The sequence below is a fragment of the Providencia xihuensis genome (genome assembly GCF_041953405.1).
In the GTDB taxonomy this organism is placed as follows: domain Bacteria; phylum Pseudomonadota; class Gammaproteobacteria; order Enterobacterales; family Enterobacteriaceae; genus Providencia; species Providencia vermicola.
In genome coordinates this window covers 4,148,025-4,263,367 of the sequence record NZ_CP169565.1, presented here as the reverse complement: position 1 = coordinate 4,263,367, position 115,343 = coordinate 4,148,025, and the positions used below count along the sequence as shown (strand labels likewise).

Genomic DNA, 115,343 nt, shown 5'->3' with positions numbered 1-115,343 from the left:
CTTCCCATCGATGCTTATAAGAACAATGACACGCTTCCCAAGCTTAGTTTGGTTGAAAATAAAATTTTTGATGTGGTGGGCTACCAAGTTACACCAGTGGATACTATTGCGACTCAAGTTCAGATGCCGATTACTCAAGTTGTTTCAATATTAACAGAAATGGAAATTAATGGTGTGATTCGCTCCTGCTCTGGTGGATATATCAGACTAAGTTAATTGATTGATTAAAAGTAAGAGAAAAAAATGTCGAAACAATTGCCTTTTGATACAGATAAAAACGAATATTGCCCAGAGTGTAATTCTTTGCTGGTGATCCGTAATAGTAGCCATGGGCCTTTTCTTGGATGCTCTAGTTATCCAGAATGTCACTATATGCGCCCATTGAGGCCAAGTATTGAAAGTCATGTTATCAAGGTGTTAGATGGGCAGCTTTGTCCTCAGTGTGGGCATGATCTGGTATTGAAACAAGGTCGGTTTGGTATGTTCATTGGTTGTAGTTATTACCCTGAATGTGAGCATATTGAGCTCATAGATAAACCAGATGAAACAAAAGTTCCTTGCCCACAATGCCAAAAAGGCAATTTACTCCAAAGAAAATCCCGTTTTGGGAAGACTTTTTATGCCTGTGATAACTACCCTAACTGTCAGTTTATTCTTAATAATAAGCCTACTGTTGGTAAATGTATGTTTTGTGAATATCCATTATTGATGGAAAAAAGGGGGGGACTGGGAGTAAGATTATTTTGTGCCAGCAAACGCTGCGGTAAGCAACAAGAAGAATAATGAGTTAAAACTATGTCAAATGAATCTACACCTGCAATTGAAAGTATTATTGTTTCGTTAAAACAAGAAAAAGTGATCGCCTATCCAACTGAAGCTGTTTTTGGTTTAGGTTGTGACCCTGATAGCGAGACGGCAGTTCATCAGCTTTTAGACCTTAAACAGCGTCCTTGGGAAAAAGGATTGATTCTCATAGCTGATACTTATGAGCAATTAAAAGATTACATCGATGATGCACAATTAACGGAAGATCAAAAACAAGCGATGTTCGCGACATGGCCAGGGCCTGTGACATGGGTTATTCCAGCTAAAGCGACAACACCTAAATGGTTAACAGGGCGGTTTGATACACTAGCCGTGAGAGTTACCGACCATGCACTTGTCAAAAAACTTTGTCGTCATTATGGTAAGCCATTGGTATCAACAAGTGCCAATTTAAGCGGGTTTGAGCCATGCAGAACCACTGAAGAGGTTATTGCACAGTTTAATGACAGGGTGCCTGTGCTTGATGGAAATGTTGGTGGCCGCCAGAACCCATCTGAAATCAGGGATGCCAAGACAGGCGAATTGTATCGTAAAGGATAATATTAATGGAAATGTTTGCAGTCTTTGGAAATCCGATTCAGCACAGTAAATCACCGTTTATACATAAGATGTTTGCAGAACAAACGGGGATTACTCTTGAGTATGAAAAAATTTTAGCACCGATAGAAAACTTTGAAGAAAGTTTGGGCGTTTTTTTTTCACAAGGTGGAAAAGGCGCAAACATCACCTTGCCATTTAAGGAGCGAGCTTTTTTAGTTGTTTCTGAGTTGACTGAGCGTGCTCAAATTTGTGGTGCGGTCAATACGGTGATGAAGCTTGATGATAACCGACTGCTTGGTGATAACACAGATGGGATGGGGTTACTGTTAGACTTACAACGTTTAGAATTTGTGCAGCCAAATAGTCGAGTACTCATCATTGGTGCTGGTGGAGCAACACGAGGTGCATTATTACCACTTTTAGAGTTTGGTTGTGATATCACACTGACAAATAGAACGTTTTCTAAAGTAGAAACGTTAGTTAATGAGTTCTCCTCATTAGGCAAGATTCGAGGAAAAGCGCTCGAACAGATCGGCTCAGCAGATTTTGATCTGGTTATAAATGCGACGTCATCAGGTGTTAGTGGAGAGATCCCTGCGATTAACCCAATTGTTTTTACAAAGAAAATTGCTTGTTATGACATGTTTTATCAAGCAACATTAACACCTTTCCTTGAGTTTGCGCGTCAACATCAGGTGACAAAAATTGCTGATGGACTTGGGATGTTAGTTGGGCAAGCCGCATTTTCGTTCAAATTATGGCATGGTGTTCAACCAGAAATTACACCTGTTTTGTCTGCTTTATATAAGGAATTAAAAGGTGAATCAATTGATCCAATTCCCCGATAGGGAAGAATGGGATGAATCATCTGGGGTGGTGCGTTTCCCTGTGTTAATTAGCGGTCTACTTGCGGAATGCACTATTTCGCAAGCTCTTTTATTTCAACGATATGGTGAAGAAGAAACGGCATTAGTACTTTTTCAACAAAATCGATGGGATGTAGAAGAAGAGTTCGAAGCCTTGATCGCACAAGGCTTCGATGATGAAAATGGAATTTACGTATTATCAGAAGATAAATAATTATTTTTCCATTCAACATAATTATTGGCGGAATAACGTAAATGCGCGAGTTCAGCATCAGTCAGTTTCCTGATGGCTTTTGCTGGGCTGCCCATATATAAATAGCCAGATTCCAAACGCTTACCTTGAGTAACTAGACTATTCGCACCAATCACGACATCATCTTCTATTATAGCCCCATCAATTACGATTGAACCCATTCCGACTAATACTCGATTACCAATAGTGCAACCATGAAGCATAACTTTGTGCCCAACAGTGACATCTTCACCAATGATTAGTGGGTTTCCCTCTGGATTGCTGGCGGATTTATGTGTCACATGTAATACGGAGCCATCTTGAATATTCGTACGAGCACCAATAGCAATGTAGTTAACATCTCCACGTAAAACGGAAAGAGGCCAAATACTAACATCTTTAGCTAATCGTACATCACCAATAACCACTGAAGATGGATCGATAAAAACTCGTGGTTCAAGTGAAGGATAGATGCCCAAGTAAGATCGTAAAGGTTTATTCATATCAATAGCCATAAAAATGAAAAAGAAAGAATGATAAGTAACTTGTTAACTTATTATGAGTTAATGTACTAAATAAGTACGTCAAAGTAAGAATTATAGGTGAAAAATTGCTCTTTTTATAACCATTGTGAGGCTAAAAAAGGCAAGGTGGTGATTTTATCCTCAAACAGTGTTTTTTTTTAAAAAAAAGGTTGTGTAATTCTGCCACCTCCCTATAATGCGCATCCGTTGTCACGGCAAACCGCTTCGGTGGTGAGGTTAGAAAATAAAAGCCTTAAGCCAAACTTGAGAAAGTAAGTGATAACACGGTGTGAAGAAAGAAAAAGTTGAAAATAAACACTTGACTTTCTAAAAGAAAAACGTAATATACGTCACCTCGCAGCAACGACCCAGAAGGTCAAATTTCAATATGAAATGCTGCAACGCTCTTTAACAATTTATCAGACAATCTGTGTGGGCACTCACAGGACACTATCAAAAAAATATTTGATTTTAAGTCTTGAAGAGTGACTAACACGTTAATTCATATATATGAACTAATAGGTAATCTGGTTTCTTCGGAAATCAGGCGACAGTAAACATTCTTTGAGCATCAAGCTTTTTAATTGAAGAGTTTGATCATGGCTCAGATTGAACGCTGGCGGCAGGCCTAACACATGCAAGTCGAGCGGTAACAGGGGAAGCTTGCTTCCCGCTGACGAGCGGCGGACGGGTGAGTAATGTATGGGGATCTGCCCGATAGAGGGGGATAACTACTGGAAACGGTAGCTAATACCGCATAATCTCTAAGGAGCAAAGCAGGGGAACTTCGGTCCTTGCGCTATCGGATGAACCCATATGGGATTAGCTAGTAGGTGAGGTAATGGCTCACCTAGGCGACGATCCCTAGCTGGTCTGAGAGGATGATCAGCCACACTGGGACTGAGACACGGCCCAGACTCCTACGGGAGGCAGCAGTGGGGAATATTGCACAATGGGCGCAAGCCTGATGCAGCCATGCCGCGTGTATGAAGAAGGCCCTAGGGTTGTAAAGTACTTTCAGTCGGGAGGAAGGCGTTGATGCTAATATCATCAACGATTGACGTTACCGACAGAAGAAGCACCGGCTAACTCCGTGCCAGCAGCCGCGGTAATACGGAGGGTGCAAGCGTTAATCGGAATTACTGGGCGTAAAGCGCACGCAGGCGGTTGATTAAGTTAGATGTGAAATCCCCGGGCTTAACCTGGGAATGGCATCTAAGACTGGTCAGCTAGAGTCTTGTAGAGGGGGGTAGAATTCCATGTGTAGCGGTGAAATGCGTAGAGATGTGGAGGAATACCGGTGGCGAAGGCGGCCCCCTGGACAAAGACTGACGCTCAGGTGCGAAAGCGTGGGGAGCAAACAGGATTAGATACCCTGGTAGTCCACGCTGTAAACGATGTCGATTTGAAGGTTGTTCCCTTGAGGAGTGGCTTTCGGAGCTAACGCGTTAAATCGACCGCCTGGGGAGTACGGCCGCAAGGTTAAAACTCAAATGAATTGACGGGGGCCCGCACAAGCGGTGGAGCATGTGGTTTAATTCGATGCAACGCGAAGAACCTTACCTACTCTTGACATCCAGAGAATTTAGCAGAGATGCTTTAGTGCCTTCGGGAACTCTGAGACAGGTGCTGCATGGCTGTCGTCAGCTCGTGTTGTGAAATGTTGGGTTAAGTCCCGCAACGAGCGCAACCCTTATCCTTTGTTGCCAGCGATTCGGTCGGGAACTCAAAGGAGACTGCCGGTGATAAACCGGAGGAAGGTGGGGATGACGTCAAGTCATCATGGCCCTTACGAGTAGGGCTACACACGTGCTACAATGGCGTATACAAAGAGAAGCGACCTCGCGAGAGCAAGCGGAACTCATAAAGTACGTCGTAGTCCGGATTGGAGTCTGCAACTCGACTCCATGAAGTCGGAATCGCTAGTAATCGTAGATCAGAATGCTACGGTGAATACGTTCCCGGGCCTTGTACACACCGCCCGTCACACCATGGGAGTGGGTTGCAAAAGAAGTAGGTAGCTTAACCTTCGGGAGGGCGCTTACCACTTTGTGATTCATGACTGGGGTGAAGTCGTAACAAGGTAACCGTAGGGGAACCTGCGGTTGGATCACCTCCTTACCATTGAAGTGTTTTTGTGAAGTGCTCACACAGATTGTCTGATAGAAAGTAGAGCAATAGGCTATACGTGGGAGACTTATTCGCAAGAATAGGGCTTACATGAAAAGCGCAAAAAGTTTTTGTGATTTTCGTGTCCCCTTCGTCTAGAGGCCTAGGACACCGCCCTTTCACGGCGGTAACAGGGGTTCGAATCCCCTAGGGGACGCCAATTGCGCCGATATCGAGTGAAAGACGATGTCCCCAATAATGATTAAGCCAATTATGCAAATAGTTGGTTTAACAATTATGCTCTTTAACAATCTGGAACAAGCTGAAAATTGAAAACAACGCACATTGTTTATCGCTTAAACAATGTGAGAGTCTCTCAAAAATCTCAACTTGAAGTGTTTTTCAAACACACAAGCGAGTGGCATGAGCGAGCAGTGTGAAATTCAAGGCGGCTAGCGCACAGCAAGCGCAGCGTACAATAGTACGTGAGCATTGCGAGCACTACCCAACGAAGAAGTTCACCACGCACAGCCATGACGTTACGTGTCGTCTGATAAAAAGACACCTTCGGGTTGTGAGGTTAAGCGACTAAGCGTACACGGTGGATGCCTAGGCAATCAGAGGCGATGAAGGACGTGCTAATCTGCGAAAAGCGTCGGTAAGGTGATATGAACCGTTATAACCGACGATATCCGAATGGGGAAACCCAGTGCAATTCGTTGCACTATCGTTTGATGAATACATAGTCAAACGAGGCGAACCGAGGGAACTGAAACATCTCAGTACCTCGAGGAAAAGAAATCAACCGAGATTCCCCTAGTAGCGGCGAGCGAACGGGGAGCAGCCCAGAGTCTTAATCAGCATTAGCATCAGGAGAACAGTCTGGAAAGGCTGGCAGTAAAGGGTGATAGCCCCGTATCCGAAGGTGTTAGTGTTGTGAACTCGACGAGTAGGGCGGGACACGTGTTATCCTGTCTGAATATGGGGGGACCATCCTCCAAGGCTAAATACTCCTGATTGACCGATAGTGAACCAGTACCGTGAGGGAAAGGCGAAAAGAACCCCGGCGAGGGGAGTGAAATAGAACCTGAAACCGTGTACGTACAAGCAGTGGGAGCACCCTTTAGGGTGTGACTGCGTACCTTTTGTATAATGGGTCAGCGACTTATATTCTGTAGCAAGGTTAACCGTATAGGGGAGCCGTAGGGAAACCGAGTCTTAACTGGGCGAATGAGTTGCAGGGTATAGACCCGAAACCCGGTGATCTAGCCATGGGCAGGTTGAAGGTTGGGTAACACTAACTGGAGGACCGAACCGACTAATGTTGAAAAATTAGCGGATGACTTGTGGCTGGGGGTGAAAGGCCAATCAAACCGGGAGATAGCTGGTTCTCCCCGAAAGCTATTTAGGTAGCGCCTCGTGAACTCATCTTCGGGGGTAGAGCACTGTTTCGACTAGGGGGTCATCCCGACTTACCAACTCGATGCAAACTACGAATACCGAAGAATGTTATCACGGGAGACACACGGCGGGTGCTAACGTTCGTCGTGAAGAGGGAAACAACCCAGACCGCCAGCTAAGGTCCCAAAGTCATAGTTAAGTGGGAAACGAAGTGGGAAGGCTCAGACAGCCAGGATGTTGGCTTAGAAGCAGCCATCATTTAAAGAAAGCGTAATAGCTCACTGGTCGAGTCGGCCTGCGCGGAAGATGTAACGGGGCTAAACTATGCACCGAAGCTGCGGCAGCGACATTTAGATGTTGTTGGGTAGGGGAGCGTTCTGTAAGCCTGTGAAGGTGTACTGTGAGGTATGCTGGAGGTATCAGAAGTGCGAATGCTGACATAAGTAACGATAATGCGGGTGAAAAACCCGCACGCCGGAAGACCAAGGGTTCCTGTCCAACGTTAATCGGGGCAGGGTGAGTCGACCCCTAAGGCGAGGCAGAAATGCGTAGTCGATGGGAAACGGGTTAATATTCCCGTACTGGTGATAATTGCGATGGGGGGACGGAGAAGGTTAGGCTGGCCGGGCGACGGTTGTCCCGGTTTAAGGATGTAGGCAGGTGAATTAGGCAAATCCGGTTCACTATATGCTGAGGTCTGATGACGAGTCACTACGGTGGCGAAGTAGCTCATACCCCGCTTCCAGGAAAAGCCTCTAAGCTCTAGATTATCATTAATCGTACCCCAAACCGACACAGGTGGTCAGGTAGAGAATACTCAGGCGCTTGAGAGAACTCGGGTGAAGGAACTAGGCAAAATGGTGCCGTAACTTCGGGAGAAGGCACGCTGGCATTAGGTGAAGTGGTTTACCCATGGAGCTGAAGCCAGTCGCAGATACCAGCTGGCTGCAACTGTTTATTAAAAACACAGCACTGTGCAAACACGAAAGTGGACGTATACGGTGTGACGCCTGCCCGGTGCTGGAAGGTTAATTGATGGGGTTATCCGTAAGGAGAAGCTCTTGATCGAAGCCCCAGTAAACGGCGGCCGTAACTATAACGGTCCTAAGGTAGCGAAATTCCTTGTCGGGTAAGTTCCGACCTGCACGAATGGCGTAATGATGGCCAGGCTGTCTCCACCCGAGACTCAGTGAAATTGAACTCGCTGTGAAGATGCAGTGTACCCGCGGCAAGACGGAAAGACCCCGTGAACCTTTACTATAGCTTGACACTGAACATTGAGCCTTGATGTGTAGGATAGGTGGGAGGCTTTGAAGCGTGGACGCCAGTCTGCGTGGAGCCAACCTTGAAATACCACCCTTTAATGTTTGATGTTCTAACGTTGCCCCGTTATCCGGGGTGCGGACAGTGTCTGGTGGGTAGTTTGACTGGGGCGGTCTCCTCCCAAAGAGTAACGGAGGAGCACGAAGGTTGGCTAAGCATGGTCGGACATCATGCGGTTAGTGCAAAGGCATAAGCCAGCTTGACTGCGAGAGTGACGGCTCGAGCAGGTACGAAAGTAGGTCTTAGTGATCCGGTGGTTCTGAATGGAAGGGCCATCGCTCAACGGATAAAAGGTACTCCGGGGATAACAGGCTGATACCGCCCAAGAGTTCATATCGACGGCGGTGTTTGGCACCTCGATGTCGGCTCATCACATCCTGGGGCTGAAGTAGGTCCCAAGGGTACGGCTGTTCGCCGTTTAAAGTGGTACGCGAGCTGGGTTTAGAACGTCGTGAGACAGTTCGGTCCCTATCTGCCGTGGGCGTTGGAAGATTGAAAGGGGCTGCTCCTAGTACGAGAGGACCGGAGTGGACGCACCACTGGTGTTCGGGTTGTCATGCCAATGGCATTGCCCGGTAGCTAAGTGCGGAAAAGATAACCGCTGAAAGCATCTAAGCGGGAAACTTGCCTTGAGATGAGTCTTCCCTGACCCTTTAAGGGTCCTAAAGGAACGTTTAAGACTAAGACGTTGATAGGTTGGGTGTGTAAGCGTAGCGATACGTTGAGCTAACCAATACTAATGAACCGTGAGGCTTAACCTGACAACACCGAAGGTGTTTTAGAGAGACGAGATAGTTTTCGAATGTGAGTGAGAAGCCGAAAGGTGACGGACACAGCAGCTTGTTCAAGATTGACGTTTGGGTTTAGCAAGATACCGAAAGTGTGTTGAGCTAAACGTGAACAAACCGAATTTGTCTGGCGGCAATAGCGCGGTGGTCCCACCTGACCCCATGCCGAACTCAGCAGTGAAACGCCGTAGCGCCGATGGTAGTGTGGGGTCTCCCCATGTGAGAGTAGGGAACTGCCAGACATTAATTAAAAGTTTATTGCTCAATAGCAGTAAGCTGCCGAAAGGCAAAAAGAATAAGTGGAGCGGTAGTTCAGTTGGTTAGAATACCTGCCTGTCACGCAGGGGGTCGCGGGTTCGAGTCCCGTCCGTTCCGCCACTTAATTTAGGGGCGTAGTTCAATTGGTAGAGCACCGGTCTCCAAAACCGGGTGTTGGGAGTTCGAGTCTCTCCGCCCCTGCCAGTTACCAATTAAGTAATAATAAAAGAAGTATCTATTGATAACCCGGTTATATTAATCGGGTTTTTCTTTATCTAAATTTTACGAACACCCTTTCATTATTGCTCCTTGTTTATTATTACCACTCTTGCTTTCTTCAAATTCTCACAGAAATGCCATTAATTATCACTTTTTAGTGATTGATATATAATCAAATTACTCTATCGTATTAGTATGACACTCGATTCTTACTTATCTCTCTGGTCAGTTATATTTGAATATCAAGGACAGGGCGATATCAGAATAAAGAAATCCGCGCTTCTGCATTTTGCTAAAAGGATTCAGAAAATTAAATTAAGGGTAAGGGTGCGATTGGAGTTAGTACGCCCTTATTTATCAATAAAAACCTATCTTAGGCTCTATTTTAATAGCTTTTGAGTTCACCTTAAGCAGATAGAATATGTTTTAGGGTATTTAATACCATCATTGAGAAACAGAATGAGCAAATAATTCATTTTGCTTAATTAGTTTCGTGCAACGGCGCATTTTTTATTGGTGTTTTAATTAATTGATTAATAAGAGCCTGTTGATCATTTTTTTGTAACCATACGGCATAGAGTGGCTTACTTATAGGGGATTCTGACAGCGTTTTTAGTGCAGGATATTGATGTATCCAATGTGCGGGTAAAAATGCCGCTGAAAGCGATACAGGAAGTAATTGACGGGTAATATGAGCGGATGTCGTGATCATCACTGGTGTATCATCTTGAGTTAGTGCAGATTCATTTTTTGGATGAAAATCAGCCCCCCACTCTAGTTTTATGTAATTGTAATTTGTCAAAGCAATATTTTTTTGTGAAGCCATTAGTTGCAGCTCGATAGTTCCAATAATCGTACTTTCGAACTCATCCATTTTTGGCGGCTCAGTGGCAATTAGCAAATCTAATTCTCTTGAGTGTAGCTGTTTTACGAGAGACTGTCGGGTCGACACTCGAGCTTCTAATCGTAATTCATCATGCTGAGTATAAAGCGCTTCCACCCAGTCAGTGAGGTAGCCTTCCCATAGAGAAGCGGTAGCACCGATTGAAAGCTCTGTATGCTGTGATGCGTGAGAAATTTCTTTTTTGGCTTGTAACCAGGTGTTCATCAACGATTCAGCATACGGTACTAATCGCTCACCAGCGGCGGTTAATCGAATATTATTTCTATGGCGAGTGAATAAACTGGTGCCAAGTTGAGTCTCTAACTGTCGGATACGAAAGCTGACAGCAGATTGCGTTAAGTAGAGTGATTCCGCTGCTCTACCAAAGTGCCTAGTCTTGCTTACCTCTAAAAAAGTTCTCAATAACTCGCTGTCCACATACATCTCCAATTATTTTTGTCGTGATGATTTAAATGTTTTGTTTTACAGATTGTCAATGCTGTCTAATACTCCGCGCCATATAGAGTTTGACTGCAATAAGTTAGGAGTGTGTCAGATGGCAGATAGCTTCATCACGACTAATCGTTTTTTTGATAATAAGCATTACCCACGTGGCTTTTCTCGTCATGGTGATTTCACCATTAAAGAAGCTCAGTTGCTTGAACGCCTAGGTCAAGCTTTTAACGAGCTTGACCTAGGTAAACGTGCTGCACAAACTGACGAGGAAAAACTCTTCGTTGCTGTTTGCCGCGGTGAGCGTGAGCCAGTTACTCCAGAAGAAAAAGTTTGGGTAAAATATTCTAGTCGTATTAATCGTCCAAAACGCTTCCACACGCTATCTGGCGGTAAACCACAGATAGATCCTTCGGAAGACTATACTGATACAGATGACTAATATCACCATCGTATAAGATAAGGGACTTCGGTCCCTTTATTTTGTACGGTGGAGCATATTTTATTTCTCCTCTCCTCAGCTTACTTGTTTTTGCAAATGAAGCAATAACTTATCCATTGCTCTGTAGCCAAGAGCTTCTAATAAATGCACTCGTTCAATATTTGAGCATTCCTTGAGATCTGCAATGGTTCGAGAAACCTTTAAAATCTTATGCCAAGCTCGGATAGAAAGCCCTAATTTGTTTAGTGCATGTTCTAAGAATAAAGCGTCTTTAGAATTGAGAGCGCAAAACTGTGTCACTTCTCTCGATGTTAGTAAAGAATTGATTTTCCCTGCCCGTGCTAACTGTTTATTTCTTGCGTCAATGACGCGCTGTTGTATTTGCTCGCTAGTTTCTCCTTGAGGGTTTGGGGTGCTGAGTGAACCTATAGGCAACAAAGGAATTTCAATGGAAAGGTCAAATCGGTCCAAGAATGGGCCTGATATGCGGGAAAGGTAACGTAGAATAGATATTGGTGAGGAACGGCTCATTGCACCTTGATAATGCCCTGTTGGACTTGGATTTAGTGCGGCAATAAGTTGAAAATTGGCAGGGTAACAGACTTTTGCTTTTGCCCTAGAGATACTAATTTCTTTTGACTCAAGAGGTTCTCTTAATGAATCTAAGACAGCACGGCTAAACTCGGGTAATTCATCTAAAAATAAAATACCGTGATGAGCGAGTGATATTTCCCCTGGTTTAGGAAGTGAGCCACCACCGATTAGCGCTGCCACTGATGCACTATGATGAGGAGCTCTAAATGGCCTCATTGGCCAATCTATAGCACTTTGAGTAGCTTGACTTAAACTATGTAGCGAAGCGACTTCTAGTGCTTCCTGAGGCGTAAGAGCGGGTAATAGTGTAATGAGCCTGCTAGCTAACATTGTTTTACCTGTTCCAGGAGGCCCTAAAAGGAGTAAATGGTGTCCTCCTGCAGCACAAATTTCAAGTGCTCGCTTACCCTGTTCTTGGCCAATAATATCGTTGATGTTATCTTCATTTTTAGCTGATGGGGGTGGTTGATTTATCTGGTAGTTAAACTCAAGCTCATTGTTTCCATTAAAATAATGGCAAAGTTCTAGCAGAGAACTTACAAACTGAACGCTTTTATTGGGTAATAAATTTAATTGATGCCGATTTTTAGTTGAAATGATTAATATGCGTTGTTGTTTTAATGCGGCTTGTGCCGCAGGAATAGCACTATTGACGTAACGAATATCACCAGAAAGTGCCAGTTCACCTAAAAATTCATGTTTTTTTAATGCATCATGTGGGATCTGGCCTGATGAGGCGAGTATCGCAATTGCAATAGCAAGGTCGTAGCGACCACTTTCTTTTGGTAAATCAGCGGGTGCTAAATTTACCGTTATTTTTTTTGCGGGATATTCAAACCCACTATTGAGTAGCGCACTCCTGACTCTATCCCTGGATTCTTTGACGGCTGTTTCGGGTAAACCGACTAATGTTAGCCCTGGAAGCCCATTACTAATATGAGCTTCAACAGTGACAAGTGGTGCTTCCATGCCTATCGAAGCTCTAGTGTAAACAATCGCTAGTGCCATAAAACCTCCGATATAAATAACAGAGTAATATTCTGTTAAAAACTAGCTGATATTTAATGGATAAAAATACTATTTGCGAAGCCACTCGATAATTTATTTGTTTAGTGACTTAGCTGTTTCATTTTTTTGGGGGGTGCTTTGAGGGGTTGGTATATCTCGGCTTGATGTTTTTTTTGTCATTGTGCATTTTGATAAAGCATTGGATACGCTAAAGAAAAAATAATCAATTGGGAGAAGTGAGATTGAACCATTTTTATTAAAAGGTCATGGGGGATACAGCTGATTATGCTATCTAATTCATGGGTAATTACTGCTTTCTTACTATTTTTATAGTGTATTGTTCTGTTTTTTACTTAACTGCATGAATTTATTTAAGATAAATATTTTGATAATAAATAACCTAAATAAAAGTTGTCAAAATGATTTTAAAATGATACCTCTTTAATAAGGACAACAAATAAAGTTAAAAAAGTAAAACTCATGAACGCATTTATCCAAGCAGTTAGCCTAATTATTATTAGCGTGGTGGTGATTATTATCCCACCGTGCGGGGCTGCACTTGGACGACGAAGGCTAAAATAACAGCCAGATCTTACGAGAACCCCGCACCGAAAGGCGCGGGGTTTTTTTTGACACAAATTTTGTTAATCCAAAAAAATATACAAAACATAATAAATACAAACAGATAAAAAGTAGGCAGACAGGAGAAAAGCATGAACGGAGCACAATGGTTGGTTCAGGCGTTGCGAACTCAGGGAGTTGATACGGTTTTTGGCTATCCTGGGGGAGCAATTATGCCAGTTTATGATGCATTGTATGATGGGGGTGTAGAACATTTACTGTGTAGACATGAACAAGGTGCGGTTATTGCAGCAATTGGATATGCACGCTCAACGGGTAAAACGGGAGTTTGTATCGCGACATCAGGCCCTGGTGCAACAAACGTTATAACAGGATTAGCAGATGCATTGTTAGATTCTGTTCCCGTTGTCGCCATTACTGGTCAAGTGGCTTCTGAATTTATTGGGACGGATGCTTTTCAGGAAATTGATGTTTTAGGTTTGTCTCTGGCTTGTACAAAACATAGCTTTTTAGTTGAATCGATAGAAGATTTGCCTCGCATTCTTGCTGAAGCTTTCGCAATCGCAAATAGTGGGCGTCCAGGACCTGTACTGATTGATATTCCGAAAGATATTCAGCTACAACACGCAGAGCTATCACCGTTCTTAATGCCAGTAGAGCAAGAAATGTCATTCCCTGAGATTGAGATACAGCAAGCGAGAGCATTGTTGGAACAATCAGAAAAACCCATGTTATACATCGGTGGTGGTGTAGGGATGTCGGGTGCGGTTTCGGAGTTAAGGGAATTTATCGCCTACACTGGCTTACCCTCTGTTTCAACATTAAAAGGGTTAGGCGCGCCAGATCCAGCAGATGAAAATTACTTGGGAATGTTAGGCATGCATGGCACGAAAGCCGCTAACATTTCTGTTCAACGCTGTGATTTGCTTATCGCCGTCGGAGCACGTTTTGATGATCGTGTCACTGGGAAATTAAATACCTTTGCACCAAATGCCAAAGTCATTCATATCGATATCGACCACGTTGAATTGGATAAATTGCGCCAAACCCATGTAGCCTTACACGGTGATGCAAAAGTGTTATTGCCAAAGTTAATGCTGAAAAAAGCCATTGCACCATGGCAAGCCGAGGTTCAGCAGCTGAAAACAGAATTTGGTTGGCGTTATGACCACCCAGGTGAACCTATTTATGCACCACTCTTATTGAAACAACTGTCCGATAAAATGAAACCGAACACGGTTGTTACAACGGATGTAGGGCAACATCAAATGTGGTCAGCGCAGCATATTACGGTGGATGCCCCTGAAAATTTCTTAACATCAAGCGGTTTGGGCACGATGGGTTTTGGTATTCCCGCTGCTATTGGCGCGCAAGTAGCGAGACCTGAAGATACCGTTGTTTGCGTATCTGGGGACGGCTCGTTCATGATGAATGTTCAAGAATTAGGCACCATCAAACGCAAACAATTGCCTGTCAAAATTCTGTTATTGGATAATCAACGCTTAGGCATGGTTCGCCAATGGCAAGAGTTGTTCTTTGAACAACGTTACAGCGAAACGATATTAACAGATAACCCCGATTTTGTTGCTTTAGCCAGTGCGTTTGGCATTAAAGGGCAGCGTATTACGGATAAGTCGCAAGTAAATGCAGCATTAGATGAATTATTGAATAGCGAAGGTGCCTATCTATTACAGGTATCAATTAATGAATTAGAAAACGTCTGGCCGCTGGTTCCACCAGGGGCGAGTAATGAAAAAATGATGGAGAAACCATTATGATGCAACATCAACTCTCGATATTGGCCCGTTTCCGTCCTGAGGTTTTAGAGCGTATATTAAGGGTCACTCGCCATCGTGGATTTAAGATAAATGCCATGAATATGGGACAATCATCAGATGGCGATAATGTTAATATTGAACTGACTGTAAGTAGTCAGAGGCCGTTAACCCAGCTTTGCGCTCAGTTAACGAAGCTTTCCGACATTACAGAAGTTGAAGTGCTACAACAAGAATCACGACTATTACGCACACAAAGTGCAATGTAAGGAAGATTAAAATGACTAAGAAAGCTGACTTTATTTGGTTTAACGGTGAAATGACGCCATGGGCTGATGCAAAGGTTCATGTTATGTCTCATGCTCTGCATTATGGTACATCAGTGTTTGAAGGCGTCCGTTGCTATGATTCTCACAAAGGGCCTGTCGTTTTCCGCCACCGTGAGCACATGCAACGTTTGCACGATTCTGCAAAAATTTACCGTATGCCTGTCAGCTATAGCGTAGAAGAGTTAATGGAAGCGTGTCGTGCGACTTTACGCAAAAATAACTTAGTCAGTGCGTATATCCGGCCATTAGTTTTTATTGGTGATGTTGGCATGGGGGTTAACCCACCAGATGGTTACAACACTGACGTCATCTTAGCTGCCTTCCCGTGGGGTGCTTATTTAGGTGAAGAAGCCCTAGATCAGGGAATTGATGCGATGGTTTCTTCATGGAATCGCGTTGCACCGAATACCATTCCTACTGGCGCAAAAGCAGGTGGTAACTATTTATCATCTTTATTAGTGGGTAGCGAAGCACGTCGTCATGGTTATCAAGAAGGTATCGCTTTAGACGTTCATGGGTATCTCTCTGAAGGTGCTGGGGAAAATATTTTTGAAGTGAAAGATGGAATTTTATATACGCCTCCGTTCACATCATCTGCATTACCAGGTATTACTCGTGATGCGATCTTAACCTTAGCAAAAGATATGGGTATTGAAGTCCGTGAGCAAACACTATCACGTGAATCTCTCTACCTTGCGGATGAAGTCTTTATGACGGGTACTGCAGCAGAAATTACCCCTGTACGCAGCGTTGATGGTATCCAAGTAGGTATTGGTCGTTGTGGCCCAGTGACTAAACAAATTCAACAAGCATTCTTCGGTTTATTTAATGGTACAACGGAAGACAAATGGGGCTGGTTAGATCCAGTAAACCCTCAATAACTAAATTGAAATAGATGTTACAGGCGGACGTTCCCCGCCTGTTTTTAAACACGGGAGTTAAAGATATGCCTAAGTACCGTTCAGCAACAACAACACATGGTCGTAATATGGCGGGGGCACGCGCATTGTGGCGAGCAACTGGAATGACCGATGCTGATTTTGGAAAACCCATTATTGCAGTTGTTAACTCATTCACTCAGTTTGTACCTGGTCACGTACATTTACGCGATCTTGGCAAACTGGTTGCAGAGCAAATTGAAAACGCAGGCGGCGTAGCGAAAGAGTTTAATACAATTGCGGTTGATGATGGGATTGCCATGGGGCATGGCGGAATGCTGTATTCCTTACCTTCCCGTGAATTAATTGCCGATTCTGTCGAGTATATGGTTAATGCGCACTGTGCGGACGCTATGGTGTGTATTTCTAACTGCGATAAAATTACCCCAGGTATGTTAATGGCGTCATTACGTCTTAATATCCCAGTTATTTTTGTTTCTGGCGGTCCGATGGAAGCAGGGAAAACCAAGCTTTCAGACCAAATTATTAAATTGGATTTAGTCGATGCGATGATCCAGGGGGCAAACCCGAATGTGAGTGATGCAGATAGCGAACAAATCGAACGTTCTGCTTGCCCAACCTGTGGTTCATGCTCTGGTATGTTTACGGCTAACTCCATGAACTGCTTAACTGAAGCATTAGGGTTATCTCAGCCAGGTAATGGCTCGTTATTAGCGACTCACGCTGACCGCGAGACCTTATTTATCAACGCAGGTAAACGTATTGTCGAGCTAACGAAACGCTATTACGAAAAAGATGATGAAAGTGCGTTACCTCGTAATATTGCCAATAAAGCGGCGTTTGAAAATGCCATGACCCTTGATATTGCGATGGGGGGCTCGACGAATACCGTTCTTCACTTGCTGGCAGCAGCACAAGAGGCTGATGTTGATTTTACGATGGAAGATATTGACCGTTTGTCTCGTCAAGTTCCGCATTTATGCAAAGTGGCACCAAGCACACAAAAATACCATATGGAAGATGTTCACCGTGCAGGTGGGGTTATTGGTATTTTAGGGGAGCTGAGCCGCGCAGGCTTACTGCAAGAAAATGTCACTAATATTTTAGGGCTGACTTTCCAAGAAACATTGGCGCAGTATGATGTCATGCTGACGAAAGACGAAAGTGTTAAGTCTATGTTTTCCGCAGGCCCTGCAGGTATTCGTACCACGAAAGCATTCTCACAAAATTGCCGTTGGCCTTCGCTGGATACTGACCGTGAAAATGGCTGTATCCGTAATATTCAGAATGCTTATAGTTTGGATGGTGGTCTTGCTGTCTTATCTGGAAATATTGCGGAAGATGGCTGTATCGTCAAAACAGCTGGGGTTGATGAGGGTAGCTTAACGTTCCGTGGCCCTGCAAAAGTATTTGAAAGCCAAGATGATGCAGTTGAATCCATCTTAGGCGGTAAAATCGTTGAAGGTGATGTGGTAGTGATCCGCTACGAAGGGCCAAAAGGTGGGCCAGGCATGCAGGAAATGTTGTACCCAACGTCCTACCTGAAATCAATGGGCTTGGGTAAAAGCTGCGCGCTTATCACTGATGGCCGTTTCTCGGGTGGTAGTTCAGGTTTGTCTATTGGCCATATTTCGCCAGAAGCAGCCAGTGGCGGCTTATTAGCTCTGGTTCAAGATGGCGATATTATTGATATCAATATTCCAAAAAGAACGATGGTGCTGGATGTCAGTGAAAGCGAACTTAACCAACGGCGTGAGGCGGAATTAGCCCGTGGTGATAAGGCCTTTACTCCACGCGATCGTCAGCGCGAAGTGTCTTTTGCACTGCGTGCCTACGCTTCCTTAGCAACTAGTGCAGACAAAGGCGCTGTGCGCGATAAGTCAAAATTAGGGGGCTGATGTGGCAGCGGCAAAACCATTACCCGCAGCACCTACAAGTGCTGATTATTTAAAGGCGGCGCTGAGTGCGCCAGTCTATGAAGCGGCTCAAGTTACGCCGCTTCAGCAAATGGATAAATTATCTGCACGTTTAGGCAATACAATTTTAGTTAAACGTGAAGACAGGCAGCCTGTACACAGTTTTAAGTTACGCGGGGCTTACGCCATGATCGCAACGTTAACGGAAGAGCAGAAAGCCAAAGGCGTTGTGACGGCATCAGCGGGGAATCATGCTCAAGGTGTCGCCCTGTCGGCAAGCCGTGTGGGTGTTAAAGCCAAAATTGTCATGCCAGTGGCAACCGCAGATATCAAAGTGGATGCAGTTCGTAGCTTTGGTGGTGAAGCCATTTTACACGGTGCAAACTTTGATGAAGCAAAAGCGAAAGCGATCACGATGGCGGCAGAAGAGGGATATACCTTTGTCCCGCCTTTTGATCACCCATCGGTAATTGCTGGGCAAGCCACTATTGCGCTGGAATTATTACAGCAAGACGTGCATCTCGACCGTATTTTTATCCCTGTTGGCGGGGGCGGTTTAATCGCGGGTGTGGCGGTTATCATCAAACAATTAATGCCTGAAATTAAAATCATTGGTGTCGAAGCGGAAGATGCAGCGTGTTTGAAAGCGGCGTTAGAAGCGGGTCACCCCGTTGATTTACCTCGTGTCGGGTTATTTGCGGAAGGTGTCGCAGTTAAACGTATTGGTGATGAAACGTTTAGATTGTGCCAACAATATGTCGATGATGTCATCACGGTGGATAGCGACTCTATCTGTGCAGCACTGAAAGATATTTTTGAAGATGTTCGCGCAATTGCAGAACCATCAGGCGCTTTAGCACTGGCAGGGCTGAAAAAATATGTCCAACAACATAACATCAAAGGTGAGCGTTTAGCGCATATTTTGTCTGGTGCGAACATGAATTTCCATGGGCTGCGTTATGTATCTGAGCGCTGTGAGATTGGAGAACAACGCGAAGCGCTGTTGGCGGTGACGATCCCTGAGGAAAAAGGCAGTTTCTTACGCTTTTGCCAGCTATTAGGCCACCGTGCAATCACGGAGTTTAATTACCGTTATACGGATGTAGACCCTGATCGTGCCTGTATTTTCGTTGGGGTGCGCTTAAGTGGTCGTGATGGTGAACGTGCAGAAATTATCCAAGAACTCAGAAGCAATGGCTATGATGTTGATGATTTATCTGATGATGAAATGGCGAAGCTTCATGTACGTTACATGATTGGCGGTCGACCATCTAAACCGTTAGATGAAAGACTGTATAGCTTTGAATTTCCAGAGTCTCCAGGAGCGTTACTGCGATTTTTAGAGACGCTTGGAACCCACTGGAATATTACGCTTTTTCATTACCGCAGCCATGGCACGGATTATGGACGAGTGCTGGCGGCATTTGAACTTGCGGGGCCAGAAGTGCGCTTTGATAGGCACCTTGATGCACTAGGATACGAGTACCACGACGAGACGGGCAATCCTTCTTTTCGTTTTTTCCTAGCGCCACAAGATAGTCAAAAAACCTTAGATTGAGTTGTCTGGGAGTAGCTCCCAAAATGCTTTAATTAGTGGCTCACTTAGGCGTTTGCTTAATAGGCAAACGCCGAGTTCGAAGGGTTCCACCATTGAAATATTGTCGAGCTGTGAGATACGGCTACGGACAGGCTCAGGACTATTATCCACGACGACACTTGGGATCAACGCGATACCACAACCAAGTGCAACCATAGATACAATCGCTTCATGGCCAGACACTGTGGCGTAAATCACAGGGTTATTGATGTGATGGCGGCGAAACCATAATTCGATACGTTTTCGTGATGGGCCATGTTCTGGCAGGATAAACGGTACCGTTGACCAATCAGGTTCTGCTTCAGTCACCATCGAACGTACAGCACAAGGCAGTGATGGTGCAATGAGCACCAATGGGATTTCACCAATTTTTGTGAAACGCACATTGTCGGGTAAACGCTCAGGTTTGCCTGCAATACCAAGGTCTGCCTCATGGGTTTCCACTTTTTCTACCGCATCCGCGGCATCGCCAGTGGTGAGCTTTATTTCGACTAATGGGTGCAAAGCACGGAATTTATCTAAAACTTGTGGTAAATGACTGTATGCGGCAGTGACTGAGCAAAAAAGATGCAACTCACCACTGAGAGATGGGCTTTGTTGGTTAAGGGCATGCTGCAGTTGCTGATATTGCAACAAAGTTTGCTGGGCAAATTGTTTTAGGTGCTCCCCTGCTTGTGTGAGTTTTACCGAACGATTATCACGGACAAATAATGGGTGACCCAATTGCTCTTCTAGGCGCTGGATTTGTCGAGACAGCGTTGAAGGGCTGACATGCATGGCTTTAGAGGTACGGCCAAAGTGGCAGCTCTGTGCTAAATGCAAAAAAAGTTTCAGATCACGAATATCCATTTTGCCCTCGGATAAAGTCATTAACTACGTTGCGAATATTGCAACATTGTATTGTTAATATATCAATTTAAGCAATGCGAAACATCGCATATAGTAAATCCATAAACGCTTAAAAATAAGCGACAGGCAAATTGATTGCCTGACATAACGAACACAACAGAACAATGGAGTATGACAATGGCGAATTATTTTAACACATTGAATTTGCGTGAGCAGTTAGCTCAGTTAGGCAAGTGCCGCTTTATGAAACGTGAAGAGTTTGCGGACGAAGCTGGCTACCTGAAAGGGAAAAAAATCGTCATCGTCGGTTGTGGTGCACAAGGTCTGAACCAAGGCCTGAACATGCGTGACTCTGGTTTAGATATCGCTTATGCATTACGCGCAGAAGCGATTAGTGAAAAACGTGCTTCATGGCGCAAAGCCACTGAAAATGGCTTTAAAGTGGGTACGTATGAAGAATTGATCCCAACGGCAGACTTAGTTGTTAACTTAACGCCAGACAAACAACACTCTACCGTTGTTCGTGCTGTTCAGCCTATGATGAAACAAGGTGCAGCACTGGGTTATTCACACGGTTTCAACATTGTTGAGGTTGGTGAAGAAATCCGTAAAGATATTACTGTTGTGATGGTTGCACCAAAATGCCCAGGTACGGAAGTTCGTGAAGAATACAAACGTGGTTTCGGGGTTCCAACTCTGATTGCTGTTCACCCAGAAAATGACCCGAAAGGCGAGGGGATGGCGATTGCTAAAGCATGGGCGGCTGCCACAGGTGGCCATCGTGCAGGTGTTCTGGAATCCTCATTTGTTGCGGAAGTTAAGTCTGACCTGATGGGTGAGCAAACTATTCTGTGTGGTATGTTGCAAGCAGGTGCATTACTGAGCTACGACAAAATGGTTGCAGACGGTGTTGAGCCAGGCTATGCCGGTAAATTGATTCAATTTGGTTGGGAGACTATCACAGAAGCGCTGAAACAAGGTGGTATCACGCTGATGATGGATCGTTTATCTAACCCTGCGAAAGTCCGCGCATATGCGTTGTCTGAGCAACTGAAAACCATCATGGCACCACTGTTCCAAAAACACATGGATGACATTATTTCAGGTGAGTTCTCATCAACAATGATGGCTGACTGGGCAAATGACGATAAAAACTTGCTGACATGGCGTGAAGAGACAGGCAAAACAGCATTCGAAAATTACCCTGAATATGCAGGCAAAATTGCAGAACAAGAATATTTTGACCATGGCGTTCTGTTAGTTGCGATGGTTAAAGCGGGTGTTGAGCTGGCGTTCGATACGATGTTAGAAGCGGGTATCTTAGAGGAATCAGCATACTACGAGTCTCTGCATGAACTGCCACTGATTGCGAACACCATTGCGCGTAAGCGTTTATATGAAATGAACGTGGTTATTTCAGACACGGCGGAATACGGTAACTACCTGTTCTCATTTGCAGCTGTGCCGATGCTGAAAGACTTCATGACCAAATTACAAGCGGGCGATTTAGCGAAGCCAGTTGCTGATAATGGCACAGACAACGCGCAGTTACGTGATATCAATGAAGCAATCCGTAATCATCCTATCGAGAAAATCGGTAAGACGCTACGTGGTTATATGACGGATATGAAGAAGATTTCAGTTGGAAGTTAATTTTTCGTCGCTCTTCGCGTGATAGGTGCGTTGGCAGTGCTCGGTTACCCAAGTCACATACTTGTGTATGCTCCTTGGGCTAACCTTATTTTTCGTCGCTCTTCGCGTGATAGGTGCGTTGGCTACACTCGGTTACCCAAGTCACATACTCATGTATGCTCCTTGGGATAACCTCCTTTGCCGCCTTCCTCTAACACGAATAGCTTAGAAAAAGAACAATGCAAAAAATTTTTTAATGAAAGCCGTATAACAAAGTGTTATGCGGTTTTTTGTTTTTTATTGTATTCAAGCTGAAAAAATAGGGCGGGTGCGTTGGCTATACTCGGTTACCCAAGTCACATACTCATGTATGCTCCTTGGGATAATCTTATTTGCTTCCTACCTAGAACGCGAAATGCTTTGGATAATCATCATATTGTCTATAGTAATAGCTTAGGAAAATATATTTTTAATATAGCGACATTATTCTGGTGAATAGTGTAGTTTCTTTAATTAGATCTTTGAGGAAATAACTTTAGCGTACGTGTTGGTTGGATTGAAGTTGGCGATAATGAGTGACTCTTGAGTCTCGCTGGCTTCAGCCATTAATATGCCATGGTTATCCCAAATAGCACTTCTTCCTGTGCCGAGGAATGAACCAGATACGCCGCAATAGTTTGCCATAATGACAGGAACCTGATGGTTTTTAGCGTAATTTTGTAATTTTTTCGTGTCAGCGTCATAGCCATTGGCTGTAATCAATACAGAGCTTAAGTAAAAAGAGGCGCCTTGATTGATGGTATCATCGGCGTGCTTTTCATGATTAGTATCTGCACATATTGCGAGTCCTAGCTGGTTTCCTTGACAATCAAAAGTGCATATAGCTGTACCTGGCGTGTAGTATTTGTCTTCCCCTGGGTGTAGATAAATTTTGCTGTAGTGGAAAGTAGCTTGATGAGGAGAAAGTACGAATAACCCTATTTGCGGCTGATCTTTTCCTATATTAATCGGTGCACCGGCAATAATCGTTATATTGTATTGATCAGCGAGTATACGTAGTGCTTCTAGCCTTGGGTCATTGTCAGTGAAGGCTAATTTTTGTGCGACATCATGTTCATAGCCTGTTAAAGATAATTCAGGAAAAATAATGACATTAACCTGATTTTTGATTGCTTGAGTGATGAGCCGTTGGTGGATTTGGATATTACTACTAACATCTCCATTGATGGGAGCAAATTGCGCAGCGGCAATGATGAAATCGTTTTGCACCAAATATTCCTTAACAGATGTAATGAGCAGCAAAGTAATTATATGTGTATAAAACTAAAAATACACAATCAGGAATATGCTGGCTATAGGGAGCACTAAAATTCTCATTATAGTAACTGCTCAAGACTTTATGGTGTTTCTGCTATAATGCGTTTTTCAGTCTTCTTTGTATGAAAGAGTTCCCATGCGATTAAACCCAGGCCAGCAACAGGCAGTTGAATTTGTCGATGGCCCTTGCCTTGTATTGGCAGGGGCTGGATCAGGTAAAACCCGTGTTATTACCAACAAAATTGCACACTTGATCCGCCAATGTGGTTATCAACCACGGCAAATTGCTGCTGTCACTTTTACCAATAAAGCCGCGCGGGAAATGAAAGAGCGTGTGGCACAAACATTAGGTAAAAAAGAAGCGCGTGGGCTCATCATTTCAACCTTCCATACATTAGGTTTGGAAATTATTAAGCGTGAATATAAAGCATTGGGTATTAAAGCCAATTTTTCGCTGTTTGATGACCAAGACCAAATGGCATTACTTAAAGAACTGACGTTTGATTTACTTGAAGAAGACAAAGATCTGCTACAGCAGTTGATCTCTTCGATCTCAAACTGGAAAAACGATCTGATCTCACCACAACAAGTTGTTGGGCAGGCACGAACGGAAAAAGAACAGCATTTTGCGGAGTGTTACCGTCGTTATGAATTACACCTAAAAAGCTGCAACGTATTGGATTTTGATGATTTAATCAGTAAGCCAACGCTTCTATTATATCAAAATGAAGAAGTACGAGAGCGCTGGCAGCAAAAAATTCGTTATTTGCTGGTGGATGAATACCAAGATACCAATACCAGTCAATACCAACTTGTTAAGTTGCTAGTGGGACAACGCGCTCGCTTTACGGTGGTTGGGGATGATGACCAATCTATTTATTCATGGCGTGGCGCAAGGCCGCAAAACTTGGTGCTACTTAGTCAAGATTTTCCTAAGTTGAACGTGATTAAGCTTGAGCAAAATTACCGCTCTTCAGGCCGAATATTAAAAGCGGCGAATATCCTAATTGCAAATAACCCTCATGTATTTGAAAAGAAACTCTTCTCAGAGCTAGGCTACGGTGCGCCGTTAAAAGTTTTAACGGCAAACAATGAAGATCATGAAGCAGAGCGGGTGATTGGTGAGCTCATTGCCCATCACTTTATCAACAAAACGGAATACAAAGATTATGCGATTTTATATCGAGGTAATCACCAGTCGCGCATTTTTGAAAAAATGTTGATGCAAAACCGTATTCCATATCGTATCTCTGGCGGTACTTCATTTTTCTCACGTCCTGAGATTAAAGACTTACTGGCTTATTTACGAGTGTTGACTAACCCTGAAGATGACAGTGCTTTTTTGCGTATTGTGAATACCCCACGTCGGGAAATTGGCCCAAAAACGATTCAAAAGCTAGGGGAATGGGCGAACCAACGGGGAAAAAGCTTATATCAAGCCAGTTTTGATTTAGGGCTAGAGCAAACCCTAAAAGGAAAAGGATTAGAGGCATTACAACGGTTTACCCAGTGGATGGACAGTATTGTTCGAACGTCAGAGCGGGAGCCGTTGATTGCGGTGCGTGATTTACTGCGTGAAATGGATTACGAAAGTTGGTTGTATGAAACATCAACCAGCACTAAAGCTGCTGAAATGCGTATGAAAAACGTCAACCAATTATTTACATGGATGAGTGAAATGGTTGAGGGGGATGAACTAAACGACCCGATGACGCTTGGCCAAGTAGTCACGCGTTTTACATTACGCGATATGATGGAACGTGGCGAAGATGACGAAGAATCAGATCAAGTTCAGTTAATGACATTACATGCATCAAAAGGCCTTGAATTTCCTTATGTTTTTTTAGTCGGTATGGAAGAAGGGTTACTGCCTCATCAAAGCAGTATTGACGAAAACAATATTGATGAAGAGCGTCGCTTAGCGTATGTGGGGATCACTCGAGCACAAAGAGAGTTGTTTTTCACTCATTGCCGTGAGCGCCGTCAATATGGCGAATTAATTCGACCTGAGCTTAGCCGTTTCCTACTTGAATTACCGCAAGATGACCTTGAATGGGAGCAACAGCGAAAAGTGGTAAGTGCCGAAGAGCGTATGCAAAAGGGGCAATCTGCACTAGCTGATATCAAGGCGCGTTTAGGACTAAATAAGAAAAGCGAGCCATAATCATTTATTGAGGTTCCACACTAGAGTGACTCTAGTGTGGAAATAATTAACAATTTGAACTGTTACGTTCTTCCAATTCTAGCATCCAATTTACATAACCTTGCCATTGCACTTCCTGTTGCAGGTTTTCTGCTCGCAGTGGATGTTCAGATAACCAGCGATATGGCAATACAATCGTGAGTCTATCTGCATTTGCATTTAATCTTAAAGCAGGCAATGTGTCATCACGTCGTCGGCTTGCAAAAATAATGGCTAATCGAAGTAAACGGCACAAACAGTAGGCTTGTTGCATCGGTAGTGCATTTTGTTGGCTAAGCGGCGCTAAATCGACGGGGCCTTGTTGATTTTTTAATAAAGCCGCCAATAGCCGTTTTTGTGCAGGGGTATAGCCAGGTAAATCCAAGTGAGTGATCAAATAGCTGGCATGTTCAGAGCCTTTGCGAAAATCAACACTTAGGCCAATTTCATGCAACGCACATGCGCTTGATAATAAATCACGACAGCGGGTATCGAGTTGCCAATCTTTCGCCACTTGCAGATAAAAATATTCGGCTAACTGACGAACGCGGCTAGCTTGTTCGATATCGACTTGGAAACGACGCTGGATATTGCGTACAGTGCGAGCGCGAATATCTTGCTCAATCGGCAGTTCTAACATGCCATAAACGAGCCCTTCCCGTAGAGCACCGCCTGCAAGTGTCATACTATCAATATCTAGCGCTTCAAAAATGGCAATTAAAATGGATAAGCCGCTTGGAAATACTAAAGCACGCTCGAAGGTTAAACCTTCAATTTCAAGCTCTTCAAGTTTTTGGCATTGAATGGCTTTGCGTTTTAGTTGCTGCAATTTAGGCAATGTAATAAGTTCATCCATGCCTTGTGCAATCATAATTTCTTGGATTGCTTGTACAGTACCTGATGCGCCAACGCAGATTTTCCAGCCGTGAGCTTTTAAGGTATCGGCAACGGGTTCGATAACCTTCCTTGCGGCTGCTTGTGCGGCTGAAAAATTGTCTTCTGTTAAGCTTCTATCACTGAAATAGCGCTCAAGCCATGTCACACAGCCCATCTCAAGGCTATAGAGCTGCTGTGCTTTTGCGCCAGTTCCTGTTACAAGTTCAGTGCTTCCCCCTCCAATATCCACCACCAAGCGTTGGTCGGGGCCGCCTGTCGTATGTGCAACACCTTGATAAATTAAGCGGGCTTCTTCTTCCCCTTGAATGACTTTAACGGGATTTCCTAGGATATTGCTGGCTTTTTCGATGAAAATATCGGCATTTTTCGCTAAGCGTAGTGTTGCAGTCGCGACCACACGAATTTGTGTTGTCGGAATATCTTGTAGATGTTCCGAAAAAAGTCGTAGACATTGCCAACCACGTTCCATCGCTTGTTCAGAAAGGTGATTGTTTTTATCTAACCCAGCAGCAAGACGGACTTTTCGTTTAACCCTAGAAATAACCTGTATGCTGCCAGCGGTTTCACGTACGACAAGCATGTGAAAACTGTTAGAACCTAAATCGATAGCAGCATAAAGAGAAGAAGATTTCAGCATAGCGTTTTTACTCAGCCTGGACGTTTATGGTTATTACGCGGACCATTGTGGCGGCGCGGTGCATTTGAATTGCGGCGCTGGCCTCCAGGGCGTGGGCGATGACGACGTTTAGGTGCGGGTAAGTCACTTAATAATGCATCGCTGTTATATTTACTCACTGGAATCGAATGTTGAATGTATTCTTCGATTGCAGGCAAGTTAAGAGCATATTCTTCACAAGCTAGGCTAATTGAATTACCACTTTCCCCTGCACGACCAGTGCGGCCTATACGGTGAACGTAATCTTCACAGTCGTCAGGTAAATCGTAGTTAAAGACGTGGGTCACTGATGGAATATGTAATCCACGTGCAGCGACGTCCGTTGCAACTAAAATATCCAGTTGGCCCTGTGTAAATTGTTCTAAAATACGTAAACGTTTTTTCTGTGCCACATCGCCAGTCAGTAAGCCAACACGGTGACCATCGGCCGCTAAATGTGCCCAAATGTCATCACAACGGTGCTTAGTATTGGCGAAAATGATGCAACGCTCAGGCCACTCTTCTTCGAGAAGAGTCTGAAGTAAACGCATTTTTTCTTCATTTGAAGGATAAAAAAGCTCTTCTTTAATGCGATGGCCCGTTTTTTGTAAAGGCTCAACTTCAACATATTCAGGGTTATTCATTTGCTCAAAGGCGAGTTCTCTCACGCGATAAGACAGTGTGGCAGAAAATAACAGATTTAGTCTGTCAGCGGCCTCTGGCATACGACGGAATAACCAACGAATATCTTTAATAAAACCAAGGTCGTACATGCGGTCAGCTTCATCAAGTACAACGACTTGAATGGCGGCTAAATCTACATGGCCTTGTTTCGCATAGTCAATAAGACGGCCAGTCGTTCCTATGAGGATATCGACACCGTTTTGTAACACTTTTAGCTGTTCATCGTAGCCATCGCCACCATAAGCGAGCCCCATTTTCAGACCCGTATATTCTGCCAACTCTTTGGCATCAGAGTAAATCTGAACAGCGAGTTCACGAGTCGGTGCCATCATGAGTGCACGTGGCTGATTCGCTTTTTTCCCTTCAATAGCAGGGTGAGTTAATAGATAATGAAACGTTGACGTTAAGAATGCTAACGTTTTACCTGTACCTGTTTGCGCTTGTCCCGCAACGTCTTTGCCTTCGACAGTGAAAGGCAATGTTGACGCCTGTATAGGCGTGCAATAATTGAAGCCTTTCTTGTTCAGAGCTTCAATGACTTTAGGGTGCAATGCGAAGTCGGAAAACTTCTTTTCTGTCAAGTGTGCTTTACTCATAGTATGTTAGAATATCAGTTAACGGTTGGTTTACGAAAGTGTATCTTTTGAAATAAAGCATACTGCTGCCAATAATGTTACACTAAGTCTGCAAAAAGATGATTCTTTGGAGTACAACATGAGCGACAAAATTATACATATAACTGATGCAAGCTTTGAAACTGCAGTTCTGAAATCAAATTCACCTGTTCTCGTCGATTTCTGGGCAGCATGGTGTGGTCCTTGTAAAATGATCGCGCCTATTCTTGATGAAGTTGCTGAAGAATATACAGGCAAATTGACCATCGCAAAACTGAATATTGATGATAATCCGGCTACTGCTCCAAAATACGGAATTCGTGGTATCCCGACATTATTATTATTCAAAAATGGTAGTGTAGCAGCGACAAAAGTTGGTGCATTATCTAAAACGCAACTGAAAGAATTTCTAGACGAAAATCTGTAAGTTATCGTTATATGTGATCTAAAACGTTTAGCGGCGTATCTATTTTATCAAGAGAGTCGCTAGACGTCCTCATCTAAGCATGATAAGTTATCACTATTCCTCGTGTAGCACCCGTATGAATTACTCTGTATTCCATTGCTCTTATCTTATATATCAAGCTAGTTAGTTCAGTATTTTAATGATTTTTGATTATCAAAACTAATGGCACAATGATTTTAAATATGAAAACTGAGAACATAGACATTGAGTTAAGCACCCGCTAGATTCAATATTGTTGTTTCACATGAATTTTTCATATACCTTAAAGATAGTGCATAAGCAGTAGTATGACATAAGACGTTGTTAAGTCTTCGGATGTAAAAACGTATCGGGAAAAATTTAGTGTGCAGGGAATGTGTTTTTAAATGCGAAGCTGAACCTAAATTTGCGATCTTGGGATAGATGTTGTCCTAAATGTACAAAAAACTATTGCTAATGTTGTGTGTGTTTCTAATAATATGCCAAACATCGTTCAGATGAGCTATGGTCATATGTTAAAACAGATTTAGCAGTGGCTAGCACAAATTTTTATGCATTGTTGTTGGCTTTATTGAGTTGGCTACCAACAGGGCAGTTAAGTTAAACTGGCACTTAATAAATAAGTTGCCGTCAATTAACGTTCATAGTTCGAGAATTACCCCGAGTTAAAGAACCCACCATTATGAATCTTACCGAATTAAAAAATACGCCAGTATCAGAATTGATTACGTTAGGCGAAAATATGGGGCTAGAGAACTTAGCCCGTATGAGAAAGCAGGATATTATTTTTTCCATTTTGAAGCAGCATGCGAAAAGTGGTGAAGATATTTTCGGCGATGGCGTACTGGAAATATTGCAGGATGGATTTGGTTTCCTCCGTTCCGCAGACAGTTCTTACCTCGCAGGTCCCGATGATATCTATGTTTCTCCTAGCCAAATCCGCCGTTTTAACCTACGTACAGGTGACACCATTTCAGGAAAAATTCGACCTCCTAAAGAAGGCGAACGTTATTTTGCTCTCCTGAAAGTCAATGAAGTTAACTTCGACAAACCTGAAAACGCACGTAGTAAAATCCTTTTCGAAAACTTAACACCATTACATGCAAATAGTCGTCTTCGCATGGAACGTGGTAACGGTTCAACAGAAGATTTAACGGCGCGAGTTTTAGACTTAGCTGCACCAATTGGCCGTGGTCAACGTGGGCTGATTGTTGCTCCGCCAAAAGCAGGTAAAACGATGTTGCTGCAAAATATTGCCGCTAACATTGCACACAATTATCCAGATTGCGTTCTGATGGTTCTGTTGATCGATGAGCGTCCTGAAGAAGTAACAGAAATGCAGCGCTTAGTTAAAGGTGAAGTTATCGCTTCTACTTTTGATGAGCCAGCTGCGCGTCACGTTCAAGTGGCTGAAATGGTTATCGAGAAAGCAAAACGTCTGGTTGAACATAAAAAAGACGTCATTATCTTACTCGACTCCATTACACGTCTTGCTCGTGCGTATAACACCGTGGTTCCTTCATCTGGTAAAGTTTTAACAGGTGGTGTGGACGCAAACGCCTTACATCGTCCTAAACGTTTCTTCGGTGCTGCCCGTAATGTCGAAGAAGGTGGAAGCCTGACAATCATTGCAACTGCACTGGTTGATACAGGTTCGAAAATGGATGAAGTTATTTACGAGGAGTTTAAAGGTACAGGTAATATGGAACTGCACCTTTCTCGTAAAATTGCGGAAAAACGTGTATTCCCAGCGATTGATTACAATCGTTCTGGTACGCGTAAAGAAGAATTACTTACTTCACAAGACGAACTGCAAAAAATGTGGATCCTACGTAAAATTATTCATCCAATGGGTGAGATTGATGCGATGGAATTCCTCATTAGTAAGCTCGCAATGGCAAAAACTAACGAAGAGTTCTTTGATTTTATGAAGAGAGCTTAGTTGTTTTAGTTTCTAGCTTCAACGAAAGGTGCCTACATGGCACCTTTTTTTGTGCGTATATCACATCATGATATATTTGAATTAAAATCTTTTTGAAAATCCATCACTCATATTAATTTGATAGATTAGTATCTAATTTTAAGATGAGAGTATTGATAATAAGTATTGTTGGAGTAATTCAATGCTGTTTATCGGGTTTACTATTTTGACTGAAATTAGTTTTTTGGTTTATTAAAAGATGTGGGGTGTCGTGAAGGCTACTAATTGATTAACACTATTTCAGTGTATTGCTTTTATGGCATGCATCTTGCAGCTATTAAGTATAAAATGTGTCAGATTCCATTATTGAATGAGCAACACGAATAAAGTGTGTTTTTTAATAATGTTACAGTTATCTCTTTATGAATATAGATTCGTCTTATAGTAGATTTTATTACTGAGATGATAATGCAGTAGCGATTGCATTTTTATCGGCATTCGCCAATAAAAGTTTAGTATTGATAGTTAAATAAAAATATTAAGAGAGTCAAACAGTGGACACCATACACTTTGTAACCAACCTCTTCTACGTCTTCTTGTTTTCGTTAGTTTTTATTTTCTTCGCCCGTATCGTTGCGATAAAAATCGGGTTAGTTGATAAGCCTAACTTCAGAAAGAAACACGTAGGGCTTATTCCTCTTGTTGGGGGAATATCCGTTTTCTTTGGGATCTGTTTTGCATTTTATATCACAGAGGAATATATCCCTCATAAGTGGTTATACATTGCGAGTGCTGGGTTATTGGTTTTTATCGGTGCATTAGATGACCGATTTGATATTAGCGTGAAGTTAAGAGCAGGGGTTCAGGCGATTGTCGCGGTCGTTATGATGACAGCTGCAGGGCTTAAACTGGAATCATTGGGTCATGCTTTTGGCCCGTGGGAATTAGTATTGGGTCCGTTTGGTTATATTGTCACTTTATTTGCAGTATGGGCGGCGATAAATGCCTTTAATATGGTGGATGGTATTGATGGGTTACTTGGTGGGCTTTCTTCTGTTTCCTTTGGAGCACTAGGTTTCTTACTGTATCAAAATGGTAACTATGCATTAGCATTTTGGTGTTTTGCTTTTATTGCAGCTATTCTTCCTTATATCCTTTTAAATTTAGGTGTATTAGGCCGTCGATTTAAAGTCTTTATGGGGGATGCGGGAAGTACTTTAATTGGGTTTACGATTATTTGGATTTTGGTGGCTTCAACACAGGAAGAGGTTCACCCAATCAACCCAGTTACGGCACTATGGATTATCGCAATCCCTCTGATGGATATGGTTGCAATTATGTATCGTCGAATCCGTAAGGGAATGAGTCCGTTTTCTCCAGACCGTCAGCACATTCATCATTTGATTATGCGCTCAGGTTTTACACCAAAAGGGGCTTTTGTTCTGATTACGTTGTCAGCCGCATTTTTAGCTTGCATTGGTATTATCGGTGAACGCTTAGCATTTGTACCAGAATGGGTAATGTTGGCATTATTTTTGCTTGTATTTATGATGTATGGTTATTGCATCAAACGAGCTTGGAAAGTCGCCCGTTTTATTAAACGAGTTCGACGCAAAGCGCGCAGGGGTGCAGTACGGTAACGAAAAAACGAAAATAGAGGTTCTGTGCAGTGAATAACTCAGAAACACAACCGAGTCAGCATCAAACACCAATAGAGCCAGAGTTGGATATCCGCGGTTTATGCCGCTCCTTGTGGCAAGGAAAAGTTTGGATCGTTGCATTTGCCGTGATTTTTGCGGCAATTGCATTGGGAGCATCCTATTTTATGCAGCCCAAATGGAGTGCGACAGCGATTACGGATTTACCAACTGTAAATAATTTGGGAAGTTATTACTCTCAGCAACAGTTTCTGCGCAACCTCGATTCCCGTATTAATAGTACTGGGCAAGAAGGGCAATTGCCGACAATTGCAAAAGAAGCTTATCAAGAGTTTACTAAGCAACTCGGCTCTTACGATACCCGCCGCCAATTTTGGTTGAGCACAGATTATTACAAGCAACGGTTAGAAAATGATCCAAAAGCGGATGCTGCATTATTGGATGAGCTCATCAATGATATTGAGTTTACACCCGCTGATGAAGTGAAAAATCTAACGGATAGTATTAAATTAGTGGCTGAAACATCAACAGACGCAAACCAGTTGTTACGCCAATACACGCAATTTGCGAATCAACGTGCAACCGCGAATCTGAATGATGAAATTAAAGGCACTTGGGCAACTAAAATGCAATCAATGAAAGCGTTGGTTAAACGTGAAGACATGGTGGCAACCGCCGCTTATGAAAGACGATTAAACGCGTTGGAACAAGCACTAAAAGTTGCTGAAAAACAAGGTATTGTGCGTAATCAAAGCGCAACACCAGTCGATGAAATCCCTGATTCTAAAATGTTTATGTTAGGTGCCCCATTATTACAGGCACAAATTGAAACATTAAAAGCAACGGGCCCAGATCATGACTCAGATTATGACCAAAATATCGCAATGTTATCAACATTAAGCGTTGGGCCTACTCTCCAAGATAATTTTCAAGCTTACCGTTATTTGCGTACGCCTGAAGATCCTGTCAAACGTGATAGCCCACGTCGAGCTTTTATGATGGTTCTATGGGGCGCTATAGGGTTATTAGTGGGTGCCGGAGTGGTACTTTCTCGCCGCCGTCCATCTTGATTTTGGGATAAGCCACTGACACATTTATCAGTGGCTTGATAAAGTCATTAAGCTTAAATAAGCAGCACACTGCAAAAGATAAATATAAGAGAGTCATCGTGAAAGTATTGACTGTATTCGGCACTCGACCAGAAGCCATCAAGATGGCGCCGTTAGTTCATGCACTGGCGAACGATGCTGATTTTGAAGCAAAAGTTTGTGTCACTGCACAACATCGTGAAATGCTTGATCAAGTACTGAAATTATTTGAGATCACACCCGATTACGATCTCAACATTATGAAACCAGGGCAAGACTTAACGGATATTACCTGTCGTATTCTTGAAGGGCTGAAAAGTGTTTTTGCCGATTTCCAGCCTGATGTTGTTCTTGTTCATGGCGACACTGCAACTACTATGGCAACGAGCCTCGCTGCCTTTTACCATCGTATTCCTGTTGGGCATGTTGAGGCAGGGTTACGTACGGGGAATCTTTATTCGCCATGGCCTGAAGAAGCTAACCGCAAAATTGCGGGGCACTTAGCGATGTATCACTTCGCCCCAACAGAAAACTCACGCCAAAATTTATTAAAAGAATCGATCCCTGATAGCCACATTTTTGTGACTGGCAATAGCGTGATTGATGCGCTGTTATGGGTGCGAGATAAAGTCATGAGCGACCAGCACATGATGGAAAAGTTGGGTGCAAACTACCCATTTATTGACCCTAATAAGAAAATGATTTTAGTGACAGGCCACCGCCGAGAAAGTTTTGGTGGCGGTTTTGAGCGTATTTGCCACGCATTGGCTGACATTGCTCAGGCTCACCCAGATGTACAAGTTGTTTATCCTGTGCATCTGAATCCAAATGTGAGTGAGCCTGTAAAACGTATTTTGCATAATATTGATAATATTATTTTAATTAGCCCTCAAGAATATCTTCCATTTGTCTACTTAATGAATCATGCCTACTTGATTTTGACTGATTCAGGGGGAATTCAAGAAGAAGCGCCTTCTCTCGGTAAACCCGTTTTAGTCATGAGAGATACCACTGAGCGACCTGAAGCCGTTGACGCAGGTACAGTTCGTCTTGTGGGAACAGATACACAAAAAATTGTTAACGAAGTTAATCGGTTACTGACAGATGATGCGGAATATCATGAAATGAGCCGCGCACATAACCCGTATGGGGATGGTCATGCTTGTCAGCGTATTCTTACAGCATTAAAAAGTAATCAGGTGAAATTATGAGTTTTGAAACTATTTCTGTTATTGGCCTTGGTTATATCGGTTTACCAACAGCAGCAGCCTTCGCATCACGTAAAAAACAGGTTGTCGGTGTGGATGTTAACCAACATGCGGTGGATACTATTAATCAAGGGAAAATCCACATCGTGGAACCTGAACTTGATATCGTGGTGAAGAAAGCCGTTGAAGAAGGCCATTTGAAAGCTTTTACAAAGCCACAGCCTGCCGATGCTTATTTGATTGCTGTTCCAACACCATTTAAAGGTGATCACGAACCCGATTTAGCTTATGTCCGTTCTGCGGCAGAGTCGATTGCGCCTGTGCTGAAAAAAGGTGATTTAGTGATCCTTGAGTCTACTTCTCCAGTAGGTACAACGGAGCAAATGGCACAGTGGATGGCGGAAGCTCGCCCAGATTTAACGTTTCCACATCAAGCGGGTGAAGAAGCGGATATTGATGTTGCTTACTGCCCAGAGCGTGTATTGCCAGGGCAAGTGATGGTCGAATTAATTAAAAATGACCGTGTTGTGGGCGGCATGACACCGAAGTCTTCACTGCGAGCGAGTGAGTTATACAACATTTTCCTTGAAGGGGAATGCGTGATCACCAATTCAAGAACCGCAGAAATGTGCAAATTAACGGAAAACAGCTTCCGTGATGTTAATATCGCATTTGCGAACGAATTGTCATTAATTTGTGCAGAGCAAGATATCAATGTGTGGGAGCTGATCAGCCTAGCAAACCGCCACCCGCGCGTGAATATTTTACAACCAGGCCCTGGTGTTGGTGGTCACTGTATTGCCGTTGACCCATGGTTCATTGTTGCTCAAAATCCGAAACAATCACGTTTAATCCACACCGCACGTTTAGTGAATGACGGCAAGCCAATTTGGGTCGTTGATCAAGTAAAAGCAGCTGTTGCGGATTGCTTAGTGGAAACAGGCAAGAAAGCCAGCGAAGTGACGATTGCGTGTTTTGGCCTTTCGTTTAAACCGAATATTGATGATTTACGTGAAAGCCCAGCAATGCATATCACTAAAATGGTGGCGAACTGGAACCCAGGTAAAACTTATGCGGTTGAGCCACATATCGAAGAATTACCAACATCGCTGAAAGGCATTTCTGAATTAGTTTCAATTGAAAAAGCGGTGAATGAAGCGGATGTGATCCTAATGTTAGTTGACCACAATGTTTTTAAAGGCATTCAAGGTTCAGCAATCCCACAAAAATGGGTTGTGGATACAAAAGGAGTCTGGCGTTGAAACGCATTCTAATCACTGGAGGTGCGGGGTTTATTGGCTCCGCAGTGGTGCGTCATATTATTGAGAATACGAACGACAGTGCGATTGTGATTGATTGCCTGACTTATGCAGGCAACCTTGAATCCCTCGCGCCTGTCGCGAGCAGTGAACGCTATGCGTTTGAGCAAGTGAATATCTGCGACCGACAAGCACTTGACCACGTTTTTGCTCAATATCAACCCGATGCTGTTATGCATCTGGCGGCGGAAAGCCACGTGGACCGTTCTATTGACGGTCCTGCCGCTTTTATTGAAACCAACATTGTGGGTACTTACACACTGTTAGAAGCCGCGCGTCATTATTGGTCTGCGTTAGATGAAGGGAAAAAAGCGGCATTCCGTTTCCACCACATCTCGACAGACGAAGTATACGGTGATTTGGATGGTCCTGAAGGTTTCTTCACAGAAACAACACCTTATGCGCCAAGCAGTCCATACTCTGCCTCTAAAGCATCTAGCGACCATTTGGTGCGTGCGTGGCAAAGAACTTATGGTTTGCCAACGATGATCACCAACTGCTCAAATAATTATGGGCCATATCATTTCCCTGAGAAATTGATCCCCTTAATTATTTTAAACGCCTTAGCGGGCAAACCACTGCCAGTGTATGGCAAAGGTGAGCAAATTCGTGATTGGTTGTTTGTGGAAGATCATGCACGCGCTTTACATTTGGTGGCAACAACGGCGCAGCCAGGCACAACGTACAATATCGGTGGGCATAACGAACGCCGTAATATTGAAGTTGTTGAAACCATTTGTGAGCTGCTGGAAGAGTTGCATCCGCAAAAACCACAAGGTGTAGCACATTACCGCGATTTAATTACTTATGTGAAAGACAGACCTGGTCACGACATGCGCTATGCTATTGATGCAGCAAAAATTGAGCGTGAATTGGGCTGGAAACCTGAAGAAACTTTCGAGTCTGGTATTCGCAAAACAGTGTTGTGGTATTTGAATAACGAAACTTGGTGGCGTCGTGTACAAGATGGCTCCTACGCAGGTGAACGCTTAGGCCTTGGCAATTAGGTGAAACCATGAAAGGTATTATTTTAGCGGGGGGATCGGGAACGCGTTTACACCCAATTACCCGTGGTATTTCTAAACAATTATTGCCTATCTATGATAAGCCAATGATTTATTACCCGCTTTCTGTCTTGATGTTAGCGGGTATTCGCGAAATTTTAATTATTTCGACTCCCGATGATTTACCGATGTTCAAGCGCCTATTGGGGGATGGACATGAGTTTGGTATTGAACTGAGTTATGCAGAGCAGCCATCACCAGATGGATTAGCACAAGCCTTTATTATTGGTGAAGAATTTATCAATGGTGATAGCTGTTGTTTAGTCTTAGGGGATAACATTTTCTTTGGTCATTCGTTTAGCCCGAAACTGAAATCAGTCGCAGAACGCTCACATGGGGCAACGGTATTCGGCTACCAAGTCATGGACCCAGAGCGCTTTGGTGTGGTGGAGTTTGATGATAATTTTAAAGCGTTATCTATCGAAGAAAAACCGACAAAACCGAAATCAAACTGGGCGGTAACAGGGTTATATTTCTACGACTCTCAAGTGGTTGAATTTGCTAAGCAAGTCAAGCCATCTGAACGCGGTGAATTAGAAATTACGTCTATCAATCAAATGTATTTAGAGCGCGGGCAGTTAAATGTTGAACTGCTTGGCCGTGGTTTTGCTTGGTTGGATACGGGCACCCACGACAGCTTGATTGAGGCAGGTACATTTGTACAAACCGTTGAAAAACGACAAGGTTTTAAAGTTGCCTGCTTAGAAGAAATCGCATGGCGTAATGGTTGGCTAACCGACGAACAAGTCGCAGCTTCCGCGCAGCAACTGAAGAAAACCGGTTATGGGCAATATTTAGAGGATTTACTCCGTGTCCGTCCGCGCCAGTATTGATGGTTTGCAGTGGGAGAGCGACTTCTTTCATCGCTCAACCGCAAAATTAAATTTCTCGGGGCAGAACCTCGAAACTGTCCTTGCTTATCAAATGGATGCGTACGATATCATCCAAGCCAAGGTTGCAGCATCTGAAACGTTATTGATTGATGACTTAACCAGTATGGGGTTTGCATTTGTCGAAGGTGAAATTGATTTTGCCCTCACTATTGGCACAGAAAATGCTTATCTAAAGGCGGGGTTAACGGTGGCAGATAGCATCGTTGCGGCGCAAGTGGATGACGTCCCTTTACTGCAACAAGCAGCTGCCTCTGTCTTTAGTAATAGCCGTTTTCGCGCGCCTTGGTATCGTGAAGGGGACAGCGGGCGGTTTTACGCGTTGTGGATAGAAAAAGCCGTGCTTGGTACGTTTGACCATACTTGCTTATTAGTCAAAGACGCCTCTGACCGCATTTTAGGTTTTGTGAGTTTGCGCCATATTGATGATGATACTGCACGCATCGGGCTTTTAGCGAAAGTGCCTGAAGCGCAAGGGCGAGGAATAGGTCGCAAGTTAATGTCTGCGGCATTCGACTGGTGTGTGCAACACCAAAAAAGACAGTTAAATGTTGCCACCCAAATCAGCAATGTTGCGGCATTAAATCTTTATTCACGTAGCGGTGCGGCGATTGCCAGTACCGCCTATTGGTTATACAGGGGACAACATGATTCCATTTAATAAACCACCCGTTGTAGGCACTGAATTAGAGTATATGAGACAAGCCATGGAAAGTGGCAAGCTGTGTGGTGATGGTGGTTTCACAAAACGTTGTGAAGAGTGGATGGAAAAACGTTTTAATTGCCCAAAAGTGCAGTTAACACCATCTTGCACCGCGTCATTAGAAATGGCGGCAATCCTGATTGATATTAAGCCTGGCGATGAAGTGATCATGCCGAGCTTTACCTTTGTATCAACCTCAAACGCATTTGTTCTGCGCGGCGCGAAAATTGTGTTCGTTGATATCCGTCCAGATACGATGAATATTGATGAAACGAAAATCGAAGCGGCGATTACTGAGCGTACGCGTGCGATTGTGCCTGTTCACTACGCAGGGGTTGCCTGTGAAATGGACACCATCATGGATATTGCCAAAAAACATGACCTATTCGTCATTGAAGATGCGGCACAAGGCGTGATGTCAACCTATAAAGGCAAGGCTTTAGGGACAATTGGCCACATTGGTTGTTACAGTTTTCATGAAACCAAAAACTACTCTTCCGGTGGGGAAGGTGGCGCGACGTTAATCAACGATAAAGACTTAATCAGCCGTGCTGAAGTGATCCGTGAAAAAGGGACAAACCGTAGCCAATTCTTCCGCGGACAAGTGGATAAATACACATGGCGTGATATCGGTTCAAGCTACCTGTTGTCTGATTTACAAGCGGCTTACCTGTGGGCTCAATTGGAAGAAGCAGACAAAATCAACGAACGCCGTTTATTGCTATGGAAACGTTACTACGAAGCGCTGCAACCGCTGGCGGATGCAGGCCGTTTAGTATTAGCGACTGTGCCTGAAGGTTTAGTGCACAACGCCCATATGTTCTACATCAAATTGAAGGATGTGGAAGAACGTACTGAATTCAATGAGTTTATGAAATCTCACGGCATTTTAACTGTGTTCCACTACGTTGCACTACACACAAGTCCTGCGGGGCTGGAGTTTGGTCGCTTCCATGGTGAAGACAAATACACTACGAAAGAAAGTGACCGACTGGTGCGTTTGCCGATGTTCTACAACATGACGGATGCAGAACAACAAACAGTTATCGAACAGATTAAGGCGTTCTTTGCCTAATGTCGTTAGCTAGAGCCTCTGTTTGGACTGCTGGGTCTACCCTGATTAAAATCGGGGCAGGCCTGCTTATCGTTAAATTACTGGCGATTGCATTTGGCCCGAGCGGTGTTGGGTTGGCGGGGAACTTCCGCCAATTGATCACCGTTCTGGGTGTATTGTCTGGTGCGGGGATTTTCAATGGTGTCACAAAGTATGTGGCAGAGCACCATCAAGACCCCGTCAAGCTTCGTGCTGTTTTAGGGACATCATCAACGCTAATCCTCGGCTTTTCAACGCTGTTAGCCATTGTTTTCTTATTATTCAGTGGTGCTATTAGTCAGGTATTATTTGATAGTCCTGATTACGCCTCTGTGATTTATGCTGTGGCTTTTATTCAGATGGGGATAGCCTACGCAAACTATTTTTTAGCCATCCTAAAAGGTTATCGAGACGCATCGGGTAACGCTCAAGCTATCATTTTAGGGAGCTTAGTGGGTGTTGTTGCCTATTATTTGTGCTATACCTTGGGAGGATATGAAGGTGCGCTTGCAGGCTTAGCCCTTGTACCAGCCTTAGTTGTCCTGCCCGCAGGCTTGATGATTATTCGCCGTAAACAATTTGCACTGTCAATGCTTAAACCCGCGTGGGACAAAGCCATTGCAACGCATTTAGGTAAATTCACTGTTATGGCGTTATTAACGTCAGTGACATTACCTGTTGCTTATATCATGATGCGAAATCTATTGGCGGAGCGTTATAGTTGGGATGATGTCGGGTTATGGGCGGGGGTTAGCACCATTTCAGATGCTTACTTGCAGTTTATTACCGCATCATTTTCAGTGTATTTGCTGCCAACACTTTCCCGTTTACAGCATAAAAGCGAAATTTCATCTGAAATTATCAAAGCATTAAAATTTGTCTTACCCGCTGTCGCGGTTGCCAGTTTTATGGTTTGGCTCCTGCGTGATTTTGCCATTTGGCTGCTATTTTCTGAGAAGTTTACAGGAATGAGAGACCTTTTTGCTTGGCAATTGGTGGGGGATGTCCTGAAAGTTGGCGCATATGTGTTTGGTTATTTGGTGATAGCCAAAGCCGCATTGCGTTTTTATGTTCTGACAGAAGTGAGTCAATTTGTGTTGCTGATGGGTTTTGCTCACTGGCTTATTCCTGAGCATGGCGCAGTTGGTGCGACACAGGCCTATATGGCTACTTATATCGTATACTTTATTTTATGTTGTTGCGTATTTTTGATTTACCGTAGGCGAGCATGACAACCTTAATACATGTACTGGGATCGAACCTCCCACACCATAATCAGACGGTTTTGACGTTTTTTAATAGCGTAATTAGCCAGGAAATGGCGCCGTCACAAAAATTGCATTTTATGGTCGTAAGCGATGATGCGCGGCTTGCTGACGCTTATCCGCAGCTCGAAATTGATATTTTTGAGAGTAAAAAAGCCATTGCAAATAGTGTGATCAAGCGGGCGAAAGCAGATCGCCGTACCCGTTTCTTCTTCCATGGGCAATTTAATGCACCGATTTGGCTGGCACTGTTATTTGGCCAAATCAAACCTCACCAATTTTGGTGGCATATCTGGGGTGCGGACCTGTACGAAGAATCCAATTCACTGAAATTTAAACTGTTTTATGTTTTACGCCGCTTAGCGCAAAAAAAAGTTGGGCATGTTTGTGCGACGCGTGGCGATTTATGTTATTTCCACCAGTCGAACCCGAAAGTGCCTGCTTCAGTGCTGTATTTTCCAACACGGATGGATCCTGCTTTAACGATAAGCGAACGTAAGCCACGTGAAGGCGAGCAATTGACTATCTTGCTCGGTAACTCAGGTGATCGCTCTAATCGCCATGTAGAGGCTCTGATTGCGATTAAACAGCAGTTTGGTGATAAGGCTCGCGTGATTATCCCAATGGGGTATCCTGCGAACAACCACGTTTATATTCAACACGTGGAAGACGCGGCAAATAGCCAATTTGCAGCGGGCCAGGTAGAAATCCTTAAAGAGCGTATGGAATTCAGTGATTATCTTAACGTGTTGAAGACCTGCGATCTCGGCTATTTCATTTTTAATCGCCAGCAAGGTGTTGGGACGGTTTGTTTATTAATTCAATTCGGCATCCCATTTGTGATCAGCCGCCAAAATACGTTTTGGCAGGATTTAACGGCACAAAACGTGCCTGTATTTTTTTATGGTGATGAATTGACGACCTCGCTGGTGGATGAAGCGCAACGTCAAATGGCTTTGTTGGATAAAGCTAATATCGAATTTTTTGCTCCAAACTTTACTGAGGGGTGGAAAACCATTCTCAGTATCGCGGAGGGGCGAGCATGACGCTAATGGAGTTAGGTGGCTTAGCGTTGGTCTACCTGATATCAATCATCTTTATTGGCACTTTGCTCTATAAAGAGTTTTTACGTGTTCGCTTTAACTTCAACATTTTCTTTTCAATGTTGTATTTATTGACATTTTATTTTGGTTTTCCGTTAACCTGCGCCTTAGTGTTCCAGTTTGATGTGGCGGTTGTGACAGCTGATTATCTCTTGTATGCGCAGCTTGCGGCGACCAGTTTTTATGCCATTTATTACGTGGCTTATAAAACGCGGCTATCGCGCAAAGTGGAGACTTCACGGCGTGCGCTGTTTAGTATGAACAAAGTCGAAACCAATCTCACTTGCATGTTATTAATCGCTATTGCGGTAGTGACGGTAGGTATTTTCTTCATGCAGAACGGTTTTTTACTATTCAAGCTGAAATCCTACAGCCAAATTTTCTCCAGCCAAGTTTCAGGGGTCGCATTGAAGCGGTTTTTCTACTTCTTTATTCCTGCCATGCTGATTGTGTATTTTCTGCGACCAACACAAAAACGCTGGATTTTCTTCCTTGTCAGCACCGTAGCTTTTGGTTTTTTAACCTATGTTATTGTGGGTGGGACAAGGGCGAATATCATCATCGCTTTCGCACTATTTTTATTTATCGGTATCGTCAGGGGGTGGATCACTCTGTGGATGCTGGGTGCGGCAGGTGTCGCCAGTATTGTTGGGATGTTCTGGCTGGCATTAAAACGCTATGGCTTGGATGTGAGCGGCTCCGAGGCGTATTACACTTTCTTATACCTGACTCGAGATACGTTCTCGCCATGGGAAAACCTCGCTTTATTACTCAGCCATTATGATGAGATGGATTTCCAAGGACTTGCACCGATTATTCGTGATTTTTATGTGTTTATCCCATCGTGGGTATGGCCAGAGCGACCAGATACCGTACTAAACTCAGCGAACTACTTCACTTGGGAAGTGCTGAATAACCATTCTGGATTAGCCATTTCACCGACTTTGATTGGTTCATTAGTGGTGATGGGTGGGGTGATTTTCATTCCGCTCGGTGCAATCGCGGTGGGGTTGATCATTAAGTGGTTTGACTGGATTTATGGCATGAGTTTGCAAGAGCCAAACCGCTATAAAGCCGCGATTATGCAGGCATTTTGCTTCGGTGCGATTTTTAACATTATCGTATTAGCGCGTGAAGGCGTCGATTCTTTTGTCTCACGGGTGGTTTTTTTCTGCTTAATTTTTGGGTTATGCCTGATTCTAGCAAAACTCCTGTATTGGTTATTTGAAAGTGCGGGGCTTATCCGCACAAAAACAGCTTCTTTTTTAAGAAGCCAACAACGTGAAAGTCGTTAAGGAAGCATCATGGAACCGTCATCAACTCAATCTTCATCTGTTCCTCAGTATTCGATTCGTGGACATAATATTTGGGGCTTCAAAGATATGGCCCACTTTTTGAATTATTTGTTTGCGAATGGTGAAACCAAAACGGGTACTTTGGTCGCGATTAATGCGGAAAAAGTGATGATTGCGGAGAAAGACACCGCGTTAAATACCTTATTAGGCCAAGCTGAATATCTGTACGCAGACGGGATCAGCATTGTGCGCGCCATTCGCCGTAAATACCCAGAAGCTCAGGTTTCCCGTGTTGCAGGTGCAGATTTGTGGGAAGGACTGATGGAAAGAGCTGGGCGCGAAGGTACGCCTGTATTCTTAGTCGGTGGTAAGCCAGAAATCCTCGAACAAACCGAAAGTAAACTGCGCGCTCAGTGGAATGTGAACATTGTTGGTTCGCAAAATGGCTATTTTACCGCCGAAGACCGTGGTGCTTTGTTTGAACGCATTCATGCGAGTGGCGCTAAAATTGTCACAGTCGCGATGGGGTCACCAAAGCAAGAACTCTTTATGCGTGATTGTCGCGTTATTCATCCAGACGCACTGTATATGGGTGTTGGCGGGACTTACGATGTTTTTACAGGTCACGTGAAGCGTGCTCCGAAAGTGTGGCAAAACTTAGGCTTAGAATGGCTATATCGCTTATTATCACAACCTTCACGTATTACTCGTCAGTTTAAATTACTGAAGTTTTTAGGCTACTATTATGGCGGTAAGCTGTAAGTTTATTTCCGAGTAATAATGTATTGATAAAGCGGGATTTTTCCCGCTTTATTTTTGTTTACTTATTAGATTTTTTATCTTTCCTTGCTGATTGTAAAATCACTCAGTGGCGTATTCGCTGGTCTCTTTCCTCAAATATTTCTATAATTCATCAAAAATAAATGTAGATCATGGTTTTTCTCTATAATTTGGGTCTATGACATGCTTTTCAGTCGACAAGTCGGCTGTTTTTAATAAATTACAGTAATTATGACTAATTTCGTTCCAATTCACGCTGTGGTTTAACGATAATAATTGATGACAGGGGTATTTATGGGGAATCCACAACAGGGACTTCAGCGCGGGTTAGAAGCTCGGCATATTGAGCTTATTGCGCTAGGTGGAACAATTGGCGTTGGGCTATTTATGGGCTCAGCCAGTACGCTAAAATGGGCAGGGCCTTCCGTACTGCTCGCATACATCATTGCGGGTATTTTTGTTTTCTTCATCATGCGTTCCATGGGTGAGATGCTGTTTCTGGAGCCTGTCACTGGGTCGTTTGCTTCTTTTGGTTATAAGTATCTGGGCCCATTTTGGGGGTGCCTCACCGCATGGGGTTACTGGTTTATGTGGGTGGCTGTTGGGATCTCAGAAATTACCGCCATCGGTGTTTACGCCGAATATTGGTTCCCAGATGTACCTCAGTGGATATTTGCCATTGTTGCCGTGGTTTTGGTCGCATTGGCCAACCTTGCTGCCGTTCGTTTGTATGGCGAGTTAGAGTTTTGGTTTGCGATGATCAAAGTCACCACCATCGTGGTGATGATCCTGATTGGTTTAGGGTTAATTTTTTTTGGCCTTGGGAATAACTTCGAGCCGATAGGGCTGGCTAACCTGACGGAACATGGTGGCTTCTTTGCTGGGGGCTGGAAAGGCTTTTTATTTGCCTTGTGTATCGTTGTGGCTTCCTATCAAGGCGTTGAATTAGTAGGGATCACCGCAGGCGAAGCGAAAAATCCGCAAGTCACGCTGAAAAAAGCGATCAATAACATTTTATGGCGTATTCTGATTTTTTATGTTGGCGCGATTTTTATTGTTGTTACCTTATTTCCGTGGACTGAAGTCGGGCAGCAAGGGAGTCCATTTGTCTTAACGTTTGCGAAAGTGGGGATTGTCTCTGCGGCAGCGGTGATCAACTTTGTAGTACTCACTGCGGCGCTGTCTGGGTGTAATAGTGGGATGTACAGTGGCGGTCGTATGTTGTACGCATTAGCGCAAAATAAGCAGCTTCCCAGCGGGCTACTGAAGCTCACAAAAAACGGTGTTCCTGCACGTTGTGTTGGTTTTACAATACTGTGTCTCGTTGCAGGCTCTAGCTTGAATTATATTATTCCAAATCCAGAAAAAGTGTTTGTGTACGTGTACAGCGCAAGCGTTTTGCCAGGGATGGTACCATGGTTGGTCTTGCTCACCAGCCAAATTCGTTTTCGCCAGCAAAATAAAGAACAATTAGTGGGACACCCGTTTAAATCAATTTTATTTCCATGGGTCAACTATGCGACGTTACTCTTTTTGGCCTGTGTATTAGTGGGCATGGCGATAAACCCAGATACACGGATGTCATTAATTGTCGGAGCACTCTTTTTAGGGGCAGTTTCCCTGCTTTATTTTTTAATTCAGGCGTTAAACGGCCGCAGTAGAAAAGCCTAGGCAAGATATTTTCTCGGCGCTTTTATGGGTGTCGAGCAAAAAAGAGGGCAAAAATGCTCTCTTTCTCGGCGAAATGGATAAAAGGCAAGCAATCGATATTTTTATTTCAAAAAGGACTAGACAGCGGGTAGATAAATCCGTACTATCCTCTCCCGCAACGGCGTTAAGCGCCCGTAGCTCAGCTGGATAGAGCGCTGCCCTCCGGAGGCAGAGGTCTCAGGTTCGAATCCTGTCGGGCGCACCAGTTTTAGCACGTCGCTACGGTTGGCAAAATGACGTTGTATGTAGTATGATAGCAACGCTTTGAAAAAAGTGAAGTTATGGTGGCTATAGCTCAGTTGGTAGAGCCCTGGATTGTGATTCCAGTTGTCGTGGGTTCGAGTCCCATTAGCCACCCCATTTTTTTTGTGACATTGCGAGGGTGGCGGAATTGGTAGACGCGCTAGCTTCAGGTGTTAGTGTCCTATGGACGTGGGGGTTCAAGTCCCCCCTTTCGCACCACGAAAAAAATTGATGTGAAGCAGTACATTTCGGCGAGTAGCGCAGCTTGGTAGCGCAACTGGTTTGGGACCAGTGGGTCGGAGGTTCGAATCCTCTCTCGCCGACCAATTTAAAGAACCCCGCTTAATAGCGGGGTTTTTGCATTTTTAACCCGATGTTGATTTTTTTATACTCACTGTTGGACGAGCTTGCTCGCTATCTTTTAAACCCCTTCTTTTCTGTTCCTTTTGAGTGCATGCACGTCATTAATTCGCTATATCACACCATAATCTTTAACGCATTGTTTTTTATGTAAAAAATAAGTGTCGTAATTTTTATACAAACCCATACTTCTGTGTCGCCAAAAAGAGACATTTTACCTATTGATTTATAAGGTTAAATTTATAAGTGAGTTAAGGTGTCTCTATATTGAGACAAAGAAATACGCTTTCATTCATGCTAAAGGTTAAAAAAAATGAGGTGAAGGGAGCGTGCAAATTTTCTGGGTTCAAAATACCCCGTAAAACTAAGATATACAGAAACGTTAGGAATAGCAGGGGAAAAAATAGGATGATGGAAAAAGTTGGCACGTATCCTGCATTATTAAATATGTAGATGCTCATCTCACTTCTTATGATAGCAATGCTTCATAAACCCAGAGATGACGCAAAGCCGATTATCGGTGCCTATTGTCCAACTTAGATGATCAAGAGCTCATCCTCTTACCATCAACGAACGGGCGAAACGTTGAGTGAGGCACCATCCGTCTGTAGACCTGATTGTATTTTACACCTGCCTAGTGCAGGTGTTTTTTTTGCATTTTTTATGGTAGGCCTCTTATTTATAGGAATAAGAGGCTGAAATCAAATAGGAAGACTAATTTTTACCTTTGCTAAACCATTTGCTGAGCCAGCGAGTAATGTAGGTATAACAAAGAATAATAAACGTAATGATGAAAATATCTTTACTGAGGTCTTCAGTATTAAAGCCGATGATCATGATAAAAACAAAAGGTGATAAAACTAACAGAAGTAGGTCAAAAAAGATTTGCAAACGGTTTGGTGTCGCGATAATCCAGCGCCAAATAGCTTTAACTACATTCATATATATTTCCTAAATTCATTCAAAGCAAAAATGCATATAGTGTTTTATACACTATGTGTTTGTTTTATGACATAGCTGAACTTGTTTTGTTTGCAATGAATTGATTATGTTTTTTAGCGATAGGCATTTCTTCATGCGGTATACCGACGATAATACTTTATTTGTCTTTTTTAGATATTAATGGAGTCACAAAGTGGGGCGAAATGACCCTTTTTGTCAATTTATCGGCAGTTAGAGGACGAAATAAAAACGCCACTTCAGAGTGTGGCGTTTTTATTTTGAGGAATAACTAAGTGCGTTCTTGTTTCAAGGAATGCATTAGGGCTTCTTGGCGGATCTTAGCGGCTTCGTTTGGTTTATGTAGCTTATCGTAGGTATCGGCGAGCCATGAAGCATCTTGAACATCAAAGCGTTGTGCTAAAGCTGCTTTGAAGTAGGATTCTGCTTTTTCCCATTGGGCATTATGTAACGATAAAACACCTAGTGTGCTGTTTAATAAAGGTGTGGCACCATTTTGTTTTTGCAAATGCAGTAACGTTTTCTCAATAGCTTCAGGGTGATCGCTGTTAACTTTTGGTATTAACAAGAGTAAGCGCTCATCATATTGTTGCTTTAAGCCATCAATAATCATTTTCTCTGCACTTTTGGTATCACCACACTCAATCAAGTGTTCAGCCAAGAAGGCTTGAAGTGCGGTTTCATGGCGGACACGGCGAGGTTGTGATTTCCACCAATCTTTAAGGCCATCACTTCCACCTTCAGCCATACATTGGTTCATTAACCCTTTGTAAGCTTTAAGTTTTAATGCATCAAGCTCGTCTTCATTATGAAACTGAACTTTTGCCATCACGGGAAGTAATTCGATTAATGCTTGGTAAGCGCCTGAACGTAAGTAAGCTTGTTCGGCAAGGCGTAGAACTTCGGGATGCCTTGGGGCTTTATCAATTAGTTTATCGATACCATTACGGGCAGCGTGGACTTCACCTTCAGCAAGCTGAATACGCACACGGCAAATATCGACAGGGAGTTGGTCACTACCAGCGGCTTCAGCCGCGCGGTCTAAATACTGGTGAGTGCGGAACTCATCACCACGTTGCTGCGCCGCTTCAGCGGCCATCAAATAGTTAATCACCGGCTGCTGAGAGAAATCAGCGTGCTTACTCATCAGCTTTTCAACTTGCTCAAAATCACCTTCAGCTAATTTCAGCAATGCTTTTTGAGTTTGAGTGTGGGCTTTATGGTATTTACGACCGCTTACCCATCCTTTCGTGCGTGAAGTGGTGCTCATAAAACGGCGATAACACCAACCAAGGAATAGCAGTACAAATTGCAGCAAGATGAAGCCTAAAACTAAACTCGTGACGCTGGTAGTGATGTCATAATTATCTGTACGAATAAAGACATACCCTTGGTGACCTGCCAAGAGAGGTCCTAAGATCACACCTGCAATCAGGACTAGAAAGAGGATTAATACTTTAATCATCATTACCCCCTATTGCCCGCAGGCTCTGCGGATTCAAAAGGGTGCTCTGTATCCGAAGTTTGTGCATCCGTAGCAGGCACTGCATCTTCCGCGGCTTTTGTCGTGTCTTTTACCGCTTCAGCTGCTGCATCAACTGCGCCATCAGTAGATGGGCTTGTTTCAGACTGTGAAAGCAAACTGCGAACGCGTGTTTGCATCAGTTTTTCCAGCTTTTCTTGGCTTTCGAGTGCCTCTGGCATGTCAACATCAATAGGTTGATTGATGAGCTCATCAATGGTGGATAAAAAAGCTTTCGTAGCTGGCGCCTCAGTATCAAAATAAGCCCTTACCCAGGTAGAGGCTTGTTCTAATGACTGTTTATATGTTTCTTCTTGGTAACGAGGAACAGCTTGAGCGGCAATTAAAAGCTGAGAACGAATATTTTCACGTAAATAAATATCTTGGTTTGGCGCTAATAATGGTGCTTCTGAACCATCACGTGCTCGGACCGTAATAAAGTCACTGGTGAAGCTTTTCCAACTACGTGACAAGTTTTGTTTCCAATCGGAAATATCATCACTCACGTCACTGTTATTGTCGTCTGTTGCATCACCGCTGTTTAAATCCGCGAGACGTAAGTTATCAACTTCATTACTGAGCTGGTTTAATTTTAAGATAATGCCGTCATAGTCAATTTGGTTAATTGCAGCCAGTTTTGCCATGTCATTATTGATGGATTTACGAATATCAAGCAGGCTTGGGTCGTTCATTTCCGCTAAGCTGGAGTCTGCACTTTTTAGTAAAACAGCCGCAGTAACAGGATCATGATCATTCCACAATTTACGACCAGCCATTTTTACCATGAAATCCGCTTGGGCGATTAACCAGCTTTTGACATCGGTACTTGAAAGCGCCGTAACATGGGCTTGCAGCTCCTGCATACGGCGATTTAGTCTGTCTTCGTATTCAAGTGCATGATTTTTGATATCTTTATTTGCGGCAATTAAAGCATCTACACGTTGCCTATCTGAGTTTTGCTGGTCAATTAAATCACTTAGCTGCTGTTTTAGTTCATTGTTTTCATTGACTAATTTTGCATTGCTTTGCTGAGTGAAATAATAGAGACCACCACCAATGGCGATGATAACCGCAATCGCAATAATCCCGCCTACGAGACCAGAACGTTTTTGTTCCGAAGAGGGCTTAGTTCCGCGATGAACTGTTGATTTTTCATCTGTTTTTGGCGTCACCGTCTCGGTTGTTTTATCGTGTTCCGTCATAAATTAGCATCCCATATCGGTTGAGATTAATGCTTTAATTAAAGCATTATTATCTGCGCTATTCGCTACACAGACCTTCTGCCATCCACTTTGGCGGGCGAGATCTGCAATCCGTTCACTGACAACAAGCAGGCGGCGGGAAAACCACCATACCCGATATTCATCGGTGATTAATTCTTCAAGTAAGGCTAACATTTGCCCGCTGGTGATCACGACATCAGTAATATCGGTTTGCACCCATTTCTGATTGAACTGTGTTTTGTCGTAATGCACTGGCAACCTTGTGTAACATTCGCAATAATCAACGTGGGCACCACGTGAGCGTAATGTGGATGCGAGAAGCTCTCGCCCACCATTTCCCCTCAATAAAAGGGCGCGTTTACCCTCTAAAAATTGGAGTTCAGGAAGCGTTAGAAGTACTTCGCTGGTTTCCCCATGTTCAGCCCAACGTGCTATTTGCCCAGTCGTGTGCTGAAAATACTGCCCAGTAGAACGACCTATTCCATAGTAAGATAACTTATCAGACCAGCTACGTCCTATTTGTTCAAGTGTTAAATTTGCGTACTCGACTGCATTTTTGGACAAAAGAAAGACCAGATCGTTCGTTTCTAAGGCATCTAGCTGGGTCGTTAAGGTATTGAGCTCAGCACCTGGCCCAATACAAATTAAAGGAGCAGCATAAGCTTGCCCACCCATAGAGGTAATTGCCGTTATCAGCTCTGAACCAGCGGGCTCAGGGCGTGTGACAAGGACTCTCATGCAGGTGGATTTCCTTTATAGACCTCAGCCAAAATTTCTCTCGCGCCTTGTGCTAACAGCTCTTCAGCCAGTGAAATACCTGCTTGGCTAGCCTCTTGTGGCGCGATAAGGCGTTCACCGCGAATAATTACGCTACCATCTGGCGCACCGACAAGGGCACGCAACCAAATTTTATCATCCTGCCAAATCGCATAGCTACCGATAGGCACTTGGCATCCGCCTTCTAATCGCATATTCATCGCACGTTCGGCAAGTACACAAATAGAAGTATCATCATCGTTGAGTACCGCAAGTAACTCACGGGTTACCACATCATCCAAGCGACATTCAATGCCAACAGCACCTTGCCCAACAGCGGGTAAACATTGTTCAGGTTCGAGCGCAGTACGAATACGCTCTTCAAGCCCTAAGCGTTTCAAACCAGCAACGGCGAGGATAATGGCATCGTATTCGCCGTTATCAAGTTTTGATAATCGTGTGCCCACATTACCGCGTAAATCACGAATGACTAAATCAGGGCGAAGCTCTCTGAGCTGGCATTGGCGGCGTAAGCTTGATGTGCCAACGATACTGCCTTTCGGCAAAGCGTCAATATTGTCATATTGGTTAGACACAAAAGCATCGCGAGGGTCTTCGCGTTCACAAATAGTGACTAAACCAAGCCCTTCAGGGAATTCAACGGGTACGTCTTTCATTGAATGAACGGCAATATCAGCACGTCCTTCTAATAGTGCAAGCTCTAGTTCTTTAACAAATAACCCTTTCCCACCGACTTTTGCCAGTGGGGTATCAAGAATGATGTCACCCTTTGTGACCATTGGGACAAGTTCAACCTGTAAGCCAGGGTGAAACTGCTCTAATTTGTCTTTGACAAAGTGCGCTTGCCATAAGGCGAGAGGGCTTTTACGCGTTGCAATACGCACGATATTTGTTGATGTCATTTTGCTGTTTTCTCTGGCGAAAATTGCCGTGTATTAACCATACAATTGGCATTAGTTTTAACATGTTAAGGATTTTTTTTCCAGTTGGGCACAAAATCGCCATTCAGATTATTTGTAACAGATTTATATTTGTAATCATGATGCAGGAAAGTGATTCAAAAGATGATGACTTGAGATAGCTATTCGATTATTTTTTTAGCTTATCGTGCTATTTATTGAGTTGGCAGGAGGGAAGGCAGTATAAATTTGTGTTGAAGCGTGCAAGCACAGGCTCTGTGCGTATTGTACTTAATATCGTTTTGAATTGTTGCTTTATTAAACAATTCACGTGAGTGATATTATTCCATTGAAAAACAAGGGATATTCTATCGAGTTAAAAAATAAAAAGTCTTTTTATACAATATGTTGAAAAGCATTTTGTATCAAAAATAAGCGTATAAAATTATGTGATCTACTTTACCCTTTTGCTCCAAGGTGTTAAATTGATCACGTTTCCGACAATTCATTTGAAAACTTTTTTAAATCTATCTCTATCTGTTGGGTGCTGGGAAATTTCCAGATTTGTATTACATTCATTACAGTCAGGCGTAACCTTTGTATCTCTATATTGAAACCTTAAAGCAAAGACTTGATGCGATAAACCAATTACGGTTAGAGCGCGCGACGGCGTCTATGAGCGAGACTTTTTCTCAGGTTTATAGTTTGCTGCCAGTCTTGTTTCATTATCATCATCCAATGATGCCTGGTTTTATCGAAGGTAGTGTGCCCCATGGTGTGTGTTTTTTCTCCCCAGATACAGAACAGATGAAATGGTTAGGGCAATTTGAACGCTTCTTACCTATTGATTCAAGTGCAAATGGTGAATTACCTATCACTGGAATTTATTCGATGGGCAGCACATCTTCTGTTGGGCAGAGCCACTGTTCTGATATTGATGTGTGGGTCTGTCATCCTTCATGGCTCGATCACGAAGAAAAACGTTTTTTGCAAAAAAAATGTACATTAATTGAGCAGTGGGCAGCTTCTTTAGGTATTGATGTCACTATCTTTTTAATCGATGAAAACCGTTTTCGTCATCATGCGAGTGGGCATATTGGTGGGGAAAACTGTGGCTCAACGCAGCATATCCTGTTATTAGATGAATTTTATCGCACAGCAGTGCGCATGGCAGGAAAACGTTTGCTATGGACGATGGTGCCTGTCGAAGAAGAGCAACATTACGATGAATACGTTATTGGGTTATATGCACAAGGTGTGTTGACGCCCAACGAGTGGTTAGATTTAGGGGGGTTAGGTGAGCTATCCGCTGCTGAATACTTTGGCGCTAGCTTGTGGCAGCTATATAAAAGTGTCGATTCCCCTTATAAGGCCGTCCTGAAAAGTATTTTGCTCGAGTCTTATTCTTGGGACTATCCGCATGGTAAATTGCTGGCAATGGAATTTAAACGCCATTTACATGCAGGTGAAATTGTTAGCTACGGTTTAGACTCATACTGTTTGATGTTAGACCGTGTTACGCGTTATCTCACTGAAATCAATGATTCTACCCGCCTTGATTTGATCCGCCGCTGTTTTTACCTCAAAGTCTGTGAAAAACTCTCTGAAGACGATGGCAACGCCTGCTCTGGTTGGCGCCGTGATGTGTTATCTCAACTCGTTGAGTCATGGGGATGGAGTGCGGAACGTTTAGCATTACTTGATTCGCGTAATCAATGGAAAATTGAACGGGTTCGTGAAGCGCACAATGAGTTACTCGATACGATGATGCAAAGCTATCGAAACCTTATTCGTTTTGCTCGTCGAAATAATTTAAGTGTTAGTGCGAGCCCACAGGATATTGGGGTATTAACACGTAAGTTATATGCGGCTTTTGAAGCCTTACCAGGTAAAGTAACATTGGTGAATCCACAAATTTCACCTGATTTAAGTGAATCTCACTTAACTTTTATTTACGTACCTGCAGGGCGCGCGAATCGCAGTGGTTGGTATTTGTATAACCAAGCTCCAAATATTGACGCGATTATTGGTCATCAGCCTCTTGAATATAACCGCTACTTGAATAAGTTGGTGGCGTGGGCGTATTTCAACGGGTTACTCACTGAAAACACGCAAGTGTATATGCACAATGGGAAATCCCAGTGTGATGAGCGAAAACTGCTTGAGTTAATGCATGACGTTTCCAGCCACTTCCCGATCCGTTTGCCTGCACCCACACCAAAAGCGTTGTATAGCCCATGTGAAATTCGCCACCTTGCCATTATCGTTAACTTAGAAAAAGATCCAACGCAGGTTTATTCTGAACAAGTGGTACACGTGGATTTCAGAAAGCTTGATATTTTCAGCTTTGGTGAGACACAACAATGCCTTATCGGCAGTATTGACTTGTTGTACCGCAATTCATGGAATGAGGTGAGAACTCTGCATTTCAGTGGTGAGCAGTGCATGTTAGAAGCGTTAAAAACCATCTTAGGTAAGATGCACCAAGATGCGGCACCGCCTGAAGCTGTTGAAGTTTTTTGTTATAGTGAGCACTTGCGTGGTCTGATTCGTACTCGTGTACAACAGTTAGTTTCTGAGTGTATTGAGTTGCGTTTATCCAGTAATCGCAATGATCCAGGGCGCTTCAAAGCGTTGCGTATTGCGGGTCAAACATGGGGGCTGTTTTTTGAGCGCCTAAACGTTTCTGTACAAAAACTTGAAAATGCGGTCGAATTCTATGGTGCAATTTCGCATAATAAATTGCATGGTTGGCCAGTAAAACTGCAAGCAAAAAGTGATAATCATTTACCTGCAGTCGTTGATGGCTATGCAAGTGAAGGTATTGTGCAGTTTTTCTTTGAAAACACACCAGACAATACGGGCTTTAATATTTATGTTTTAGATGAAGCAAACCGTGTTGAAATCTATTCCCATTGCGAGGGGTCAAAAGAAGACTTAGTGCGTGATGTGAGTAAGTTTTACTCCTCTTCCCATGACCGTTTCACCTATGGTGCAAATTTCATTAATTTTAACCTACCTCAATTTTACCAAATTATTAATCAAGAAGGTAAAAACCAAGTGGTTGCGTTCTCTGGCGCGACATGGCCGTTTGGTACAGAAGACGACAGTGATGAAACTGGGCATGATATGCGCTCAACGCTATTAGGGCAGCAACAAGCGCACTATTATTAAAGGTGGGTTGGTTCTCAATAACTAACAGGTTACCGTTTCTTAGAAAGAAAATGGCTCTTGGCTTTGAAACGCGATAGCCTCTGCTAATTTTGCTTTAAACTCATGACCAGAGCGGTCACAAACCCAATTTCCATCTTGGTAATCATAGTGATACCCACCTTGTTTGGTCGCTAACCACATCTGGTGAAAGGCTTCTTGCTTATTAATAATGATCTTGCTGCCATCTTCGAAGCTCAAGGTCATCACGCCGCCATTAATCTCACAATCAATATCGGCATCGCCGTCATAATTGTCTAAATGCTCTTCAATTGTGCTAAGCAGCGTTTCCGCTAGCTGGTGAAATTCACTATCATTCACGGTTAAGTTCCTGTTTGCTCACAATTATTTAATTGAAGTTATTATTGTTAATTGAAATTATAGGGGGGAACGAGCGGTGAGGGAAGCCCTTAAAATTTTCAGATTAAATTTAGCCTAAAGTATATAATGTCAACATGCTTGATAAACGGACGTGATTTGCGGGTTCACTCCTGCTATTGTGTAAAAATATCAGATGTCAAAAGTGAGTATTACAGGCGAAAAAGAATGAAAAAAAGTTTAATTGGGCTGAGCGCACTTGTTGTTTTATTTACCCTTTCTGGCTGTGGCTTAAAAGGCCCACTTTATTTCCCACCAGAAGAAAATGCTGCACCTACGCAAGCGTCTGATGTGCAACCTAGTGCCCCAAGCAGCTCGGCAAAAGAGCCTGCCCAAGCAACTAGTCACCAGTAAGTTATCGCTATGGAGCGTGAAATGCAATTCTCTAAAATGCATGGCTTAGGCAATGACTTTATGGTGGTTGATGGAGTAACCCAAAATGTGTACTTCTCCCCAGAAATGATTTGTCGCTTAGCCGACAGGCATACAGGGGTTGGCTTTGATCAGCTTTTGTTGGTCGAAGCGCCTTATGATCCTGATCTCGACTTCCATTATCGTATTTTTAATGCCGATGGTAGTGAAGTCTCACAATGCGGTAATGGGGCGCGTTGTTTTGCACGTTTTGTTCGTCTTAAGGGCTTAACTAATAAGCAAAAAATTAAAGTTAGCACCCAATCTGGACGTATGACATTAACCATTAATGAAAATGATGATGTTAGCGTTAATATGGGTGAGCCTGATTTCGAGCCGCAAAGAGTTCCATTTCGCGCTGTTAAAGAAGAAAAAACCTATATTATCCGCGCTCAAGAACGTACAGTATTATGCGGTGTAGTTTCAATGGGTAACCCACATTGCGTTATTCAAGTGGAAAGCATCCATACTGCAGAAGTCGAAATTTTAGGACCTGCACTTGAAAGTCATGAGCGTTTTCCTGAGCGTGCTAATATTGGTTTTATGGAAATAGTTAGCGCAGAGCATATCCGTTTGCGTGTTTATGAACGTGGTGCAGGGGAAACTCAAGCGTGTGGTAGTGGTGCGTGTGCCGCCGTTGCTGTTGGGATTTCTCAAGGTTTATTGGCTAAGCGAGTCAGAGTTGATTTACCAGGGGGTTCCCTTGCTATTTCTTGGGATGGACCTGGAACGCCTTTGTATATGACGGGCCCTGCGGCACATGTTTATGATGGAGTGATCCACGTCTAATCTTGAAAGGGCTAAGAGGATAGTATGGATAAAACTGAAAAAGCATCGGAACAAATTCATCAAATGGATGAACATGGTGTGATGCAGTATTTAAAGGACAATCCTTATTTTTTTCTGCGCCATCCAACGCTTGTTGAGCAAATAAATGTTCCTCACGTAGTGAACGGAGCGGTTTCCTTGCCTGAGTTAGTGATGAGCCGTCAACGGATCAAAATTAAACAGCTCGAGCAAGACATCCGTTTTATGGTTGAACAAGCACATGAAAATGTGGAGCTTTTTGATGAGTTATTACTGCTGGTGATTGAAATGTCATCATCAAAAAGTTTACAAGAAATGCTACAAGCGCTGAATCGTTGGGCAAAAAAACTCGGTTTATCAGGTGCTTCGGTTCGCTTATTTAGTGATAGCTGGCGCTTGTCAGCACCCCTCGATGCGCATCAATTAGTCATTTCCCGTCGCGTTTTTGAACCTGTGAGGATTCAACGGTTTGGCGAACGACGCAATTACCTTGGTCGCTTAAATGGCCCTGAAATTCAGTTGTTATTACCTGATGCGTTGAATGTCGGCTCTGTTGCAATTTCACTATTTGGCCAGCATGGTGAATCGGGAATGGTCATTTTTACTAGTCGTAATCGTGAACATTATCAGCATGGTATGGGCACCGTCATGTTAGAAAAAGTCGCGCAAATTCTTCCGAGGTTATTATGCCAATGGATAGAGCGCCTGTAGGGGTTCAGCCAGAAGGGCTGATGATCCAAATTGAAGCCTTTCTACGTTACCTGCGTGTTGAGCGTAGATTAAGTCCTGTAACGATAACAAACTATCGGCGTCAGCTTAGTGTCATTGTTGAAATGCTGGTTTCGTTGAAAATTGATGAGTGGCAGAAACTCGATACTACGTTAGTTCGCAACATTGCAGCAAAAAGTCGAAAAGCTGGCCTTCAAGCAGCGAGTATGGCGCTACGGCTTTCTGCCTTAAGAAGTTTTTGTGATTGGATGGTTCATCAAGGTGAACTGCCAGCAAACCCAGCAAAGGCGATTCAAGCGCCGAAGGCCAAAAAACGCCTACCGAAGAACATGGATGTGGATGAGGTTTCCCAGCTTCTCAATATGGACAGTGGTGATCCACTGGTTGTTCGAGACAGAACCATGCTCGAAGTGATGTATGGTGCAGGGCTGCGTTTGTCGGAACTGGTCGGGTTAAATCTCCGTCATCTTGATTTAACAACGGGTGAAGTCTGGGTGATGGGTAAAGGCAGTAAAGAACGCAAAATTCCACTGGGGAAAACTGCCGTAAGTTGGTTACAGCGCTGGTTAGAAATGCGCGAATTGTATGAACCAGAAGACGACGCCGTATTTATTTCTACTCAAAGTGGCAAGCGAATTTCTAATCGAAATGTTCAAAAGCGGTTTGAACAATGGGGTATCAAACAAGGGGTTAATAGCCATATTAACCCGCACAAATTACGCCACTCTTTTGCGACACATATCCTTGAATCAAGTGGTAATTTACGTGGAGTGCAGGAACTTTTAGGGCATGCGAACTTATCGACAACACAAATTTATACGCACCTAGACTTCCAGCACTTAGCAAACGTTTATGATGTGGCTCATCCGAGAGCAAAGAGGGAGAAACCTTAATGCATTTTTACCGTCCGCTATCGCCAATTAAAGCGATTACGTTTGATTTGGATGACACGCTTTACGATAACCACCCTGTTATTGATAAAACGGAAGAAGAAGTTTTACGTTTTGTGCGTGAATACGACCCACAATTCAATCATTTTAGTAACGATGATTTATATGCTTTTCGTCGTTTAGTGGAAGAACAAGAACCTGAAATTTTCCACGACATTTCACGTTGGCGCTGGCTTTCATCGAAAATGATGTTTTGCCATTATGGTTATTCGCGGGAAAACGCCGAAAAAGGTGCGGATGATATTATGGCGCATTTTACCTATTGGCGTAATCAAATAGATATCCCTGAATCAACACACAGAACATTAATTCAGCTCGCTGAGAAAGTCCCACTTGTTGCTATCACTAACGGCAATGCACAGCCTGAAGCGTGTGGTCTGGGTGAGTATTTTCAGTTTGTTTTAAAAGCTGGTCCCGATGGACGTTCCAAGCCTTTTTGTGATATGTACCGGTTAGCGGCACAGCGCTTAGATATCGAACCACAATTTATTTTACATGTGGGGGATAATTTACTCACTGATGTTGAGGGGGCGATTAATAGTGGTATGCAAGCTTGCTGGATAAACCCAAGTCAAAAAACACTGATGGAAGAAAAAGACGTGCGTTTATTACCACACGTTGAAATTTCCCAGTTGGAATCTCTCTTATCATTGGTATAATCATTTTTCATGTATAAAAACACAGTGGTGTTTGCCACTGTTTTGCTTTGATGGTAACTATGGACGTCTCTTATCTGCTTGAAGGTCTAAACGACAAACAGCGCGAAGCGGTTGCAGCCCCGCGTACCAATTTACTTGTTCTTGCGGGAGCAGGGAGTGGGAAAACGCGCGTATTGGTACACCGAATTGCATGGTTGATGTCCGTTGAAAATGCTTCACCTTTTTCAATTATGGCGGTGACATTTACCAACAAAGCCGCGGCTGAAATGCGTCATCGGATCAATCAATTGATTGGAAGTAGTGAAGGCGGCATGTGGATTGGTACATTCCACGGTTTAGCACACCGTTTGTTACGCCAACATTATATGGATGCGAATTTACCGCAAGATTTTCAAATTTTAGATAGCGATGACCAATACCGGTTAATTCGTCGCTTGCTTAAAGCGATGAACCTTGACGAAAAGCAATGGCCTCCTCGCCAAGGAATGTGGTACATCAATGGCAAAAAAGATGAAGGCCTTCGTCCGCAACATATTGAAAGTTATGGTAACCCTGTTGAGGCAACATGGTTAAAAGTCTACCAGGCTTATCAAGAAGCGTGTGACCGCGCAGGTCTGGTGGATTTTGCAGAGTTGCTGTTGCGCGCCCACGAGTTATGGCTGAATAAACCCCATGTGCTGCAACATTATCGTGAACGTTTCACCAATATTTTAGTGGACGAATTCCAAGATACAAATAGCATTCAATATGCATGGATCCGTGTGCTGGCGGGTGAAACGGGCAAAGTCATGATCGTTGGGGATGATGACCAATCAATTTATGGCTGGCGTGGTGCGCAAGTTGAAAATATTCAGCGTTTCCTCAATGATTTTCCAGGTGCAGAGACTATCCGTCTTGAACAAAACTACCGTTCAACTAACAATATTCTAAAAGCAGCAAATACGTTAATTGCCAATAATAGCGACCGTTTAGGGAAAAATTTATGGACTGAAGGCGGAGACGGCGAACCGATTTCTCTTTATTGTGCATTTAATGAATTAGATGAAGCTCGTTATGTCGTTGGGCGCATTAAACAATGGCAAGAAAATGGCGGTGCTTTACAAGATTGCGCCATGTTATACCGTAGTAATGCCCAATCTCGTGTACTTGAAGAAGCCTTAATTCAAAGTGCGATGCCGTATCGTATTTATGGTGGGCAGCGCTTTTTCGAGCGCCAAGAAATTAAAGATGCGCTGTCCTATTTAAGGTTGATTGCTAATCGTAATGATGATGCTTCGTTCGAGCGAGTCGTGAATACGCCTACGCGTGGGATTGGTGAACGTACATTAGATACAGTTCGCCAAACTGCACGTGACCAGCAATTAACATTATGGGAAAGTTGCGAGTACTTACTTCGTGAGCAAGTCCTTGGTGGTCGCGCAGCGGCTTCTATCGAACGCTTTTTAGAGCTTATTGATGCGCTAGCGAAAGAAACCCAAGATATGCCATTACATGTCCAAGCGGATAGAGTGATTAATGACTCAGGCCTACGTGCAATGTATGAACAAGAAAAAGGTGAAAAAGCACAGGCTCGAATTGAAAACTTGGAAGAGCTCGTCAATGCGACTCGTGATTTCAGTTATCAAGAAGAAGACCAAGATCTCATGCCATTACAGGCTTTTTTATCTCATGCTGCACTTGAGTCAGGTGAAGGGCAAGCAGATGTAAGCCAAGATGCCGTTCAATTAATGACTCTGCACTCTGCCAAAGGTTTGGAATTCCCCGTTGTCTTTATTGTGGGAATGGAAGAAGGGATGTTCCCAAGTCAAATGTCGATGGATGAAAGCGGTCGTTTAGAAGAAGAGCGCCGATTAGCTTACGTCGGTATCACCCGAGCCATGGAAAAGCTCACCATCACGTATGCAGAAAGCCGCCGTTTATATGGCAAAGAGGTCTATCATCGCCCATCGCGTTTTATTGGTGAGCTACCAACGGAATGTGTGGAAGAGGTTCGTCTTCGGGCTACAGTTTCACGTCCTGTGAGTCATCAACGCCTTGGTACACCTATCAGCCAAAATGATTCAGGTTATGCTTTAGGGCAGCGTGTGATGCATCCAAAATTTGGTGAAGGCACGATTATTAACCTTGAGGGAAGTGGTGAGCATTGTCGCTTACAAATTGCGTTTCAAGGTCAAGGGATTAAGTGGCTGGTGGCTTCTTATGCAAGGTTAGAGAACTTATAGGGCTATTTTATTGGTATCAATACTGTCATATATATTTGGTAGTATTGGTATTTTTTAATAAATACACATTATAAATGCGTTAATTGAGATAATAAAAAAGTTTTATAATATTTATATTAAACTTACATTTTTCTTTACTATATTAATACTATATTAGTATGTTATTTCTATATGAGATAATATTTTAATATCAAGTTTGGTTGTCAAATTTGATTGTCAAAATATTTATTAAGGTAATTAATATGGAAATTAATTTTAAGAATAATAATGCTAAGTATGAAAGAATCAGTGAATTGATGCAGTCAGTAGAAAATAGAATAAATAGAATGAATAATTTGGAGAAATCGATAGGTAATGATTTTAATCAAATTATCAGAAAAAATCAGTCTAGTACCTCTGAATTATCAAATAAAATTATAAATGACCTAATGAATAAATCTTTTGTAATAAATGGTAAGGTTATTTCACATAAAAAAACAGTTAAACAACTGGCGCAATTAGTTTCAAAAACAAAAGAAATGATCTCAGATGATCAAAATTCTTTTTCTAACCATTATTCAAATGATAACGACTTGGGCGATAATAATAGTGAATTCAATAAGTGGGTAAATAAAGGTGACCATCGTGTTGTTAATGATACTGTGACTAATAATCTACTAGAGTTTAAGGTATCACACAAATTTATAGTGCCATTAGGACAGCAGACGGTAAGAAAGATTGTTCAACTAAACAGTGAGTCAATACATATTAATAAGGCAGTAGCTGAAATCAAGCGGTTACAGCAAGAGCTAATTAGTGATTATCGACAAGAAAAAAGAGATGTGATTGCAAAGGTGATACCTACAGAGGGAATCAATAAAGCTGCTCAATTGGTCAGTGAGCAAATCACTAGCTTCAATCCAGCTCAAGAAGCTAGCTCCGTGGTAGACACATTAGTCGGTGCTCAACACAGGACACCAGTACCCGTTGCATCCCATCGCTGCATGGGAAGAACAGCCTCGTGTGGAGTAACACACTAACGGCCATTTTATAAATTTATTGAGATAATACATTAAAAACAAGGTCCTCACTCAGGTGAGTATCTTGATTCAATATTTTGATGATAGCAGTTAGTTAATATACTTACCTTCTGAAAAATAAAGATTTTTTTGGTAGAATACTTTGATGCAATAGTTTAATCCATAAGATTCAAGTTTTTAATTTTATTTTTTTCTCTTTTTGCCGTATAAAGTTTTACCGAATAACCTTCCTAACATTCATCATGTCAATTCATAAACTTATTGATTCACTTTCCTCACAAGGTTGGTATGTGTGGGATGATTTTCTGACCCTGTCAGATACCCAAAAAATAAAACAATGTATACCAAATACATTGCAAGATGCGCGTATTGGGCATCGAGATTCATTACAAAGCAACAAAGCGGTTCGCGGTGATCAAACCGTTTGGTTAGAACCAGAGATGGGAACCCCCATTGCTTTTTATATGGAAAAAATGGAGGAAATACGGCAAGCACTAAATTGCCAACTGTATTTAGGATTGCGGGACTTTGAAACTCATTTTTGCCGTTATCCCAATGGTGGTTTTTATAAAAAACACGTTGATAACCCTAAAGGTGCTGGTCGTCGTAAGGTAACAACAGTTTTATATATGAATGAGTTATGGAAATTAGGGGATGGTGGTGAATTAGTTGTTTTTGATAAAGAAGATAATCATTTGTTTAAGTTAGAGCCTTTAGCGGGAAGAATGATCTTTTTTATGTCAGAAGAATTCCCTCATGAAGTACTACCTACAGAACAAAAACGTGAAAGTATAGCCGGTTGGTTTTTAACTGAAAAAATTCTCTAGCATATACCCCTCTATGCCGCCTCTGAAAGGAGGCAGGCAGTTAACTGTTCATTCGATAATGAAATAGATGTTGAATTCCTGAATAATTTGGTTATTTTAATTTTGCCATTTACATACGGCTATAAATAACGACTAATTTATCATTAATTTAAATAGAAATTATAAGGATGGATTAAGTTATGAATTTATTTTTTAATAGAGATAAGTATCTAAATATTTTAAATGAAGAAAAAGAATATCGAAAAGAACTTGAAGACTTAATCGGTTTTAATAAAAAACAAATAAAAGATGAAATTAAATCAGATAATAAAGATGAAAATTTAATTAACTATCTTGAAGCAGAAAACAAAGATTATCAAGTGACACTCGATGCGGTGAATAAAAAAATAGAAGAAATTGAATCAGCTTTTGAATTAATTTATCACACATCTTATGACTTTAAAAATGAGTTAATGAATAATGGCTTTGTTCAGCAATCAAGCAGTGATGTAATGCTAAGAGAGCAAATAGCCAGTTTTCCATTACAAGACGGGGTCACATTGGGTGGAACAGAGAGTTCTATTGCAAGGCAATCTGTAGAGACATACTCGATGTTGTGTAGAGCATAGTTAAGTTTGTCCAATTAGCCACCCTATAAATCAAGGGTGACTAATTTTTATTTTATATCAATCGCTTAAATTCTTTACCTTCAAAGATAATGGTCGCATTTCCTCTCTCAATTTGGTAATGAGAAAGATGGCGCTGCTTATCCAATGCATTTAATTGTTGTGATTGATGCTCATTAAGCTTCCATTGTATCAACTGTTTAGCCAATTTTTTGTTCGCATGTTGGCTACGTTCAGATTGAACTTTTACGGTGATCCCCGTTGCAGCATGCCTTGCTCTAACAGCAGATGAGGTTTTATTCACATGCTGCCCTCCTGCGCCTTGAGCTTTAGTGAATTCAAATTCGATTTCATTGTCTTCAATCGGTTGAATTGGTGAAAAAGTGGTCACACTCATAAACCAATTTTTTCGTTTGTGGCGAGGGCGTAAAGGGCTCTGGCATTGCCATTGCACTGTTCCACACCAAGTTTGGAGTAACTGCTCTGCATGCTCTCCTTCAAGAGAAAGCAAAGCGGATTTTAACCCATGTCTGGAGGGGACTGACTCTAGAATATCAATGGTTACCCGAAGATTTGTTGCTTCTTGTAAAAAACAGGCTAGGGCTTTTTCAACCGCAATGCAGCATTCTTCAGGGCCTTGCGCAGAGGAAAATTGTAATAACATAATTAACATTCTCCACTGGTTTTATACGTGATAACGGGCTTTAGCCGAGCCACGACCTGAATAACACCCATATTCACCATACTTTCAATCACGGTATCAATAGACTTATAAGATTGTGGGGCTTCTTCGTAAATCAACTGTTTATTTGCACAAATAACACGACTACCTAATGCAGTTCGAGAGAGCTGAAGCGGTGTATAACGGTGTGATAATCGTCCTTTACATTCAGTTCGCATCCACTTGCGACCCGCGCCATGAGCAAGAGAATTAAGACAAGCTTCATTCGGCTGAGGGGCGACTAAATAACTGTAATCCCCTCGTGAGCCTGGGATTACAACAAAACCACGATCAGAAGGCGTTGCGCCTTTACGATGAAGCCAGCCATCAATCCCGTTGATATTATAGGGCTCAACTAAATTATGGTTGATATCTAAGCTCAGCTCCCCTGTTGCTTTAACTTGTTGCAACAGGCGTAAGCCAATTAAACGTCGGTTTACCTGTGCAAAATTGAGTGCACACTGATGCGCATGTAGGTATTCTTTTGCATCATCAGAGTCTTCATAAAGTCCGTTGTGGCTGTGACGTTCCACATGTTGACGTAAGATAGTTTGCCCTAAACCACGGGAGCCACTGTGAACGAGTAACAGTAACTGTTGTTTATTTAAACCGCTTTCGGCAAATAATTTAGGCTGTAATATTTCATCGATTGATTGAAATTCAGCAAAATGATTACCGCCACCAATAGAACTTAGTGATGCCATAAAATCATGTGATTGCATGTCATTAGGGACATGCTCATCAAGCCATGCTAACGGGGCGTGGTCTGGCATTTCAGAAAGCTGTTTTTCCAGTTTATCGAGGTTAACTTTAGATTTTTTGATATCTGTTTGAAACAAACTCATTCCGCAGCCAATGTCATTGCCGACAAGGGCAGGGTAGAATCGTTTGGCGGAAAAAAATGCTGCACCAACTGGGTATCCACGGCCAGGATGGAGATCTGGCATGCCAACAACGGATACCATATCAGGTAAGTTAGCAGTAATTTGTAATTGTTGGATTGCTTTACTTTCAATCCATGTTGCTTCTGTGGCGATATAACTCACGTGTTCGCTCACAGAATGAAAGGTATTGCCCATAAGTCATTAACTCATTTCTAATTAAAAAATAAGGTGAATTAGCAGGCAAAACTGAATAGAAAAAATCTAGTACTGAGTATGCCCGCAAAGAGTGTGATTAGTTGTTGTCATGATAAACCTCCTTGCAGTTTGTTATTGAATAGAAAACGCTGCGGATATTATCGAGATATATTTTTTTTTGCAAGCGTTATTTTTTTTAATGAAAAATTTAGCCTTTTTCCTAAAGTTAATAACTTAAATAACAAGTTAAAAATAGATTTTTATTTAAATCGATATTTAATTATTTTTTTAATATCTAAATCAAGTGTTTTGAATAAATGCTTTTCTGAGATTAAATGTGCTAAAAATATAAAATTTTGCTACTTTACTGTTGGGTGATTGAGCCTTTCTGGTTCAAGTAACTTATTTTGGATCAGAAATGAAAAAGCTCCGTTGTTATTATTCACCAACGAGGCCCAATCCAAACCTAGACAGTTAGAATTGTGCCTCTTAACAATTAAGAGGTCAAGGGAAATGAGCAAGTTCGCAGTGATTGCGTTTATATCGGCGTGTATTACCGTGTTAGGTATTTCGTTATTAATACGCGACAGAGTATGTTATGTCGTGATTAGTCATGGAAATACGGTTGTTCAGACAATATTTTCTTACGAAGAATAATGTTGTATTACGAAGGCGTTAATTCCCTCGTAATTTCTCTTTTTAATTGTGTTAGGTTTTGGAATTAAGCACTCAATTAAAAACACCCCAAGGTTTTATTTAATCCATGGGGTGTTTATTTTGTCATCGCTTTATTTTAAATAATTAAATAAAGACAACTACTAAGCAATATGAACCGTTTTTCCGCCGATAATCGTACGCAGTACTTTTACATTTTCAATATCATCCGCAGGGATTTCAAATACATTACGATCCAATACAATCATATCTGCGAATTTACCTGCTTCTAATGAACCAAGGACGTCTTCTCGGTGCTGTGCATAAGCCGAGTCAATCGTTGCGCTGCGAAGAACTTCAGTCACAGTCAGGTTACGGTCATTATCTAGTCGTGGTGCTTGTTGGCCATTAATATCACGGCCTCGGCGTGTTGCTGCCACTTTTAAGTCATACCACTCATCAAAGTCATCGATAGGCCAGTCGCTACCAAATGCGACAACTGCACCAGCATCAACAAATTTAGCGATTGGCTCTAATTGCTCAAAACGTTCTTCACCCAGCATATTCTTTTCAAATGCAGCCAACTCAGGTGTTGGTGCTGCCCACTGGAAAGACAAGCAAGCAATGGTTTTTAAGCGAGCAAAGCGTGCGTAATCATCCGCATGAACAAGTTCGTTGTGTGCTAGGCCTGGGCGAATATCTTTTTCAGGGTGAGCTGCACGCATTTTTTCGATGGCATCTAAAACAATCGAAACGGCACCTTCGCCAACGGTATGCAAGTGTGGGTCATAGCCTGCCGCTGCAATTTTTTCCATTAGCTCATCGAGGATTTCAGCGGTGAAATAGAGGTCGCCATAGTTGTCGGTTTCAACCCAATTTGGTGCATCATCGGTACCTTGGTTAATGCGATAAGGCTGTAATAATGACGCCGTCATGGTTGGAAATTGCATCACACCATCGACAAACATCTTAATATTATTTAAACCGATACCTGGTGTTGGAGTCCAATCAGCTTGGTGCCATTTTTTAGCGAAAGCAACCGCTTTATCAACTGCAGCAGCAACAGAGGCCACATTAGGCGTTTCATCTGGCGTGATTTCACGAGCCGCTTGGAAACGAATTGTGAGGTCACCGCGTTGTTGTAATTGTGCAAATGCCTCGAGTTGTTGCTCAGAAACTCGGGCGTCCATCACCATGGTAACACCTTGCTGATTAAGCACTTTTTGCACGAGCTCTGCAACTTCAATCGCTTGGTCATCACGAATAGAAGGGATACTATCAGCAGCACGCATCGCAGGGGCATCTTCTAAAATACCGTTAAGTTCACCATTTTCATATTTACCAATTTTACCATCTGGTGGCTCAGGGGTGTCTTTGGTAATACCGAAGAGCTCGAGAGCACGGCTATTGGCAAGCAATGTGTGGCAATCGTTCGAAAAGAGCACGACAGGGCGTTTGGTATTCAGTTTGTCCATGTCTTCGCGGTACATATCAATACCTGCGGGGATCATGCCTTGGCGTAACCAAGCAGTGACTTTTAACCAATCATTTTCACCCGTACGTGGGTCTTTATCTAAGTGATCTTGTACACGTTCGAGAATTTGATTAATGGTCAGTGATTCATAGTTTAAATGGCAGCCGAATAATTGAATTCCCCCCCAAAAAGGGTGCATATGGCCATCAATGATGCCAGGCATCATCATTTTGCCTTCTAAATCGATACTTTCCGTTTCTGGCCCAACGTATTGATGAAGCTCATCAGACGAGCCTGTGGCTAAGACATAACCATCACGAACAGCAATCGCATCAACGATGCGGTCTTGAGTATCTGCGGTATAGATATAACCGTTAAAATAAATAACGTCAGCAAATTGATTATTCATTGTAAACCGTCTGTATCAGTGGCGCTTGAGAAGAGCCAGAGCTAAAAAAACAACGGGGAAGGCTAATGCTTTCCCCGTAATCATTTATTAGGCTTTGAATGATTAGTTAATAATCATCTCAGTTTCATCGTCAGAAATTGCAGGTGGACGACGAGTAAAGCCATGGGTGAGCAATGCCAAATAAACGGCACCTGCTGCTAACCACCATAAACCGACCTTAAAGGCTTCGCTATCAAGGCTTGTCCATAACCATAAGGTGAGAACAACACCAATGGAAGGCATGATAAGGCAGGTAATCATTTTTGTATTATCTAATGACGCTTTGCGATCAATATAAAAATGCTTAATGACCGATAAGTTCACGAAGGTGAATGCAATAAGGGCACCAAAGCTGATCATCGAGGCGACCATGCTTAAAGACAATACTAGCGAAAGCAAGGACGCAACCGCAACAAAGATAATTGAATAAATTGGTGTATTAAGCCTTGGGTGCAAATAAGCAAACAGTGAACGAGGTAGTACACCCTCACGGCCCATTGCATAGAAAATCCGCACGATACTGGCTTGTGATGTCATCGCAGAAGCAAAAACACCAATCACATAAGCGGTAATAAAGCTGGATGCCATCATCGCACCGCCAACTTGTTTCATCACCGCAAGGCTAGCAATATCTGTATTCGGAATGAAATCTTGCCACATTGGGTACACTAAATGCGCACCATAGGAAATAACCACAAATAAGGTACCAGCGATAAATACAGTGTATAAAATCGCTTTTGGTAATGCGTTACGTGCATCTTTGGTTTCTTCCGCCATGGTTGAAATCGCATCAAAGCCTAAGAATGCTAGACATAAGACGGCGGCTCCCGCAAAGAGTCCTGGTACTTGATCTGCCATGACTGTAATGGGCGCTAATAAGGCATCAGTATCCAATACAAATGATGTTTTAAAGCTTAAGTATAAAAACACGCCAATAAACACAATTTGCATCAAAATGATTAGCATATTCATTGAGGAAACTAACTTAATTCCCAAAATATTCATAATGCTAACAATAGTGATGGTACTGCAAATAATCACATACATTGGAATATCAGGGAAAGCTTCATGAACGAAGATCCCAATGGCAATGTAGTTGATGATCGGTAGAAATAGATAGTCGAGCAATTGTGCCCAACCCACTAAAAAGCCGAGTGTGCCGCCAAAGGTTTTTTGCACATAAGAATAGGCCGACCCCGAAAGTGGGAGTGCGCTAGTCATGCGACAATAGCTCATAGCAGTGAAGAAGACGGCAGCTAATGTAATTAAATAAGCGACAGGGAGATGCCCTTCACTTAATACAGTGACTTGCCCATAGGTGGTGAAAATCCCGAGTGGCACCATATAGGCCAGCCCGAAAAAAACTAACGCAGGAGTGGTCAGTACGCGTTTCATTTGAACGGTATTCTGTTGCATTTTGAAGCCCTTCCCAAAAGCCCTTAACAACGTCAACTCTGTCTGAATGCACAGGCGGAGTGAACCTAAAATGCAGCCGTACTCGTCATACTTCGAATCACAACGTTGTTGGCTTCGCGCGTTCGCCCTAGTCACATACTTTTGTATGCTCCTAGCGACTCTCTTGCTTGCCGCCTAGTTGTGTTTCCGAATTATTTAGAGTCATACTCGTCATACTTGGAATCACAAGATTGTGGTTTTGCGCGTTCGCCCTAGTCACATACTTTTGTATGCTCCTAGCGACTCTCTTGCTTGCCGCCTAGTTGTGTTTCCGAATTATTTAGAGTCACACTCGTCATACTTCGAATCACAAGATTGTGGTTTTGCGCGTTCGCCCTAGTCACATACTTTTGTATGTTCCTAGCGACTCTCTTGCTTGCCGCCTAGTTGTGTTTCCGAATTATTTAGAGCCTTACCGCTACATGATTGTATTAAATTAAATTTTAGAGCCGGCTGTATTCAATTTCAGAAAACCTCGCACCAGGACATCTTAAATTGAATGTCATCGTGCGCACTTTAATGAAACGTCAGTGATGAATCGGACCATCACCATCCGCTGGGGTGAATACAAACGGCGTACAATATAATTACCAAGTTCCTATTAAGCAATCATTAATTGAAAAAAATAAACAACTACTTTTATTTCAATAAGTTGTTTATTAGATGAGATATTAATTGAAGTGAATTTAAGATAAGTTAAATAATAATCATTTTAAGAAGAAAATCAAGCTTAATTAGTCGGGTCTAACTATTTGATTTTTATGTCATATTGTTGGTAATGGAAGAGAGGTAAGGATATTTAATGATAATTAATCTATTTTATTTACGGTTATTTAAAATAAAAGACATAGGACATTGAAAATTAAATTCATGAAATCTCTTTCATTAATTAAATTAATTGTTTTGGTTCCATATAATGAAACACCAACACCGATTTAAATATAAAACGGACGCTGGTGTTTGAGTTTAGGGCTAATGAACAGCTAATTGAGATACAAAAATACAATAAGCGTTATTTTTTTCTCAGTTTTTGTTGAGTATATAATGCATCTAATGTAAATAAAATTAATGCAACCCAGATAAAACCAAAGGTGATTAGCAACTCAGATGTCATGACTTCGCCATACATAAACACTGCCAATAAGAACATAATACTTGGCCCCATGTATTGGAAGAAGCCTAATGTTGATAGTCTTAAATGATTAGCCGCTTCAGTAAATAACAGTAATGGCACCGTAGTAATAACCCCAGCAGCAATTAATAATGCATTGAGATGCCAATCATTCATTGCCATATTGCTAGTCGGACTGTCTGCAAAGAATAACAGGAAGATAATGCCGACAGGGAGTAACCAAAGTGTTTCAAAGGTCATTCCAATTTGTGCATCAACCCCTAATTTTTTACGTAATAACCCATAAGTTGCGAAGGTTACAGCAAGACTTAAGCCAATCACGGGAACAGAACCGAATTGCCACAATTGGATTAAAACGCCAGTTAAAGCGAGACCTACGGCTATCCATTGCATGCGGCGGAAACGTTCTTGTAGAAATAGCATCCCAAATAAGACGTTAACGAGCGGGTTAATAAAATAGCCAAGGCTGGCTTGTAGCATATGACCATTATTGACAGCCCAAATATAGATCAGCCAGTTACAGGCAATCGTGGTTGCGGTAACACCTAAAATTAATATTTTCTTTGGTTGCTTGATAACTTGGCGTAGATAACTCCAGTGCCGTGTTACAGTTAATAACAAAAGCATAAAGAAAAATGACCAAATAATACGATGAGTCAGGATTTCTTCTGCGGGCACTTCTTGGATGCTTTTAAAATAAATAGGGGCGACACCCCAAATAAAATAGGCGCCTAAGGCACATAATACGCCTTTGGTAGTATTTTGCTGGCTCATTGTTGGCTCTGAAATTGAATTAAAGACAAAAAAGAAACTTATACAGAGATAACGAGCCGTAGATTATGCAGATCATGCGGCTCGATTTTTGATGCATCTAATGTGACATTGCTCATGTTTTTTTACAAGCTATTAGTTTACTAGGTAACTAATTATTTACAAGATTGGTTTATCCTACGAGATAAGTTGCCGTTGCCGTTGCAATATGTTGATTATTTTCATTATGTAATTCACAACGCGTGACAGCAATCTTATTACCATCCCGCAATAAGCTTGCACTCGCTGTAAATACCTCTCCGCGACCTGGACGCAAATAATCGACACGTAAATCAATGGTGCCCATGCGAGACATTTTATCGACAATTTCAGAATGAGTGAGCGGATTAATGCGCTGTAAAATGCGGTTAATGCACACCATCCCGCCAGCAACATCCAAAATAGAAGCAATCACGCCACCATGTAGAATATTTTGCGTAAAATTGCCGATCAACTCTTGGCGATTCTCAATGGTGAGTTGAACAAAATCATCGTTAATGTGTGCCAGTTTAATACCGATTAGCTGATTAAAAGGCATTTTATAGATAAATGCGTGGCTCATTAGCTCACTGGCTTCTTCTAAAGAATAAGTACGGTCATTCATCGGTTTCATCCCTTAAATAATATGTAAATAGAACGTTAACATTATGTATTAACTATGTCTCTAACAAACATATGAATAATCTTTCAACAGCAAAGCAGTTTTGTGTGTAAAATAGGACAAACTTTATTTTTATGACACTGAAAATAGGAATGACTAATGCGCGCTTTACCGATGTTGATAAGTGCAGTGCTCTGTTTTTGGTCTGCTTCACTGTTTGCTACTGAAAATACGGATGTTCAAGCTGATCAGAATATAAAGGATAACACGCCAATTCGCGGTAGCATTATTTCTGGTTTATTGCAAAATTATGATAATCCATTTGTTTTGTATCCTTATGAATCTAATTACATTATTTATACCTATACCTCTTCGATGAATAAAAACGCAATCTCCAGTTATAACTGGGGTGATGATGCGTTAAAGGATGAAGTTAAATTTCAATTAAGCTTAGCATTTCCACTTTGGGCGGGTATTGCTGGGGATGACTCTATTTTAGCGGTTTCGTATACTCAGCGTTCTTGGTGGCAGCTGAGTAATAAACAAGAATCCTCCCCTTTTAGGGAAACTAATTACGAGCCCCAAGTATTTGTCGGTTGGTTAACTGATTATCAATTTGCAGGCTGGACCCTACGTGAATTTGAAACGGGTTTTAACCATGAATCCAATGGTCGCTCTGACCCTACATCCCGCAGTTGGAACCGTATTTATGCACGAGCCATGGCGCAAAATGGAAATTGGCAGGTTGATCTCAAACCGTGGTATCGCATTCATGAAAGTGAAGGCAGTGATGATAACTCAGACATCACAAAATACATGGGATATTACCGTGTAAAAGTCGGCTATGCGTTGGGGGACAGTGTCTTTACTACTACTGGTCGTTATAATTGGAATACAGGGTATGGTGGTGCAGAATTAGGTTGGAGTTATCCAATCAGTAAACATGTGCGATTTTATACCCAGTTATTTAGCGGTTATGGTGAGTCAATGATAGACTACAATTATCGCCAAACACGTTTTGGTATTGGTGTTATGCTAAACGATATGATGTAGTTTAGATTCCCCATCGCCCCATATTATCTGACAAGGCTAAATTGCCGTGTCATAAACCAACAATTTCGCTGCTCACATGGGCAGCGACTTGTTTTAGAAATAGAGGAAGTTTGTGTCCACTGCTTGTGTCATTAACCAACTTTCACTGGCTGAAAACGTGCTTAATAGCACGTTTGGTTATCAGTCATTTCGTCCAGGCCAAGATGCGGTCATCGGTGCTATTTTAGATAACCGTGATTGTTTAGTATTAATGCCAACGGGTGGTGGAAAGTCCTTGTGTTATCAAGTCCCTGCGCTTGTAAAGCAAGGCGTGACGTTGGTGGTTTCACCGCTTATTTCCTTGATGAAAGATCAGGTTGACCAACTACGTTTGCATGGTGTGAATGCGGCCTGTTTAAACTCATCTCAAACTCCGTTAGAACAGCGTCAAATCATGGAGTTATGCAGCAGTGGTGAGATCAAATTGTTGTATGTTGCCCCTGAGCGGCTATTAACTGATTATTTTCTCAATCAGCTTTCAAGCTGGGACATCACGTTATTAGCGGTGGATGAAGCTCACTGCATTTCTCAATGGGGACATGATTTTCGGCCTGAATATCGTGCATTAGGGCAGTTGCGCCAAGCGTTACCCAATGTGCCTGTTATGGCACTAACCGCAACGGCCGATGAAACCACACGAACCGATATTATCCGCTTATTGGAACTCCATGATCCACTCGTTCATATCAGTAGTTTTGATAGGCCGAATATCCGTTACACTTTGGTCGAAAAATATAAGCCTTTAGATCAGCTTTGGTTTTTCATTAAAGGCCAAAAAGGCAAAGCAGGTATTGTTTATTGTAATAGCCGTAGCAAAGTGGAAGAAACCGCGGAACGTTTGCAAAAACGTGGATTAAGTGTTGCAGCTTACCATGCAGGGTTAGATAGCCAACAGCGTGAGTGGGTACAGGATGCATTTTTAAAAGATAATTTACAGATTGTCGTTGCGACAGTTGCATTTGGTATGGGGATAAACAAATCAAATGTCCGTTTTGTGGCCCACTTTGATATCCCACGTAATATCGAGGCTTACTACCAAGAGACTGGGCGAGCAGGGCGCGATGGTGTTGAAGCTGAAGCTGTCTTATTTTATGACCCTGCGGATATGGCGTGGCTGCGTCGTTGTCTTGAAGAAAAACCCGCAGGCATGCAACAGGATATTGAACGGCACAAACTTAATGCCATTGCTGCCTTCGCTGAAGCGCAAACTTGTCGTCGCTTAGTTCTACTTAACTACTTTGGCGAAAACCGTCAGCAGCCTTGTGGTAACTGTGATATTTGTTTAGACCCACCAAAGCAATACGATGGGTTAATTGATGCTCAAAAAGCACTTTCTTGCATTTATCGTGTTGGTCAGCGCTTTGGTATCGGCTATATTGTTGAAGTATTGCGCGGGGCAAATAACCAACGCATTCGTGATTTAGGCCATGATAAATTACCTGTTTATGGTATCGGCAAAGAGCAAAGCAATGAACATTGGATAAGTGTGATCCGTCAATTGATCCACTTAGGGATGATCACTCAAAACATTACTCATTTTTCCGCGCTGCAGTTAACGGAAGCGGCAAGGCCCATTTTACGCGGGGAATCTGCGTTACAGCTTGCCGTACCACGGGTTTTAGTCACAAAAAGCCGTAATCAGCAAAACAAAGTTTACCATGGCAACTATGATAAGAAGCTGTTTGCCAAACTGCGAAAATTACGTAAGTCGATAGCAGATGAGGACAATATCCCGCCATTTGTAGTATTTAACGATGCTACATTAATCGAAATGGCAGAACATGTTCCGACAACTTCCGCAGAATTGTTGCTAATTAATGGTGTTGGTGAACGCAAACTGGAGCGTTTTGGCGAGTCGTTTATGACTCTCATCCGAGACCACCTTGAAGGTTATGAATGAATAAATAAGGAACTGTAGGATGACGCCTGAAAGCCTAAAAAAGCGCTGGTTAACGCGAGAAACTCAGTTTTCAGCTTTTGCGAATGGTCCGCTTTTAGACTTCTGGCAGCGTCGTGAAGAACTGCATTTTCAGGGCGTCGATGATATTCCTATCCACTATGTTCGTTTTATTCATCCGAAGCATCATAAAGCTATTGTCATTTCTCCTGGTCGTAGTGAAAGCTACATGAAATACCCTGAAGTGGCGTATGATTTTTATCACTTAGGTTATGATGTTTTTATTCTTGATCATCGTGGGCAGGGGCGCTCGGGGCGCATGTTAGCGGATCCCCAAAAAGGCCATGTCGAAAAATTTACTGATTATATCGATGATTTTGAAAAGTTTATTGAGTTAGAAGTCAGATATCGCCACTACCTGAAGTGTTATGCATTGGCGCACTCAATGGGGAGTGCCATTTTAGCGGGGTATTTGCTGCGGGACCATGTGACCTTTGATGCAGCCGCGTTATGTGCACCAATGATTGGTATCAATTTACCGATGCCACGTTGGATGGCCAGTTTTATCGTTGATAGAGCCGAATCACGTGAGAGTGTGCGTAATGATTACGCCGCTTCAACGGGCAAGTGGCAACCTTTACCGTATTTAATCAACGTATTAACCCATAGTTCAGAGCGTTATCGGCGCTATTTACGTTACTATGCGGACTACCCTGAATTGCGACTTGGTGGCCCAACATACCACTGGTTGCGTGAAAGTTTTGCGATTGGTGATGCGCTAATTGCAAAAGCGGGAGAAATTGATGTACCACTGATGGTGTTAGAAGCAAGTGAAGAAAAAGTGGTCAGCAATAAAGAGCTACAAGCTTTTTGTCAAAGTCGGCAAAAAGCGCAAATAGGACGAGAAGAAAAATTACCCCTCATTATCGAAGGGGCTCACCATGAAATCCTATTTGAAGTGGATGCATTAAGGGCCATGGCACTCAATGCTATCTGTGATTTTTTTGACCAGTATTAGTTAGGGTTCGAATATGAAATATCCGTTAGTGGCTTCCGATTTGGATGGGACACTGTTATCGCCCAACCATGATTTAACGTCTTATACTAAAGACACCTTAAAACAACTCATTACAACACAAGATGTCCGTTTTGTGTTTGCAACGGGTCGCCATCATGTGGATGTTGCACAAATCCGTGATGGGTTAGGCATTGATGCCTATATGATTACCTCGAATGGGGCAAGGATCCATAATACCAATGGGGATTTAATTTTTGAGCATAATGTGGATGCTGAAATTGCGCATGAACTTTGTTTGATGGAATTTGATAATCCAGAACTTATCACCAATTATTATCACGGTGATGACTGGTTTATTAACCGAGAAAGCCCTGAGCAAAAAGAATTTTTTAAAGAGTCAGTTTTTAATTACCAGTTATTTGATCGCCATGACTTTGCAACATCTGAAGTTTGCAAAGTCTATTTCACGAGTGAAGATCACGATTTGCTGGTGGATTTACAGCAGCGCATTCAAAACCGTTGGCAAGACCGCGTGAATGTCACGTTTTCTCTACGCAGTTGCTTGGAAGTCATGGCGGGAGCGGTTTCTAAGGGAGAGGCTCTCAAGCAGGTTGCGGCGCTGCATGGCTTAATGGCCAATGACAGTATTGCGTTTGGCGATGGCATGAATGACAAAGAGATGCTGACTGTCGCAGGAAAAGGCTGCATTATGCAAAATGCCCATCAATTACTTAAAGATGCCTTACCACAAATGGAGGTCATTGGTTCAAATGCGGATGACGCCGTTGCACGTTATTTAAGACATCAATACCTTAATCAGTAACAATCTATTTTTATGATATAAATAAGCCAGATAGACCCCATGTTTGTCTGGTTTTTTGTATTTCTGGATTAAAAATCAGAATAACCCGTGTGTTATGCAGCGAAACGTGCTTTTTGTGAAAATTAGGTCACTTTTCCTATTTTTTCCTACTTAAACTGAATTTACACTAGGGGAATGGGTGTTTGAGTCGATATTAATGGATAGCACTGTGTTCACAGTTAGCAGATTGCACTGTTGAGGGTTCCTTAGGATGAAAAAAGTTGCGTTAGCACTGTTGTTGGGTTCTGTTTGTTTTAGTTCTGTTTTAACGGCTAAGCCTGTTGTTGCTCCGACAGCGGCTTCATCAACACAGCAGCCTACCCTTGAGGAAATCACACAGTTAGCGCAAAAAGGTGACCCAAACGCTCAATTTCAACTGGGTGAACGTTATTTCAAAGGCCAAGGTGTCTCCCAAGACTCTAAAATTGCTGCTGAGTGGTTTATTAAGGCTGGAAACCAAGGTAACTCTGATGCTCAGTTTCGGCTAGGTACCATGTTTGTGAATGGTTTTGGCGTTCGCCGCGACTATGACAAAGCGATGCTGTGGTATGAACAAGCTGCAGATAACGGCGACACACGTGCAGAAACCAATATGGCAATGATGTATGCGCAAGGCCTTGGTGTGACGCAGAATTTAGAAAAAGCGGCATTTTGGTTTAGAAAGGCAGCACAAGGTGGAAATGTGATCGCACAATTCCATATTGGTCAAATGTATTCAATTGGTAGTGGTGTTGATTTAGATGATGAAAAAGCCGTGTTCTGGTTTCGCAAAGCGGCTAAACAGCAAGATGCTAAATCTCAAGACCGCCTTGGCGTGATGTATTCTGAAGGTCGAGGTGTGAAAAAAAACCTATCGCAAGCTTATGCTTGGCTGTCAACCGCGGTGTATAGCGGTAATGCGGAAAGCCATCGCCTACAAAATAAAATCGCCGCTCAATTAAGCTCAGCGGAACTGGAGCAAGCACAAAAACTGGCAGAAGGTTATATCAAGTCTTACGGGCATAAAGCGGGTTAATTCTTATTGATTAGCGGGAGAACAACTGGGCTCCCGCCATGATGATTATGGACACAATAAGGTAGCCCCAACTCAATCGGTAAAAGCGGTTATATCCCCACCCACGTCGGATCTCTAGTTGCAATGGCTTTGATGAAAGCTTGGCTGCAAGCATTCGAAATACCCCAATATAAACCAGGCAATAGATTTGCCAGAGATAGAGAGTGTTGAAAGCGAATGCCTTTCCAATAATTAATAAGATAATTAATGGGATCAAAAAGAAGAGAATCGACCCAACCCGTTCGAGTTGAGTGATCCGCAATATAATACCTTCGTCTTTATCATTTAAACCTTGCGCCATAATACGGTTTACAGCTCACCAGATTTACGTGAAGGATTACGCGCAGAAAGGTTGTTAGTTGCACTTTGCAGCGAGTTATCGCGTACATCCACCCTTGCTTGGAATGGTGGAAACGGCAAGGTAATGCCTTGTTCTGCGAAGGAGGCCAAGATATTTTGATGAATTTCATGGCGAGCGGGTAAACGGTGCCCCATTTCTGCTGCATACACCCGCAATTCAAATATTTGAATACCTTGTTGCAAATCAACCAAATAAACCTCAGGGGCTGGGTTGTCTAAGATCATTGTGGAGCGTTTTGCCGCACGCAAAATTGTATTGGTGACTAGTTCGCTATTTGCATCAGATGGCGCAGGGATAGTCATCACGATACGAGTGACGGTGTCGGAGAGCGACCAGTTGATAAACTGCTCAGTGATAAAGGCTTTATTTGGCACGATGATTTCTTTTCTATCCCAGTCCGTTAAGGTCGTCGCACGGGTGTTGATCTTGGTAATGCTGCCCGTTAAGTTGCGGATTGTAACGGTATCGCCAATACGGATAGGCTTTTCGAATAGGATCATCAAACCTGAAATAATATTGGCGAAGATCTCTTGTAAACCAAAACCAAGCCCAACCCCCATCGCAGCAACTAACCATTGCAGTTTTGACCATTCGATCCCTAACATTGAGAAACCAACAATCGTGCCAATGATCGTAATGGTGTATTTCGTCAGTGTGCTAATGGCGTAGCCAGTACCTGGTGTTAAGTCCAAATGCTGTAATACGGCTAATTCAAGCAATGCAGGCAGGTTTCTTACCAACTGTGCGGTGACAATAATCGTTAAAATCGCAATAAAAATGGATCCCATCGTAATCGGCTGCACGGTGTCCACACCGTTGACAGTGGAGGTCACATCCCAGAGGCGAATATTTTCAAGGAAAGAAAACGCCGTATGCAATTCAGACCACAGCCAAATTAAGGAAACCAAGGCTATCATGGTTAAAATTGAGCGCACTAGGCCAACAGATTGGGTACTAATAGTATCAAGGTCGATAACCTGTTCCTCGATATCAATATTCCCTTCGCTACTGCCGCTTGATTGCGCATTATCGTCTTCCCCTTTTGCTCGTTGTGCGAGGATTTCAGCACGGCGCTGTTTCGCACGTTCAAAGGCCAGTTTACGGCGCTGCATCGACATCCAACGGCGAATGGTGTGATAGACAATTAAAATCACAAACCAAATCGCTACAGAGGTTTCTAAGCGAGCAAGTAACGCTTGTGATGTGGAGAAATAGCCGAGGATAGAGAAAAATGCCGCCACAATTGGGGCAAGCAAGATCATCCACCATAGGCCTTTATTAACAACATTATCCCCTGAACTGTGCCTATCCAAATAGAGTGGGATCTGAGAACGGCGTAAGTTATTGGTGATTAAGCTTAAAGCGATACAGAGGAAAATAAAGCAGAAACGGCCGACACTGGCAGCGAACTCGCGGTCGCTATAGTGTTCGAAGGTAATAATTGACATAACCAATGGAACAATGACAAATATCGCCATACGGTAATAACGCATCGCCCGTTTTACCGCGTCTTTATCCCAGCCAAAATGCGCAATAAATAAACCTGTTGGACGAGAGAACGTTTCACTGATCATAAATAGCCATAATAGCGGTGTGGTCGCGCTGACACCATAACCAATGGCGGCTGCCATCGGATATTGCCATGCGCTCTGTAGCCCATAACCAATAGCAGACCACATCATGGGTAATGGCAGAGCCACGATAATTGACCAAAAGATAGTTCTGATAGTCAAATAAAAGCGGTCTTGCGTCACTTTACCGATACGTAAACTGGAGCGATCAAGAAAGGCTTGATAATGCTTGCGTGTACTTACGCTGAAGATAACCAAAATGATAGAACCCAAAAGATACAAAAAGGTATCTTGCGTGGTGAGCATCACATTTAGTGCACCAGCGACTTGGGAAAGCGTATCCAGAGATAGCAACTGTGTAATATCAGTAACTAATAAGACTGGATATTTAATATTAATAGGGGGGACATCAGCCACCCAGAATAGATAGCGGTTTGAGGCATCTTTGACTTCTTTAAGCGCATCAGTGAGCTGCCCTGTAGCCACATTGAGCTTAGTCAGTTCCAACATTTCGGCATCAAGGCCTGAAATCAATGAGGTAAGGAGCTCTCGGCGAGTTTTGATCAGCGATTGATATACTTGAACTTGCGCTGGGTTGAGGGCATGTTCAGTTTCTTGCTCGGTGGTATCAATTTTACCTAATCTATCAAGGGCATCTTCGTAATTTAAGCGCTGAACACGTAAATCTGCCATTTCGCGGTCTAGCTGTTGGCTTTTGGGAATATCTGGCAAGCGAGATAATTGCGTTCTTAGAGCTTCACCAAGGGTACTTGAACTGCTGATCCACTGAGCTTGCTCACGGATTGTTGTCAGCGCTTGGCGTGCATCGCGAATGCTGGTGGACATTTCGGTTTGACTGGTATTAATCGCACTCATACGTTGAGCTTGCTGAGTCAGCTCCTGAGACATCTTGCGGTTAATATCTAATTCTTCTTTTAAGAAGGGGGTCAGCTCTCCTTGAGCAGCCAACATTTCCGTGTGTTCTAGCGCCAAAATTGCTTTTTGCTGGCGCTGAGTATTCTGGAAGTCACGTAGGTTTTGTAGCTCAAGTTCCATGCGTTGATAGCGTTTTTTATACAGCTCCAACGTCAGGCGTGAAATTTCTTGGCGGTTATTGGCGGAAAGCTGCGCCATTTCCAGTTCGTTTACTGTAGATTTGCGAGCACTTACTTCGGCTTGAGCCAAGGTATATTGGGCATCAGCTAAAGGTGTTGATGCAGTACTTAACGACTGGAAGCGGGATGTTGCTTCCGTGAGTAAGCGCCTTGCTTCAGACAATTGTTGAGGCAAAATGCTCAATGATTCACTGATTTCACGGCCTTTATCTTGTTCCTGCTGTGTTAAACGGCTTTGATCTAGTAATTGGCTACTTAGTTGGATAATGCGTTGCTCAAGTTCACTTAAGCTAATTCCAACAGGGATAGGGGCAGGTTCATCGTTTTCATTAAGTAATTTTTGGCGTATTTCTTTGATAATTTTAGGGAAGTTATCAATGGCTTCTTGGTAAGACTTTACTTTGGCATCGGAATCGCGGGTTTCGCTCATCCAATTGAGCGCACCTTGCAATGCCTGCGCAATTTCCGCGTCTTTTGGGTTAGTACTCGATTCAAGTTGTTTGAGCTCCTGCTTAATCTGTGCTTCATCCTGCGATGCTATGGGCGCCGCAACAGAAGAAAAAGCGATTAACAAGCTAAGTACAAAACTGATAATCAAACGCACAGTGAGGAGCTCCTTCAAGGACATAACCGTAAATTAAACGCCGACAGATTCGTTATGAGTCTCAACCGAAACCGTCTCGGCGAGTAATTCACCCATGCGTGTTGCATAGCCAGGGATGAGTGATGAATTAAAGGTCACTTTGTTTGGTTCAAACAAGTTAATGACGGTAGAACCTAACTTAAACAGGCCCATTTCTTCCCCTTTTTTCAGGAAAACAGCACCTTCAGAATTTAATTCAGGGTAAACCCAACGTTTGATTACGCCTTCTCGGCAGGTATTTACACAACCACTCCAAACCGTTTCAATGCTACCCACAATAGTGGCACCGACTAAAATTTGCACCATCAGACCAACAGGGGTATCAAAGACACAAATTAAGCGCTCATTACGGGCAAACAGGTTTGGGACGTTTTGTGCCGTTAATGGATTTACAGAGAATAAATCACCTGGAACATAAATCATCTCTTTAAGTAAGCCATCGCAAGGCATGTGGACGCGATGATAGTCACTTGGCGAAAGATAAGTGGTAATGAATTCACCGCCACGAAAACGCTCTGCTAATTGGTGTTGACCTGCCAGTAAGGCTTCAACGGTATAGTTATGGCCTTTTGCTTGGAAAATTTGGTCATCATGAATAGAACCTAATTGGCTCACTGCGCCGTCAGCTGGCTGTGCTAGTTGGTTGTCTTTTTCAACAATTGGGCGAGCGTCTTCTTTGAGTAGACGAATAAAGAAGTCATTAAAGGTTGCGTATGCGGTGAGTTCGCTTTTTTGCGCTTCATTCATATTCACTTTATAGGCTTTAGCAAATAGTTTAATTGCCCATTGCGTCATAAACCCAGCATTGCGACTTGCAAACCAGCCTGCAAATTCAGTAAGGCATTGTTTTGGAAGCATATATTGCAAGCGAATTTTAATTTTGTCTAGCACGTTAACCTCTGATTTTTAAAGGTATGTTAGCGAAAAGGCCGCTATTGTACACAGTTTACTCGTTGTATTTCAAACTGTCGCGTTAGGGGCTATTACCCAGCGATAGCTTGAACTATTTAGCGCAAATTAGCGTCAATTAGAGCAAAGAATTGAGTAATAAAATTGTAAGTACTTACTAACTTTATTTCTCTTTTCCAGTGAAATTGCCGCGCGGCTTCACTTGTTCCATGCTTTCTAAGATGCGATGGTAATTTTCAAAGCGCGATTCTGCAATTTTGTTTGTTTCTACGGCTTCACGTAACAAACAACCTGGGTCATCTAAATGTTTACAGTCACGGAATTTACAACCGCCAAGGTAATCTTTAAATTCGACAAATCCTTTCGTCACTTGTTCCGTGGTTAAATGCCACAAACCAAATTCACGAACGCCAGGGGAGTCAATCACATCGCCACCGAGTGGGAAGTGGTATAAGCGGGCAGTCGTTGTGGTATGTTGCCCCAGACCTGAGTTATCTGAAACATCGTTAACTAAAATGGTTTCTTCGTTATGCGGGAGCAATGCATTGAGTAGGCTGGACTTACCGACACCTGATTGACCCACAAATACTGAAACTTTCCCTGCTAGCGCGTTAGTAAGTGCTTCCATTCCTTCATTAGTATGGCTGGAGACTTCTAACACTTGGTAGCCAATTTCGCTGTAAATTGTCATCAAGTCGCTCACCCACTCACGGTTTTCGTCATCAAGTAGGTCAACTTTGTTAAGGACGATAATCGGTTGAATGCCAATTGTTTCGCAGGCGACAAGATAGCGGTCGATAATATTGAGCGAAAGTTCTGGCAAAATTGCAGAAACAACGACAATTTGGTCGATGTTTGCAGCGATTGGTTTCAAACCATCGTAATAATCAGGGCGAGTAAGTACAGAGTGGCGCTCATGAACAGCTTCGACAATGCCATTAACCTTGATCTCAGTTTGTGTATTCAACGCAGGGCGCCACACCACGTTATCCCCTGTGACGAGGGATGAAATAGTTCTGCGCAAATTACAGCGTTGAATGGTGCCGTCGTTCGCTTCAATATCAGCATGTTGCCCAAAGCGGCTAATGACTAAGCCTTCTTGTGCTTCACCTAATTGGCTATCATCGATTTCAACTGTTTTTTGTTTTTTCAGTCTTTTTTGATGATTTTCTTGAACTCGGCGCTGTTGGCCTTTCGAAAGTTTCTGTTTAGCCACCTGTCCTCTCTTCACTATTGGCTGTCGTTGGAATATCACTCACGCATTAAGGCATGAAGAGTGCTATCATACCTTAACTTCACAGAATGCAGTTAGGGTATATCATGCAAAAGAATGAGAATAATTTAATTTGGATCGATTTAGAAATGACTGGCCTCGATCCCGTTCGTGATCGCATTATTGAAATTGCGACCATTGTAACAGATAGCCATCTTAATATTTTAGCAGAAGGCCCTGTGATTGCAGTTCATCAGACGGATGAGCAACTGGCTCTGATGGACGAATGGAATGTGAATACGCATACAGGAAGCGGTTTAGTTGAACGTGTACGTAAAAGCACAGTAAGCGAACGTGAAGCTGAGCTAGCCACGATTGAGTTTCTTGAGAAATGGGTGCCTAAAGGTGCATCGCCAATTTGTGGTAACAGCGTTGGGCAAGATAGACGCTTCTTATTTAGTTATATGCCTGAATTAGAAAGTTATTTTCATTATCGTTACTTAGATGTGAGCACATTGAAAGAACTTGCTCGTCGTTGGAAGCCTGAAATTTTAACGGGTTTTTCGAAGAAAAATACCCACCAAGCGCTTGATGATATTCGCGAATCAGTCGCTGAGCTGGCTTATTATCGAGAAACATTTATCAAAGAATAAATGTTGAATTAACGAAGGTGCCGCCCTTGAGGCGGCTTTTTTGTCTTTAAATATGATACTGCATTACACATTGCATTACATTTGTCATTACATCACCCTAACAGTAGATCCTGAAAGGAGATTATGATGAGTACTATACAAATTAGAGTTGATGAACAGCTAAAAAAAGATGCGTATCAAGCATTTAATAAATTAAACCTTTCCCCATCCGAAGCGCTAAGGCTATTTCTCCGTTATGTTGCAGAGAATGAAAAGCTTCCGTTTTCTGAGGTTTCTATTGTTGTGAGTGAGGCGGATGAAGATGAGGATATTTTAGCTGTTGTGCGTAATCGTTTAAAAAAACCAGCTAAACGAATAAGAGTGAATATTGATGATATTTGATATTGCATTTGATGGCGTGCTTTAAGGGAATGGAAAAAGCTTGATTACAGTATCTGAGAACAATTTAAAAAGAAGTTAAAAAAATTACAATTAAACCCTTACATAGAATCTTTGCGGTTACACGGAGAGTTATCGAATTGCTATAAAATCAAATTAAGGGCATCAGGGCTTCGCCTTGTGTACCAAGTTATCGATGATGAAATTGTTATTTTTGTTGTCGCAGTTGGTAAAAGTGAAAATGAAAAGGTTTATAAATCTGCGACCAATAGGCTGATATAAATATTATCGTTGAGTAAGTTACCAATGTTAATGTATTGAAATCAGGTTTTTACAACGTGTGTTGATAAAATCACCATTGTGACTATTTTGTCGACAAACGAACAAAAAAATAAAAATTTTGAGTGCAAAGGCTTGCTAGTCTCTGAATTTTTCGTATAATGCGCTCCCCGTACCGATGAAGTTTTTGTAATAATATCGGCGCGGAAAACATCCAGAAATGGTATGCGGGAATAGCTCAGTTGGTAGAGCACGACCTTGCCAAGGTCGGGGTCGCGAGTTCGAGTCTCGTTTCCCGCTCCAAGCTTTCTTGATGTTTTAGCTAAAGCACTATTTTCGTGATGCGGGAATAGCTCAGTTGGTAGAGCACGACCTTGCCAAGGTCGGGGTCGCGAGTTCGAGTCTCGTTTCCCGCTCCAAACTTTCTTAGTGTTTTAGTAAAATTGCAGTACCCACCAAATGCGGGAATAGCTCAGTTGGTAGAGCACGACCTTGCCAAGGTCGGGGTCGCGAGTTCGAGTCTCGTTTCCCGCTCCAATCTCTTGTTTATATCATCTAAATTTTTTCTTTGTAATTTTAATCCAAATGATATTTTAGTATTAAAGCATTAAGTGGAATTACTAATTTCATCTAACGGTTTTTTGTACGTAATTTTATTGTTGGTACCCTTGCTAAGCTAGGATCCACACGCCTTCGCCGATCTTTCTTGGATCTAATTTGGATTTTTGCTTGCATTCAACTACGGGTCACCATAGAATAGCCACCCCTCAGTAATAGGGCATTCTAAAGGTATTTATGTCCTTAAGGTAAAAGTTTAAATAATAAACAAAAAGGTGTTTTTTATTTAACTCAGGCAAATTTTCGTTTTAACCTAGTTTTTTGGCAACTTTTTTCGAGTAGTTAACGTAAAATCAGCATTTTTCTTCACAATTCAGCATCAAAAAGTTATCCACAGCTTGTTGAGTTGCGACCCATCTATATGCCAATTTGAAATAACTTATTGCACAGAGTTATCCACAGGCTAACTTCACTATTCTTTTCTTACTGTCAGGTAAAGATAATCAGAACTCTTATCTGTAACTCATTGATTTATAGTCGATGAATTTATTTTTTGAAAATGTGCTAAGCACAACTTGCAAATTCTTTACCTATTGTCTGCAAAGCGATTTTTTATTTTATTCACATCGATTTGACAATTATAGATTTCAGTTATATAGCAGGCCTTTTTTTAGGCGTCGCGAGGTAAACCTTTAGTAATCGCCCGTACAAGGCGTTTTTGTTGTGAAGTTTGAATTGTCACTTGGTTCTCAAGACGTCGGCTAAGCTGTTGTTGTATAGACCAATGAAAGTGCTCGTCTAACATTTCATTGATCCCCAACCTATTTTGTAATGCAAGCACAATACTATCTTGATAAGGCGCATTGCCCAGTGCGACACTGATGTTTCTTAACCATTTAATATAACCAATGCGACGAATGGCAGACCCTTCCGTTACCTTCAAAAACCTGTCTTCATCCCACGAAAATAATTCAAGAAGCTCTGGCGTATGCAGCGCTTGCCTTGGGCTAAAATCTTCTTCGTCAGTGAGTTGGGAGAAACGGTTCCATGGGCAAATTAATTGGCAGTCATCACAGCCATAAATTCGGTTACCCATTAATGGACGAAACTCTTCAGGTATCGCGCTATCAAGTTCAATTGTTAAATAGGAAATACAGCGTCTTGCATCAACAGTATAAGGCTCAACAATGGCGCCTGTTGGGCAGGTTGTCATACAGGCAACGCAGCGGCCGCAGTCATCTTCAATGGGTTTATCGACAGGAACAGGTAGGTTGATCAGCAGTTCTCCAAGGAAAAACCACGAGCCTGCTTCACGATTTAATACCAATGAGTGCTTTCCAGTCCACCCTAGGCCAGCTTTAACGGCAAGAGGCCGCTCTAAGATTGGCGCAGAGTCAACAAATGGACGAAAATTAAGATCCTCAACGGTTGTACCATCCGCAAGGAGCGCCCCATCAAATTCACGGCAGTAAGCTAAAATACGATCTGCAAGGGCTTTTAAGCGTTTTTTTAATAGCTTATGATAGTCGCGACCAAGGGCGTAGCGGCTAACATACCCGAGCTCAGGGTTATTCAGTGTGCTGGCAAACGCCGCTTTGGCGGGCAAATAGTTCATGCGAACACTGATGGCCCGTAAAGTGCCAGGATGGAGCTCATGGGGACGTGCCCGCATCATTCCGTGGCGGTTCATCCATTCCATTTCACCGTGGTATTGCTTGTCGAGCCATGCCTGCAGTTTGGGTTCTTCCGCGGACAGGTCAGTATCGCAGATCCCCACCTGTTGGAAGCCTGCTTCAATGCCCCATTGTTTGATAAGTTGAGCGAGAAGGTTGAGATCGAGAAATGCTGCCATCAGATCCTGTCACAGTAAAATAAAACGGCTGGCACTCTACCATGGAAGCGGTTTTTTCTCAAAATTGATGAAAAGAGTGCCTTTCGGTGTTCAGATCTATTATAAGATATTTCTGATCTGATAGTTTCAGCAATGTTAATTAAGAAAAATGACGGCGCTTAGGTTAATATAGTCAATGGTATTTGGAAGAACTGAAACAGGCTTCCTCTCGGATACTGATAACAGTCATTAGACAATAATTTGGCGACACAGCCCATCAATAATGCCACAAAAGAACACTATGAAAGAACGTAGAATACAACTTGCTGATGAAGCGCAAACTGTTGCGCTTGGTCGCGCAATTGCAGGTGCTTGCCATCAAGGTGTGGTAATTCACCTGTATGGTGATCTCGGTGCGGGAAAAACCACGTTTAGTCGTGGTTTCTTACAAGCTTTGGGTCATCAAGGCCATGTAAAAAGTCCAACTTACACACTGGTTGAACCTTATGAATTAGCGGATCGTTATGTTTTTCACTTTGATCTCTATCGTCTAGCAGATCCTGAAGAACTTGAATTTATGGGTATTCGTGACTATTTTTCTGAAAACTCGATCTGCTTGGTTGAATGGCCGCAACAAGGTAAAGGTTTTTTACCTGAAGCGGATCTTGAGCTCCATCTCACATATCAAGATGAGGGGCGTCAGGCTCACATCGTTGCTTTGTCTGCAAATGGGGAGTCGTTGTTAGAAGCATTACCCCAATTCTAAGGAACTTATTGCTCATGTTGAATGCATCAATGCACAGAATAACAAGAAAGGGTTTTTTGGCGGCTTTTGTCCTTTTTATGCTTTCATTCGCATGGCTTTTTGCTATGCAAGCACAAGCCGCAACACTGTCTAATATTCAAGTGAATAATAGCCCATCACAAGCTGAGGTCACACTAAGCTTTATTGACGGTAAGCCTGATTACTCTTATTTTCCCTTGCATTCACCTGAGCGACTGGTTGTTGATGTAAAGCAACGAGGTGAGATCCTTGGCTTGCCACTAAAAGTGCCTGCAGGGGATTTGGTAAAAGTGGTGCGTTCAAGCCAACCTTCTGATAACCAACATAAACGTCTGGTGATGGAGCTATCCCGCGTCGCAAAAACCAAAGCTGTTTTAAAGCAAGTGGGTGGCGAATATCAATTAGTTCTGACGATTTCAACAGGTAACTCAACCAGTTCAACGTCATTTAATCGCACCAATAATAATGTTGCTCCTGTGGTCAATAACACACAGGACAAACCGTTAAAAATGAATAATCCAGCGCCTGTTTCAACGCCTGCCCCTGTAAAATACAAAAATATGCCTAAAGGCAGCAAACAGGTGGTGATCGCTATTGATGCGGGGCATGGTGGTAAAGACCCAGGCGCGATTGGGAAAAATGGTTATAAAGAGAAAGATGTGACTCTGAGCGTTGCGAAAAAACTCTATCAGCGTCTTGAAGCTGACCCTATGTTCAAACCCGCTATGACGCGTGATGGCGACTACTTTATTTCTGTTAGTGGACGTTCCGATGTTGCTCGTAAAAAAGGCGCGAACATGTTGGTATCCATCCATGCGGACTCAGCACCTAACAGCAGCGCACGAGGTGCCTCTGTTTGGGTATTATCAAATCGTCGTGCAAATAGTGAGTTAGGTAGCTGGTTAGAACAACGTGAAAAACAATCTGAATTATTAGGCGGTGCAGGGGATGCGCTCAGTGGTGCAGATCCGTATTTAAGCCAAGCAGTATTGGATTTGCAGTTCGGCCACTCTCAGCGCGTGGGCTATGATGTCGCTGTTCAAGTTATTCAGCAATTGAGAAAAGTGGGTAATATCCATAAAAAAACGCCAGAGCATGCCAGCCTTGGGGTTCTGCGTTCTCCCGATATTCCGTCAATCTTGGTTGAAACAGGCTTCATCAGTAATGCAGCGGAAGAGCAACTGCTCAAATCCAATGAATTCCAAGATGCAGTGGCTGAGGCCATTCACTTAGGATTGCGCCAATATTTCCTTGCGAATCCGATTCAAGCTGCACCTAAATAAGGAATTGAGCGATGGCAATACATATTCTCTCTCCTCAATTAGCGAACCAAATTGCGGCGGGTGAGGTGGTCGAAAGGCCTGCATCTGTCGTAAAAGAGCTGGTTGAGAACAGTCTTGATGCCAAGGCAACACGCATTGATATTGATATTGAGCGTGGTGGAGAGAAACTGATCCGTATTCGTGATAATGGCTGTGGGATTAACAAAGATGAATTAATCCTCGCCCTTGCGCGCCATGCGACCAGTAAAATTGCGACGCTCGATGACCTTGAAGCCATTATGAGTATGGGCTTTCGCGGTGAAGCATTAGCGAGCATCAGCTCTGTTTCACGATTAACGTTGACGTCAAAACCCGCGGAACAAACCGAAGCGTGGCAGTCTTACGCTGAAGGGCGGGATATGGAAGTCACAGTAAAGCCTGCAGCGCATCCTAATGGTACGACGGTTGAAGTCCTCGATCTCTTTTATAATACCCCTGCAAGGCGCAAATTTATGCGCACTGAAAAAACCGAATTTGGCCATATTGATGAAGTGGTTCGCCGCATTGCATTATCGCGCCCTGATGTGTCTATTAATTTGACTCATAACGGAAAACTGGTGAAACAGTACCGTGCTGCCCATGATGAAGTGCAGCAAGAAAGGCGGCTTGGGACTATTTGCGGTACCGGCTTTATGCAAGGCGCATTAGCGTTATCTTGGGAGCACAGCGACCTGGCAATTAAAGGCTGGGTGGTTTCCCCATCGAATACTCCTGTGAGTGAAACTCAGTATTGCTATGTGAATGGACGGATGATGCGCGACCGGTTAATTAACCATGCTATCCGCCAAGCATTTGAAGGCTATTTAGAAGACAATCAACAGCCCGCTTATGTCTTGTATTTAACCATTGATCCGAAACAAGTGGATGTAAACGTCCATCCAGCGAAACATGAGGTACGTTTTCACCAAGCGCGGTTAGTACATGATTTTATTTATCAAGCCGTACGTACAGTACTCCTTGAAGCGGCATCAATAAGTGAATTACCAGGAATAGAGCCAGTACATGCTGAGCTCGAAAACCGGTCTTCAGCAGGAGGGAATTATTTTTCTTCCCCAACATCAACTTCGAAACCAAATTATACCGAATCATTGCCACAGGCTGAGAGAACCGCTCGTGAACCGCAGGTCGCTTATAAGCCTGCAACCACGGCGACATCGAGTTCTTCCCTGCCCAAATCCGCATCACAATTCGTCGGGAATGTAGAGCAGAAAAACTACGGCACTAACTACGATAAAAAAGCGGGAGACCTTTACCAAAGCTTGATGTCAATTCCAGTTCCTGAAACGGAGAAAAAACCGCTTTTTCCTGAGCGCCAACCTGTGGATACGTCTCAAGTTTCTTCACAACCTGTAGCAAAAAATGCGGATAACTACCTTTTTGGTAAAGTATTGACAATTTACTCAAAAAACTTTGCATTAATTGAGTCTTCGTTGGGACTAATCCTGTTATCCTTAACGGAAGCTAATTATTTATTGAAATTAGCGCAATTGTCGCCAGAGGGTGAAAACCTCAAGCCACAACCTCTTTTGATACCGCTAAAATTGTCACTTAAAAACGATGAAATAGAGGTTTTACAGCGGTACAAGGAACAATTGGCAATATTTGGTATCGAAGCCACGATATTTCATGGAAAAGTAACAATTCATACGGTATCGTTACCATTAAGAACACAAAATTTATCGCAACTTTTTTCAGATTTGATCGGTTTTTTATCGACAAAAGAAAGCATCACACAACAAGATATCGCACAATGGCTAGCCAAAGCGGTTTCACAGGTGAAAACAGAAGAAAGTTGGAGTTTAGCACAGGCTGTTCAGTTGCTGGCTGATGTTGAGCGGATTTGTCCGCAGTGGGTAAAAAATCCCCCACCAACATTATTACAATTAATTAATTTACAATCCGTGGTAGCTACACTAACAAATGAGTGATTTAGTAACTCAGAAAAAACCTGATGCAATATTCCTTATGGGGCCGACTGCTTCAGGTAAAACCGCTTTAGCGATAGAACTTCGCAAGCATTTGCCTGTGGAAATTATTAGTGTCGATTCGGCGTTAATTTACCGTGGAATGGATATTGGTACAGCAAAGCCAACAGCCGAGGAACTCAGCCAAGCCCCTCATCGTTTGATTGATATTCTCGATCCAGCTCTACCTTATTCTGCTGCTGATTTTCGTCGTGACGCATTAAAAGTAATGAGTGAGATTACTGCTCAGGGTAAAATACCGTTACTTGTTGGCGGTACTATGTTGTATTTCAAAGCATTGTTAGAAGGACTTTCACCATTACCTTCTGCTGATGCAAATGTGCGCACCCAAATAGAACAGATAGCGCAAGAACATGGATGGAGTGAAATCCATCGCCGTTTAGCGGAGGTCGACCCTGTTGCTGCGGCTAGGATCCATCCTAATGATCCACAAAGATTATCCCGTGCTTTAGAGGTATATCTCATTTCAGGACAAACTTTGACTGAAATGACACAAACAGCAGGGGAAGAATTGCCTTATAATGTGTTTCAGTTTGCTATTGCGCCACAAGATCGTAAAATTTTACATGAACGCATAGAACAACGCTTTCATCTGATGATAGACGCGGGTTTTGAAGAGGAAGTCCGTGCTCTTTACCACCGAGGTGATTTACATGTTGATCTTCCCGCCATTCGTTGTGTGGGCTATCGGCAAATGTGGTCATACTTGGACGGCGAAATTAGCCATGATGAAATGGTTTATCGGGGAATTTGTGCAACACGCCAATTGGCAAAACGCCAGATTACCTGGTTAAGAAGCTGGGATAATGTTCAGTGGTTAGATAGTGAGCAACCTCAGCAGGCGCTTGACACAGTTATGCAGGTAGTACGTGCATAGGACTGATGTTTGTGTACAATTAGAACGTTAAGCGCAATTTTTGAGTAGTTACTTTTGGAATCATAAAGATTCTCTTTTAAAAACAACAAAATAAGGAAAACATAGAATGGCTAAGGGGCAATCTTTGCAAGATCCGTTCCTGAACGCATTACGTCGTGAAAGGGTTCCGGTCTCTATTTATCTCGTTAATGGCATCAAATTGCAGGGGCAAATTGAATCTTTTGATCAATTTGTCATTTTATTGAAAAACACAGTTAGCCAGATGGTTTATAAGCACGCTATCTCTACTGTTGTCCCTGCACGTCCTGTTTCTCACCACAGTGGCACAACAGGTGGTAGCGCAGGTAATGGTAATTACCATTCGGGTGCACCTGCATCGCAGGATGGCGAAGTAACTGAGTAAGTTTGTACGCTAAAAGACAAGGAAAGCATGGGTAGGGAGACTGTACCTGTGTTTTCCTTTGCAATTATTGTTTAGCCTAAGAGGTTGCACCTTGTTTGATAGGTATGAAGGCGGTGAGCTTGCTGTGTTAGTCCATGTCTTTTTTTCCCAAGAAAAAGACGTTGATAATCTGGCAGAGTTTGAGTCACTCGTGACGTCTGCTGGGGTAAAGCCAGTACAAATAGTCACAGGCAGTCGTAAGGCACCTCACCCAAAGTTTTTTGTTGGGGAAGGAAAAGCTGAAGAGATAGCCCAAGCCGTTGAGGAAAGTGGCGCAGATGTGGTGTTGTTTAATCACACGCTAAGCCCTGCTCAAGAACGTAATCTCGAAAGGATTTGCCAATGTAAGGTGGTTGACCGTACAGGGGTAATTTTAGATATATTTGCTCAACGGGCGCGTACGCATGAAGGTAAACTTCAAGTTGAATTGGCACAGTTACGTCATTTATCCACTCGCTTAGTGAGAGGATGGACACACCTTGAGCGCCAAAAAGGCGGGATTGGTTTGCGTGGTCCTGGTGAAACTCAACTTGAAACAGACCGTCGGTTATTAAGGGATAAAATCAAACAGATTTTATCGCGGCTTAGCCGTGTAGAAAAACAGCGTGAACAAGGGCGTCAAGCGAGAAGTAAAGCGGATATTCCGACAATTTCTCTCGTGGGTTATACCAATGCGGGTAAATCGAGTTTATTTAACCGTATGACGTCTGCAGATGTTTATGCTGCAGATCAGCTATTTGCGACACTTGACCCAACGCTTCGCCGTATTAATGTCGAAGATGTCGGTGTTGTCGTTTTAGCAGATACCGTGGGTTTTATTCGCCACTTACCACATGATTTGGTTGCCGCATTTAAAGCAACCCTGCAAGAAACTCGTGAAGCAACGTTACTGCTGCACGTTATCGATGCAGCAGATGCTCGCTTGGATGAAAATATCCATGCGGTTGAAAGCGTGTTGGAAGAAATTGAAGCGGATGAAATACCAGCACTTTTAGTGATGAACAAAGTTGATATGCTGGAAGATTTTGTCCCGCGTATTGACAGAGATGAGGATAACAACCCTGTTCGTGTCTGGGTTTCGGCGCAAACAGGTGAAGGTATCCCATTGCTGTTACAAGCATTGACGGAACGCCTTTCTGGTGAAATCGCACATTATGAATTGCGTTTACCACCAAACGAAGGTCGTTTGCGTAGCCGTTTTTATCAACTCCAGTCAATCGAACGTGAATGGTTGGAAGAAGACGGTTCAATCGGCCTTGAGGTGCGTATGCCAATGGTGGATTGGCGACGTTTGTGTAAACAAGAGCAGCAATTATCTGACTACGTGGTTTAACAACGTAGCCAGGCAATGGAATTGATATTAAGAGACACACAAACTCAGCATACTTCCAGTGTGTTGAGCGGAGCTCTTAGCCCTGAAAATCAATCATAAAGAATGGAGCTAAAACATGGCGTGGAATCAGCCCGGTAATGACGGACAAGACCGCGATCCGTGGGGAAGCGGCAATAAAGGCGGCAACTCTGGCGGAAACAAAGGTGGTCGAAAACGTGGGGCTTATGATCTCGACGATCTCTTTCGTAAAATAGGCAGCAAGCTAGGTGGGAACAAAGGCGGCAACGGTGGTGATGGCGATAACAAACAGCCTTCACAAATCAGTGGTCGTTTAGGGATGTTAGCACTTGCTGCTATTGTAGTTGTCTGGGCAGGTTCAGGCTTCTACACCATCAAAGAAAGTGACCGTGGCGTAGTGTTACGTTTTGGTGAATACAGTGGTATTGTTGGGCCAGGTTTGAACTGGAAGCCAACATTCATTGATAGAGTCGTGCCTGTCAACGTAGAAACTGTACGTGAGCAAGCGACTAACGGCATGATGTTGACGTCAGATGAAAACGTGATCCGCGTTGAAATGAACGTTCAATACCGTGTGACTGACCCTGCGCAATATTTATTTAGCGTGACTAACCCAGACAACAGTCTGCGTCAGGCGTTAGACAGTGCTGTGCGTGGTGTTATTGGTCAATCTGCCATGGAGCAAGTATTGACTACGAATCGAGCCTTTATCCGTGATGTGACACAAAAAGAGCTTGAAGCGACAATTGCACCATACAAAATGGGTATCACACTGCTGGATGTCAACTTCCAAGCAGCGCGTCCACCTGAAGATGTTAAAGCAGCATTTGATGACGTAATCTCAGCAAGGGAAGAAGAACAAAAAACTATTCGTGAAGCGCACGCTTATCGAAATGAAGTTCTTCCACTGGCAAAAGGTAACGCACAACGCCTGATTGAAGAAGCCGAAGCGTATAAAGCGAGTGTGGTCTTCAAAGCAGAGGGTGAGGTCGCAAGCTTTGCGAAAATGCTACCTGAATACCGTGCAGCACCAGAAATCACTCGTGAGCGTCTTTACATCGATACGATGGAGCGTGTGTTAAGTAATACACGTAAAGTTATTGCGAATGATAAGAGCAACAGCATGTTAGTGCTGCCGCTTGACCAAATCATGCGTGGTACAAATTCAGATGCGGCTTCAACATCAAAAGTTAATCCGTCAGCAAGAATGGCGACGCCAAGCATTAATTCGTCATCATCTGCTGCAACGCCTGCACAGCCAAACAGCGCTGTTCGTGGTGATGCTGTTAGAGTAGGGAGACAATAATCATGCGTAAATCGCTAATTGTTATCGTTATTGCCATCTTGGCAGTTGCATACGCATCTATCTTTATTGTTCCTCAAACTGACCGCGGCATTGTATTGCGTTTTGGTAAGGTTCTGCGTGATTCTGAAAACAAACCGATCATTTATGAGCCAGGTTTGCATTTCAAAGTGCCATTTATTGAAACTGTGAAAATGTTAGATGCACGTATTCAGACATTGGAAATCCAAGCTGACCGTTATTTGACAAGCGAAAACAAAGATTTAATGGTGGACTCCTACCTGAAATGGCGTGTTACTGATTTCAGTCGCTACTATGTAGCAACTGGCGGTGGTAACCCATATCAAGCAGAAACCCTGTTAAAACGTAAATTTAGTGACCGTTTACGTTCTGAGTTTGGTCGTTTAAGCGTTAAAGATATCATTACTGATTCACGTGGTCGTTTAACCGTTGATGTACGTGATGCCTTGAACAAAGGTACTGCAATTGATGATGCGACAAAAGAAGCTGATGCAGCGATTGCGGATGCCGCAGCACGTGTTGAAAAAGAAACTAACTTGAAGCCACTGGTTGTGAATGCAAACAGTATGGCGGCGTTAGGTATCGAAGTTGTCGACGTGCGTATTAAACGTATCGAACTGCCAAACGAAGTTTCTGAAGCTATCTATGCACGTATGCGTGCAGAGCGTGAAGCGGTTGCACGTCAGCACCGTTCACAAGGTCAAGAAGAAGCGACTAAGATCCGTGCGGTTGCAGATAAAACTGTAACTGAAACACTGGCAGAAGCAGAGCGTACCGCGCTGACCTACCGAGGTGAAGGCGATGCAATGGCAACAAAACTGTTTGCTGATGCATTCAACCAAGATCCAGAGTTCTATGCGTTTATTCGTAGCTTGCGTGCTTACGAGCAAAGCTTCAAGAGTGGTGAAGACGTGATGGTATTAAGCCCAGACACAGACTTCTTCCGCTTCATGAAAGCACCAACTAAGCTTCGTGCAACAGATTAATAAATAATCAGACTAAGTTGCGTGCAACCTAGCAAAATAACTGTTAATCTATTAAAGAAAAGCCCGCTTCGGTGGGCTTTTTTTCGCCTGTCGTTTTAAGTATAGGATTTTTCAGGGAAAATTTAAGCTGCTCAACTGGTTACATTCATTTTGGGTTTACGGCAGAAATAAAAATACCATTTAACTTGCTTTCCAGAAAAAAATTTTAGTAATGCCAAAATATCACTGGAACAGTTCATTTTTGATGGTAGAATTCATTTTTAAGCAACCGAGTGTATTTCGAAATGGGTAAGAACGTTGTCGTACTGGGCACCCAATGGGGTGACGAAGGGAAGGGCAAGATCGTCGACTTGCTGACAGAGCGCGCTAAATATGTAGTTCGCTATCAGGGCGGCCATAATGCTGGCCATACGCTTGTTGTAAACGGTGAAAAAACCGTTCTCCACTTAATTCCATCCGGTATTCTTCGTGAAAATGTCATCAGTATTATCGCTAATGGCGTTGTTCTTGCGCCTGACGCATTAATGAAAGAGATGAAAGAATTGGAAGACCGCGGTGTTCCAGTTCGCGAACGCTTACGTCTTTCAGAAGCATGCCCACTGATCCTGCCTTATCATGTTGCATTAGATAACGCCCGTGAAAAAGCACGTGGTTCCAAAGCGATTGGAACAACGGGTCGTGGTATTGGTCCTGCTTACGAAGATAAAGTTGCTCGTCGCGGCTTACGTGTTGGTGACTTATTCGATAAAGCAACTTTCGCAGAAAAATTAAAAGAAATCGTCGAATACCATAACTTCCAACTCGTTAATTACTATAAAGAACCTGCTGTTGATTACCAAAAAACACTGGATGATATCATGGCAGTGGCCGATATCCTGACAGGCATGGTAATCGATGTGTCTGATCTGCTGTACAAAGCAAGCCAGAACAACGAATTTGTGATGTTTGAAGGTGCACAAGGCACATTATTGGACATTGACCACGGTACTTATCCGTATGTAACCTCTTCAAATACCACCGCGGGTGGTGTTGCAACAGGTTCTGGTTTAGGCCCTCGTTATGTTAATTACGTACTGGGTATTATCAAAGCTTACTCAACACGTGTTGGTGCGGGTCCATTCCCAACCGAATTGTTTGACGAAGTGGGCGAATTCCTGCGTGAAAAAGGCCAAGAATTTGGTGCAACGACGGGTCGTAAACGTCGTACTGGTTGGTTAGATATCGTTGCAATCAACCGCGCGGTACAAATCAACTCACTGTCAGGTTTCTGCATGACTAAACTGGACGTTTTAGACGGTTTAGAAGAAGTGAAAATCTGTGTGGGCTACCGTCGTCCAGATGGCAAAGTGCTTGAAACAACGCCTTTAGCTGCGGATGAGTGGGATGGTTTAGAGCCAGTTTACGAATCCATGCCAGGTTGGAAAGAAACCACTTTTGGTGTGAAGCAAAGAGAATTACTGCCGCAAGCAGCGCTGAACTACATCAAACGTGTTGAAGAATTAACGGGTATTCCTGTTGATATTATTTCAACTGGTCCAGATCGTTCTGAAACGATGATCCTGCGTGACCCGTTTGACGTTGAGTAATAACATTGACTGCGCCTAATACAGGCGCAGTTTTTTTACTGCTTTACCTCCCTCCGCGATGCAACTTCTTTGATAAAACAGTCAAAATTCCCCATAATGATTGAACTAAGTTACTTTTGTGTGCAGATTCTGTGCAATTAGATGCATATTTGCGATACGTAATACGCTAAACTGTATTTATGAACACATAATTTATTTGCATGCTATATTTTGTGCATAACCAAGTGGGATTTAGGTTCAAATTAGGTTATTTGCAATTAAAATACGTGAGAAAATTTTCGACCAACTCATTTTGGTCGTATAAGTAAAAGCCAAAATTTTGAGGTGATTGTGCAACTGACGAGTTTTACCGACTATGGATTACGAGCGCTTATTTATCTGGCTTCTCTGGGTGAAGGGAAGATGACCAGTATTACAGAGGTGACGGACGTTTATGGCGTTTCACGTAATCATATGGTTAAAATTATCAATCAGCTCAGTCATTTAGGTTATATAAAAGCCACTCGTGGCAAAAATGGCGGGATTACACTAGGGCAACCAGCAGAATCAATTCGTATAGGGGATGTTGTTAGAGCATTAGAACCCCTAACCCTTGTTAATTGTAGTGGTGAGTTTTGCCACATAACACCTGCGTGTCGTTTAAAAGGTGTGCTACACCAAGCAATACAGCAGTTTTTACAAGAACTTGATCAATATACGCTGGCGGACATGGTGAAAGATAACACCCCGCTCTATCAATTACTGCTTGATTAATATTCGCAGTAGTTATGAATTCTGATGACAACGGAGGTAACGATGTCACAAGATCCTTTTCAGGAAAGAGAAGCAGAAAAATACGAATCCCCAATTCCAAGCCGAGAATTCATCCTCGACTTAATCTCGAAACGTACTGCCCCAGCTAATCGCGAAGAAATCGCCCAGTTACTCAATCTTTCTACGGAAGATGAATTAGAAGCTTTACGCCGCCGTTTAAGAGCAATGGAACGTGATGGTCAACTCGTGTTCACACGCCGTCAATGTTATGCATTGCCAGAGCGTTTAGATTTATTAAAAGGAAAGGTTATTGGCCATCGCGATGGCTACGGCTTTCTGCGTGTTGAGGGTAAAAAAGAAGATTATTATTTATCTCAAGATGAGATGAAACGTGCGCTGCACGGCGACGTGATTTTAGCACAGCCATATGGGCAAGACCGTAAAGGTCGTACTGAAGTGCGCGTGGTTCGCGTATTAGAGCCAAGAAACAACCAAATTGTAGGCCGCTATTTTATTGAGTCGGGCATGGGGTTTGTGGTGCCAGATGATAGTCGTCTCAGTTTTGATATCTTGATCCCGAAAGACCGTATTTGCGGTGCTCGCATGGGTAACGTGGTGGTTGTTGAGTTAGTGACTCGCCCACAACGCCGTTCTCAAGCAGTCGGGAATATTATCGAAGTGCTTGGGGAAACCATGGGAACGGGTATGGCGGTTGAAATCGCGCTGCGTACTCACGAAATTCCCCATTCATGGCCGCCACAAGTTGAAAAACAAGTCGCTGATTTAAGTGAACATGTGCCTGAGTCTGCGAAAAAAGGGCGTATGGATTTGCGTGATTTACCATTGGTCACTATCGATGGTGAAGATGCTCGCGATTTTGATGATGCTGTTCATTGTGCGCCGAAAAAAGGCGGTGGCTGGCGTTTATGGGTCGCAATTGCGGATGTTAGCTATTATGTACGCCCGCAAACATCGTTAGATACTGAGGCGCGTAGCCGTGGTAACTCAGTATATTTCCCATCTCAAGTTGTGCCGATGTTGCCTGAAGTTCTTTCTAATGGCCTTTGCTCATTGAACCCAGGGGTCGATCGCCTGTGTATGGTGTGCGAAATGACGGTATCGGCCTCAGGGAAGCTGTCTTCCTATAAATTCTATGAAGCAGTGATGAATTCCCATGCAAGGTTGACCTATACAAAAGTATGGAAAATCTTGGAAGGTGATGAAGAACTGCGTGAACATTACAAAGCATTGGTTCCACATATTGAACATTTACATCAGTTATACAAGGCATTAGATGCGGCACGAATTGAGCGTGGGGCGATATCCTTTGAATCGGAAGAGGCGAAATTTATTTTTAATGCAGAGCGCCGTATTGAAAGTATTGAACCTGTCGAGCGAAATGATGCACACAAATTAATTGAAGAATGCATGATTTTAGCTAACATTGCGGCGGCTAGATTTGTGGAGAAAAACGAAGAGCCTGCGTTATACCGTGTGCATGATCGTCCAAAAGAAGAGAGCGTAATGAATTTACGTTCAGTATTTAGCGAGTTAGGGCTCACATTGCCTGGTGGTATGAAGCCAGAGCCAAAAGATTATGCACAAGTGATGAATGAAGTGGCTGAGCGCCCTGATCACGAATTGCTGCAAACCATGATCTTGCGTTCGATGAAACAAGCGATTTATGACCCTGAAAACCGTGGTCACTTTGGTCTAGGGCTGAAATCGTATGCGCACTTTACCTCGCCAATTCGTCGTTATCCTGACTTAACGTTGCACCGTGGTATCAAATATTTGTTGGCAAAAGAATATGGCCATTCAGATAAGCGCTGGACAGAAACAGGCGGCTGGCACTCTGATATGGACAGCATGTTGCAACTGGGTGAACACTGTTCGATGACAGAGCGTCGTGCCGATGAAGCAACGCGCGATGTGGCTGATTGGTTGAAGTGTGACTTTATGCAAGACCAAGTGGGTCAAATTTTCACGGGGTTAATTACCAGTGTGACAGGCTTTGGCTTCTTTGTTCGCCTCAATGACTTGTTTATTGACGGTTTAGTACATATTTCTACCCTTGATAACGATTACTACCGTTATGATGCTGTCGGCCAGCGCTTAATTGGTGAATCATCAGGCACGACCTATCGACTTGGTGATGAAGTGGAAATTCGTGTGGAAGCGGTGCATATGGATGAACGCACCATTGATTTCGCGTTAATTTCAACAACTCGTAAAGCGAAAGCCCCTGGCAAAACTGCACGGGATAAAATGAAGCAAGAAGTAAAAAATGCTACGCGGCCAGCTCGCCGTAAAGCGCAAGGGAGCAAAGATAAAAACTTCGAGCCTGATTCTGCATTTCGCCGTTCTGAGAAAAAAGGGAAAAAAAGCGAAGCACAAGCTGATGCAAAAGGGAAAGGAAAGGGAAAAAAACCTTCCGATAAAACTAAGAAAATTACAGCAAAACTAAAAGCAAAACGCGTTGCGAAGAAATCCTCAAAACAAGAGGGCTAATATTTTTGCTAGCGTAGCGCTTTGTTAATTAACGAAAGTGGCGTGTTTGCGCCACTTTCCTCATTTAGATTAAAACATAAGACTGTTATGAGCGAAATTATTTACGGTATTCACGCAGTGAAAGCCTTGCTTGAGCGTTCTCCGCAACGCATTAAAGAAGTGTATATCCTAAAAGGGCGTGAAGATCGCCGATTGATGCCTATCGTGCATGAAATTGAAGCACTAGGCGTTGTTGTCCAAGTCGCGAATCGCCAGTGGATGGATAGCCAAACTGAAGGTGCTGTTCACCAAGGGATCATTGCGAAAGTATTACCAGGTAAGCAATACCAAGAAGGTGATTTGCCCGATTTATTAGAAAGCACACCGTCACCATTTTTACTGGTACTTGATGGTGTGACGGATCCCCACAATTTAGGGGCTTGTTTGCGTAGCGCAGATGCAGCAGGTGTGCATGCAGTGATTGTTCCGAAAGACAAATCGGCGCAATTGAATGCAACTGCAAAAAAAGTAGCTTGCGGTGCAGCAGAAAATGTTCCCCTTATTCGTGTGACGAACCTAGCAAGGACATTGCGCTTATTGCAAGAATACAACGTATGGATTGTGGGGACGGCGGGTGAAGCAGACCATAATTTATACCAAAGCAAACTGACAGGCTCTATCGCATTAGTGATGGGCGCAGAAGGTGAAGGCATGCGCCGTTTAACCCGCGAGCATTGTGATGAATTAATCAGCATCCCGATGGCAGGTTCCGTCTCCTCTCTGAATGTGTCAGTGGCGACAGGGGTTTGCTTGTTTGAAGCCGTACGCCAGCGCTTACCTGTTTCAGGTGAAAAATAATATTTGTGTAAAACTGCATCCATCTCTTGAGTTTTATCTCAGGGGTGGGTATAGTTACGCGTCAATTTTTTAGCCGCACTCAACAAGTTCCTTGCCTCCGCGGGCCGCGGTTAACCCAGACAGGAGGCTAATAATCCGTAAGGAGCAACTACTAATGCGTCATTACGAAATCGTTTTTATGGTCCATCCTGACCAAAGCGAACAGGTTCCGGGCATGATCGAGCGTTACAGTGCAGTAATCACTAACGCACAAGGTCAGATTCACCGTCTGGAAGACTGGGGCCGCCGTCAACTGGCTTACCCAATCAACAAACTGCACAAAGCTCACTATGTTCTGCTGAACGTAGAAGCACCGCAGGAAGCGATTGATGAGCTGGAAACTAACTTCCGCTTCAACGATGCCGTTATCCGCAGCATGGTTATGCGCTTAAAACACGCAGTAACAGAAGCTTCTCCAATGGTTAAAGCTAAAGACGAACGTCGTGGCCGTGACCTTTCTGATGAATATCAGGATGAAGAAGTAGAAGAAACTGGGGATTCTGAAGAGTAATTGCGCAGGTGTCCACTAATCGTTTGGTGCTAACAGGCACAGTCTGTAAAGCATTGATTCGAAAAGTGAGTCCGTCGGGCATTCCACATTGTCAGTTTGTTTTAGAACATCGTTCACAACAACTGGAAGCGGGATTGTCAAGGCAAGCATGGTGCAGAATGCCCATTATTGTTAGCGGACAAACCTTACAAGCTCATACTCACAGTTTAACGGTCGGCAGTTGGATTACAGTTAGCGGTTTCATTAGTACCCATCAAGGGCGTAATGGAATTAGCAAAATAGTCCTCCATGCCGAGCAGATTGATTTGATAGATTCTGGAGACTAGCCATATGGCACGTTATTTCCGTCGTCGCAAGTTCTGCCGTTTCACAGCGGAAGGCGTTCAAGAGATCGACTATAAAGATATCGCAACGCTGAAAAACTATATCACTGAAAGTGGTAAAATTGTACCAAGCCGTATCACCGGTACTCGTGCAAAATATCAGCGTCAGCTCGCTCGTGCTATCAAGCGCGCTCGCTACCTGTCTCTGTTACCATATACTGATCGTCATCAGTAATTGGTACAGTCCATTAACGACTTAAGAGGATAAGGTAATGCAAGTTATTCTGCTTGATAAAGTAGCTAACCTAGGTAGCCTGGGTGATCAGGTTAACGTTAAATCGGGCTATGCTCGTAACTTCTTAGTTCCACAGGGTAAAGCTGTTCCTGCAACTAAGAAAAACATCGAATTCTTCGAAGCTCGCCGCGCTGAACTGGAAGCTAAATTAGCTGACGTTCTGGCAGCAGCACAGGCTCGTGCAGCAGCTGTTACTGCACTGGGTTCTGTTACTTTAGCTTCTAAAGCTGGTGACGAAGGTAAACTGTTCGGTTCAATCGGTACTCGTGACATCGCTGATGCAGTAACTGCAGCTGGCGTTAAAATCGCGAAAAGCGAAGTTCGCCTGCCAAACGGCGTTCTGCGTACTACTGGTGACCACGAAGTTCACTTCCAGTTACACAGTGATGTTTTCGCAGAGCTGAACGTTATCATCGTTGCTGAGTAATCAATAATGATGGTAGGTATTGTCGACTTATCGGCAATACCAATAAAAAACACCGGCTAAGTCCGGTGTTTTTTGTTTTCTAGTATTCCATTTTAGCGATGATTAGCGCCTAAGGTGTACGATAGTAACTGCCGTCGCTTAACCGTGCAAAACTATATGTTTTTCCATCAGAAGCCGTAGTTTCCAGCAACTGAACTTCCCCTTTCTCATTTGCTTTTAAGCGAATTTTTTGCCCCTGACGTAAATTACTTAGCGGTTTTTCAACCCCTTCAACGCGAGCCATGATAAAGGCATCGTTAGCCTGCAAATTATTATCACGGAATAATTGCGCCAGTGTTTTCCCTTTTTGAACGCGGTAATTTTGCCACTTATTTGCCGATGGGCTTGTGACCTGAGGCTCTTGTGTCTTTGGTGTTGTTGGTGGTGGCTCTGTTGGCACAGGTTCTATGGGCTCAGGCACAATTTCAGGTTCTGTTGGTATTTCCTCTATATTACCTTCAGGTTCTTGACCAGATGGCGTCTGAATAGGATCAGGAATGATCTCAGGTGTTGTTGGTGGGGGAATGACAATAGGCTGATTTTGCGGCGTATTATTCAAAGGTTTATCGCCAGTTGGCCAAAACAGGGCAACCACAACAATCAGTGCTAATACGGCGATACCATAGCGATGAAATTTAGACAGTTTAACCATCACTCCTCCTTGATGAGGCAATGCATTAACTTGGGCGTATTTATACGCATACTAACACTGTTTTTGGGTAATTTAAGTGCTTGATATGATTTTTCGGAGAACACTGAGCAAATTTATACGCTATCGGGGTAATTTATTATTTAGATTGACGGTTTGGGTTTACCCATAGCAGGGGGGCTGTTATTCTTGGTTTTTATCAAAAACCATATGGGTATTTTAATGGCAAACCAAAATTTTGATTCAGTAGAAGCTCAAGCGAGTTACGGTATTGGTCTACAAGTTGGCCAACAATTATTAGAGTCAGGGCTAGAAGGCTTAGTACCAAACGCAATTTTAGCGGGTCTGGTTGATGCTTTAGAAGGCAACATGCCATCAGTGCCTGTTGAAACCCTGCACAAAGCATTACGTGAAGTTCATGAGCGTGCAGATGAAGTCCGTGTTGCTCGCCAAGCTGCAATGGCAGAAGAAGGCCAAAAATTCCTCGATGAAAACCAAAAACGTGAAGGCGTTTCAACGACTGAATCTGGTTTGCAATTTTCTGTGATCAACCAAGGCGAAGGTGCGATCCCATCTCGCTCTGATCGTGTCCGTGTTCATTACACTGGCCGTTTAATTGATGGTTCTGTGTTTGATAGCTCTGTTCAACGTGGCCAGCCAGCTGAATTTCCAGTTAGCGGCGTGATCCCTGGTTGGATTGAAGCATTAACGCTGATGCCTGTTGGTTCGAAATGGGAGCTGTATATCCCTCATGAATTAGCTTATGGTGAGCGCGGTGCAGGTGCATCAATTCCACCATTTAGCACACTCGTTTTTGAAGTTGAGCTGTTAGAAATCTTATAAGAATAGCGGTTTTAATCACTATTTGAATTGATGCCTTGGTGTTTTTATTCACTAAGGCATTTTTTATGGCGTAAATTTTACACACTTGCTACTCTTGCTGTAAAGGTCAACGGGAGAGAGGTGAATAACATGCTACAACAAATTTGCGAACTTGCTCAAGAAGCGGGTTATGCCATTATGGAAACCTACAATGCGCAAGAACCGTTGCGGGTTGATCATAAAAGTGACAACTCCCCTGTCACGGAAGCGGATATTGCCGCACACCATATTATTGCTGCTGGCCTCACCCGCATTGCCCCTGATATTCCACAACTTTCTGAAGAAGATCCTCCGGAGTGGTCAGTAAGACAGCACTGGCAACGCTATTGGTTGATTGACCCTCTTGATGGCACCAAAGAATTTATTAACCGCAATGGGGATTTTACCGTTAACATTGCGTTAATTGAAAATGGGGTACCCGTTATGGGGGTCGTGTATGCTCCTGCAAAAGGGTTGCTTTATTATGCAGAGGGAAACCAAGCGTGGAAAGAAGAAGGCGGTCATAAGCAGCAAATCCATGTGTATGATGGAAAACCTCCTGTCATTGTGATAAGCCGTTCTCATCAAGACAGCGAGTTAATGGATTACTTGGCGCAAATGGGGGAGCATACGACCGTAGAAATTGGTTCATCACTGAAATTCTGCTTTGTCGCGGACGGAAAAGCGCAGCTTTACCCACGTTTTGGAGCGACGAATATTTGGGATACTGCAGCGGGTCATGCGATTGCGATTGGGGCAGGTGCGAAAGTAGTTGATTGGAATGGAAAAACTTTAGACTATACACCGAGAGAGTCATTTTTGAACCCTGGCTTTCGAGTGATTTTATTCTAATAATCAGATAAGGTTGGGAAGTCATGGAAGTCATTTCCCAACCTTATCTGTAGCTAATTATCTAATTGCAGCACTTTAGCGGTTGCAGTACGAATATCTAAACACGCTTTTGCGTCCTGTTTTAAATCAATACCATAAGTTGGAATAATGTCTTTTAACTTAGTTTCCCAGCCATCCGCTTTAAGTTGATTGGCAAAACAATCTTTTAGGACATTTAGCGCAATAAAGGCGGCGGTTGATGCCCCTGGCGAGGCTCCCATCAATACAGTAAATGACTTATCTGCACTGGTAATCAGCTCGGTACCAAATTCTAAAATACCTTTTTTATCATGATCAGGTTTGATAATTTGCACACGCTGGCCTGCAACGACTTCTTTCCAATCCTCATGTTGTGCATCTGGGTAAAATTTTTGCAGTGTGGCAAATTGGTGTGCAGAGGTTTGCAGCACTTGCCCGACAAGGTACTCAGCTAACGACCAATTATCTTTTGCGATAGCCAGCATCGGCTCAATATTATTGAGGCGAATGGATTCAAACAGGTCTAAATAAGAGCCGTGTTTTAAAAATTTACTGGAAAAGCCTGCATATGGGCCAAACAGTAAGGAGCGTTTGCCGCCAATAATACGAGTATCTAAATGTGGAACTGACATCGGTGGAGAACCTTTGTCTGCTTTGCCATACACTTTTGCATGGTGCCTTGCAGCCACTTTTTCATCATCGCAACGTAGCCAAATTCCACTGACAGGGAAGCCGCCATAGCCTTTTCCTTCAGGAATACCTGATTTTTGCAGTAATTCAATAGCACGTCCTCCTGCACCGACAAACACAAATTTTGCGGATGTGACGTGTTTTTCATGGGTCAATAAATTTTTGACTTCCACATTCCAGCGACCATCAGAGGTTTGAGTGACATCAACGACTTCATGTTTATAGTGAAGAGTAAAACCAGACTGTTCGCTGAGTTGTGCCATTAATAAATGCGTCAATGCACCATAATCGACGTCTGCCCCTGTAACTACACGGGTGACAGCAATATTTTTGTCATCGTCACGACCTTCCATCAACAACGGTGCCCAATCATTAATTTGTTTTGGGTCATCACTGTATTCCATGTTGTGGTAGCAGTGGTGAGCTGACATTTGCTTAAAGCGTTGTTGTAAAAATTTGACATTGTCGGCGCCCCAAACAAAGCTCATATGGGGGCAAGGGTGAATAAAATCGCGTGGATTTTTAATTTTTCCTTTCGTGACAAGGTATGACCATAACTGGCGAGATAAATCGAATTCTGTATTAACTTCAAGGGCTTTGCTGATATCGACCGTGCCATCAGGATTCGGCGGGGTGTAGTTCATTTCACAGTTTGCAGCGTGGCCTGTTCCTGCGTTATTCCACGGATGTGAACTTTCTTGTGCACAATCATTTAAGCGTTCAAAAACCGTAACCGTCAGTGATGGGTCGAGTTCTTTTAATAAAGTACCGAGTGTCGCACTCATAATCCCTGCACCGATCAGCGCAATATCAACGTTTTCTGCTATAGGTTTAGTCATAAAAAAGCCTCTATTTTTTGGTCGGTGTGAAGCACAGATCAGTGCCTTCTTGATAGACAACATAAGCACGTCGCCATGGGTCGTCACCGATCAATCGCCACTTATGGCCTGTTCCAGTATTATCCTGTGCGAGTAAAATATCACCTGGATTAATGATAAATTTTGAACCATCTTTGGTTTCAAATTCTAAGGTGCCAGTGAGGGTGATCACATAACGAGGGACAGGATCTTTATGCCAATCCCAAGATCCACCTGAGACAGTTTCACGGAAAGTCAGTTCGCTGACTGAAATGGCTGGGGTTTGACTATCTCCACGGGCAACACTATCCAGTTCCAGTGTGCCTTCTTCAAACAGGGAATTTCCATCTTCACCTGTCCACATACGAACACAACGTATCATCTTATTTAGCTCCTTAATGAAAATGGTATGACTTGAAATTAATTTAGATTCATTAGTGATAAAATTAGGGTTCGTAAAATGACAATATTAAAACGGCGAAAATATATAATGTTTTTAATTTAAGGTTTTTTAAGTGGCAGGTCAAAGTTAAAGTGTCTTTATTTATAGTAAAGATGGCATGTTTGTATTTAATTGAATTATAAGGTTTATTTTTCTCTTGTTTTGATTGTCGTTTATTGATTGGCGTGAGCCAAATACCTCTTTTAATGAAGGAAATAAATAATTAGGTTGTTAAAATAGAGAATATAAAATAAAACTCACCGTAATGTAGTTCAATTACAGTGAGTCGATAAAATAATTAGCTTTTAAGAATTGAATTTAAGGCGAGGTGCTGTATTAACATAATTGTCTTACCATCGACGATTTCTCCTGTTTTGATAGCTTCGAGTGCTTTAGGGAATGGCCACTCTAATACTTCAATATCTTCGCCTTCTTCTACCAGCCCTCCGCCTGCATTGCTACGGTTATTATCGTTATACTCGGCGATATAAAAATGCAGTTTTTCTGTGACAGAGCCTGGACTCATAAAGGCTTCAAAGACTTTTTCCAGTTTATCAACTTTAAAGCCCGTTTCTTCTTCTGCTTCGGCAATAATACGTGCATCTGGAGAGGCATTTTCAAGTAAGCCTGCGGCAGCTTCGATTAAAAATTTCGGGTAGCCACTGACATACATCGGCATACGGAATTGGCGGATGAGAATAATGCTGTTTTTAATTTTGTTGTATAACAAAATAACGGCGCCGTTTCCTCTGTCATACACTTCGCGTTCTTGTTGTTGCCAACTTCCATCGCGTCTTTGTAATTCATAGGTGTATTTTTTTAAAATATACCAATTATCTGAAAGGAGTCTTTCTTGAATATTACGCAGTTTCGGTTGTTTAACAGTCATTGTATAGCCTTAGCGACAATTGTATTTAAGGCTAATTTAGCACTGTTAAAAATAGCAAGAAATAAGATTTTGAGGAAAGCCAGCTTTTTGCTAAGGGCTGAAAGCTGGCGATATAACTGGTGAGCTCAATTATTTGATTAACTGGATTTGTTTGACTTCAACTTCCCTTGAGTTCCAATCCTTATCGATTTTACCGCGAATTTCGATTTTATCTTTTGGCGTGACATTAATGCCATTCCAGCGTTTTTCGCTGATCTCAAGGTTAATGGTGCCTGTACCGTCAGTGAATTCATAATGTTTATGATCAAGCTGTTTAACAATATTACCGCGTAGGATAACCCAGCTATCATCTGACATATCAAGTGCTTTTGCGACAGTCATTTCCCCGCTATTTGGGCCAATAAAGCCACCTGCTTGGGTATTCTGTGTGGCTGTATTGGCAACAGCACCTGGGCCATTAAAACCGCCATTAGCAGCAAAAACAGGTGCAGAAGCAAGAGCGGCAACTAAAGCAATTAAAGGTAATTTTTTCATCGTCGTTATCTCCAAATAAAGCATTAACTGGTTCGTATGGAGGGTATTAAAGCAGGTAAATCTTAACAGGATCTTAAGAAATTCTCATAATATATTATATTTTTAATTTGCTTAATAATAGCTAGTCATCTTATTGCGTATGGGATAAATATAATAATATTCCGATATGGGGGAATTATGCGTATTTTATTAATTGAAGATGACAGACTCATTGGTGACGGGCTAAAAGTCGGTTTAACGCAGCTTGGGTTCACGGTTGACTGGTTTATGGACGGTAAACAGGGGCAACTTGCGTTATTTGATGCGCCTTATGATGCAGTCGTTCTGGATTTATCCCTGCCAAATATTGATGGTATGGATATTTTAAAGTACTGGCGTACAGAAGGGCGGGATGAACCCGTGTTAATTCTGACCGCGCGAGATGCCCTTGACCAACGAATTCAAGGCTTGCAACAAGGTGCAGATGATTACCTATGCAAACCTTTCGCATTGATGGAGGTGATGGCGCGTTTGCAAGCATTGATCCGCCGTAGAAGTGGACAACTCACTCCCAAACTTAGCCATGGTGTGGTTGAAATGGACCCTGTTGCGATGACAGTGACGGTGAATGGCGAATCCGTTCAACTCAAAGGCAAGGAACTGGCGTTATTGTCCCTCTTTTTACACAATCCAAACAAAGTGTTGTCCCGCGCGTTGATTGAAGAAAAGCTTTATAACTGGGATGAGGAAGTATCGAGTAATTCCGTCGAGGTACATATTCATCATTTAAGGCGCAAATTGGGGAATAAGTTTATTCGAACAATTCACGGTGTCGGTTATCGATTAGGTGATAATGAACAATGAAAACGTTTAGTTTGCGGCTAAAACTCACCTTAACATTATTATTTCTTGCGTTGCTGACGTGGGGAGTTGCCAGCTCGTTAGCATGGTACCAAACCTATAAAACAATCAATGAGTTATTTGATACACAGCAGATGGCTTTTGCCAAGCGGTTATCGGTGTTGCCTTCAGATCTTGAGTTAACGAAACCCTCACTAACCAAAACAAAAAAAAAATTACGGAAGAACCGCGGGTCTCAAGACGATGATGCGCTGGCGTTTGCTGTGTTTACTCCTGAAGGGGAACAGGTGCTCAATGATGGCGATAATGGTCGTGATATTAGTTTTGAGTTCACACGAGAAGGTTTTTCAGATGGCATGATGAAGGGGAGTGATGACCCTTGGCGATTTGTCTGGTTAAAATCTCAGGATGGACAATATGTGATTGCAGTAGGGCAAGAGTGGGAATATCGCCAAGAGATGGCGACAGATATTATGGTTGCCCAATTTATGCCATGGTTAGTGGCATTACCTGCGATGTTATTGATATTTTTATGGTTATTAACTCGTGCTTTGCGCCCGCTTAAAGATGTTGCCAACCAGTTGTATCGTCGAAAGCCCAATGAGCTAACACCAATACAAGTGACACGGATCCCCAGTGAGGCGAGGCCTATTATCGACTCAGTGAATGGGTTGTTTGGTCGCATTAACCAAATGTTTATGCGCGAACGGCAATTTACGTCTGATGCAGCCCATGAGTTACGTAGCCCTCTTGCTGCGTTAAAAGTACAGGCAGAAGTTGTTCAAATTGCAGGAGATAACCGTGAAATACGTCGTCATGCTGTTGAAAATTTAACGGAAGGTATTGATAGAGCCACTCGGCTTGTCGACCAATTGCTGACCTTATCACGATTAGAATCTTCTGCGCAGCTAGAAGATTCCAATGAACTTACGTGGGAGGCATTAATTAACGCGGCAGTGAAAGAGATTGAGCCAGATGCGATGCGCCACGAAACTCAAATTATTCAAACAGTTGTTTCAACGCCAAAGCCTTTTCAAGGGCAAGCACTGCTCCTGAGCGTGTTATTACGCAATTTACTTCATAATGCCATTCGTTATGGTAAAGAAAAAGGCGAAGTTAAACTTTCATTATATGCGGATCGCCTTGAAATCCAAGATGATGGCGAGGGTGTAACCCCAGATGTGTTACAGCGTTTAGGGGAGCGTTTTTATCGCCCGCCAGGGCAAGAAAAAACAGGAAGCGGGCTGGGATTGTCTATTGTTAAGCGCATTGCTGAGCTGCATAATCTGCACGTTATTTTCACCCATAGTGAACTGGGTGGTTTCTGTGTCAAAATTCGTTGGGCACACTAAAATACCCTTAGTTAGAGTGATTGATTATTAGCAAAATGAAAATAATTATGCATATTTACTATAAGGGCATTTTAGAATAACTCACTATTTTTGAAAAATACCATGATAAGTTAATCCCTTCATTTATCTGGGCTAAGTGAAGGGATTAATTGCGCGACTATTTTAAAGCGGAAATGAGTAAGCCAATGACTTTCTCAATTTCTTGCGAATTTAACTCACCATCTTTGAAAAATAGCACTTTTCCTTGGTTATCCAATAGGATAATCGCAGAACTTTCAGGTTTTAATCCCCATGCTGTTTTGACTACACCATCGCTATCGACAATAAATTGAGAATAGGGAAACTCTTTTTTGCTGTCTTCGACACTGTTTTTAACGAAAACGCCCGTTCCAAAAATTGCATCATCCGTATTAATAATCGTCGTGGTTTGATAGGTATCGTGCGGAAATCTAGCATTTTTAATGGCTTCGATGAGAGGTGCGTTGAGTTCTTTTGCGGATGAACGCCCAGCAATATGCTGAATAGTGCGCACTTTACCCACTAATTGCTGGCTTTTCCATGGCTGGTAATCGAGTTTGTTTTCTTTATTAAGAATTAGTTCGCCTTTATCTGTGACTGAAACTGCAGGAACAGATTGATTTATTTGAATATTAGCAGCTGCCGCTAGCGTGGATAAGCTGAGTAAGCAAATGGAAATGAAGACGTTTTTAAACATAAAAGCCCCTTGAATTGTAATGTGGTTTGAGCCCGAAGATTATTTTTCTTCGTGTATTTATAGCATAGCTCATCGGATGAGTTTCAATGTGAAATTTAACAATTTTTTAAAATTCAGAATAAACACACCGTTTAAAGGGGATTTAACAGTTATTTGACAGTGTCATGTTATGTCAGCAAATTGAATAAAACTGCAATTTTAGAACCAAAGTCGAAATTTCTGGTCTATGATTATTGTACGGTATGCATTATGAGATGCCGTACGTAAGAACAAAGGGGAGGAAAAGTTCTAATGAAAATTTTTAACCGTTATAACCCATCTAAAATTGCTCTTTATGTTAAAACACTTTTCAGTGGTCGGCTCTATATAAAGGATTTTGGGGCATTCGAGTTTAATTATGGGAAGATTTTACCGCCAAAAGTCAGTGATAAACGCCATTACAGTGTGATGAGTGAGGTTAACAAACACGTTTTATTACTACAGGCTGAATTAGGATAGGTTAATCAATATTGTTTATTGATTAACAAAGCGCCACAGAAGGTGGCGCATTGAAAGAAACGGCTTCGCGAGTAAGCACTAGTGGTTAGTATTTTTTGTTTGCTGTTTTGCGTCAGCCGTTTCAATGGCACTTTTTCCTGGCTGTACAACGACGGGGGAAGGGGTAGAAGTAATCCGTGTGACAAGCAACTGGTCAATTTTGTAGTTGTCGATATCCACCACTTCAAACTTATAGCCTGCGTATTTCACGTAATCCGTACGTTTTGGCATTCTTCTCAAACGGTACATCATAAAACCAGCGATAGTTTCATAATTACTAAAGTCTGGAAAATCATCAATATCTAAAATACGTTGTACATCTTCGATAGGGGTTCCCCCATCGACTAGCCACGAGTTTTCATCACGAACGACGATTTGTTCTTCCTGTCCTGATCCGACTAAATCCCCCATTAGGGTAATCATAACGTCATTGATGGTAATGACCCCCATCACTAAGGCATATTCGTTGAGAATAACAGCAAAATCGACACCGTTATTTTTAAAGGCTTCTAGTGTATCTGATAGCGAAAGTGTATCTGGCACCATCAGAGTGCTACGGATATGTACGCCATCATTTAAGTTTAAACTTTGCCCATTCAGTACACGATTAAGTAACTCTTTGGAATCGACATAACCAATAACATGGTCAATATCCCCTTCACAAACGAGGAACTTTGAATGTGGCTGAGTGGAAATTTTATGTTTAATACTGTCTTCAGTTTCGTTTTTATCGAAGTAAATAATGCTTTCACGCGGTGTCATTGCCGATGGTACGGTGCGCGATTCTAATTCGAACACATTTTCAATTAATTCATGCTCTTGTTTACGCAAAACACCTGCAACGGCACCCGCTTCTACCACCGCAAAAATATCATCAGAAGTAATATCTTCATTACGTGCGATAGGTAGTTTGAATAGTTTAAAAAATAGGTTAGCTAGGCCATTAAAGAACCAAACAAGGGGGCTTAATACCACTAAACAAAAGCGCATTGGATTAACAATGCGGATTGCGATGGCTTCTGGTTTCACCATACCAACGCGTTTTGGGGTTAAATCAGCCACTAAGATAAATAGGCTGGTCACGATAGTAAATGAGAGGACAAAGGCAATTTTTTGTGCCCACTCAGGGGATAAAAACTGAATGAAAACATCATATAAAGCAGGGGAAAATGCAGACTCGCCAACAATACCAGCAAGGATGGCAACCGCATTTAAGCCAATTTGCACCACGGTAAAAAACATACCAGGCATTTCTTGTAATTTCAGAACACGAGCCGCATTAATGTTACCTTCATCGGCCATTAACTTGAGTTTTATACGGCGGGAAGCAGCCAGTGAAATTTCTGACAAAGAGAAAAATGCGCTAATAGCACATAATAAAAGGACGATCAGTAAACTGTTGAGCATAAGTTATCCAGCCTTTCAAAGGGTGAATTTATAAAATTCAGAAATCTTTAAAGGCATAGTCTCGAATATTAAAATATATTGAGTAAGCAAATATACGGTGCGCGACATGCGCAAATTGTTGATATGTGTCGTTAGTATAGATGGCTGGCGAGATATTCGTCAATATTCTTCATTCTTCGCGCTGTAGGGGGAGTTGGCTTCTCTCAGCTACTCGGGTCAATATTCTTCATTCTTCGCGCTGTAGGGGGGGTTGGCTTCTCTCAGCTACTAGGGTCAATATTCTTCATTCTTCGAACTGTAGGGGTGTTGGCTTCTCTCGGCTACTCGGGTCACATACTTGTGTATGCTCCCCGAGATATCTTCGTTTGCCGCCTACCTACAGCACGAATAATTTTGAATATATTTATTGTTGTGGCATTAATTAAAGAATAAATAAAAGATAAATCAGTTATGTGCTAAATAGTTAAAGACGGTGGCATGCAAACACCGATACCGCCTAAGCCACAATAACCATTTGGATTTTTATACAGATACTGCTGGTGGTAATCCTCAGCGAAATAAAAGGTTTCCAATGGCGTGATTTCTGTAGTGATTGGGCGAATATCGTTTTGTGCCTTCATGGCTTCTTGGTAGGCCTGCAACGTTTTCATCGCTTGCTGGTCTTGTTCTTCTGTTAATGTATAAATGCCTGAACGGTACTGGCTACCGATATCGCCCCCTTGGCGCATGCCTTGGGCGGGGTCGTGGTTTTCCCAAAATAGCGT

Annotated in this window: 100 protein-coding genes, 10 tRNA genes, 3 rRNA genes and 1 pseudogene (2 of these 114 cut by a window edge); 82 read left to right on the top strand and 32 right to left on the bottom strand. The window is 42.8% G+C overall.

The annotated features are described in order from the left end of the window. The 5 genes in view from dprA to ACE2AL_RS19370 are tightly spaced (at most 27 nt apart) and all read left to right on the top strand, a layout consistent with a single transcriptional unit that may run on beyond the window. Positions 1-216, top strand: partial view of a DNA-processing protein DprA gene (dprA, locus tag ACE2AL_RS19390; protein ID WP_371007871.1) — the 3' portion only. Its footprint begins 876 nt before the window's first position; 216 of the gene's 1,092 nt are visible here — the last part of the coding sequence; its start codon lies beyond the left edge, outside the window; its stop codon occupies positions 214-216. A 27-nt stretch (positions 217-243) separates the two neighbouring features. After that, positions 244-783 carry a topoisomerase DNA-binding C4 zinc finger domain-containing protein gene (locus ACE2AL_RS19385; protein WP_375083773.1) on the top strand — a complete coding sequence of 180 codons (540 nt, stop codon included), beginning with the start codon at positions 244-246 and terminating at the stop codon, positions 781-783. 12 nt (positions 784-795) lie between these two features. Next, on the top strand, positions 796-1,365 hold the full coding sequence (gene tsaC, locus ACE2AL_RS19380) for an L-threonylcarbamoyladenylate synthase type 1 TsaC (protein ID WP_371007870.1): 570 nt from the start codon (positions 796-798) through the stop codon (positions 1,363-1,365). Positions 1,366-1,370: 5 nt separating this feature from the next. Beyond that, on the top strand, positions 1,371-2,213 hold the full coding sequence (gene aroE, locus ACE2AL_RS19375; protein WP_206086932.1) for a shikimate dehydrogenase: 843 nt from the start codon (positions 1,371-1,373) through the stop codon (positions 2,211-2,213). Then, the gene (locus ACE2AL_RS19370; RefSeq protein WP_272539979.1) at positions 2,185-2,445 is read left to right on the top strand and encodes a DUF1488 domain-containing protein; all 261 of its coding nucleotides are present in this window, start codon (positions 2,185-2,187) and stop codon (positions 2,443-2,445) included. Before aroE ends, ACE2AL_RS19370 begins: the two co-directional genes overlap by 29 nt. Here ACE2AL_RS19370 and ACE2AL_RS19365 read toward each other — a convergent pair. Next, positions 2,421-2,966 carry a gamma carbonic anhydrase family protein gene (locus ACE2AL_RS19365; protein ID WP_206086934.1) on the bottom strand — a complete coding sequence of 182 codons (546 nt, stop codon included), beginning with the start codon at positions 2,964-2,966 and terminating at the stop codon, positions 2,421-2,423. The genes ACE2AL_RS19370 and ACE2AL_RS19365 overlap by 25 nt on opposite strands. Positions 2,967-3,568: 602 nt before the next feature. On the opposite strand from ACE2AL_RS19365, the gene ACE2AL_RS19360 reads away from it, so the two are divergent. The 6 genes from ACE2AL_RS19360 (at position 3,569) to ACE2AL_RS19335 (ending at position 9,070) form a co-directional block, all read left to right on the top strand. Next, positions 3,569-5,108: ribosomal RNA gene (locus ACE2AL_RS19360) — 16S ribosomal RNA — on the top strand. Positions 5,109-5,240: 132 nt separating this feature from the next. After that, a tRNA-Glu gene (locus tag ACE2AL_RS19355) sits at positions 5,241-5,316 on the top strand. A gap of 358 nt (positions 5,317-5,674) precedes the next feature. After that, positions 5,675-8,581 (top strand): 23S ribosomal RNA (locus ACE2AL_RS19350). Positions 8,582-8,734: 153 nt separating this feature from the next. Further along, positions 8,735-8,850: ribosomal RNA gene (gene rrf, locus ACE2AL_RS19345) — 5S ribosomal RNA — on the top strand. Together the 16S, 23S and 5S rRNA genes with 3 tRNA genes alongside form the textbook arrangement of a ribosomal RNA operon. 59 nt (positions 8,851-8,909) lie before the next feature. Then, positions 8,910-8,986: transfer RNA gene (locus ACE2AL_RS19340), tRNA-Asp, on the top strand. An 8-nt stretch (positions 8,987-8,994) separates the two neighbouring features. Continuing rightward, a tRNA-Trp gene (locus ACE2AL_RS19335) sits at positions 8,995-9,070 on the top strand. A 496-nt stretch (positions 9,071-9,566) separates the two neighbouring features. On the opposite strand, the gene hdfR is transcribed toward ACE2AL_RS19335, so the two are convergent. Continuing rightward, complete coding sequence (gene hdfR, locus ACE2AL_RS19330) at positions 9,567-10,412, bottom strand: HTH-type transcriptional regulator HdfR (RefSeq protein WP_206083047.1); 846 nt, start codon at positions 10,410-10,412, stop codon at positions 9,567-9,569. Between the two features lie 112 nt (positions 10,413-10,524). On the opposite strand from hdfR, the gene ACE2AL_RS19325 reads away from it, so the two are divergent. Next, complete coding sequence (locus ACE2AL_RS19325) at positions 10,525-10,863, top strand: DUF413 domain-containing protein (RefSeq protein ID WP_375083772.1); 339 nt, start codon at positions 10,525-10,527, stop codon at positions 10,861-10,863. A gap of 75 nt (positions 10,864-10,938) precedes the next feature. Here the strand turns inward: ACE2AL_RS19325 and ACE2AL_RS19320 are convergent, their stop codons facing one another. Then, positions 10,939-12,465, bottom strand: a complete 1,527-nt coding sequence (locus ACE2AL_RS19320) for a YifB family Mg chelatase-like AAA ATPase (protein WP_206083050.1) — start codon at positions 12,463-12,465, stop codon at positions 10,939-10,941. A 480-nt stretch (positions 12,466-12,945) separates the two neighbouring features. On the opposite strand from ACE2AL_RS19320, the gene ilvL reads away from it, so the two are divergent. From ilvL to ilvA, 6 genes are all read left to right on the top strand, one after another. Further along, a complete protein-coding gene (ilvL, locus tag ACE2AL_RS19315) occupies positions 12,946-13,047 on the top strand; it encodes an ilv operon leader peptide (protein WP_071524553.1) in 102 nt (33 codons plus the stop codon). Positions 13,048-13,178: 131 nt separating this feature from the next. Further along, positions 13,179-14,825: an acetolactate synthase 2 catalytic subunit gene (ilvG, locus tag ACE2AL_RS19310; RefSeq protein WP_206083052.1), complete on the top strand. Its 1,647-nt coding sequence runs from the start codon at positions 13,179-13,181 to the stop codon at positions 14,823-14,825. After that, positions 14,822-15,091 carry an acetolactate synthase 2 small subunit gene (gene ilvM / locus ACE2AL_RS19305; RefSeq protein ID WP_206083054.1) on the top strand — a complete coding sequence of 90 codons (270 nt, stop codon included), beginning with the start codon at positions 14,822-14,824 and terminating at the stop codon, positions 15,089-15,091. Before ilvG ends, ilvM begins: the two co-directional genes overlap by 4 nt. 11 nt (positions 15,092-15,102) lie before the next feature. Next, positions 15,103-16,032: a branched-chain amino acid transaminase gene (locus ACE2AL_RS19300; protein ID WP_206083055.1), complete on the top strand. Its 930-nt coding sequence runs from the start codon at positions 15,103-15,105 to the stop codon at positions 16,030-16,032. Between the two features lie 65 nt (positions 16,033-16,097). Next, positions 16,098-17,948 carry a dihydroxy-acid dehydratase gene (gene ilvD, locus ACE2AL_RS19295; RefSeq protein ID WP_206083056.1) on the top strand — a complete coding sequence of 617 codons (1,851 nt, stop codon included), beginning with the start codon at positions 16,098-16,100 and terminating at the stop codon, positions 17,946-17,948. A 1-nt stretch (position 17,949) separates the two neighbouring features. Next, a complete protein-coding gene (ilvA, locus tag ACE2AL_RS19290) occupies positions 17,950-19,524 on the top strand; it encodes a threonine ammonia-lyase, biosynthetic (protein ID WP_272681872.1) in 1,575 nt (524 codons plus the stop codon). Here the strand turns inward: ilvA and ilvY are convergent. Beyond that, positions 19,516-20,412, bottom strand: a complete 897-nt coding sequence (ilvY, locus tag ACE2AL_RS19285; RefSeq protein WP_206083058.1) for an HTH-type transcriptional activator IlvY — start codon at positions 20,410-20,412, stop codon at positions 19,516-19,518. The genes ilvA and ilvY overlap by 9 nt on opposite strands. A gap of 177 nt (positions 20,413-20,589) precedes the next feature. Here ilvY and ilvC point away from each other — a divergent pair, with 177 nt between their 5' ends. Then, entirely contained in the window at positions 20,590-22,065 is a 1,476-nt protein-coding gene (ilvC, locus tag ACE2AL_RS19280; protein ID WP_206083059.1) for a ketol-acid reductoisomerase, read from the top strand. A gap of 492 nt (positions 22,066-22,557) precedes the next feature. Here ilvC and ACE2AL_RS19275 read toward each other — a convergent pair whose 3' ends face one another. Beyond that, positions 22,558-23,313, bottom strand: coding sequence for a carbon-nitrogen hydrolase family protein (locus tag ACE2AL_RS19275; protein ID WP_349422808.1), 756 nt, complete (start codon positions 23,311-23,313; stop codon positions 22,558-22,560). Positions 23,314-23,497: 184 nt separating this feature from the next. Here ACE2AL_RS19275 and rep point away from each other — a divergent pair, with 184 nt between their 5' ends. After that, on the top strand, positions 23,498-25,525 hold the full coding sequence (gene rep, locus ACE2AL_RS19270) for a DNA helicase Rep (protein WP_206083062.1): 2,028 nt from the start codon (positions 23,498-23,500) through the stop codon (positions 25,523-25,525). A gap of 46 nt (positions 25,526-25,571) precedes the next feature. Here rep and gppA read toward each other — a convergent pair whose 3' ends face one another. Next, positions 25,572-27,077, bottom strand: coding sequence for a guanosine-5'-triphosphate,3'-diphosphate diphosphatase (gene gppA, locus ACE2AL_RS19265; protein ID WP_206083064.1), 1,506 nt, complete (start codon positions 27,075-27,077; stop codon positions 25,572-25,574). Between the two features lie 11 nt (positions 27,078-27,088). Next, complete coding sequence (gene rhlB / locus ACE2AL_RS19260; protein WP_206083066.1) at positions 27,089-28,375, bottom strand: ATP-dependent RNA helicase RhlB; 1,287 nt, start codon at positions 28,373-28,375, stop codon at positions 27,089-27,091. A gap of 118 nt (positions 28,376-28,493) precedes the next feature. Here rhlB and trxA point away from each other — a divergent pair, with 118 nt between their 5' ends. From trxA to ACE2AL_RS19165, 19 genes are all read left to right on the top strand, one after another. Then, entirely contained in the window at positions 28,494-28,820 is a 327-nt protein-coding gene (gene trxA, locus ACE2AL_RS19255) for a thioredoxin TrxA (protein ID WP_206083068.1), read from the top strand. A 700-nt stretch (positions 28,821-29,520) separates the two neighbouring features. Then, positions 29,521-30,780, top strand: a complete 1,260-nt coding sequence (gene rho / locus ACE2AL_RS19250) for a transcription termination factor Rho (RefSeq protein ID WP_206083070.1) — start codon at positions 29,521-29,523, stop codon at positions 30,778-30,780. Positions 30,781-31,313: 533 nt separating this feature from the next. Beyond that, complete coding sequence (gene wecA / locus ACE2AL_RS19245; protein WP_206083072.1) at positions 31,314-32,399, top strand: UDP-N-acetylglucosamine--undecaprenyl-phosphate N-acetylglucosaminephosphotransferase; 1,086 nt, start codon at positions 31,314-31,316, stop codon at positions 32,397-32,399. A 29-nt stretch (positions 32,400-32,428) separates the two neighbouring features. Beyond that, on the top strand, positions 32,429-33,487 hold the full coding sequence (gene wzzE / locus ACE2AL_RS19240) for an ECA polysaccharide chain length modulation protein (RefSeq protein ID WP_047755910.1): 1,059 nt from the start codon (positions 32,429-32,431) through the stop codon (positions 33,485-33,487). Positions 33,488-33,585: 98 nt separating this feature from the next. Next, positions 33,586-34,716, top strand: a complete 1,131-nt coding sequence (wecB, locus tag ACE2AL_RS19235) for a non-hydrolyzing UDP-N-acetylglucosamine 2-epimerase (protein WP_206083074.1) — start codon at positions 33,586-33,588, stop codon at positions 34,714-34,716. Further along, positions 34,713-35,975: a UDP-N-acetyl-D-mannosamine dehydrogenase gene (wecC, locus tag ACE2AL_RS19230; RefSeq protein ID WP_225820884.1), complete on the top strand. Its 1,263-nt coding sequence runs from the start codon at positions 34,713-34,715 to the stop codon at positions 35,973-35,975. The genes wecB and wecC overlap by 4 nt, the downstream gene beginning before the upstream one ends. Continuing rightward, positions 35,972-37,039, top strand: coding sequence for a dTDP-glucose 4,6-dehydratase (gene rffG, locus ACE2AL_RS19225; RefSeq protein WP_272539560.1), 1,068 nt, complete (start codon positions 35,972-35,974; stop codon positions 37,037-37,039). Before wecC ends, rffG begins: the two co-directional genes overlap by 4 nt. Positions 37,040-37,047: 8 nt before the next feature. Then, on the top strand, positions 37,048-37,929 hold the full coding sequence (gene rfbA, locus ACE2AL_RS19220; protein ID WP_206083078.1) for a glucose-1-phosphate thymidylyltransferase RfbA: 882 nt from the start codon (positions 37,048-37,050) through the stop codon (positions 37,927-37,929). Next, positions 37,907-38,647, top strand: a complete 741-nt coding sequence (gene rffC, locus ACE2AL_RS19215) for a dTDP-4-amino-4,6-dideoxy-D-galactose acyltransferase (protein WP_375083771.1) — start codon at positions 37,907-37,909, stop codon at positions 38,645-38,647. Before rfbA ends, rffC begins: the two co-directional genes overlap by 23 nt. Then, entirely contained in the window at positions 38,634-39,764 is a 1,131-nt protein-coding gene (gene rffA / locus ACE2AL_RS19210) for a dTDP-4-amino-4,6-dideoxygalactose transaminase (protein WP_206083080.1), read from the top strand. Before rffC ends, rffA begins: the two co-directional genes overlap by 14 nt. Next, a complete protein-coding gene (gene wzxE, locus ACE2AL_RS19205) occupies positions 39,764-41,014 on the top strand; it encodes a lipid III flippase WzxE (RefSeq protein ID WP_272573894.1) in 1,251 nt (416 codons plus the stop codon). The genes rffA and wzxE overlap by 1 nt, the downstream gene beginning before the upstream one ends. Beyond that, a complete protein-coding gene (locus ACE2AL_RS19200; protein WP_206083082.1) occupies positions 41,011-42,093 on the top strand; it encodes a TDP-N-acetylfucosamine:lipid II N-acetylfucosaminyltransferase in 1,083 nt (360 codons plus the stop codon). Before wzxE ends, ACE2AL_RS19200 begins: the two co-directional genes overlap by 4 nt. Further along, positions 42,090-43,445, top strand: a complete 1,356-nt coding sequence (gene wzyE, locus ACE2AL_RS19195) for an ECA oligosaccharide polymerase (RefSeq protein WP_206083083.1) — start codon at positions 42,090-42,092, stop codon at positions 43,443-43,445. The genes ACE2AL_RS19200 and wzyE overlap by 4 nt, the downstream gene beginning before the upstream one ends. 9 nt (positions 43,446-43,454) lie before the next feature. Beyond that, the gene (gene wecG, locus ACE2AL_RS19190) at positions 43,455-44,207 is read left to right on the top strand and encodes a lipopolysaccharide N-acetylmannosaminouronosyltransferase (RefSeq protein WP_206083085.1); all 753 of its coding nucleotides are present in this window, start codon (positions 43,455-43,457) and stop codon (positions 44,205-44,207) included. Positions 44,208-44,519: 312 nt separating this feature from the next. Next, the gene (locus ACE2AL_RS19185; RefSeq protein WP_375083770.1) at positions 44,520-45,896 is read left to right on the top strand and encodes an amino acid permease; all 1,377 of its coding nucleotides are present in this window, start codon (positions 44,520-44,522) and stop codon (positions 45,894-45,896) included. 167 nt (positions 45,897-46,063) lie between these two features. Continuing rightward, positions 46,064-46,140: transfer RNA gene (locus tag ACE2AL_RS19180), tRNA-Arg, on the top strand. A 79-nt stretch (positions 46,141-46,219) separates the two neighbouring features. After that, positions 46,220-46,295: transfer RNA gene (locus ACE2AL_RS19175), tRNA-His, on the top strand. Between the two features lie 16 nt (positions 46,296-46,311). Continuing rightward, a tRNA-Leu gene (locus tag ACE2AL_RS19170) sits at positions 46,312-46,397 on the top strand. Positions 46,398-46,427: 30 nt separating this feature from the next. After that, a tRNA-Pro gene (locus ACE2AL_RS19165) sits at positions 46,428-46,504 on the top strand. A gap of 748 nt (positions 46,505-47,252) precedes the next feature. Here the strand turns inward: ACE2AL_RS19165 and ACE2AL_RS19160 are convergent. The 5 genes from ACE2AL_RS19160 to hemC form a co-directional block, all read right to left on the bottom strand. Next, positions 47,253-47,480 carry a hypothetical protein gene (locus ACE2AL_RS19160; protein ID WP_206083089.1) on the bottom strand — a complete coding sequence of 76 codons (228 nt, stop codon included), beginning with the start codon at positions 47,478-47,480 and terminating at the stop codon, positions 47,253-47,255. A gap of 289 nt (positions 47,481-47,769) precedes the next feature. Then, positions 47,770-48,963 (bottom strand): protoheme IX biogenesis protein HemY, encoded by a 1,194-nt coding sequence (gene hemY / locus ACE2AL_RS19155; protein ID WP_375084326.1) that lies wholly within the window; start codon positions 48,961-48,963, stop codon positions 47,770-47,772. A 2-nt stretch (positions 48,964-48,965) separates the two neighbouring features. Beyond that, the gene (hemX, locus tag ACE2AL_RS19150) at positions 48,966-50,222 is read right to left on the bottom strand and encodes a uroporphyrinogen-III C-methyltransferase (protein ID WP_272539557.1); all 1,257 of its coding nucleotides are present in this window, start codon (positions 50,220-50,222) and stop codon (positions 48,966-48,968) included. Positions 50,223-50,225: 3 nt separating this feature from the next. Further along, positions 50,226-50,981 carry a uroporphyrinogen-III synthase gene (locus ACE2AL_RS19145; protein WP_272681876.1) on the bottom strand — a complete coding sequence of 252 codons (756 nt, stop codon included), beginning with the start codon at positions 50,979-50,981 and terminating at the stop codon, positions 50,226-50,228. Then, complete coding sequence (gene hemC, locus ACE2AL_RS19140; protein WP_206083097.1) at positions 50,978-51,922, bottom strand: hydroxymethylbilane synthase; 945 nt, start codon at positions 51,920-51,922, stop codon at positions 50,978-50,980. The genes ACE2AL_RS19145 and hemC overlap by 4 nt, the downstream gene beginning before the upstream one ends. 594 nt (positions 51,923-52,516) lie before the next feature. Here hemC and ACE2AL_RS19135 point away from each other — a divergent pair. Then, complete coding sequence (locus tag ACE2AL_RS19135; protein ID WP_206083099.1) at positions 52,517-55,093, top strand: class I adenylate cyclase; 2,577 nt, start codon at positions 52,517-52,519, stop codon at positions 55,091-55,093. 39 nt (positions 55,094-55,132) lie between these two features. Here ACE2AL_RS19135 and cyaY read toward each other — a convergent pair whose 3' ends face one another. Beyond that, the gene (gene cyaY, locus ACE2AL_RS19130; protein ID WP_206083101.1) at positions 55,133-55,450 is read right to left on the bottom strand and encodes an iron donor protein CyaY; all 318 of its coding nucleotides are present in this window, start codon (positions 55,448-55,450) and stop codon (positions 55,133-55,135) included. Between the two features lie 225 nt (positions 55,451-55,675). Here cyaY and ACE2AL_RS19125 point away from each other — a divergent pair, with 225 nt between their 5' ends. The 9 genes from ACE2AL_RS19125 (at position 55,676) to ACE2AL_RS19085 (ending at position 63,739) form a co-directional block, all read left to right on the top strand. After that, complete coding sequence (locus ACE2AL_RS19125) at positions 55,676-55,861, top strand: lipoprotein (RefSeq protein WP_206083103.1); 186 nt, start codon at positions 55,676-55,678, stop codon at positions 55,859-55,861. A gap of 21 nt (positions 55,862-55,882) precedes the next feature. Beyond that, entirely contained in the window at positions 55,883-56,707 is an 825-nt protein-coding gene (gene dapF, locus ACE2AL_RS19120; RefSeq protein ID WP_206083105.1) for a diaminopimelate epimerase, read from the top strand. A 24-nt stretch (positions 56,708-56,731) separates the two neighbouring features. Continuing rightward, positions 56,732-57,436 (top strand): DUF484 family protein, encoded by a 705-nt coding sequence (locus tag ACE2AL_RS19115; RefSeq protein WP_206083107.1) that lies wholly within the window; start codon positions 56,732-56,734, stop codon positions 57,434-57,436. Then, complete coding sequence (gene xerC, locus ACE2AL_RS19110; RefSeq protein WP_206083777.1) at positions 57,418-58,347, top strand: tyrosine recombinase XerC; 930 nt, start codon at positions 57,418-57,420, stop codon at positions 58,345-58,347. Before ACE2AL_RS19115 ends, xerC begins: the two co-directional genes overlap by 19 nt. Further along, complete coding sequence (gene yigB, locus ACE2AL_RS19105; RefSeq protein WP_206083109.1) at positions 58,347-59,063, top strand: 5-amino-6-(5-phospho-D-ribitylamino)uracil phosphatase YigB; 717 nt, start codon at positions 58,347-58,349, stop codon at positions 59,061-59,063. The genes xerC and yigB overlap by 1 nt, the downstream gene beginning before the upstream one ends. Before the next feature lie 59 nt (positions 59,064-59,122). Next, positions 59,123-61,285 (top strand): DNA helicase II, encoded by a 2,163-nt coding sequence (uvrD, locus tag ACE2AL_RS19100; protein WP_272573898.1) that lies wholly within the window; start codon positions 59,123-59,125, stop codon positions 61,283-61,285. 242 nt (positions 61,286-61,527) lie between these two features. Then, a complete protein-coding gene (locus ACE2AL_RS19095; RefSeq protein ID WP_375083769.1) occupies positions 61,528-62,304 on the top strand; it encodes a hypothetical protein in 777 nt (258 codons plus the stop codon). A gap of 242 nt (positions 62,305-62,546) precedes the next feature. Then, positions 62,547-63,131, top strand: coding sequence for a 2OG-Fe(II) oxygenase (locus ACE2AL_RS19090; RefSeq protein ID WP_375083768.1), 585 nt, complete (start codon positions 62,547-62,549; stop codon positions 63,129-63,131). Between the two features lie 179 nt (positions 63,132-63,310). Then, complete coding sequence (locus ACE2AL_RS19085; protein WP_272539552.1) at positions 63,311-63,739, top strand: hypothetical protein; 429 nt, start codon at positions 63,311-63,313, stop codon at positions 63,737-63,739. Between the two features lie 52 nt (positions 63,740-63,791). On the opposite strand, the gene prfH is transcribed toward ACE2AL_RS19085, so the two are convergent. Both prfH and ACE2AL_RS19075 read right to left on the bottom strand, forming a co-directional pair. After that, the gene (gene prfH, locus ACE2AL_RS19080; RefSeq protein WP_375083767.1) at positions 63,792-64,400 is read right to left on the bottom strand and encodes a peptide chain release factor H; all 609 of its coding nucleotides are present in this window, start codon (positions 64,398-64,400) and stop codon (positions 63,792-63,794) included. A 2-nt stretch (positions 64,401-64,402) separates the two neighbouring features. Then, positions 64,403-65,536 (bottom strand): RNA ligase RtcB family protein, encoded by a 1,134-nt coding sequence (locus ACE2AL_RS19075; RefSeq protein ID WP_272539550.1) that lies wholly within the window; start codon positions 65,534-65,536, stop codon positions 64,403-64,405. A gap of 513 nt (positions 65,537-66,049) precedes the next feature. On the opposite strand from ACE2AL_RS19075, the gene ACE2AL_RS19070 reads away from it, so the two are divergent. Then, positions 66,050-66,193 (top strand): Hok/Gef family protein, encoded by a 144-nt coding sequence (locus ACE2AL_RS19070; RefSeq protein WP_272539549.1) that lies wholly within the window; start codon positions 66,050-66,052, stop codon positions 66,191-66,193. A 161-nt stretch (positions 66,194-66,354) separates the two neighbouring features. On the opposite strand, the gene ACE2AL_RS19065 is transcribed toward ACE2AL_RS19070, so the two are convergent. From ACE2AL_RS19065 to ACE2AL_RS19050, 4 genes are all read right to left on the bottom strand, one after another. Then, positions 66,355-68,073, bottom strand: coding sequence for an amidohydrolase (locus tag ACE2AL_RS19065; protein ID WP_272573903.1), 1,719 nt, complete (start codon positions 68,071-68,073; stop codon positions 66,355-66,357). A gap of 102 nt (positions 68,074-68,175) precedes the next feature. Further along, positions 68,176-69,528: an APC family permease gene (locus ACE2AL_RS19060; RefSeq protein ID WP_225820626.1), complete on the bottom strand. Its 1,353-nt coding sequence runs from the start codon at positions 69,526-69,528 to the stop codon at positions 68,176-68,178. Between the two features lie 1,051 nt (positions 69,529-70,579). Continuing rightward, on the bottom strand, positions 70,580-71,473 hold the full coding sequence (gene rarD / locus ACE2AL_RS19055) for an EamA family transporter RarD (protein WP_206083128.1): 894 nt from the start codon (positions 71,471-71,473) through the stop codon (positions 70,580-70,582). A 169-nt stretch (positions 71,474-71,642) separates the two neighbouring features. Continuing rightward, the gene (locus ACE2AL_RS19050; RefSeq protein WP_206083130.1) at positions 71,643-72,113 is read right to left on the bottom strand and encodes a thioesterase family protein; all 471 of its coding nucleotides are present in this window, start codon (positions 72,111-72,113) and stop codon (positions 71,643-71,645) included. A 156-nt stretch (positions 72,114-72,269) separates the two neighbouring features. Between ACE2AL_RS19050 and pldA the strand changes: the two genes are divergently transcribed. The 5 genes from pldA (at position 72,270) to ACE2AL_RS19025 (ending at position 77,994) form a co-directional block, all read left to right on the top strand. Then, a complete protein-coding gene (pldA, locus tag ACE2AL_RS19045; RefSeq protein ID WP_206083132.1) occupies positions 72,270-73,163 on the top strand; it encodes a phospholipase A in 894 nt (297 codons plus the stop codon). Between the two features lie 112 nt (positions 73,164-73,275). Then, the gene (gene recQ, locus ACE2AL_RS19040) at positions 73,276-75,102 is read left to right on the top strand and encodes an ATP-dependent DNA helicase RecQ (protein WP_272539547.1); all 1,827 of its coding nucleotides are present in this window, start codon (positions 73,276-73,278) and stop codon (positions 75,100-75,102) included. A 19-nt stretch (positions 75,103-75,121) separates the two neighbouring features. Continuing rightward, on the top strand, positions 75,122-76,117 hold the full coding sequence (pldB, locus tag ACE2AL_RS19035) for a lysophospholipase L2 (protein WP_206083136.1): 996 nt from the start codon (positions 75,122-75,124) through the stop codon (positions 76,115-76,117). Positions 76,118-76,130: 13 nt separating this feature from the next. Beyond that, positions 76,131-76,940 carry a sugar/pyridoxal phosphate phosphatase YigL gene (gene yigL / locus ACE2AL_RS19030; RefSeq protein ID WP_206083138.1) on the top strand — a complete coding sequence of 270 codons (810 nt, stop codon included), beginning with the start codon at positions 76,131-76,133 and terminating at the stop codon, positions 76,938-76,940. A gap of 250 nt (positions 76,941-77,190) precedes the next feature. Continuing rightward, the gene (locus ACE2AL_RS19025) at positions 77,191-77,994 is read left to right on the top strand and encodes a tetratricopeptide repeat protein (RefSeq protein WP_272539546.1); all 804 of its coding nucleotides are present in this window, start codon (positions 77,191-77,193) and stop codon (positions 77,992-77,994) included. 10 nt (positions 77,995-78,004) lie between these two features. On the opposite strand, the gene ACE2AL_RS19020 is transcribed toward ACE2AL_RS19025, so the two are convergent. The 4 genes from ACE2AL_RS19020 to rsgA form a co-directional block, all read right to left on the bottom strand. Beyond that, positions 78,005-78,334 (bottom strand): hypothetical protein, encoded by a 330-nt coding sequence (locus tag ACE2AL_RS19020; RefSeq protein WP_206083142.1) that lies wholly within the window; start codon positions 78,332-78,334, stop codon positions 78,005-78,007. Positions 78,335-78,342: 8 nt separating this feature from the next. Continuing rightward, on the bottom strand, positions 78,343-81,684 hold the full coding sequence (gene mscM, locus ACE2AL_RS19015; RefSeq protein ID WP_206083144.1) for a miniconductance mechanosensitive channel MscM: 3,342 nt from the start codon (positions 81,682-81,684) through the stop codon (positions 78,343-78,345). A gap of 33 nt (positions 81,685-81,717) precedes the next feature. Next, positions 81,718-82,614 carry an archaetidylserine decarboxylase gene (gene asd, locus ACE2AL_RS19010; protein ID WP_206083146.1) on the bottom strand — a complete coding sequence of 299 codons (897 nt, stop codon included), beginning with the start codon at positions 82,612-82,614 and terminating at the stop codon, positions 81,718-81,720. Positions 82,615-82,795: 181 nt separating this feature from the next. Continuing rightward, complete coding sequence (gene rsgA / locus ACE2AL_RS19005; protein ID WP_206083148.1) at positions 82,796-83,848, bottom strand: small ribosomal subunit biogenesis GTPase RsgA; 1,053 nt, start codon at positions 83,846-83,848, stop codon at positions 82,796-82,798. 104 nt (positions 83,849-83,952) lie between these two features. Between rsgA and orn the strand changes: the two genes are divergently transcribed. From orn to ACE2AL_RS18975, 6 genes and pseudogenes are all read left to right on the top strand, one after another. After that, the gene (gene orn, locus ACE2AL_RS19000) at positions 83,953-84,498 is read left to right on the top strand and encodes an oligoribonuclease (protein WP_206083149.1); all 546 of its coding nucleotides are present in this window, start codon (positions 83,953-83,955) and stop codon (positions 84,496-84,498) included. Between the two features lie 126 nt (positions 84,499-84,624). Next, complete coding sequence (locus ACE2AL_RS18995) at positions 84,625-84,879, top strand: type II toxin-antitoxin system RelB/DinJ family antitoxin (RefSeq protein WP_272539545.1); 255 nt, start codon at positions 84,625-84,627, stop codon at positions 84,877-84,879. Continuing rightward, positions 84,869-85,158: pseudogene (locus ACE2AL_RS18990) on the top strand (type II toxin-antitoxin system RelE/ParE family toxin). Before ACE2AL_RS18995 ends, ACE2AL_RS18990 begins: the two are co-directional and overlap by 11 nt. Before the next feature lie 224 nt (positions 85,159-85,382). Further along, positions 85,383-85,458, top strand: a tRNA-Gly gene (locus ACE2AL_RS18985). Positions 85,459-85,498: 40 nt separating this feature from the next. Next, positions 85,499-85,574 (top strand) — tRNA-Gly (locus ACE2AL_RS18980). 42 nt (positions 85,575-85,616) lie between these two features. Then, positions 85,617-85,692, top strand: a tRNA-Gly gene (locus tag ACE2AL_RS18975). A gap of 691 nt (positions 85,693-86,383) precedes the next feature. Here ACE2AL_RS18975 and queG read toward each other — a convergent pair. Then, on the bottom strand, positions 86,384-87,565 hold the full coding sequence (queG, locus tag ACE2AL_RS18970; RefSeq protein ID WP_206083151.1) for a tRNA epoxyqueuosine(34) reductase QueG: 1,182 nt from the start codon (positions 87,563-87,565) through the stop codon (positions 86,384-86,386). A 280-nt stretch (positions 87,566-87,845) separates the two neighbouring features. On the opposite strand from queG, the gene tsaE reads away from it, so the two are divergent. The 16 genes from tsaE to rplI all read left to right on the top strand — a co-directional run bounded on the left by tsaE (position 87,846) and on the right by rplI (position 103,897). Continuing rightward, the gene (gene tsaE, locus ACE2AL_RS18965) at positions 87,846-88,310 is read left to right on the top strand and encodes a tRNA (adenosine(37)-N6)-threonylcarbamoyltransferase complex ATPase subunit type 1 TsaE (protein ID WP_206083153.1); all 465 of its coding nucleotides are present in this window, start codon (positions 87,846-87,848) and stop codon (positions 88,308-88,310) included. Positions 88,311-88,324: 14 nt separating this feature from the next. Beyond that, entirely contained in the window at positions 88,325-89,611 is a 1,287-nt protein-coding gene (amiB, locus tag ACE2AL_RS18960) for an N-acetylmuramoyl-L-alanine amidase AmiB (protein ID WP_272681885.1), read from the top strand. An 11-nt stretch (positions 89,612-89,622) separates the two neighbouring features. Continuing rightward, entirely contained in the window at positions 89,623-91,578 is a 1,956-nt protein-coding gene (gene mutL / locus ACE2AL_RS18955; RefSeq protein WP_206083156.1) for a DNA mismatch repair endonuclease MutL, read from the top strand. Then, positions 91,571-92,512, top strand: coding sequence for a tRNA (adenosine(37)-N6)-dimethylallyltransferase MiaA (gene miaA / locus ACE2AL_RS18950; RefSeq protein ID WP_206083157.1), 942 nt, complete (start codon positions 91,571-91,573; stop codon positions 92,510-92,512). The genes mutL and miaA overlap by 8 nt, the downstream gene beginning before the upstream one ends. 106 nt (positions 92,513-92,618) lie before the next feature. Further along, positions 92,619-92,915 carry an RNA chaperone Hfq gene (gene hfq / locus ACE2AL_RS18945; protein WP_206083158.1) on the top strand — a complete coding sequence of 99 codons (297 nt, stop codon included), beginning with the start codon at positions 92,619-92,621 and terminating at the stop codon, positions 92,913-92,915. A gap of 91 nt (positions 92,916-93,006) precedes the next feature. After that, on the top strand, positions 93,007-94,287 hold the full coding sequence (gene hflX / locus ACE2AL_RS18940) for a ribosome rescue GTPase HflX (protein WP_349415467.1): 1,281 nt from the start codon (positions 93,007-93,009) through the stop codon (positions 94,285-94,287). 115 nt (positions 94,288-94,402) lie between these two features. Continuing rightward, positions 94,403-95,611, top strand: coding sequence for an FtsH protease activity modulator HflK (gene hflK / locus ACE2AL_RS18935; protein WP_206083160.1), 1,209 nt, complete (start codon positions 94,403-94,405; stop codon positions 95,609-95,611). Positions 95,612-95,613: 2 nt separating this feature from the next. Further along, on the top strand, positions 95,614-96,615 hold the full coding sequence (hflC, locus tag ACE2AL_RS18930; protein ID WP_225820591.1) for a protease modulator HflC: 1,002 nt from the start codon (positions 95,614-95,616) through the stop codon (positions 96,613-96,615). Positions 96,616-96,899: 284 nt separating this feature from the next. Beyond that, on the top strand, positions 96,900-98,201 hold the full coding sequence (locus ACE2AL_RS18925) for an adenylosuccinate synthase (protein ID WP_206083163.1): 1,302 nt from the start codon (positions 96,900-96,902) through the stop codon (positions 98,199-98,201). A 330-nt stretch (positions 98,202-98,531) separates the two neighbouring features. Then, positions 98,532-98,954, top strand: a complete 423-nt coding sequence (nsrR, locus tag ACE2AL_RS18920; RefSeq protein WP_206083165.1) for a nitric oxide-sensing transcriptional repressor NsrR — start codon at positions 98,532-98,534, stop codon at positions 98,952-98,954. A gap of 42 nt (positions 98,955-98,996) precedes the next feature. Next, positions 98,997-101,465, top strand: a complete 2,469-nt coding sequence (rnr, locus tag ACE2AL_RS18915) for a ribonuclease R (RefSeq protein ID WP_206083167.1) — start codon at positions 98,997-98,999, stop codon at positions 101,463-101,465. 87 nt (positions 101,466-101,552) lie between these two features. Beyond that, a complete protein-coding gene (gene rlmB / locus ACE2AL_RS18910; protein ID WP_206083169.1) occupies positions 101,553-102,302 on the top strand; it encodes a 23S rRNA (guanosine(2251)-2'-O)-methyltransferase RlmB in 750 nt (249 codons plus the stop codon). A gap of 154 nt (positions 102,303-102,456) precedes the next feature. Next, on the top strand, positions 102,457-102,852 hold the full coding sequence (rpsF, locus tag ACE2AL_RS18905; RefSeq protein ID WP_206083778.1) for a 30S ribosomal protein S6: 396 nt from the start codon (positions 102,457-102,459) through the stop codon (positions 102,850-102,852). Between the two features lie 8 nt (positions 102,853-102,860). Continuing rightward, positions 102,861-103,178, top strand: a complete 318-nt coding sequence (gene priB, locus ACE2AL_RS18900) for a primosomal replication protein N (RefSeq protein ID WP_206083171.1) — start codon at positions 102,861-102,863, stop codon at positions 103,176-103,178. Positions 103,179-103,182: 4 nt separating this feature from the next. After that, entirely contained in the window at positions 103,183-103,410 is a 228-nt protein-coding gene (gene rpsR, locus ACE2AL_RS18895) for a 30S ribosomal protein S18 (protein WP_000135199.1), read from the top strand. Positions 103,411-103,447: 37 nt separating this feature from the next. Next, positions 103,448-103,897: a 50S ribosomal protein L9 gene (gene rplI / locus ACE2AL_RS18890; RefSeq protein WP_206083173.1), complete on the top strand. Its 450-nt coding sequence runs from the start codon at positions 103,448-103,450 to the stop codon at positions 103,895-103,897. A gap of 109 nt (positions 103,898-104,006) precedes the next feature. Here the strand turns inward: rplI and ACE2AL_RS18885 are convergent, their stop codons facing one another. Continuing rightward, a complete protein-coding gene (locus ACE2AL_RS18885; RefSeq protein ID WP_272573906.1) occupies positions 104,007-104,588 on the bottom strand; it encodes a LysM-like peptidoglycan-binding domain-containing protein in 582 nt (193 codons plus the stop codon). 219 nt (positions 104,589-104,807) lie between these two features. Here ACE2AL_RS18885 and ACE2AL_RS18880 point away from each other — a divergent pair, with 219 nt between their 5' ends. Both ACE2AL_RS18880 and cysQ read left to right on the top strand, forming a co-directional pair. Next, complete coding sequence (locus ACE2AL_RS18880; RefSeq protein WP_206083177.1) at positions 104,808-105,428, top strand: peptidylprolyl isomerase; 621 nt, start codon at positions 104,808-104,810, stop codon at positions 105,426-105,428. 129 nt (positions 105,429-105,557) lie between these two features. Continuing rightward, positions 105,558-106,298, top strand: coding sequence for a 3'(2'),5'-bisphosphate nucleotidase CysQ (gene cysQ, locus ACE2AL_RS18875; RefSeq protein ID WP_375083766.1), 741 nt, complete (start codon positions 105,558-105,560; stop codon positions 106,296-106,298). Between the two features lie 53 nt (positions 106,299-106,351). Here cysQ and mqo read toward each other — a convergent pair whose 3' ends face one another. The 4 genes from mqo to ACE2AL_RS18855 all read right to left on the bottom strand — a co-directional run bounded on the left by mqo (position 106,352) and on the right by ACE2AL_RS18855 (position 109,728). Next, positions 106,352-107,845: a malate dehydrogenase (quinone) gene (mqo, locus tag ACE2AL_RS18870; protein WP_206083181.1), complete on the bottom strand. Its 1,494-nt coding sequence runs from the start codon at positions 107,843-107,845 to the stop codon at positions 106,352-106,354. 10 nt (positions 107,846-107,855) lie between these two features. Then, positions 107,856-108,245, bottom strand: a complete 390-nt coding sequence (locus ACE2AL_RS18865) for a hypothetical protein (RefSeq protein ID WP_272573907.1) — start codon at positions 108,243-108,245, stop codon at positions 107,856-107,858. 358 nt (positions 108,246-108,603) lie between these two features. Further along, positions 108,604-109,194, bottom strand: a complete 591-nt coding sequence (locus ACE2AL_RS18860) for a GDP-mannose pyrophosphatase (protein ID WP_206083185.1) — start codon at positions 109,192-109,194, stop codon at positions 108,604-108,606. A gap of 129 nt (positions 109,195-109,323) precedes the next feature. Then, positions 109,324-109,728 carry a YgiW/YdeI family stress tolerance OB fold protein gene (locus tag ACE2AL_RS18855; protein ID WP_375083765.1) on the bottom strand — a complete coding sequence of 135 codons (405 nt, stop codon included), beginning with the start codon at positions 109,726-109,728 and terminating at the stop codon, positions 109,324-109,326. 177 nt (positions 109,729-109,905) lie between these two features. On the opposite strand from ACE2AL_RS18855, the gene qseB reads away from it, so the two are divergent. Further along, the gene (qseB, locus tag ACE2AL_RS18850; protein WP_206083189.1) at positions 109,906-110,571 is read left to right on the top strand and encodes a quorum sensing response regulator transcription factor QseB; all 666 of its coding nucleotides are present in this window, start codon (positions 109,906-109,908) and stop codon (positions 110,569-110,571) included. Beyond that, positions 110,568-111,920 (top strand): quorum sensing histidine kinase QseC, encoded by a 1,353-nt coding sequence (gene qseC / locus ACE2AL_RS18845; RefSeq protein WP_375083764.1) that lies wholly within the window; start codon positions 110,568-110,570, stop codon positions 111,918-111,920. The genes qseB and qseC overlap by 4 nt, the downstream gene beginning before the upstream one ends. A gap of 157 nt (positions 111,921-112,077) precedes the next feature. Here the strand turns inward: qseC and ACE2AL_RS18840 are convergent, their stop codons facing one another. Further along, the gene (locus ACE2AL_RS18840) at positions 112,078-112,635 is read right to left on the bottom strand and encodes a YtfJ family protein (RefSeq protein WP_206083193.1); all 558 of its coding nucleotides are present in this window, start codon (positions 112,633-112,635) and stop codon (positions 112,078-112,080) included. Between the two features lie 291 nt (positions 112,636-112,926). On the opposite strand from ACE2AL_RS18840, the gene ACE2AL_RS18835 reads away from it, so the two are divergent. Next, entirely contained in the window at positions 112,927-113,133 is a 207-nt protein-coding gene (locus tag ACE2AL_RS18835; RefSeq protein ID WP_047756348.1) for a DUF1107 domain-containing protein, read from the top strand. A gap of 78 nt (positions 113,134-113,211) precedes the next feature. Here ACE2AL_RS18835 and ACE2AL_RS18830 read toward each other — a convergent pair whose 3' ends face one another. Together ACE2AL_RS18830 and msrA are read right to left on the bottom strand one after the other, a co-directional pair. Beyond that, on the bottom strand, positions 113,212-114,579 hold the full coding sequence (locus ACE2AL_RS18830) for a hemolysin family protein (protein ID WP_272573910.1): 1,368 nt from the start codon (positions 114,577-114,579) through the stop codon (positions 113,212-113,214). 455 nt (positions 114,580-115,034) lie between these two features. Continuing rightward, positions 115,035-115,343, bottom strand: partial view of a peptide-methionine (S)-S-oxide reductase MsrA gene (gene msrA / locus ACE2AL_RS18825; RefSeq protein ID WP_349421926.1) — the end only. The gene runs 333 nt beyond the window's last position; the window shows 309 of its 642 coding nt (coding positions 334-642); its start codon lies beyond the right edge, outside the window — the gene reads right to left on this strand; the stop codon is at positions 115,035-115,037.

Coding starts and splice junctions, on each gene's coding strand:
- ACE2AL_RS19385 (WP_375083773.1), top strand. CDS start 244: ATGTCGAAACAATTGCCTTTTGATACAGATAAAAACGAATATTGCCCA.
- tsaC (WP_371007870.1), top strand. CDS start 796: ATGTCAAATGAATCTACACCTGCAATTGAAAGTATTATTGTTTCGTTA.
- aroE (WP_206086932.1), top strand. CDS start 1,371: ATGGAAATGTTTGCAGTCTTTGGAAATCCGATTCAGCACAGTAAATCA.
- ACE2AL_RS19365 (WP_206086934.1), bottom strand. CDS start 2,966: ATGAATAAACCTTTACGATCTTACTTGGGCATCTATCCTTCACTTGAA.
- hdfR (WP_206083047.1), bottom strand. CDS start 10,412: ATGTATGTGGACAGCGAGTTATTGAGAACTTTTTTAGAGGTAAGCAAG.
- ACE2AL_RS19325 (WP_375083772.1), top strand. CDS start 10,525: ATGGCAGATAGCTTCATCACGACTAATCGTTTTTTTGATAATAAGCAT.
- ACE2AL_RS19320 (WP_206083050.1), bottom strand. CDS start 12,465: ATGGCACTAGCGATTGTTTACACTAGAGCTTCGATAGGCATGGAAGCA.
- ilvL (WP_071524553.1), top strand. CDS start 12,946: ATGAACGCATTTATCCAAGCAGTTAGCCTAATTATTATTAGCGTGGTG.
- ilvG (WP_206083052.1), top strand. CDS start 13,179: ATGAACGGAGCACAATGGTTGGTTCAGGCGTTGCGAACTCAGGGAGTT.
- ilvM (WP_206083054.1), top strand. CDS start 14,822: ATGATGCAACATCAACTCTCGATATTGGCCCGTTTCCGTCCTGAGGTT.
- ACE2AL_RS19300 (WP_206083055.1), top strand. CDS start 15,103: ATGACTAAGAAAGCTGACTTTATTTGGTTTAACGGTGAAATGACGCCA.
- ilvD (WP_206083056.1), top strand. CDS start 16,098: ATGCCTAAGTACCGTTCAGCAACAACAACACATGGTCGTAATATGGCG.
- ilvY (WP_206083058.1), bottom strand. CDS start 20,412: ATGGATATTCGTGATCTGAAACTTTTTTTGCATTTAGCACAGAGCTGC.
- ilvC (WP_206083059.1), top strand. CDS start 20,590: ATGGCGAATTATTTTAACACATTGAATTTGCGTGAGCAGTTAGCTCAG.
- rep (WP_206083062.1), top strand. CDS start 23,498: ATGCGATTAAACCCAGGCCAGCAACAGGCAGTTGAATTTGTCGATGGC.
- gppA (WP_206083064.1), bottom strand. CDS start 27,077: ATGCTGAAATCTTCTTCTCTTTATGCTGCTATCGATTTAGGTTCTAAC.
- rhlB (WP_206083066.1), bottom strand. CDS start 28,375: ATGAGTAAAGCACACTTGACAGAAAAGAAGTTTTCCGACTTCGCATTG.
- trxA (WP_206083068.1), top strand. CDS start 28,494: ATGAGCGACAAAATTATACATATAACTGATGCAAGCTTTGAAACTGCA.
- rho (WP_206083070.1), top strand. CDS start 29,521: ATGAATCTTACCGAATTAAAAAATACGCCAGTATCAGAATTGATTACG.
- wecC (WP_225820884.1), top strand. CDS start 34,713: ATGAGTTTTGAAACTATTTCTGTTATTGGCCTTGGTTATATCGGTTTA.
- rfbA (WP_206083078.1), top strand. CDS start 37,048: ATGAAAGGTATTATTTTAGCGGGGGGATCGGGAACGCGTTTACACCCA.
- rffA (WP_206083080.1), top strand. CDS start 38,634: ATGATTCCATTTAATAAACCACCCGTTGTAGGCACTGAATTAGAGTAT.
- wzxE (WP_272573894.1), top strand. CDS start 39,764: ATGTCGTTAGCTAGAGCCTCTGTTTGGACTGCTGGGTCTACCCTGATT.
- ACE2AL_RS19200 (WP_206083082.1), top strand. CDS start 41,011: ATGACAACCTTAATACATGTACTGGGATCGAACCTCCCACACCATAAT.
- wzyE (WP_206083083.1), top strand. CDS start 42,090: ATGACGCTAATGGAGTTAGGTGGCTTAGCGTTGGTCTACCTGATATCA.
- wecG (WP_206083085.1), top strand. CDS start 43,455: ATGGAACCGTCATCAACTCAATCTTCATCTGTTCCTCAGTATTCGATT.
- ACE2AL_RS19185 (WP_375083770.1), top strand. CDS start 44,520: ATGGGGAATCCACAACAGGGACTTCAGCGCGGGTTAGAAGCTCGGCAT.
- ACE2AL_RS19160 (WP_206083089.1), bottom strand. CDS start 47,480: ATGAATGTAGTTAAAGCTATTTGGCGCTGGATTATCGCGACACCAAAC.
- hemY (WP_375084326.1), bottom strand. CDS start 48,963: ATGATTAAAGTATTAATCCTCTTTCTAGTCCTGATTGCAGGTGTGATC.
- hemX (WP_272539557.1), bottom strand. CDS start 50,222: ATGACGGAACACGATAAAACAACCGAGACGGTGACGCCAAAAACAGAT.
- ACE2AL_RS19145 (WP_272681876.1), bottom strand. CDS start 50,981: ATGAGAGTCCTTGTCACACGCCCTGAGCCCGCTGGTTCAGAGCTGATA.
- hemC (WP_206083097.1), bottom strand. CDS start 51,922: ATGACATCAACAAATATCGTGCGTATTGCAACGCGTAAAAGCCCTCTC.
- ACE2AL_RS19125 (WP_206083103.1), top strand. CDS start 55,676: ATGAAAAAAAGTTTAATTGGGCTGAGCGCACTTGTTGTTTTATTTACC.
- dapF (WP_206083105.1), top strand. CDS start 55,883: ATGCAATTCTCTAAAATGCATGGCTTAGGCAATGACTTTATGGTGGTT.
- ACE2AL_RS19115 (WP_206083107.1), top strand. CDS start 56,732: ATGGATAAAACTGAAAAAGCATCGGAACAAATTCATCAAATGGATGAA.
- xerC (WP_206083777.1), top strand. CDS start 57,418: ATGGATAGAGCGCCTGTAGGGGTTCAGCCAGAAGGGCTGATGATCCAA.
- yigB (WP_206083109.1), top strand. CDS start 58,347: ATGCATTTTTACCGTCCGCTATCGCCAATTAAAGCGATTACGTTTGAT.
- uvrD (WP_272573898.1), top strand. CDS start 59,123: ATGGACGTCTCTTATCTGCTTGAAGGTCTAAACGACAAACAGCGCGAA.
- ACE2AL_RS19095 (WP_375083769.1), top strand. CDS start 61,528: ATGGAAATTAATTTTAAGAATAATAATGCTAAGTATGAAAGAATCAGT.
- ACE2AL_RS19090 (WP_375083768.1), top strand. CDS start 62,547: ATGTCAATTCATAAACTTATTGATTCACTTTCCTCACAAGGTTGGTAT.
- ACE2AL_RS19085 (WP_272539552.1), top strand. CDS start 63,311: ATGAATTTATTTTTTAATAGAGATAAGTATCTAAATATTTTAAATGAA.
- prfH (WP_375083767.1), bottom strand. CDS start 64,400: ATGTTATTACAATTTTCCTCTGCGCAAGGCCCTGAAGAATGCTGCATT.
- ACE2AL_RS19075 (WP_272539550.1), bottom strand. CDS start 65,536: ATGGGCAATACCTTTCATTCTGTGAGCGAACACGTGAGTTATATCGCC.
- ACE2AL_RS19070 (WP_272539549.1), top strand. CDS start 66,050: ATGAGCAAGTTCGCAGTGATTGCGTTTATATCGGCGTGTATTACCGTG.
- ACE2AL_RS19065 (WP_272573903.1), bottom strand. CDS start 68,073: ATGAATAATCAATTTGCTGACGTTATTTATTTTAACGGTTATATCTAT.
- ACE2AL_RS19060 (WP_225820626.1), bottom strand. CDS start 69,528: ATGCAACAGAATACCGTTCAAATGAAACGCGTACTGACCACTCCTGCG.
- rarD (WP_206083128.1), bottom strand. CDS start 71,473: ATGAGCCAGCAAAATACTACCAAAGGCGTATTATGTGCCTTAGGCGCC.
- ACE2AL_RS19050 (WP_206083130.1), bottom strand. CDS start 72,113: ATGAATGACCGTACTTATTCTTTAGAAGAAGCCAGTGAGCTAATGAGC.
- pldA (WP_206083132.1), top strand. CDS start 72,270: ATGCGCGCTTTACCGATGTTGATAAGTGCAGTGCTCTGTTTTTGGTCT.
- pldB (WP_206083136.1), top strand. CDS start 75,122: ATGACGCCTGAAAGCCTAAAAAAGCGCTGGTTAACGCGAGAAACTCAG.
- yigL (WP_206083138.1), top strand. CDS start 76,131: ATGAAATATCCGTTAGTGGCTTCCGATTTGGATGGGACACTGTTATCG.
- ACE2AL_RS19025 (WP_272539546.1), top strand. CDS start 77,191: ATGAAAAAAGTTGCGTTAGCACTGTTGTTGGGTTCTGTTTGTTTTAGT.
- ACE2AL_RS19020 (WP_206083142.1), bottom strand. CDS start 78,334: ATGGCGCAAGGTTTAAATGATAAAGACGAAGGTATTATATTGCGGATC.
- orn (WP_206083149.1), top strand. CDS start 83,953: ATGCAAAAGAATGAGAATAATTTAATTTGGATCGATTTAGAAATGACT.
- ACE2AL_RS18995 (WP_272539545.1), top strand. CDS start 84,625: ATGAGTACTATACAAATTAGAGTTGATGAACAGCTAAAAAAAGATGCG.
- queG (WP_206083151.1), bottom strand. CDS start 87,565: ATGGCAGCATTTCTCGATCTCAACCTTCTCGCTCAACTTATCAAACAA.
- tsaE (WP_206083153.1), top strand. CDS start 87,846: ATGAAAGAACGTAGAATACAACTTGCTGATGAAGCGCAAACTGTTGCG.
- amiB (WP_272681885.1), top strand. CDS start 88,325: ATGTTGAATGCATCAATGCACAGAATAACAAGAAAGGGTTTTTTGGCG.
- mutL (WP_206083156.1), top strand. CDS start 89,623: ATGGCAATACATATTCTCTCTCCTCAATTAGCGAACCAAATTGCGGCG.
- miaA (WP_206083157.1), top strand. CDS start 91,571: ATGAGTGATTTAGTAACTCAGAAAAAACCTGATGCAATATTCCTTATG.
- hfq (WP_206083158.1), top strand. CDS start 92,619: ATGGCTAAGGGGCAATCTTTGCAAGATCCGTTCCTGAACGCATTACGT.
- hflK (WP_206083160.1), top strand. CDS start 94,403: ATGGCGTGGAATCAGCCCGGTAATGACGGACAAGACCGCGATCCGTGG.
- hflC (WP_225820591.1), top strand. CDS start 95,614: ATGCGTAAATCGCTAATTGTTATCGTTATTGCCATCTTGGCAGTTGCA.
- ACE2AL_RS18925 (WP_206083163.1), top strand. CDS start 96,900: ATGGGTAAGAACGTTGTCGTACTGGGCACCCAATGGGGTGACGAAGGG.
- rnr (WP_206083167.1), top strand. CDS start 98,997: ATGTCACAAGATCCTTTTCAGGAAAGAGAAGCAGAAAAATACGAATCC.
- rlmB (WP_206083169.1), top strand. CDS start 101,553: ATGAGCGAAATTATTTACGGTATTCACGCAGTGAAAGCCTTGCTTGAG.
- rpsF (WP_206083778.1), top strand. CDS start 102,457: ATGCGTCATTACGAAATCGTTTTTATGGTCCATCCTGACCAAAGCGAA.
- rpsR (WP_000135199.1), top strand. CDS start 103,183: ATGGCACGTTATTTCCGTCGTCGCAAGTTCTGCCGTTTCACAGCGGAA.
- rplI (WP_206083173.1), top strand. CDS start 103,448: ATGCAAGTTATTCTGCTTGATAAAGTAGCTAACCTAGGTAGCCTGGGT.
- ACE2AL_RS18885 (WP_272573906.1), bottom strand. CDS start 104,588: ATGGTTAAACTGTCTAAATTTCATCGCTATGGTATCGCCGTATTAGCA.
- ACE2AL_RS18880 (WP_206083177.1), top strand. CDS start 104,808: ATGGCAAACCAAAATTTTGATTCAGTAGAAGCTCAAGCGAGTTACGGT.
- cysQ (WP_375083766.1), top strand. CDS start 105,558: ATGCTACAACAAATTTGCGAACTTGCTCAAGAAGCGGGTTATGCCATT.
- mqo (WP_206083181.1), bottom strand. CDS start 107,845: ATGACTAAACCTATAGCAGAAAACGTTGATATTGCGCTGATCGGTGCA.
- ACE2AL_RS18865 (WP_272573907.1), bottom strand. CDS start 108,245: ATGATACGTTGTGTTCGTATGTGGACAGGTGAAGATGGAAATTCCCTG.
- ACE2AL_RS18860 (WP_206083185.1), bottom strand. CDS start 109,194: ATGACTGTTAAACAACCGAAACTGCGTAATATTCAAGAAAGACTCCTT.
- ACE2AL_RS18855 (WP_375083765.1), bottom strand. CDS start 109,728: ATGAAAAAATTACCTTTAATTGCTTTAGTTGCCGCTCTTGCTTCTGCA.
- qseB (WP_206083189.1), top strand. CDS start 109,906: ATGCGTATTTTATTAATTGAAGATGACAGACTCATTGGTGACGGGCTA.
- qseC (WP_375083764.1), top strand. CDS start 110,568: ATGAAAACGTTTAGTTTGCGGCTAAAACTCACCTTAACATTATTATTT.
- ACE2AL_RS18840 (WP_206083193.1), bottom strand. CDS start 112,635: ATGTTTAAAAACGTCTTCATTTCCATTTGCTTACTCAGCTTATCCACG.
- ACE2AL_RS18835 (WP_047756348.1), top strand. CDS start 112,927: ATGAAAATTTTTAACCGTTATAACCCATCTAAAATTGCTCTTTATGTT.
- ACE2AL_RS18830 (WP_272573910.1), bottom strand. CDS start 114,579: ATGCTCAACAGTTTACTGATCGTCCTTTTATTATGTGCTATTAGCGCA.